The organism is Acidaminobacter hydrogenoformans DSM 2784 (genome assembly GCF_900103005.1).
In the GTDB taxonomy this organism is placed as follows: Bacteria; Bacillota; Clostridia; order Peptostreptococcales; family Acidaminobacteraceae; genus Acidaminobacter; species Acidaminobacter hydrogenoformans.
Window position 1 is genome coordinate 115,343 of sequence record NZ_FMWL01000005.1, and the last position, 115,343, is coordinate 230,685.

Below are 115,343 nucleotides of genomic sequence, written 5' to 3' on the forward strand. Positions count from 1 at the left end.
CTGATTGCAGGTGGTGGAAAGGTTGATCCAGGAGTGAGGACCATTATTACCCCGAGTACCGCAGAAGTACAAATGCTCTGTGCTAAGCACGGGATGATTGAAAAATTCCTCGAAGCAGGCGTTGTTTTCACCAATCCAACATGCTCGCTTTGTACTGCAGAGCATTATGGGACATTGCCGTCAGGTGATATTGGCTGTTCAACGACGAATCGAAACTTCCTGGGTAAAGTCGGGAAGGGAAGCCATACTTATCTTATGAGTCCTATGACGGCAATGGCAACAGCTGTAAAAGGCAAAATTACAGATCCTAGAGATATTTTGGAGGGCTGATTTATGAGTGTTTTAAAAGGTAGAGCCTGGGTTTTTGGAGATGATGTAGATACAGACTTGATCTATCACAATAAGTATCTGGCTGAAACAGATCCAAATAAAATGCCGCAATATGCATTTGAATATTATCCGGGCATGGAAAATTTCGCAAATGAAGTCAAACCAGGTGATTTTGTAGTAGCTGGAAAGAACTTTGGCTGTGGATCCAGCCGCGAGCATGCTGTATATTGTCTGGAATATGCTGGAGTCCCGTGCGTGCTTGCTGAGACCTTTTCGAGAATTTATTATAGAAATGCTATCAATAACGGGTATCCGGTTCTTTTCGTCAAAGGCTTATCACAAGCAATTAAAGATAATAAAATCAATAATGGTGATCTGATTGAAGTGGATATTGAGAAAGGCCTTATAAAGGATATAACAAATGGACTTGAGTTATCTGGGGATGGTGTAGGCAATCTCGAAAAAGAAATCATGGATGCCGGTGGACTTTTTCAATATTTGAAAGCGAAAGCTGCTGAAGAGAAATAATGTAACAGAAATTAGGAATTCAACATCTTATTAAATGATGGATAACAGTAAAGGCGTGTCAATGAGGGATAGATTCACATTACATGACTCTGCCATACACTTCTAAAGAGGTGTCAGACACCATTTCAGAATGAAATGGGTGTCTGACACTTTCTTTCGTGCACCTCTTTCTTTTCTTAAAACGCCCCACGCATAACCTCAAGGAACGCCTCGGCGGCGGCGGTCAGGGGCAGGTGGCGGCTGTGGATGAGGCAGAGGTCCGTGGACGGGACGGCGATCTCCGTCGACAGTACCACCACGGATTCAGGTGCGTTTTGCAGGGCCATCTTTGGTACAAAGCCTATGCCCACGCCGCTGGCGATCATGTCCACAATGAGGTCCACACTGCCAAACTCGAACTCCGGCTCAAGGTGGAGCTGGTGTCGCGCTAAAAAATCCTCCAGCAGGCGACGGGTGGTGGAGTTTTTTTCTAAAGTTACCAGCGGGTGCATTGCGAGCTCGGATAAGCTGAGTGCTCGACGCAGCAGCTTATGGGCCTTCGCGTAGTCTGTCGACGTGATCCAAACATTCTCCTCCGAGGCCAGCCTAAGATAGACCAAATCCTTATCCTCCAAAGACCCTGTATGATTGACGAGGGCTAAATCCAGCGCGCCCTCTTTAACTCTGGCCTTCGACACCGGCGACGGCCGGTTCTGAATGGACAGTCTTATATTTGGATACTTTTGGTGAAAATCCTGGAGCGGTCCCATCAGGACATACCTTGACAGCGTATCGCTGGCCCCGAGCTGCAGGTGGCCCCGGTCAAGCCCCTGGAGCCTTAAAAGCTCCTTTTCTCCCTTTTCTATGCTCTTGATGGCCTGGCTGACAAAGTCGAAAAGGGTCTCGCCGGCAGAAGTCAGTGAAACGGTGCGGCCTTTTCTATAAAACAGGGGCATGCCTAAAGCCGTCTCCAGCTGTCGAATCGACTGGCTCACCGAGGACTGAGTGACGAAGAGGACCTCCGAGGCCCGGGTGAAGCTCTCGTGGAGGGCCGCGTGGTAGAAGACATTATAAAGATCCATGGAGTTCATACATTAGCGCTCCTTATGCTTTTGATTAATATAATTAATTATTATTATAGTACATCTGATGATACAATCAAGGTGGACTGAGAAGAAACATTGGGGTATTAATGAGAAAATAGATAAGCTCCGGCGGGTGTCGGGACTACACACATAAAAGAGGAGGCAAATCATGCAAGGTGTAAGAAAGTTCGTCCGAAAAATCGAGGCGCTGGACGTGGAGAGCGCCGGGCTCACCAGTCAGATCAGGGACTTCTTGAAGATTGGCGCGGTGACTAAGGCTGAGGTTTACAACGGCTACGACATCTTTGGGCTGGAGGCTTCCGAGGTGGCTCAGGCGGTGCAGCATGTCTTCGCTGAGCCCAACGTGGACCTGGTGAGTGACGTCTGGACGCCGGTTCAGGGCGAAACGGCCTTTGCCTACAGATTGTTGCCTGGCCAGTACGACCAGCGCTCGGATTCCGCGGTGCAGCTACTGACCATTCTGAAGCTGGGAAAGGACCCTCACGTGGTATCCTTTAAAGCGGTGCGGCTGACCAGTGAGCGGGCGCTGACGGCTGAAGAGGTCGAGGGTATCAAGCGTTTCCTGATCAACCCGGTGGAGGCCATGGAGATATCGCTTTACGAGCTTTGTCCGGCAGAGGTGGTTCAGCCGGAGGCGCCGCCAGTGGAGGTGCTGCATGGCTTCAGGGAACTGTCAGAGGAAGCGCTGGAAGGTTTCCTGGCGGGCCACGGTCTGGCCATGTCGAGAGAGGACCTGACCATGGTTCAGGATTATTTCAAGACTACTGCCGGTCGGGATCCAAAGATGACAGAGCTCAAGGTGCTGGACACCTATTGGTCCGATCACTGCCGTCACACAACATTCATGACTGAGCTGAAAGACATTGACTTCTCAGAGGCAACCTATGGACCGCTTCGTGAGGCGTATGAAAAGTATGGACAAAAGCGTGCGGACATTGCGACCTCAAAGCCGGAGACCCTCATGGACCTGGCGACCATTCAAGCCCGCTGGCTCCGTAAGCAGGGCGGCCTGGCGGACGTGGAGGTTTCGGATGAGATCAACGCGGCGACGTTTATGGTGGACGCAGCCTTTGAAAACGGCGAGACCAAGCCTTACTTAGTGATGTTTAAGAACGAGACCCACAACCACCCTACGGAGATTGAGCCTTTTGGCGGCGCGGCCACGTGTCTTGGCGGGGCGATCCGAGATCCGCTTTCAGGGCGGAGCTACGTCTATCAGGGCATGCGCATCACCGGCTCTGGAGATCCAACAGAAAGTCTCGAAAAAACACTGCCTGGAAAGCTGCCTCAAAGGGTCATCACCCGGGGCGCGGCGAAGGGCTTTTCTTCCTATGGCAACCAGATTGGCCTGCCTGCGGGCTATATTCGCGAGTACTATAATGAAGGCTTCAAGGCAAAGCGCATGGAAGTGGGCGCAGTTATTGGCGCGGCGCCGGCGGAAAACGTCAAGCGGCTGAAGCCGAAGCTTGGGGACAGGGTCCTCCTGATAGGCGGCAAGACGGGCATTGACGGTATTGGCGGGGCCACGGGCTCTTCCAAGGAGCATGACGAGTCCAGTCTCGCAACCTGCGCGTCTGAGGTTCAGCGCGGCAACGCGCCGGAGGAGCGCAAGCTGCAGCGTCTCTTCAGAAGACCTGAATTCGCGAAGCGCATCAAGAAATCCAACGACTTTGGCGCCGGCGGCGTTTCTGTCGCGGTGGGTGAACTGGCGGACAGCCTGGATATCCAGCTGGACGCTATTAAGACGAAGTACCCAGGCCTTGGGGCTATTGAGCTGGCGATTTCTGAATCCCAGGAGCGCATGGCGGTGGTCGTGGACCGCTGTGATGTGGAGCGGGTCATTGCCCTGGCGGCGTCGGAGAACCTGGACGCTTATGAGATTGCTCAGGTGACGGATTCCGGAAAGCTCAGGATGTTCCTGAAGGGTGAAGTGGTCCTTGAGCTTGGCCGGGAGTTCATAGATTCCAGTGGTGCCAGCAGGAGCCAGGTCGTCAAGGTGACCGAAGTGCCGGTTGCCGGTTCTGGGGCTGATGCTGGTGCGGCGGTTGAGGCGGCTCAGGCTGAGGCGGTTTTGACGGCGACAGTGTCAGATCTGAACAGCGCGTCACAAATTGGACTAATTGAGAATTTTGACAATACGGTGGGGGCTTATTCAATTCTTATGCCGTTTGGCGGTGTGCGACAGATGTCGCCGTCTATGTCTATGGTGGCTAAGTTACCATCGGCAGAAGGGACGTCTTTGACGGGGACCGTGATGAGCGCAGGTTACGCGCTGAAGGCTCTGGAGCAGGATCCATTCGTGGGCGGCGCCATGTCCGTGGCGGAGGCCGTGGCCAAGGCGGTGCTGACAGGGGCGAACCTGGAGCGGATCCACCTGTCCTGTCAGGAATATTTCGAGCGGCTGGGGACTGACCCGCTCAAATGGCAGAAGCCATTCAAGGCGCTGCTTGGGGCGCTGCACGCCATGGACGCCTTTGGCCTTGGGGCCATAGGCGGCAAGGACTCCATGTCCGGGACGTTCAAGGATCTTAACGTGCCGCCAACGCTGATCGCGTTTGCCGCGGCGCCGGTAGATCTTAAAAATGTGGTTTCAACGGACTTTAAAGCGGAGGGCAGCACAGTTTACCTGGCGGATGTGGCCAGGGACGCGGCGGGACTTCCTGATCTCACGGCTTATGCGGCGAGGCTCAAAGAGGCCCAGACGCTGATTGGGCACGGCGCGGTGCTGTCGTCCTATGTCGTGGAAGAAGGCGGCGTGCTGGAAAGCTTGTTCAAGATGGGTGTTGGCAATGGTATAGGCGTGAAGCTTTCCGGGGATGTCATTCCGGCGGCGGGCTTTGGCGCCTTGATGCTGGAGATCGACATAGCCAGCACGGATGCGGTGCCGGCGGACTGGGTGATGCTGGGCGAGACTCAAAGAGCCTATAGCATTGACGCTCAGGGGGCTGGCGTGGATCTGAAGAAAGTTGAAGAGGCTTGGCTTGAGCCGCTTGATAGTGTGTTTCCTCGGTGCAGGCCTTATGCGGATGCGCCGCTTGCAGCGAAAGAGCCTTCTGTGGATAAGAAGAAGGAGAAGCGGGATGTGGTGTTTGGGGAAGGGAGACCATCGGCAAATATCCTGAGGGGTGTGAAGCCTCGCGTGTTCATCCCGGCGTTCCCGGGGACGAACTGTGAGATCGACACGGCCCGGGCCTTTGAGCGCGCAGGGGCGGAGGCGGAAGTGATCGTCTTCAGAAACCGCAGCCTGGCGGACGTGGAGCTGTCGATCGAAGCCTATGAGATGGCAATCAGCCGGGCGCAGATGATCGCGCTGCCGGGGGGCTTCAGCGCAGGGGACGAGCCGGATGGGTCCGGGAAGTTCATCAGCTCGGTATTTAAGAATGCACGGATCAGCGAGGCGACCATGAAACTGCTGAAGCAGCGGGATGGTCTGATGATAGGGATATGCAACGGTTTCCAGGCGCTGATCAAGCTGGGGCTTCTGCCTTATGGGGAGATCCGGGATCTGGGGCCTGAGGATCCAACACTGACGTACAACGCGTGCTGCAAGCACATTTCGAAGATGGTGCAGATCGAGGTTGTGTCGAAGATGTCGCCATGGCTGGCGCGGGCATCTGAAGGCGTGCGGTACAGTGTGCCGGTGTCGCATGGCGAGGGCAGGTTCTTTGCCAGCGAGGCGCAGTATGAGGCGCTGCTCGCGGCGGGCCAGGTGGCGACGGTGTATTCCAGGGGTCACAACCTCAACGGGTCGGCCTTTGGGGTCGAGGGCCTGGTGAGTCCGGATGGACGGGTTTTAGGGAAGATGGGTCATGCGGAGCGCATGACGTCTCATACCTACCTGAATGTGCCGGGGCAGTATGACATGGAGATTTTTGAGGCTGGCGTGGATTATTTTAATAAGTAGGCTGGTCGGGCAGGCGCTTATGATAGGTGTTTTTGGAAGGTGCTTATGCCTGGGACTGATGTCTGGGACTTTCGTGCAAATGTAATACAGTGAAGTTTCAAATTGGCGTTTCGGTCTTGATATGACGTCTGTTGTAGGGTAGAATAGTGTTAAATTAAGAACGATAGTGTTGTCTAAACAATAAAATGTTCGTGTTTTGGGAGGGTATCTAATGAAAGTTGCAATTATCATGGGCAGCAAGTCAGATCTGGAAGTGGTGTCAAAAGCGGCGGAGGCCCTTGAACAGTTTGGGATTGAGGCGGAAATGAGAGTCATGTCGGCCCATCGCACTCCGAATGAAGTCATGAGCTTTGTTGCAAAGGCTGAGGAAAATGGCTTTGAGGCGGTGATTGCCGCGGCTGGAAAGGCGGCGCATTTGCCTGGCGTCATTGCGGCGTTCACCGTGCTTCCGGTCATTGGTCTTCCAATCAAGAGCAGCTTTATGGATGGCTTTGATTCGCTGCTGTCTATAGTACAGATGCCTTCCGGCATTCCTGTGGCCACAGTTGCGGTGAATGGCGGCGACAACGCGGGCATTCTCGCGGCGCAGATCCTCAGCGTGAAGTATCCGGAGGTGCGCGAGCGCTTGAAGGCGTTCCGTGAAAAGATGCGCCAGGATGTCGTGGCGGCGGACGCGTCGATTCAGAATCTGCGCAAGTAGGGTTAAAGAGCAGGAAATAACGAACATTGTAAATAATTTCTAAGACCTTCGTCTGGATGGAAGGCTGCAGGGGCGAGGCGTGGGATGGCTGACAGGTGGGGACAGGGACGGACCACCATGTCAGGGACATAGTGGTCCGTCCCTGTCCCCCACCAAAAAATCGAGAAAGTATCACTATTTGAGGAGGATATAGTTCAATGGAAAAGCGTGAAATGCTCTACGAGGGCAAGGCAAAGCGTGTTTATAAGACGGATGACGAGAAGCTCTTCGTTATTGAGTTTAAGGATGACGCTACGGCGTTTGACGGCAAGAAAAAGGGCACGATCCATGATAAAGGCATTCTGAACAACAAGATCAGCGAAGGCCTCTACACCATGCTGGAAGCGCAGGGCATCCCAACGCACTTCGTGAAGCGCCTCAGCGACCGGGACGTCCTCGTCAAGGCCGTGAAGATCATGCCGCTGGAAGTGCTGGTCAGAAATATTGCGGCGGGCTCGCTGACAAAGCGCCTTGGGATTCCTGAGGGCAAGCAGCTGCCATTCACCATCCTGGAATTTTGCCTTAAGGATGATTCACTTGGAGACCCACAGATCAACGAAGACCACATTCGCGCCATGGAGCTGGCTACGGATGAGCAGGTCGCGGAGATTAAAAAATATGCCCTCAAAATCAACGAGCTTCTCAGCGCCTTCTTCAAGGCCAGAGGCATTACCCTCGTCGATTTCAAGCTCGAGTTTGGCCTCTATGGCGATCAGGTCATCCTGGCGGATGAAATTTCTCCGGACACTTGCCGCCTTTGGGACGCGGCAACAGGCGAAAAACTGGATAAGGACCGTTTCAGACGGGATCTCGGAAACGTTGAAGAGGCGTATCAGGAGATTTTCAATCGACTCGACAAATAGTGCACGGCAGAATACACATTAGATCACTGGAAACCAGATCCAACAACGATAAGGAGGCGCGCCATGTCGCAGCCAGACGTTAAAGATAAAAAAGCTACAAAAGCTACAAAAGCTACAAAAGCCACCGCGGACTCAGAAATCAAGCAAGAGTCCAAGGACCTGAAACGCGACGCTTACAAGGCCGCGGGGGTAGATGTGGAAGAGGGCTACCGTGCGGTGGACCTGATGAAAAAATATGTCAAGACGACACATGACAACAGAGTCATAGGCGGCATTGGCGGCTTTGCCGGCATGATGACCCTGGGCGGGAAATTCACGGAGCCGGTCCTCGTGGCAGGCACGGACGGCGTCGGCACCAAACTGAAGCTGGCCTTTGCCCTGGATCGCCATGACACCGTGGGCGTCGACCTGGTGGCCATGTGCGTCAACGACATCATCTGCCAGGGAGCGGAACCACTCCTGTTCCTGGATTATATTGCTACAGGCAAGCTGAAGGCGGAGCAGGCGGCGGAAATCGTCAAGGGCGTCAGCACGGGCTGCCGTGAGGCAGGGGCTGCGCTGTTAGGCGGGGAAACTGCTGAAATGCCAGGCTTTTATGCCGAGGGCGAGTACGACCTTGCCGGCTTTGCCGTAGGTGTCGTAGAAAAGAGCGAAATCATCACCGGCGAGCGGATTCTGCCAGGGGACGTGCTCCTGGGCCTCCCGTCAAGCGGCGCCCATTCCAACGGCTATTCCCTGCTCCGCAAACTTTTCGCGGAGGAGATCGCAAACCCGGAAGCGTCCGCGGACGCCAAAGCCATAACCAAAATGCTGCTGGAGCCAACGCATATTTACGCGCCTGAGGTTCGGGTCCTGAAGCCCCGTTTTGACCTGAAGGGCATGTGCCACATTACCGGCGGCGGCTTCCAGGAAAATGTGCCGCGTATGCTGCCGGAAGGCCTTGGCGTTAAGATCGACACCACTGCCTGGAAGCGCCCGGCTATTTACGATCACATTGAAGCCAGGGCGGGACTGTCCCCAGCCGAGCTTTTCGGGACTTTCAACATGGGCATTGGTTTCATAGTGGTGCTCCCGTCCAAGGCGGCGGCTGAGGCACTGGAAGCCCTTGCCATTGAAGGCTACGAGGCTTACAAGATCGGTGAGGTCGTCAAGATTTCTGCGGGCAAGGATCGTGTTATTCTATGATTAAATCCACTCAAGAAAAAGAAAGTGGCCCGTGGTCTTCTGACCTCAGCCACACTTCAAACGCAAGCGATGTCACGGCAAGCGGCGCCCATTCCTCGGTGAATGGGGCGCCGCGCATTGCCGTTTTTGTCTCTGGTGGTGGGACGAATCTGCAGGCGCTGATAGATGCGGTGGGGGGATACGGGGACCATCGGCTGAACGCCGTTATCGCTTTGGTGATGGCGGACCGGCCGGGGTGTTACGCCCTGGAGCGGGCGGCGAAGCACGGCATTCAGGCGGCCCTCATCGACCGTAAGGCTGGCACGGCCGAGGCGCGGGAGCAGCAGATTCTGGCGCTCCTTGAGGAGGTCCGGGCGGACTACATTGTCCTGGCAGGCTTCTTAGGCATTTTAGGGGCCGGCATTATAGAGAAATACCGGGACAGGATTGTGAACGTGCACCCATCCCTGATCCCCAAGTACTGTGGGAAAGGGTTTTACGGGCATCACGTCCATGAGGCGGTTTTGGCGGCAGGCGATACGGAGACCGGCGTTACGGTGCATCTGGTGGACGAGGGTGTGGACACCGGGCGGATTTTAATGCAACGAAAGGTTCCGGTGCTGCCGGGGGACACCCCTGAAACGCTCTATGCCAGACTTCAGCCGGTAGAGCATAAGACTTTGGTCGAAGCGGTCGGGCAGCTGATCGCGGAGAATTTTGGGAGGTCAGAAGCGTGAGAAGAGCATTAATCAGCGTCAGCGACAAGCACGGTGTGGTCGAGCTGGGCAAACGCCTGGCGGCCATAGGTTTTGAAATTCTGTCTACGGGCGGAACCTATAGAGTATTGGAAGAGGCAGGCGTCGATGCCACGGAGGTCAGTGAGGCGACGGGCTTTCCGGAGTGCTTTGACGGCCGGGTCAAGACCCTGCATCCAACAGTTCACGGGGGGATTTTGGCCCGACGGGATTCGGAGAAGCATCAGGAGGAAGCGGCAAAGCTCGGGATTGAGATGATCGATCTCGTAGCGGTGAACCTCTATCCGTTCCGGCAGACGGTCCAGAAGCCGGAGTCGACCCTGGAGGACATCATTGAAAATATTGACATTGGCGGGCCCACCATGCTGCGCTCCGCTGCGAAGAACTATCATGACGTCCTTGTGCTCTGCGATCCCGCAGATTACGAGGCGGTCCTCGAGCCGCTGGAGCGGGGGGAAGCCATTTCGGTGGAGGAGCGTGCGAAGCTGGCTCTCAAGGTTTTCGAGCATACGGCCCACTATGACGCCATGATCGCGTCCTTTATGGCGAAGACTTTCCGGCCAGAGGGCTTTGGCCGCACCTTGTCCCTTGCTTATGACGTGGTTCAGCCCCTTCGCTATGGAGAGAACCCGCATCAGAAGGCGTGGTTCCTCAGAGATGCGCTGCCAGCTCAAGGGGCCTCAACGGATTTTAAACAGCTCCACGGAAAAGAGCTGTCCTTCAACAATCTCAACGATCTCGACGCCGCAGTCCGCATGGTGCGTGAATTCGAAGCGCCGGCGGCAGTGGCGGTCAAGCATACAAACCCTTGTGGTGTTGCGACGGGCAGTGACTTGGTAAGCGCCTATGTGAAAGCCCATGACGCTGATCCGGTGTCCATCTTTGGGGGCATTGTGGCCCTGAACCGTGAAGTGGACAGGGAAACAGCCCTCGAAATGTCCAAGACTTTCCTTGAGATCATTGTAGCGCCGGCTTTCAGCGAGGCAGCGCTTGAAGTCCTGAAAGCGAAGAAGAACATCCGGCTTTTGACCCTCCCAACAGATCAGGCCTTCGAAGACGACTACGATATCAAGCGCATTGAGGGCGGACTCCTGATTCAGCAGGTGGACGCTGAGCCTGCTGATATGGCGCTGAAAGTGGTCACAGACCGCGTTCCAACGGAGGACGAGCTCAGGGATCTGCGCTTTGCCTGGAGCATTTGCCGCCATGTGAAGTCCAATGCTATTCTCGTGGCTAAGGACGGTGTCACGCTGGGCGTGGGACCGGGTCAGACCAACCGGGTTGGTGCGGCCGAAATCGCGCTGAAGCAGGCTGGAGAAGAGGCTAAGGGTGCGGTGCTGGCCTCGGATGCGTTCTTCCCATTTGCGGATTCTGTGGAGTCTGCCGCTGCGGCGGGGATTGCGGCGATCATTCAGCCGGGGGGCTCCGTCAAGGACGACGAGGTCATTGAGGCTTGCAACAAGTTTGGCATTGCCATGGTCTTTACGGGCGTTCGCCATTTCAAGCACTGATTATTTTTGCTCAAAGGGGAGGTAGATCCATGCGGATCTTGGTTATTGGGAACGGCTCGAGGGAGCATGCTTTGGGCTGGAGGCTTTCGAAAAGCGCTCACACGCCTGAGCTTTTCTTCGCGCCTGGCAATTTTGGGACGGCTCTGGTTGGGAAGAATGTGGCAATTGGCGTGTCCGAGGTGGAGACCCTTGTGGCGTTTGCCCTGGAAGAGAAGATTGATCTGACCCTGGTGGGCCCAGAGGTGCCGCTGGTGGCTGGAGTGGTGGATGCTTTCCGCAAGGCGGGCCTCGCCATTATAGGGCCGGACCAGGCGGGCGCGCAGCTTGAGGGCAGCAAGGCCTTTTCGAAGGAATTTATGGTGCGTTATGGCATTCCAACGGCGGGCTATGGCGTCTATACAGAGGTTGAAGCCGCGAGGGCGGCGCTGCGCTCCTACACGCTTCCAGTCGTGATTAAAGCCGATGGTCTCGCCGCCGGCAAAGGTGTCATCATTGCCCAGAGCTATGAAGAGGCGGAGCAGACATTGACGGAAATGATGCTGGAGGGCCGCTTTGGGGATTCCGGACATAAGGTGGTGCTGGAGGAGTTCCTGAAGGGCTTCGAGGCGTCCATTATTTGTCTGGTAGATGGCGAGACTATTTTGCCGCTGGAAACCGCTCAGGATTATAAGAAGATATTTGACGGGGATTTGGGACCGAACACGGGTGGTATGGGCTCCTACTCTCCGAGTGCATTTGTGGACGCGTCATTGATGGCGGAAATTGAGGCACGCGTACTGCAGCCGACCTTGAAGGGTCTTCAGACCGAGGGGTTTGATTTCAGAGGCATCATGTTCATAGGGCTCATGATTGATGAAGCCTGTCCGACAGGGATTGCAGACGGCATCAAGGTTCTTGAATACAACGTCCGCTTTGGGGACCCGGAAACGCAGTCGCTCATGGCGCGACTGGACAGCGACTTTGTGGATGTCCTTTTTGCCCTGAACGAGCGCAGGCTGGGTGACCTTAAGCTGGCGTGGACGTCTAAAGCGGCGGTGTCTGTGGTTTTGGCCTCAGACGGCTATCCGGATGACTTTGAGACAGGTCTGGAAATTGATTTTCCAGGTGCTCAGACGGAGTTTATGCCGGAGGTCATGGCCTTCTTTGGGGGCGCTGTGCTGAAGGATGGAAAGGCTGTTACCAGCGGCGGCCGGGTTGTGACGGTCACGGCGCTGGGCGAGACGCTGGAAAGTGCCAGGAAGAAAGCCTATCAGGGCGCTGAAATGATCCGGTATGGGAATAAGTACTGCAGAAGTGATATTGCGAAGTTTTAAAGTTGGCATTTCAGGCTGTGATTGTTGATCCTTTGGCGGCTGGGAAGTGTTTCATTTGAATGAAAGCAAACGGGCGACGGCGGCAAGCTGGCGTTCGTTTGCTTTTTTGTATTAAACGTTTGCATCCAATAAAAACGTGGTATAGACTACTTGTATGACAACACTAACCATGAACTAAAACCAAAAATCTTTCACAGAGGTGATCTCATGCCAATAGGCCATATTCGCGATCTTGAAGGAAAATCAATCGTCAGCCCTGAGGTGAAGGGGGCTGTTATGAAGGTGCCTGTTTCCAAAGAGGAAGGCTGGACGGACCACGTTATGCGGGTCTTCGAGATTGAGGGCCACGGCTATACGCCGCGGCACACCCATCCTTGGCCGCACATCAACTATGTCCTTGAGGGCTCCGGGACACTCTTCCTCCACGACAAGGAAAACCCAATTGAAGCCGGCTCCTATGCCTACGTGCCGAGCGGCGAGCTGCATCAGTTCAAGAACCTCACGGACAAACCGCTGAAGTTTATCTGCATTGTGCCAAACGAGGGCCATTACTAAGTGTATATTTATCAAAAACCCTTCGAGCCCCTATTGGAGCGCGAAGGGTTTCCAACTATAAAGGGGGGACTTTCTTGGAACGCTACGGCATTATAGACCTCGGATCCAACTCCGTGCGCATGAACATTGTCAACGTTTACAAAAACGGGTCTTACAGCCTGGTGGACCAGGCCAAAGTCATGGTCCGTCTCTCGGAAGGCCTGGCGGATGGCGGGACCCTAAAGCCTGAGCCCATAGCCAGAACCCTGAATGCCATCAAGCTCTTCAATCAGCTCATAGAAGCTTATGGCGTCACAAAAGTGGCCGCAGTAGCCACCGCGGCGGTCCGGCAGGCTTCCAACGCCTCAGACTTCCTCGACCGCGCCCTGGAGGAGCACCAGATGGCCTTTGAGGTGATCAGTGGTGAAGACGAGGCCTATTATGACTATCTTGGGATTATCAATACCATTGACCTTAAGGATTTCCTCATGATTGACACCGGTGGCGGCAGTACCGAGCTGGCCTGGGTCGTGGACCGTGAAATCAAGGCGTCCGTGTCCCTGCCCTTTGGCAGTGTTATTCTGACGGAGCGTTTTTTGAGTGGAGACAACAGGGAAAAAGGCATTGAAAAAGCTGATAAATTCGTTCGTAAAGCCTACAAGGACGTGCCATGGCTGAAGGAAGCCAAGGGTCTGCCCGTCGTGGGGCTGGGTGGGTCACTCCGTTCGGTGGCTAAAGTTCACCGGGGCAAGGATCCCCTTTCAAACGTCAGTCTCCATAACTACAGGATGCCTGGAAAAGAGCTTGAGGCCCTTCTCACGGACATTGTCAACACCTCGCCGGATAAGGTTTCAGACCTTCCGGGGATTGGCAAGGACCGCTCGGACATCATTGCCGGGGGCGTCCTGCCGCTGAAGGTCCTGGCTGGCTACGTGGACCTGGAGCAGTTTGTCGTCAGCGGCAATGGCCTCCGGGAAGGCGTGTTCTTCAACCGCTACTTCAAAGAAAAAGATTTGCCAATGGTCGTGCCTTCCGTCCTGGACCACAGTCTCGAAAACGTCCGAAAACGTTTCAATGTGGACAATCCTCACACGGCCCACGTACGGAAGCTGGCACTGCGCCTGTTTGACGCTTTGAAAGAATTGGGGCCTTTTGACGAAAGTGACAGAATCCTTCTGGACGCTGCCGGGCACCTGCATGACATAGGCATGCACATTGAGTATTACAATCATCACAGACACGGGTTTTATCTGACCCTCAACGCAAGGCTCTGCGGGTTGACGAATGAAGAAATCATCAAGGTCGCAGTTCTCGTGGGCCATCACCGGGAATCCAAACTGAAGGAAGACCTGGAACGCTTCAAGAGCGCGCTGGGGAAAGAGACCATTGAGCATCTGCGGCGGCTTGCGGTGTTTCTCCAGATTGCCGAGCGGATTGACCGGAGTGAATCCCAGGTGGTGGACGACCTCTCAGTGACGCTGTCCGGGGAGGAAGCTTTGGTGCGGCTGCTCTCCGAAAAGGACACTGAGCTTGAGTGTGTCGCGACCATGCGGATTGCGGAGGATTTTGAAAAGGCTTATGGCGTCAAGCTGCGGGTTGTGCGCGGCTGATGGTGCAGCTGGTCTATAGGGCGGGAATCGAACCTGCGGTTGGCGCCGCTTTGTTATAAGGCAGATGGCATTAGTCATCTGTCTTTTTTTATTAAAAGATTTGCGCAGAAAAGTTTTCTCAGTTTACATTCTGTTCACTTTTTTTCTGTTGGCAGTTCACAACTTTGCCGTACAATCAGTTATAAGAAGAGGCATGCGCACTGGTGTAAAAAAAGAAGGTGGTCAATGTGTTAAAACGCTTCTTTACCGGACTCTGGACTGCGGGGCTGATCTTGACCGTAATGCTTTCAACGGGCTGCACCACTTTGAAGTCGACAGATACGGTCCTATCTGACGTGCCGGCCGCTGAAAGTATACTCGAGGCTGCAGAAGCAGAAGCAGAGGCGGAGGCGGAGGAAAAGGTTAATGATCCTCCAGCTCTGGATCTGACGGAAAATCCCCCAGGTGCTGAAAATGGTACTTCTGAAGCTTTTGATAAGGCATTGGGACCTGATACAGCCGTAGCTTCAGATAGTGGTGCGGGACTGGGCCCAACCAAAAAATCGCCAGAATCAACCATTGTAGTCGTCCCGCAAGAATCTGCCTCCCTGATCGCCAAATCCGAAAATGAAATTATTGGCGAGAATCAAGAAAAAAATGAGCTCTTGAATGAGCTGAGCATTCAGATCGACGATCTGATTGCACTGCTGGACGGCCTCGACACCGTTCAGGAATCAGACCTGGAATTAAATTTTATTGAGGAGTGAGTGAAAATGAGAAAAACATTAGCGTTAATCATGACATTGGTAATGGTGCTTGCAATCAGTTCAACAGGGTTTGCCGCAGGAACGGGCGGGTCTAATGGCTCTGGGGGCACAGGCGGCTCAGATGGCGGCCAGTACCAGGGTGATTCCGGCAGCACCGGCGGAAACGACAGCACCGGTGGTTTAAACGACGGTCAAAATGGCGAGCCTGGCAACACTGAGCCTGCAGGAAACGCAGGGCCAAATGAAGATCAGAACATGTTCCAGCACCGCTATGAATACGCGAAAATGGTTCGCAACGAAGTCCGTATGGAAGCCGGCGAACAAGAGCAGATCAAAGAGCGCATCAGAGACTGCGCTGAAGCGCTGAAAGAGCAGCTCCAAAACAGACTGCGCTCCCAGGAGCAGCTTACCCCAGAAGAAGCTGCCAAGCTTAAAGAAATGGTTCAGACCATGAAGCAGTTCCAGGAACAGCTGAAAGCGGAGCGCATGGGCAAAATTCAGGCTCAAGTGGCCAACATGCACAGAGCCGCTTATCAGAATGATCTTGAAGGCGCCACAAAGGCCATGGAGCAAATCCGCGAGGAAATCCAGCTGAGAAATCAGTTCATGGAGCAAATCAAAGCGAAGCTCGAAGCTATGGAAGCGGCGCTTTAGCCACAGAGAATCAGACCCTAATCGAAATTCAACGCATAGAAAACAACTGTCGGTCAGCGTCCAGCCTTCGAAAGAAGGTCTTGACCGGCGGTTGTATTTTTTGTGCCTTAAATGAGGCCAAAGCGTCGGGCAAATTTTTCTGCAGAATGAAAAAGGGGTGGTATAATGTATTAATTACGAAAATTTGTAAGAGCGCTGTACCACCCTCAAACGCTTACAGTACTTAAGTACGTCAGTACGTTTGCCGATGGTCACAGTACGAAACGAGGTCGTTATATGAAACTCATAAAGCGCTATTTACTCCTTGCCGTGTTGATCGCCATAGCCTCCCAGGTCAGCATCAGCGTCTTTGAAGCGGATTTTAGAATCACCGCGGGCATCATCATTTTTGCATTGTCACTGTTTCTGTATCCGAACCTGAAGCCCATCCCCCTCGGTTTAATCTCAGGGCTGGCCGTTTACGCCTCAAGGCTGCTCGTCTACTATCTGGGAAACGGGACACTTCGGGACGTCTGGCTGTCTTACCAGTTTGAAATTCTGTTTTACTTATTCTACAGCTTACTTTATGTGGGGCTGCGCCGCAGGCAGGAACAGTACAACTTGAACAAATTAGCCATACACCTTTTTATCTGTGATGTAGGCGCGAACCTTATAGAATTTTTTTCAAGACTTATGCTGACCCCAACCCACGCAAACAGTGAGCTATCACTTAGCGTCGCAGGGACACTGCTCTTTGTCGCCTTGATTCGCTCAGCGCTGATCTGGGTCGTGCTGACGGGGCTGAAGCATTACAAAAACCTGCTCCTTAAAGAGGAGCACGAAGTCCGTTATGCACGTCTCGTATGGCTGACCGCCCAGTTGAAGTCTGAGATGTACTGGATGGAAAAGAACATGGATGAGATTGAAAAGGTCATGACGAATGCCTATAAGCTGTTTGAGAATATCAAATTCATCCAGCGCCAGGAGGACTGGGGGGAGCAGGCCGTGACCATAGCCCGGGACGTCCATGAAATCAAGAAGGAGTACGCGCTGGCGGTCAGGGGCATAAAAGACTTGACCATGAGTGAAATGGTGGAGGGCGGCATGGAATTCAAGGACATTTGCAGGATCCTCAAAGATGCCATGAAAAGGGAGCTTCAGAGCTTTGAAACTGAGATTGGGCTGACCATTGAAACGGGAGAAAACTTTTACACGTCCAAGCATTATTTTCTGATGTCCATTCTGAGAAATTTGATTATGAACAGTATGGATGCCATTGAAACCGGCGAAAAAACCGGTAAAATTGAATTGATCCACAAGGCGGGAGACACGCATCATCACTTTATTGTGTCGGATACTGGGTCGGGCATTGACCCGCAGGATCTGGCCGCCATTTTCACGCCTGGGTTTTCAACAAAGATCAACTATGAGACAGGCCATATCAACAGAGGCCTTGGACTCAGCGTGGTACAAAATATTGTGGAGAAAGAGCTCAATGGGGAAATTGGGGTGACTTCTGTCAAGGGTCAGGGGACGACCTTTGACATTGCTATTCCTAAAGCAGATTTGGGGGACGCAGAATGAGAATTTACATAGTTGAGGATGACAGCAATGTCATAAAGTATCTTAGCCATATCATTGTGGACTGCGATCTGGGAGAAGTGGTTGGAATCGCCCAGAATGGTGCTGCGGCTTATGATGAAATCCTGATGCTGAAGCCTGATCTGGTGCTGGTGGATCTGCTGATGCCGGGCAAAGATGGCATTACTTTGGTACAGGACATTAAAAAAGTCAATTCAAGGGTTCAGTTTGTCATGATCTCTCAGGTATCTTCCAAGGAAATGATTGGCAGAGCCTATCAGAGCGGTGTGGAATACTACATTTCCAAGCCCGTCAACGCCATTGAAACCCAGAGCGTCATAAAGAAAGTAAAGGAAAAAATCAGCATTTACAACACCTTGAATCAGATCCAGAGCATTTTTTCTTCAGGGACTGAGCCAGCAGCAGAGACACCGCGAGACAGCAGGGAAGACGAAATCAGAAGGATCTTTCAGAAGATTGGCATTGTAGGTGAGGTGGGGAGTCAGGATATTCAGAGGGTGGTCCTCTATTTGCTGGACAGCGGAAAGGGCATGGCGGATTTCACCGTGAAGGAAATCTGCGGAAAATTTACGGACCAGACCAAGAGCATGGAACAGCGAATTAGGCGTACCGCGACCGTCGGCATGACCAATCTTGCCCATATGGGTATTGAGGATTACATGAACGAAACCCTGAATGAGCTGGGAAATGGCCTTTACAGCTATGAACAGATTAAAATTGAGATGGATTATATCAGAGGAAAGACCAAGAAGCGGGGAAAAGTGAACCTAAGAAAGTTTATTGATGGTATGGTATCCTTTTGCAAAGTCAATAAGTAACACAAACAAGCTGTCCGGGTGGCAAAGCGCCGCCTCGGGCAGTTTTTTTATTGGGGCAGTACGTCAGGGTTACAAAAAAGTTAGATTAAATATTCTGACAATATCGAAACCATTTGAAACTTTTTGAAGGTCGTCGTTTAACATACATTTAACAAAGATTTATCGACACAAATGAACACTCCGGTCAGCCATTCAATTTGCACGTTCATTTCAAGGAAAAAGTGTTAGTCTGCAAGGGTTTGAAATGCCGCATACAAAACGAATAGGAGAGGGTAAAATGGAAATGATGAATTTAGTTGTCGATGGGGTTAACAAGGTTTTATGGGATTACATACTGATCATAGCTCTCTTTGGGGTTGGGATCTACATGACGGTTCGCCTCAGGTTCCCACAGTTCACGAGGCTGATGCCGGCACTGAAGGACATGGTGGCCGCCATCATAAGAAAGGAAAAAGCAGAAGAAGGCAAAATGTCGCCGTTTCAAGCGCTGGCGACGTCGGTTGCGGCACAGGTCGGCACCGGCAACATAGTGGGTGTAGCCACGGCAATCGCAGCGGGTGGTCCGGGGGCAGCCTTCTGGATGCTGGTGTCAGCCTTCTTTGGAATGGCGACCATTTTCAGCGAAGCCGTCCTTTCCCAGAAGTACCGGGAGAAGAAAAATGGCGAGTGGGTTGGAGGTCCGGCGTATTATATTAAAAATGGGTTGAAGTCAAAAGCCTTGGGGATGTTTTTCGCGGTGTCTTGTATTATCGCCCTTGGTATCGTTGGCGTTATGGTTCAGTCGAACTCAGTAGCGGGCTCCGTCAGCAGCGCCTTTGGGGTCCCCGTTTTCGCGGTGGCTGGTGTCCTCGCCGTCGTCGTCGCCCTCATTCTGATGGGCGGGATGGGCAGAATTGCTTCTTTCGCTGAAACAGTGGTTCCGGCAATGGCTGGTCTTTATATACTTGGAAGCTTGCTGATCATCCTGTTCAACATAGGCAGTCTGCTTCCGGTCATCAAAATGATCTTCCTTGGGGCGTTCATGCCTCAGGCTATTGGTGGCGGTGTCCTGGGCATCACAGTCCAGCAAACGGTTCGTTTTGGGCTTGCCAGAGGTCTTTTCTCCAACGAAGCGGGCATGGGCTCGACGCCTCACTCCCATGCGGTAGCGGACGCGAAGCACCCTGCGGAGCAGGGCTTCACCGCCATGATTGGCGTCTTCATTTCAACCTTCCTGATTTGCCTGTCCACGGTCATGGTCAATCTTACCTCTGGAGCTTACAACGTGGGGATCTCAGCCGCTGAAATGACGGCCACGGCTACGGTGATGACACAAACGGGCTTCGCGGCGGGCTTTGGCGCTTTTGGCGGCATGTTCTTATCGATTTGCCTGTCCTTTTTCTCCCTGACCACTATTGTAGGCTGGTATTTCTTCGCTGAGTCCAATGTCAAGCTGGTGTTCAACTCTAAAGCGCTGACAGTCAACGTTTTCAAGGGTGTCGTGATCAGTGCTCTGGTGATAGGCACGCTGATCGATGCGGCTTTCGTATGGAAGCTGGCGGATCTGTTCATGGGTCTCATGGCGCTTCCCAATATCATAGCTATTCTGATGTTGTCGCGGGAGGTCGTGGACATCCTGAATCACTACGACAGTACTCAAGCTGAGGAAGAGGCCTTTGAGCTTGTTGAGGCGGAGTTGGCGGCTTAGAAGTATATTTAAAGTTAACAATAAGACCCGGAAGGGGAGATTGGTGTCTGTCAACCAATGTCCCCTTCCGGGTCTTATTGTTAATTTTAAATTTAATTAGTTCAAGGCTTAAGGCAACCAAGTGGCACAACGTAGACCCCATCTTCTCTTTTATAAGCAAATTCAGTAGCGGTTAAAATCATTAAGAAGGATGGATCACCCATTTTATCCGTGTCTATGCGGTTTGAGAATTTAAAGAGATTTTCAGAGGCGAGATCGAATTCGTTTGCACCCATTTTGACTTCAATAGCAGCCCAACGTCCATCCCGAAGCACTAATACAGCATCTGACTCCAGTCCGGTTTTAGCTCTGAAGTGATAAAGGCTGCCACCTATGGCTTCTGCGTAAACGCGGAGGTCTCTGATGCATAAGGATTCAAATAGATAACCAAATGTGTTGAAATCATGCAGCAGCCTTTTTGAAGTGACTCCCATGACAGCAACGGCTATGGATGGATCTGTAAAATGCCGCTTTGATGATGTTCTAAGTGGTGTTTTGGATCGTAATGAGGGATTCCATGCAGGTAAGTCCTCAATAACAAAAATGCGCGACAATGCATTCAAATAGGATGAGACAGTTGGGAGGGAAATGCTTTCGTCAAAACCTTCCATGTCCCTTTTTAGCGTCGTTAAAGTGGCCTCGGTAGAAATATTTCTTGCAATGGAGCGCATCAAAGCTCGAACTTTATCCGGACTTTTTTCAACGTTGTCAACTCGTGAAATGTCTTGTTGAATAACGGCGTCTACATAATCCTGGACTCTTTTTTCAGCAATCTCAGGATCGATGCCTATTGAGGCTGGCCACCCGCCTCTGGAGATCACCTCTGAAAGTCTCTCTATGCTTATTGAATTTATTCCGGATATGTCATCTGGGTGATTGAATAAACTAAGAAGTGAAACTGTGCCATTTGAATCCAAAGATTCAAAAAGGCTCATAGTTCTCATCCTTAGGCGCGAGATCCGGCCGGTTCCAGTATGTGCGGCAATATTATCTGCCGGTACGGCTGAACCGGTCAAAATAAACTGCCCTGTTTTGTCTCGTTGGTCAACCATGAATCTGACCGCATCCCATAAAACAGGCGCCATTTGCCATTCGTCAATTAGTCGTGGGGTGTCGCCTTGCAGTAGCAGCGACGGCTTTAAGGATGCCGCTTGAAGATGCGAGGCTTGTTTATCCGGATCTTGCATATATAATACACTTCTTGCAGCCTCTGATGCAGTTCGTGTTTTTCCGCACCATTTTGGACCTTCTATTAAGACTGCACCTGACGCTAGCAGCGCTTTTTGAAGCAATTGGTCAGCAATGCGAGGCAAATATTCACCCATTCGTGACCCTCCTTTTTTGAGGTTGTTGTTCTAATAGATCATGTGCGTTCGTTGTAGATCATCAAGAGCTATAAATTTCAGATCATTTTAATAGAAAACTTATAGTTCGCTTCAATTATAATCTATTTTCTGGATTGGCTCAATTTTATTTAATGATTTGGCGCGTTTTCATTTTATGATTTGGCGCGGCTTCATTTTTTTTTGGCTTTTTGGAGGATATAAGCTTTCGCTAACCAATCGCTTGGAGCCTTATTTTTCTCATTTCGTCACAAATCCTCACAAACGCCATGCCGCAAGCCTGTTAAAATTGAAAATTATGGGTATCATTCACTTATGAGCCAGGGGAACGCTCAAATCAGACATTCAAGTAAAGGGGAGGAGAGTTATGAAAAAAGTATTGGGGCTTTTATTGCTTTTCTTACTGCTAATGTCCCTCGCCACAGGCTGCACGGGAAGTGAAGAGCCAGCGCCTGGCCCGGCGGAGGAACCCGTCAACGAGACGCCGCTGGTTGTGGGCTATCAGGCCTTCAGCCAGAAGTTCAGCCCGTTCTTTGCCACGACGGCCTATGACATGGACGCCGTGACTCTGACCCAGGTGTCGCTGCTGACCACAGACCGCGTGGGCGGCATTGTCTACAATGCCATTGAAGGCGAGACGGTGAATTATGATGGCACTGACCACGAATATAAAGGGGTCGCGGATATCAAAGTCGACTTTGATGAAGCTGCAGACCTGACCACCTACTACATAAAAATCAGGGATGATGTGAAATTCAGCGACGGCGAAGTTATGGACGCGGATGATATCATCTTCAATCTCTACGTGCTCTCAGATCCAAGCTACACGGGATCCTCAACAGTGTATTCCTTCCCAATCCTTGGGATGGTGAACTACAGGGAGAACAACTCCAAAGCTGAAGAGCTGGCGGTCACCCCTGAAGAGCTGGCAGCGGCCATGGACAATCCTACTGAGGAAATGAAGGCCTTCATGGAAGGCTTTGTCAGCGACGTGCTGACCTCGGAGCTGGACTGGGTCAAGAGCATTTATGGGGATCCAAACTATGAGAAATACACCACAGACTACCCGGTCGCAAAAGATCTCTTCGCGTTTTTCTACAGCATTGATGAAACCTATGATTCTACGGCAGTAGAGGATGAAATGACGGTCGTTTCTGACGTCATCGCTCAGTACGGCGCGGATTGGAAAACCCTGGGCGCCAACTATGGCGGCAGTGAAGGCTATTTCGCAGGAGATATTGAAGGCGAAATTGGCGGCATGGTCCTGAAGGACAAGCTGGCCGCTTCAGGCGGTACAGAAGTGCCTAATATAGAGGGCATCAAAAAACTCAGCCAGACAGAGGTCGAGGTCAAGGTCAAAGGCTTTGACGCCTCTGCCGTCTACAGCATCTGCGGCATTCAGGTCGCGCCACTTCATTATTATGGCGATGCGGCTGCCTATGATTATGACAACAACAATTTCGGTTTTACCCGCGGGGATCTCTCCGGCATAGACGCCAAGACAACGGTGCCGATGGGCGCGGGTCCTTACAAATTCATTGAATACAAAGACAAGGTCGTCTACTACGAAGCAAACGAGCACTATTACAAAGGCGCGCCTAAAACGCCATTCCTGCAGCTGAAGGAAACCACAGATGCTGAAATGATCGCCGGCGTGGGTACGGGCGTTGTAGACATTGCAAATCCATCCGGCTCCAAAGCCAAATTCGACGAGCTGAAATCCTACAACACCAATAAAGAGGTCGTTGGAGACAAAATTGTCGCCAATTCCGTGGACAACCTGGGCTATGGCTACATTGGCATCAACGCCAAGACGGTCAACGTCAAGGGCGAGCCGGATTCCGAAGCCAGCAAGAATCTGAGAAAAGGCTTCGCGACTGTTTTCGCCGTTCACAGAGATGTCGCCATTGACAGCTATTATGGCGATGCCGCAGCCGTCATCAACTATCCAATTTCCAATACCTCTTGGGCTGCCCCTCAGAAATCTGATGCCGGCTACGAAGTCGCGTACTCTAAAACGGTTGAAGGCGACGGTATTTATACTGAGGGCATGGTAGCAGAAGACAAGTATACCGCTGCCCTTGAAGCGGCTAAGGGATTCTTCAAAGCTGCGGGGTTCACTTATGATGAAGCTTCCGGCAAATTCACCGCAGCTCCGGAAGGCGCCAAAATGGTCTATGAAGTGATCGTCCCTGGCGACGGCACCGGTGAGCACCCTGCTTTCGCGATTCTGACGGATACAAAAGCTGCCCTTGAAAAAATAGGCATTACCTTGACCATCAACGATCCTGCGGATTCCAATCTGCTTTGGGATACTCTGGACGCCAACACACACGAAATGTGGACGGCAGCCTGGGGCTCTACCATTGATCCGGACATGTACCAGGTCTACTTCAGCAAGAACGGCAAAGGCCTTGGCGGGACGGACAGCAATAACTACAACATTGCGGACCCTGAGCTGGACGAGCTGATCCTGGCGGCCAGAACGAGCGCGGATCAAGAATTCAGGAAAGCCACCTACAAACAATGCCTCGACATCATCCTCGACTGGGGCGTTGAAATTCCGACCTATCAGAGACAAAACCTCGTTATTTTCAGTCCGGAGCGCGTCAACATGGAAACCGTTACCCCGGACATCACCACCTATTGGGGTTGGATGAACGATCTTGAACTGCTTCAAATGAAGTAAACTGAAGAATGGTGCGGCCAGAAGCCGGGAGCTCATTTCCCGGCTTCTGGCGCACCAGTCAACGCCTCATGACAGCGATAAAGAATCCCATTAAGACAGAAAGAAAAAGAGGGGCTTGCGATGCGCAAATATGTGCTGAAAAGACTTTTAATTTCAGTAGGACTCTTATTTTTTGTGTCCCTGATCATTTACATCTTGATGAGAAGCCTGCCAACCTCTTATGTTGAAGCCCAGGCCCGGACGCTTTCCATGAGGCCGGGCGCCAAAAGCTATACGGACTGGCTGCTTCAGCTTCAGCAGGCATACGGGCTTGACGTTGGCATTGTTCCGGGCTTTTTCAGGTGGCTGTCCAACGCCGCGTCCGGAAATTTTGGAGATTCCTGGGCATTTAATGTGCCGGTGACACAAAAGTTTACCGAGGTCATCTGGGACTCCTTTATCCTGGCGTCCATAGCACTGTTCCTTCAAGTCATGATTTCCATTCCCCTTGGGATTCACGCCGCCAGGAAGCAATATAGCAGGTCAGACTACGCCATTACGGTGTTCGCGCTTCTTGGCATCTCACTGCCGACCTTTTTCTTTGCCACGGTGCTTAAGCTGATCTTTTCGGTCTGGCTGGGGTGGTTCGACCTTTATGGTAAGGTAGGCAGAGACTATATGCAGCTGGACGCTTTTGGAAAATTCATGGATGTGTCCAGTCACTTCGTGCTGCCCATTATGACCCTGACCATTATAGGTGTCGGCAGTCTCATGAGGTATACCCGGACGAATATGCTCGAGGTGCTCAACGCGGATTTCATCCGAACAGCAAGAGCCAAGGGCCTTTCGGAAAGACGTGTCATCAATTATCATGCCTTCAGAAATACCCTGATCCCTATTGTGACCATCCTGGGCGGCTCGCTGCCCGGACTGTTTGCCGGCGCGCTGATCACCGAGACGCTGTTCCAGATCCCGGGCATTGGCTACACGGGCTATCAGGCTATGGTCAGCGGCGACATCCCCTTCACCATGTTTTACATGGTGTTTTTGGCAGTCCTGACCTTGCTGGGCACGTTGATCGCGGATATTCTGTACGCGGTAGTCGACCCAAGGGTCAGAATCAGATGACGGAGGTGACACAGGGATATGACACAACGTGAAGAAAGCATCCGGGGTAAAGTCAAACTCTCGCATACCAATACGGAGGGGGAACCCGACCTCAGTCACCTGAGCCGTTCCAATGCGCTGTCAGATGAGCAGAGACTCAAGGTCCTGTCGCCGGGCATGCTGGTCATCAAGCGATTTTTGAGAAACCGACTTGCGATTATTGGGCTCATCATCATAGCCTTTATGTTTGTGTTTTCGTTCATTGGCGGGCTGGTGTCCCCTTATGACGAAGCCCAGGTCTTTAAATATGTAGGTACAATGTCGAAGGAATATGCCAGTGTGACCTTTAACGACGAGTACAGATTTTTGGCAGCCGACGGTCGTGACTACAACAACCTCGCCCATTCCAAATTCATCCTGGCGCGCAACACTGGCAAAACGACGTTTACGGCTGGCGATACACAGTATCATATCGTGGAGGAAGGGGATGCCTTCTACAGGATTGTGTCCTCGGAGCCCATTGCCAATATGACGAGCTTCAGAGGGATCGTCGCCATCAATCCGGTGGCGGGGGAGACGCTTTCAGAAGCGGCAAAAACAGCGGCGACTGAGGCGGTTGGCAGCGGCGCGAACCAGTTCACTGCAGAAGGTGTCCTTTACACCATCACTCAGAACGGGCGTGAGTATGTCCTCGGAAGGTCCGGGGATGCCGCTATTGAATCGAAGAATATTCTGGAACCGGCGGTGGCGGGGACGACCATCGGCTATGCCTTTGCTTATGAGGCGGAAAAAGCAGTCAGGGCTGAGGGCGTCAGCAGCTTTGTTGTAAACGGGCAAAGCTATGAAATTGAAGAGGAGGACAATTTGTCTGTGATTTACGCAGTGGCAGGGGCTGGCAAGGTGCCTTATGCAATCCTGTCGAGGATGGCCATTCAGCCTGTTTCCCAGGCTGTCTTCCTGAGTCTTGAGTTCAAGAAAACGCTGATTGAAAGTGTCGCGGCGGGTGCGGATGGTTTTGTCCATGGGGAAGCGGATGGTGCAGCGGTAGATTACAGCCTATCCAGGCTGAACAACGTCTATACGGTTAAGTCGGACACGCTGACGCATTTGATTTCCATTCACGAGCAGCCGTCAAAGACCCACTGGCTGGGAACGGACAAGCATGGCATGGATGTGCTGACGCGGCTCATGTACGGCGGCCGCATTTCACTGACCATAGGGTTTATTGTCGTGCTGCTGGAGTCTGTGCTGGGGGTCATTATGGGTGGCCTGGCAGGCTATTTTGGTAAATGGGTGGACATGCTGATCATGCGGATTGTGGATGTGTTCAACTGCATTCCTTTTTTGCCGCTGCTGATCATTTTGGGCTCTATCATGGATACGCTGGAGATTGACCCGCAGCTGCGGATTTATTACCTGATGTTTATTTTGGGGATTATGAGCTGGCCGGGGATCGCGCGGATGGTCAGGGGGCAGATTCTCTCCCTTCGAGAGCAGGAGTTCATGATTGCGGCGGAGGCGACGGGGCTTTCGGTGTCCCGGCGCATTTTCAAGCATCTCGTGCCCAACGTCATTCCGCAGCTGATCGTCTTTGCGACCATGGGCCTGGGCAGTGTCATCCTGTATGAGTCGACCCTGAGCTTTTTAGGCCTTGGGGTCAAGTTTCCGCTGGCTTCCTGGGGCAATATCATCAGTGGGGTCACCACGGCCTACGAAATGACGAATTTCTGGTTTGTCTGGATTCCGGCGGGCATGCTGATCCTGCTCACGGTCCTGGGCTTCAACTTTGTGGGGGACGGCCTCAGGGACGCTTTTGACCCTAAGATGAAACGGTAGGTGCGCTATGGAGGATAAGAAGGGCATACTGGGTAAGCTATTTGGCAAAAGGAACGGACGCGGTGCGGTTAAGAGCGTCAACTATATGAGCGCCAAAGAGATCCGCCGCATCTCCCATGAGAACCGCAGGATTACAGATGAACTCGAACGGCTGAGAAACCGGGAAAACGTGCCGGAATCTGAATATACGACCACCATGAAGGATCCGGAAAATATTTTAGAAATTGAGGATCTGAACACCTATTTCTTTACGGATATAGGCACGGCCAAAGCCGTGGACGGCGTGACCTTTAACGTGCCCAGGGGTAAGACCGTAGGCGTGGTGGGGGAGTCGGGCTGCGGCAAGTCTGTGACGGCGCTGTCCATCATGCAGCTGGTGCAGCGGCCTCAGGGGCAAATTGTCAAAGGGGAGCTCCGCTTCAACGCCGGGGCTGTGACCCTTGATTTAGCGAAGACGCCAACGGAAAAGATGCAGAAGATCCGGGGCAATGAGATTTCAATGATCTTCCAAGAGCCCATGACGAGCCTCAATCCCGTGTTCAAGGTGGGGATGCAGATTGATGAGGTGATCGAGCTCCACAACGAGGACATGGATAAGGCTGCGGTGAAAGCCAGGACCCTTGAAATGATTCAGACGGTGGGCATTGCCAATGCAGAGGGCGTCTACGACATGTTCCCCCACGAGCTGTCTGGCGGCATGCGCCAGCGTGCCATGATTGCCATGGCCCTGGCCTGTACGCCAAAGCTCATCATAGCGGACGAACCGACCACGGCGCTGGATGTGACCATTCAGGCCCAAATTATGGATCTTTTGAGGCAGCTGAAAGAACAGATTAACAGCAGCATCATGCTGATCACCCACGATTTGGGTGTCATTGCGGAGATGGCGGATTATGTGGTGGTCATGTACGCCGGCCGCATTGTGGAGCAGGGCACGGCGGCGGAGGTGTTTCACCATCCGGCCCATCCGTATACCATTGGCCTGATGGCCAGCCGGCCAAGCAGAGTGCGAGGGACGAAGGCGCTTTACAGTATCCCGGGCGCTGTGCCGAATCCCATTGACATGCCCAATTACTGTTATTTCAGGGACCGCTGCAGCATGGCTTTTGGGGCCTGCGACGGTCCGTACCCGCCTGCGGTTTCCATTACTGGGACCCACAGCGTGGCTTGTTACCGAAGTCTGACGGCAGAGGAGGGGGAAAATGACGGATAAATTTGCTTTGGAAGCGCCGCTGGTGGAAGTTAAGAATCTGAAGAAGTATTTTCCCATCTCCGGGGGGATGTTCGCAAAGGTGAAGGGCTATGTCAAGGCGGTGGATGACGTGAGCTTTTCGATCAAGCGTGGGACGACCATGGGGCTGGTGGGGGAGTCGGGGTGCGGTAAGACGACCATCGGCAAAACCATTTTGAGACTCAATGATATTACGGGCGGCACGGTGACTTTCGATGGGATTGACATTCACGGCCTGGACCGGAAGGCGCTGCGGGCGCTAAGGCCGCGGATCCAGATCATTTTTCAGGACCCGTATTCGAGCTTGTCACCGCGGATGCCCGTGGGGGAGATTATTGGCGAGGCGGTGCGGGAGAAGCGGTTGGTGGGGCCGGAGGCCTTCGATGATTACATCACGGGTATCATGAAGGACTGCGGGCTGCAGGTGTACCACAAGGACCGGTATCCCCACGAGTTTTCCGGGGGGCAGCGGCAGCGGATCTGCATTGCCAGGGCGCTGGCGCTGAATCCGGAGTTTATCGTGTGTGACGAGCCGGTGTCGGCGCTGGACGTGTCGATTCAGGCGCAGATCATCAATCTCTTGAAGGCGCTGCAGGAGAAGTACGGGTTGACGTATTTGTTTATTTCTCATGACCTGTCGGTGGTGGAGCACATTTCGGATACGGTGGGGGTCATGTACCTGGGGAATCTGGTGGAATACGCGGATAAAGAGACGATTTTTGACAACCCGCTGCATCCGTATACCATGGCGCTGTTCAGCGCGATTCCGGTGCCGGATCCGGATGTGAAGACCAAGCGGATTATCCTGGAGGGCAGCATTCCGTCGCCGGCTGATCCGCCGGCGGGGTGCAAGTTCCATACCCGCTGCAGTCACTGCATGGACGTCTGCAGGGTAGAGGCACCGGTCATGCGGATGGTGGCGTCCGGGCATCAGGTGGCGTGTCATCTGTATACGGAGGGGAGGCGTGTCGAATGAGATGGTGGGAGGATATGGAGGTTATTGGGTCCCGGTCTGACGCGGGTCCTGGGCCGGATCTCAGCCGCCGTGAAGCTGCGGAGCTGACCCGTTCAGCCGTCGCGGCGGGGCTGGTGGTGGCGCTGGTGTATATTGCGTGCTTTTTTGTCTTTTTTCTGTTCGCGACACTGATCTGGTTTAATTGATTTTTGGTGGGGGACAGGGACATGTGGTGCGGGACTGGGCCGCGTGGTGCGGGACAGGGACAGACCAAAGAATAAAGCATTTGGAAGCTTCTGGAGGTGTGGTTTTATGGAAAACCGTGAATTTGATTATGAAGTGGTGGAGGAAATCACGACGCGATGGTCCCCCAGAGCCTTTGATCCGGAGCGAGAGGTTCCGCAGGAGGATTTAATGGCTATGCTGGAGGCAGCGCGCTATGCGCCGTCTTGTTTCAATGAGCAGCCTTGGCGGTTTATCCTTGGACGCCGGGGGGATGAAACTTATGATAAGATTAAAGAAGCCTTGAAGGATACAAACCGCGAGTGGGCGTCCAGCGCGTCTGTTCTGATGATGATTTTGTCTCGACAAAAGTTCGAGAAAAACCAAAAGGACAATCGATGGCATCTGTTTGACGCGGGGACAGCCTGGGGGTATTTCAGCCTGGAAGCGGAGCGCAGGGGGCTCATCACCCATGCCATGGGCGGCTTTAGTGTGGACAAGGTCCGGGAAGCTTTTGAGGTCCCGGAGGATGTGAGTATTATTGCCGCAGTGGCGGTGGGGTACTATGGCGACAAGGCATCGCTTAGTCCGGAAAATTTGAAAAAAGAAAAGCCATCCCCAAGGGATGACATTGACGAGATTGTAGTTGAAGGTTTGAGCGAATAGAAGATGTGAGGTGGAGGGCTTGACGCTTTTTAGAGTGGCGGACTCTGCCCGGCTCATGGGCGGGTTGAGTATCGGTAAGGGTGCCTACATAGCTCAGGGTACAGTGCTGAGATCAGAAGGAACGTCGGGTTCCATCAGTCTTGGGAATCAAAGCATGGTACTGGAGAATTCCGTTGTGATTGGCACGCCTTCATACCTCGTGGACATTGGCAGCAAGACCGTCTTTGGGCATAAATGTATCGTGGTTGGTGCCCAGATTGGCGATTTGTGTGAAGTCGGCAATGGAACGATTTTTTTGCCGGGATCCCAGGTTGGAGACTATTGTATCTTTGGCGAGGGGACAGTGATTGCGCCGGGAAAAGTCGTTCCCAGCGGTTCTGTGGTCGTAGGACGTCCGGGGCGTGTCATCAGGAAGCTGACGGATGAGGACCGGGCTATGATTTCGAGGATGCGGGGGCATGATGTGACGCTATCGCCATTTGAGCCCCAGCAGCTTCATGTTGAACCAAAGTCTGCTCCTGGGAAGGGTGAGGATATGGGAAAGCTTTATCCATTTGGAAGTAAGACGCCAACTGTGGACGAGACGGCGTGTGTCTATGATACAGCTGAAATCACAGGGGATGTGGTTGTGGGCGCGGGCTCGAAAATCGCCTCCGGCGTGAGGATTATTGGGAATACCCATGGGCCGGTGAGGATTGGGAATAACGTCCAAATTCTTGAGAATACAGTGCTGCATTTACTGCCGGACAATGCGCTGATTATTGAGGATAATGTTACCATAGGCCCCGGTTGTATTGTTCATGGCTGCACCATTGGTGCCGGCAGTGTGGTAGAGGCCGGAGCAATAGTTTGTGACTACAGCGTACTGGGCAGGAATACCCTGGTGAAGTGCGGCAGCCTGGTTAAACAGCGCAGCGTAGTTGAAGAGCATCAGATTGTGGAAGGCTTTCCGGCGAAGGTTGTGGGCAACAGTTCTGACGCGCTTGAGCGTCCGGACTGGGCGATTTGGGATTGAGTTTTAAGGATTGAAGCTGGAAGGTTTTAGCTTCGGTTTTGAAGGGGAGAAAAAGTTTATGAAAATTTTTGGCCAAGCCGCTTTGAAGATTGAGCCTTGCCCTTTATGCGGGAAATCAGGACGACCGGTGGGTGGAATAACCGTCAGGCATTTGCTGCTTGAAGCCTACAGAGAAGAAGCGACTTCAGAGGCTTATTTTATGTGTATGAATGAGGACTGTGATGTCGTCTATTACGAGACTGATGGTGCGACAAGCTTCACAAAGCAGGAGATTGAAGTGCCCATATGGTTCAAAAGAGATGCGAATCCAAGGTATGCCTGCTACTGCAGTCATGTGACGGTTGAGGACGTCATGGATGCGGTCATTCACCAAGGCGCTCGGACGGTGTCTGAGGTCAATCGTTTGACGGGTGCCATGAAAAATGCCAACTGCAAGCTGAATAATCCGCTGGGGGTCTGCTGTCATGGCGTTATTCAGGACGTGATTGATCAAGGCTTTGCGAGGCTGAAAACGGGTGCGGAGTGAGGGCGCCTTCATCTCCTCAAAATTCTCCGCTGAAAAGCCACCAAAATTTGAACATAAAAAGCGCCACTTCTCAAGAAGGGCGCTTTCGTACTTTAAAAAGGATTAAATTTTTCTGATCATTAAACAACTATTCGTCCACGCCAATCATGACATTAGAGGCTTTGACAATGGCGAAGGCGTCTTTGCCAACCTCAAGTCCCAACTCTTTAACGGATTCAATGGTGATGATGGAGGTAATGCGCTCGCCGCCTGGGAGCTCAATAGTCACTTTTGAGTTGACAGCGCCTTCTTTGAGATCGACGACTTTTCCTTTAAGCTGATTTCTTGCACTGATTCTCATGAAGCTTCTCTCCTTTTCCAAATGCAAAACTATACTTTGATAAGTTTACGCTGAATTAATTGCTGCAGCAGTATGCCTGCTACGAAACCTATACCCATATGAGAGAGTCCTATAACAGCGGTAGCCATAATTATGACATAATCCTCCCGAGTACGGCTGCTGACCCAAGTGCCAACAGCGAGTTCGAGACCGGCGAAAAATAGCAGCACGCCAACCGTTGCCTTTGGCAATGCTTCGAGCAGCAGTATGAGCGAGCTGCTGAAAAACAGAGATAAGGTGATGAGAATAGACCCGAGGATGATGAGTGCGCCGCCTGTTTTGGCACCAAATCTCGTATGGCCGGCAAGTCCGCCGACGCCATGACAAACAGGAACACCACCCAAAATGGGCGACAGCAGGTTGATGATACCATGTGAGAGTGCAATTTTCCGTTCGGAGACCTCTTTGGCTGGGAACATACGATTATTTTCGGCAGTCAGCGCTACAATGGCGTTTCCTAAAGTCAAAGGCATTTGTGGAAGTGCGAGGATGAGCGCGCCGGTGAGGATATCATCCCAGGTTAAGGCTGGGAGGGCGAATGAAGGTGTTTTAAAGTGTGGCAATAAATTGACTGGGTTTGCTAAAGCGGGTTGCTGCCAAACTGCCAGGAAAATGCCAATCAGAAGTACTATGAAAATCGAAGGAAATTTTTCAAACCTATTGAGGATTAAAATGACGGCGATACTTAAAAGTCCCAGAGGAAGATCCGTTTTGATCATTCGGATAGACTCGAGCATGAATGCCAGCCCAAGACCGAGCATGATGCCCTGAAGGACTGGTTTGGTGACCAGCCTGCTGATCCATTTCATTGAACCACTAAGTCCCAGGATGAGCCACATCAGGCCAGTGGCGACGCCCGCGCCCCATATCACGGCGGGTGAAATGGCCCCGCCGCTTGCAATAGCGGCACCACCAATGGCTTTCATAGGCTGGATAGGCATAGGGGTCTTGTAGAAGAGACCTGAGCCAATCATTAGAATGCCAAAGGAAAACAGCAGGCCAACGGGGTCAATTCCAACTATGGCGACATATCCAATGACATACGGGATAAGAATACCAAGGTCTCCAAAAGCACCGGCCCATTCGTTCAGTGTAAATTTATTTGACTGAGTACTCATATCATCACCTGCCCAAATGGACGTCTTCAATCAGAATTTGATTGTCAGTACTTAACGAATTATCTACCCAGAGTATTGCTGTTTAATCCGTCTTTTGGTCGGGGACTGGGCCGAACCACACAATCGAGGAATTAAGCGATAGTCGAGCAGCCGCAGGTAGCGCTGCCATCAGCCTCGTTTCCATAGCAGAATGCGCTTGACTTGTTCGGGAGACGAACGGTGACCATCGGCAAAAGCATAGTAGATTATAGTTTCGTTGAACCACATCAACGGGATGCCTCAAAAATTTAAGGCAAGCCAGTATTCATTGACGAAAACTGGCTTGCCTTATTTATGTGTGCCATTCGCGGGAATTAGACCTTTTGGTCAAAAAACGCAGTCATGTGCTTAATGTCGTCCCAATATTTTGTGGAACGCTCTGGTCGGGGACTGGGCCGGAATAACATTCCGGTCAGTCCCTGTCCCCAACCAAACACCTTACTCTTTCCCCGTCCAGCAATACGTACAGAGGTTTTCCTCTCCAATGCCAATCGCGTCCACCATGTCGTGGATGTTCTGGTATTTGAGGGTGGACAGGTTGAGGTGCTTTCTGATGCCATCGAGCATCTGGGCATATTTCTCAGACTTCGGATCGCAGTATTCCGAAAGCGACTCCGGAATCTTGCCCTCAATGTCAATGATGACCTGCCGCGCCACCAGGTCCATTTCCGAGCGTGACGACGAAAAGTTCAGGAATTTGCACCCAAACACCAGCGGCGGACATGCGGACCGGATGTGAACCTCCTTGGCTTTCGAGCCATACAGCAGCTCCACCGTTTCCCGCAGCTGCGTCCCGCGAACAATAGAGTCGTCGCACAGGAGCAGCCGCCGTCCCTCGACCAGTTCAGGAATAGGCATCAGCTTCATCCGTGCCACTAAATTTCTGACCTCTTGATTCTGAGGCATAAAGCTCCTGGACCAGGTTGGCGTGTACTTGATAAACGGACGCCCGAATGGAATCTTGGACTCGTTGGAATACCCAATGGCATGACCGACCCCGGAATCCGGGACCCCAGCGACCACATCAATTTCCTCAGTGTCCTGCTTGGCCATGGACGCACCGTTTCTGTAGCGCATGAGCTCGACGCTCTCTCCCTCGTAAGTCGAGGACGGATAGCCGTAGTAGACCCAAAGGAAGGAACAGATTTTTTTCTCTTTTCTGGCCGGCGCCAGCTGCTTGTAGCCCTCCGCGTTCACCAGGACAATTTCCCCAGGCCCAAGCTCATACTCGAAGCTATAGCCCAAGTTGGCGAAGACACAGGATTCGAAAGTCACACAATGTGTATCTTCTTTTTTGCCGATGATCAGCGGCGTGCGCCCGTATTTATCCCGGGAAGCGTAGAGTCCATGAGAGGTGAGGAGCAGGATCGTACAAGAGCCCTGGATCAGCTCCTGAGCTTTGAGCAGTCCCGCCACAAAAGACGTCTCCGTATCAATCACCGCAGAAACCAGCTCCGTTGGGTTCACGACGCCACGGCTGGTTTCCATGAAGTGCACCATGCGGTTTTCGAAAGCCGTCTCAATAATTTCGTCCACGTTGTTGATCTTGCCCACTGTTGTGATGGAGTACTGACCTAAGTGGGAACGGACCGTCAGAGGCTGCGCCTCAGCGTCGCTGATACAGCCTATGCCCATATGACCCTTGAAGTTCTCAAGCTCGCTCTCAAATTTCGCTCTGAACTGCGTCGTAGTAATATTGTGAATTGCCCGATGGATGGTATTGCCCTCAAGAATCGCCATGCCGCCTTTGCTGGTTCCAAGGTGTGAATGATAGTCCGTACCAAAATAAACGTCGAATACACAGTCTTTCTTTGAAGCAACGCCAAACAAACCGCCCATAGATTCATGCCTCCAGAATTTTTTTATCCACATTAGCCGTCAAATGATAAAAGTTCGTGAAAAAGTGCATAAAATTCATTTACACCATTATTATAATACAGTATACACAGAAATACAGCTAAAATAACGAATTTTTAATAAGAACAATAGAAAAATGTACATATTTTGAGTTTTGCACCATAGGATGAAGGTGATTGCGGGTTTAAACAGTGAAAGTGTAGGTTGCGGGGACCGTCGGCAGAAGTTTTGGCTATGGGAGGAAGGTACAGGCAGGGGAGGAGCGCAGATCGTTCGTGTTGGGAAATGAAGGGACTGATTCAATTCTGATGGGTGTTTTTGAGATATTAGCAGTAAGGGCGCGCTTCATGAACAGTATCGCTTAAATTGGGTCAATCATGCCTATTCTCGAGCAAGGCGCATTGAGCGCCGGAAGTGTGGGGTCTATTTTGCCCGGACGCATTGTAAAAATAAGCGTCGTGCAGGTCCCCGCTGATTTGTGGAGGTCCAGAGCGCTGGCACAGTCAGGATCAAGCTTCAGTCTGCCGCCTGCTGTCGCTGCTAAATCATGGCCTTCTGCCAGGATCCCTCTTGAGCCCACCGGCCAGATTTCAAGGACCTCCGGTTCGTTTAGAAGCTGTCTGAGCGTTGTGAAGTCCGCGATTTGACTTTGGTCATCTGCGAGCTCCTGACCGACTTTGGGAAATCCGGCAGCGTAGACAGGGCAGCCAATTTTGGATTTTCTGGATTCAAAAATTTCTTTACGAAGGCGCCCCACGGCAGTCATCCCTAAACCGGTTTGCTGCGTGGGGATATTTTTTTCTGTGCTGATGGTTAGGGGGAGATCAGGGTATCCCGCTTCTGCGCGTGCCTCCCGAATACCCTCCAGCAGTGCTTCGCCAGTGGGGTCGGGTTCGCTGCAGATCGCAGCAGTGAGCGCTATTGGGACAGCGCCCGCAGACAGAATTTCCATCAAGACAACCCTGGCGGTAAGCCGCGCTACGGTTTGAGCAGGCGCATGAACGGTATCCAAGGGCTTTGATCCTATGCCACCGCAGGAGTCGCAGGCGATCGCCAAAAATTGATCCCCATCCAACGGGATGAGATCCAGATCTCTGTATTTACTGTTCACTGTGCATCACACTTGTCACTTTTATGACGGCCCTTGATTTTTCCAAAGCGAGATGGACCATATAGGCCAGCAGGATATTGATCAGGCTGCCAATACTCAGTGGCAGAACCATGGCTGCAAAAAATGCAGCGCCAAAACCAGGCAGCAGCATGAGCACTGCAGGGGCGCCTATACCGTTAAGCAGTATGGCAATAATCACCGCTAAGACGCGGTTGACATTTTTAAAAAGAAAACCGTAAATCGAGACAATGACCGCCATCTGAACGCCAATCAAAAGATGGATAGGGAGTGTCAACGGGAAGCCTGCGCTGGCGGCCGTCATCAGGTGTCCCAGCAGACCAGTGATGGCACCGGGGACTGGACCCAGCAGAGAAGCGGCCAGAAAAGCCGGCAGGGCATCCAGGGCTACAGTACCGGTAGGGCTGGGGAGCTTGATCATGGTACCCACAAAGCATAGAGCAATAAACATGGAGAGAATTACAGTTCTTTTCAATTTTGTTTGCACTTGAGTTTGTACTTGTGTTTGCATTGGCGACACCTCTTTAAAATTTTTGCAGAGCTTCAGAGGAATATGGGATCCAAAAAATAAAAAGTCCGCGGCTAATAACCGCGGACTTTTCCATCATCCAATCCCAAGCATTCTTTGAGGACACAAAGAACGCACAGCTTTCAGGCAGGTCTCCTGGCTCAGGGTCATTGCGCTGCCTCGACCTTCCCAGCTGCTTTAAAGCAGAGGTGGCATTCTGAGGACGCTCTCCATTTACAGTGACGGGATCGCTCAGGACTTTCACCTGATTCCCTATTCTCCCAATCTTGGGCACCTGAAACTGTTATTAAGTTGCTCTGTCGTTCTGACTTAAATTAAGTGTAGCGATAACTGGATGCAGCGTCAAGACACAATACTTATTACAATTTCGTTATTTTTTTTCGTACATCAACACATTTTTGTATTATAGATTGCTTGAAAAACAGCATTTGCAGTGGATAAGGGATGAATTGACACGGTCGATGGACAAAAAAAGTCCCGCTGGACAAAAAGCGAAACATCCGTATAATAAGAAGTGTAGAAGCGATTAAACAATCAATGGCATAGTGGCTGCAGAAGGAGAATGACTATGATTAAAATTGGGATTAATGGGTTTGGACGAATTGGGAGACTAGTGCTTCGCGCGTCTGTGACAAATAAGAATGTTCAGGTAGTAGGGATCAATGACCCATTCGTGGATGCGGAGTATATGGCTTACATGCTCAAATATGATTCCGTGCATGGAAGATTTGACGGAGAAGTTTCTTCAGAAGAAGGCAAGCTGATTGTCAACGGAAAAGAAATTGAAATCTTCGCGGAAAAAGAACCTAAAAACATTCCTTGGAAAGCTTGCGGCGCAGAATACATTGTTGAGGCAACGGGGGCTTTCACGACGCAGGAGGCCGCCAGCGGCCACTTGGAAGCGGGCGCAAGAAAAGTCGTCATCAGCGCCCCATCCAAAGATGCCCCAATGTTTGTCATGGGGGTCAACACGGATCTGTACACGAGAGACATGGACATTGTCTCCAACGCGTCTTGCACCACAAACTGCCTGGCGCCGCTTGCAAAAGTGATCCATGAGCACTTTGGCATTGTGGAAGGCTTGATGACAACGGTTCACGCCACGACTGCCACACAGAAGACTGTGGACGGTCCGTCCAAAAAAGATTGGAGAGGCGGCAGAGCAGCAGCTTCAAATATTATCCCGTCGTCAACAGGTGCTGCAAAAGCTGTTGGAGAGGTTATTCCGGAGCTGAGGGGCAAACTGACAGGCATGTCTTTCAGAGTTCCAACTGTTAATGTCTCTGTAGTAGACTTGACTTGCCGTTTGGATAAGCCGGCGACTTATGAGGAAATCAAACAAGTGGTCAAAAATGCTTCTGAAAACGAATTGAAGGGGATCCTCGGTTATACGGAAGATGCAGTGGTCTCCACAGATTTCCTCGGAGAGTCAAGAGTTTCTGTCTTTGATGCCAATGCAGGCATCAGCCTCAATGAAAATTTTGTTAAGCTTGTGTCCTGGTATGACAATGAGTGGGGTTATTCAAACAAAGTGGTGGACTTGATCTGCCACATGAACGCGGTTGATCATGCACTGGTTGAAGTCTCCAAGGACAGTGTCACGGTCATAGAGACTTTAACGGCAAACACCAGTTCAAGAGCTTCTTAAGGAATTAAAATATTGGCCGTTAATAAATAAAAGGAAGGCGATCCCGTGGGGTTAAACCATTGGGGTGCCTTCCTTTTTAGTGGGTCCTTATAACTGGCCCCCAAAATTGACTTCAATTTGTTTTTTTATTTTTCTTTTCAGGTTGGGTTAAGGATGTTATTCTAAAATGTAGAGAAATGACAATTTGAAAGGGGCAAAAACAGAGTGAAGAACAATTTTAGAGTTATTATTACCGTAGTCGTGATTATCGCGCTGCTTGCCGGCAGTGTTTATATCGGAGTAGGCGCGTTCAGGACGACTGGCAGTGGCGATACTGTGGCAACAGTGGGTTCTGAAAAGATTACAAAGGATGATCTTTACGATTACATGGTTAAACAGAGCGGGCAGCAAGCCCTTGACGCGTTGATTTCTGAAAAGATCATTGAGCTCGAAGCGGAGAAAAACAACGTTAAAGTTGAAGCTTCGGAGATTGATGAAGAGATCGCGACTTACGAAGAAATGTATGGGGGCAAAGAGTCCCTCGAAGCGGCCCTCGCTTCCAGCGGGTTTGATATGGATTATCTCAGAGGCAACATTGAAACCAACCTCATGATCAAGAAGATTCTCGAGCCAACTATCGAGATTACAGAAACTGAGATTTCGGATTACTTTACCCAAAACAAAGCATCCTTTGACCAGCAGGAGCAGGTCAGCGCGCGTCACATTCTCGTTGAGACAGTTGAAACCGCAAATGAGATTTTAGGTAAATTGAACGCTGGTGAAGAATTTGAGGCGCTTGCCAGCGCGTACTCTATTGATACCTCCAACAAGGATATTGGCGGCAGCCTCGGCTTCTTTGGCAGAGGCCAAATGGTACCAGCCTTTGAAGAAGCTGCGTTCACGGCAGAGGTAGGAAAAGTCGTTGGTCCTGTTGAAACGGATTATGGCTATCACCTCCTCATTGTGGATGAGAAAGTAGAAGCCGTTGAAGCAACTTTGGAAGAGAAAAAGGAAGAGGTTCGTGACACATTGCTGGATCAGAAGATCCAGTCTCAAGTGACGACATGGCTTGATGAGAAATATCAGGAATACAATATCAATATCAGCATGTAGGCTCATAAAAAAACTTGGTAAAGTGCAGAAAACGGCCCCCTTTTGGAGGGCCGTTTTTATATGCGATGATGCAGCTTGTATATACAATTTCTATTGAGAGCCGCTATCCATTGAAATCCTCAATGAGTCACATAGTCTAACCTGTTGTAAAATAAGGTGACAAATTATTTGGAGGGATTACAATGCACCAGCAACATAATCAGGAACAAACAATGCAGACGAATCGGCTTGCAGGTGTGGCGGATGACCATCGGCATAACCAGGCTCTTGAGTCGTCACTGGTTTCTGCCGTGCGCGCCAAAGCAGAGGGCTACTTTCAGCGGGGTGAATTTTTTTGCTCTGAAGCCGTCCTGCATACGATCAATGAGCTGCTGGGGTGGCCCTTCCCAGCTGAGATTACAAAGCTGGCGTCTTCTTTTCCAATAGGCATTGGAAAATCAGGTTGCCTGTGCGGCGCTGTGAGCGGCGGGGCAATGGCGCTGGGCATGGTCTACGGGCGAAACCACGGCGAAGCCATGAACGATAAGATGTTCCCGGTGGCAGCGGGGCTCCATGACCACGTCAAAGCGGTGTACAAAAGCACCTGCTGCAGAGTCCTCGTCAAAGGCTATGATTTTGGGAGCCCTGAGCGAAAAGCCCACTGCGTCAGAATCACCGGCGAGGTCGCGGCCTGGGTGGCGGCGCGGCTGGCGGAAGACCCGGAAGTAGCCGCGCGGCTTTCACTGGAAGGCATCGCCCCGGAAAGCCTTTTGGATGCGGCGGCGTCCGCTTCTGAAAATCCGGCTTAGGAGGAGGGTCATATGCCACTCATAAAAAAAATACCACTGCCGATGGCCGGCCTTTCCCTCGCCCTCGCCGCCACCGGCAACCTCCTCGTCTCTTACGGTCAGGGCTATCGCTGGGGCTTCGGGGTATTGTCATGGACGCTTTTATTAGCGCTGATCTTGAAGGTCGTGCTTGACCCGACGTCCGTCAGGCAGGGCTTTTCGAACCCTTTGATCGCCAGCGTCATGCCCACGTTTTCAATGAGCCTGCTTCTTTTATCCGGGTATGTGGCGGGGGTTTCGCCAGCTGTTGGCGAAGGGCTTTGGTTTTTAGGGGGGCTTCTCCATGTGACCCTCATAGTCCTATTCACCCGGCATCATTTGATGGGGCGAAAAACTGAAGCGTATCTGCCAAGCTACTTCGTCGTCTATGTTGGCATTGTCGTTGCCAGTGTTACGGCCCCCGTTTTTGATCAATGGGCTTTGGGCCAGGCGGCGTTTTGGTTTGGGCTCGTTTCCTTCTTTGCGCTGCTGCCCCATGTCCTCAACCGGGTTTTCGTGCTGAGAGACCTGCCGGAGCCTGCTCAGCCCGCCATTATGATCTTGGCGGCGCCAGCGAGTCTGCTTCTTACGGGCTACCTTAAAAGCTTCCCAGAGCCATCGCTGATTACGGCGGGATTATTGGCCTTGATTTCAGGGATCATGCTGCTGCTGGCGTTGTCCTTCCTTCCAAGGCTGCTCAGGCTCAAGTATTACCCAAGCTACGCTGCCTTCACCTTTCCGCTGGTGATTTCGGCGGTGGGGGTTAAAAGCTTGAACGGCGTTTTGACAACCATGGGCTTTGGCGCAGGTTATCTTGTTCCAGTGGTCAAGCTCCTTGAGGCCGGTGCGGTGAGTATAGTGCTTTATGTGCTTTTAAGATTTATTCAGTCTCTCTCGATCCGTGAGGCAAGTGCCCGGGTTAGTCCCCAGTAGATCCTCTGAAGGATAGTGACAGAGTAAATGAATAGGAGGATGTCGAAAAAGGGAGAAAACCTCGCAAGACGGGGCTCCCTCTTTTGGTGAAGTGACTATCGGCAGAGTTTTTGAGGCTTTTAAGGGCCAGAGATTTTTGCCGATGGTCATTTTTATCTCCATACCTTTGAGCGCCCTTCGTGGGTGTTTTTTTATTTTTTGACAGCTGGAGTCTCCGCTTTAAGGCTGCTTTCAGGTTGAAGGTCTAAGATGAACTCATAAGGAAGACAACTGTAAAGGTAAATTCAAGTATGAGGTGATCCAAATGTCAAAGCCACAAACCATTTTCAAGCGCTACGAAAAGAAATACCTGCTCAGCCGCGGCCAGTATGACGCGCTTCGCCCGCTGCTTCAGGAGAAGATGACTCAGGACGCGTACGGGGAGCACACGATCTGCAACCTGTATTTTGATACACCGGAGTATGACCTGATCCGCACATCCATAGAAAAGCCGGTGTACAAGGAGAAGCTGCGGCTCAGGAGCTATGGTGTTCCGGCTGCCAACGATCAGGTGTTCCTTGAGCTTAAGAAAAAATACAAAGGGATTGTCTACAAGCGCCGGGTGGACCTTTCTTTACAAGAGGCTGCCGATTATCTCCGTTACGGCAAACGACCCCTCTCCGACAGCCATGTGTTTAATGAAATCGATTGGTTCCAGTCTATGTACCATGCGACGCCAAAGGTGTTTATTGCATACGAGCGCAGTGCCTGGCACGGCAACGAGGACGCCAATCTGAGAGTCACCTTTGACCAGGGGATCCGCTTCCGGGAAACGGCGCTGGACCTGGCTTCAGGTGATTGGGGACAGGCACTGCTTGAGGACGACAGGGTTCTCATGGAAATCAAGATTCCCGGAGCAATGCCGCTGTGGATGAGCCGGATGCTCTCTGAGCTCAAGATCTATCCGGCATCTTTTTCAAAATACGGGGTGTGCTATAAGGCCTATCTCCTTGGGGAGAGGCTGGCGGGGCGCGCTGAAGTGGCGAAGCCTGCAGCGTTTCGACAGGATTATCACTATGCGAAGCAAGGAGGCGGTTTAAGTGCTTAACAGTTTGTTCGCTTCAGCTTCAACGGCCGCGGGCGCCAGTGGGTTAACCATGGGGAGCCTGGTCCTTGCGACTTTGGCGTCACTGCTTTTAGGCTTTGGCGTCGCGGGTGTGTATATGTTCAGGAATACTTACAGTAAGAGCTTTGCCGTCAGTCTGGTCTTATTGCCAGCCATGATCCAGATTGTCATCATGATGGTCAACGGCAATGTGGGGGCTGGGGTCGCGGTGATGGGGGCGTTCAGCCTGGTTCGGTTCAGGTCTGTACCGGGCAGCGCCAGGGAGATCAGCAATATATTCCTTGCCATGGCGATTGGACTGACGACAGGTATGGGGTATGTTTGGGTGGCTTTGGTGTTTCTGGTGATCATCGGCAGTGCCTCTGTGCTTTTGACGGTTTTCGGGTTCGGGGAGCAGCCGCTGGAGCAGCGGGAAAAGGAGCTTAAGATCACAATTCCAGAAAATCTCGACTACACCGGCGTTTTCGATGACCTGTTTGAGAAATATACCAAAAAGGCGGTGCTGATACAGGTGAAGACCACTAACATGGGGAGCCTGTACGAGCTCAAATATCATATTTATATGCGAGAGGCCGGCGCGGAGAAGGCGTTCATGGATGAGCTGCGGTGCCGCAACGGGAACCTGTCGATTTCATATGGGCGGGTGTCGTCGCAGAATACGGAGCTTTAAGTGCTTATAATACCTGGAAGAGAGAAGGAGAGTCTGGTATGGAACCTATAAATAAAGGACATTATTCGGGGAAAAAACTTAAGAAAAAGGCTGCGGCGCTGATGATGGCGGCTGTGCTGACTGTGGGGCTGCTGGCGGGCTGCGGGCAGACACAGGTGGAGACGGTGACGGGTGCCGCTGTGGAGGGCGCGGTGGTCACGCCTGCTGCAGAGGTCCTGGCGGAGTCGAATGGCGCGGCGGCGGTGGCGGCGGCTCAAAGCTTTGAGTTTGATGCATCAGACTTTGAGACCACCTGGGATGAGGCAGGGGCGGTAAAGGTCGCTTTTAATGACGGAAGCATCAGTATTTCGGGCCAAGATCAAGTCCAAGGCCAGGTTCAGGGGGCGACTGCTGAGGGCAGCGTGCTTCGCATTACAAAGGCGGGGACTTATGTGCTCTCTGGAAGCCTTGAGAATGGACGGGTGATTGTTGCTGTGGGCAGTGACGAGGACGTGCGTCTGATTCTGAATGGGGTCAATATTTCCAGTGTGGATGCGCCTGCAATTGAGATTGAGGCGGCGGACAGAACGACCATCACGCTGGTGGAAGGGACGACGAATATACTGACAATGGCGGCTTCAGAGGCTGCGTCAGCGGCGATCCCGGCAGAGGATGAGAATGTCGATGCCAACGAAGCGGATGGCGTAGTCTACAGCAAGGGCGACCTGACCCTGAATGGCAATGGCGTTTTGATGGTCAATGGCACAATCAAGCATGGGATTGTCAGCAAGGATGACCTCAGGATTACCGGCGGAGGCTATGTGGTCAAGGCTGCTGGGGACGCGATCAGGGGCAAGGATCTGATTGCGGTTGCCGGTGGAAATTTTGAGATTGAAGCGGGCAGTGACGCTTTCCTTTCCAATAATGATGAGGCTGAAGACCGGGGTTATATTCTGGTTGAAGATGGCACCTTCAAATTCAAGGCGGCTGCTGATGGTTTCCAGGCAACGAGCGCCCTCGTCATTGAAGACGGTGACTTTGACCTCGAAACGGGCGGCGGCAGCGTCAACGGCGTGCAAGCGGCGTCGAATGCAGGCGCCATGGGTAAAGGTCAGTGGCCGGGGGACGGAACGAGACCGGCGCGAGGTCTGCCGCCGGAAGCTGCTGTGACGGAAGGGGGACCATCGGCAAACAGCTCTGCGTCCGTGGCGGCAGATGAGGTCTCGGGTGGGGACTGGGCCGCACCAAACTCTGACAGCGCCAAGGCTTTAAAGTCAGATGGGGCAGTCGTTATCAGCGGGGGTACCTTTGCGGTGGACAGCGCGGATGACAGCATTCACTCGAACGGGAGCATCCTGATCCAGGGTGGGGTCTTCGACCTCGCGTCTGGGGATGATGGTATTCACGCGGACACCGTCATTGTGATCCAGGGCGGTGAAGTGCGTATTACGAAGAGCTATGAGGGCGTGGAAAGCGCGTCCATTGAGATTCTGGGTGGTGAACTTGAGATTGTGTCCAGCGACGACGGCATCAATACCTCCGGCGGCGCGGATGGCTCGTCTGTTGGCGGGCGGCCGGGGCAAAACGCCTTTGATGCCAGTGATGGCAGCGGGTTTTTTATGGCAGGTGGCGTCGTTGTCGTCTATGCGGATGGCGATGGTGTCGATCTCAACGGCAGCGGCGAAATGACTGGGGGCACGCTTTTGGTACATGGTCCGACCAGCAGCGGGAACGGCGCGCTGGATTATAATGGTGACTTTGTTCAGATGGGCGGCCTTTTAATTGCCGCGGGCAGCTCCGGGATGGTTCAGGGGCCAGTGGCGAGCTCGTCCACATTGTCCGCGCAAGTCTTCCTGACGAGTCAGGCCGCCGGCACACTGGTGCAGGTTGTTGGGGAGGATGGCGCGGAGGTTGTGGCCTTTCGTCCGGCGAAGGCGTTTTCATCCATAGTGGTGGCATCACCTGAATTTGAGTCTGGTATGACCTATAAAGTCTATGTAGGTGGTAATAGCGCCGGTGAAGAAGTTGGCGGCTTGGTTTCAGGCAGTGCTCAGAGTGGAGGGAGTGCTCAGAGTGCCAATGGTATTGCTGCCGGTGGGACTGAAGTGATGAGCTTTGAGCTTGACGGTACGGTGACTCAAGTGGTACAGGAAGGCGCCAGTGCCGGCGGTATGGGCGGCATGGGCGGTGGAAAACGGGTGGGAAATTGATGGGTTTTCGGTGCGGCCCAGTCCCCAACCACGTGTCCCTGTCCCCTACCACGCGTCCCTGTCCCCAACCGAAGAATCCTTTTCTTTAAATCAAAAAGCGCCCCTTGTTCGGGCGCTTTTCCTTTTACGCTTTTATCTTTTCGCTACTCCACCTTAAACGAAACATCCCCCTTGGGGATGACCTGGCAGGCGAGTCTCACCCCATCCTCCAGCTCTTTTTTCTTGAGTTTCTTTTCTTCATCTTTGGTAGGTTTATTGACGTCCCCAGATAGGATAATGACCGTGCATTTGCCGCACTTGCCCTTGCCGCCGCAGGAATCTGGAAGATCCAGGCCCATTTTCCTGGAGAGGGATAAAAGGTCTTTCTCTTTATCATCTTTATACTTGAGGACACAGCTGAGCTTTGCCATGTGTGATCGCTCCCTTCGGTTCATGTGAACATAAATTGTCATTTCTTGAGTGCCTGGTGCATATTTACCCGTTTCGGTACACTCTTAAACGACACTGCGTTGACAGCGTTCATAGTCTGTGCTATGGTCAGATGAGTAAATTTCGAGGTGAGTCAAGTGAGAAGTAGAAGTGTATCCCGTAAAATCGTAGTAACAGGCATTGTCGCAGCCCTCTACGCGGCGCTGACGCTGGGGCTTGCGCCCATTAGCTATGGTGCCATTCAGTTCAGAATATCAGAAGTTATGACACTGCTTGCGTTCATTAACCCAATGTATATTGGGGGGCTGACTCTGGGATGTTTTCTGGCGAATCTGGCCAGCCCGTTAGGGATTGTGGACGTGATCTTTGGAACTACGGCCACGTTCCTCAGCGTCTTCATGATGTCAAAGACAAGGAATTTGTTTGCGGCGTCCCTTTGGCCGGTTCTGTTTAATGGCGTGATTATAGGCATAGAGCTCTGGGCGGTGTTTAAGCTTCCGCTGGTGCTTACCATGCTTCAGGTGGCCTTTGGGGAATTTGTTGTCGTCTCAATTTTGGGCGTGATCGTGTTCCGCTTTGGCATTCTCTACAACACGCGGCTGATGGACCTTCTCAATCAGCGGTAAGCTATTGACGGGGCAATTTTGTGATGTTATAGTTTAATTGAATTGAATACAAACATCTTCAGGGCAGGGTGCAAGTCCCTACCGGCGGTATAGCCCGCGAGCCGAAAGGTTGATCCAGTTGAATTCTGGAGCCGACAGTTAAAGTCTGGATGAAAGAAGAGTTTACTTACGTTTTTTACCCCTGGAGTTTTATGCTGCCGGGGGTTTTTTATTTGAAAGCCGTCCTATGTCATGATCCCACCATCCCGCCATCCAACCAACCCACCAATCCATCAGGAGGTCTCCACCATGAATCTCAGAAAATCCATTACCATTGCCCTTATGGGCGTCTTGTCCTTCATTATTATGTTCCTCGAAGTCCCGCTCCCAATCTTCCCGGAATTCTTGAAGATCGATTTGTCTGATATTCCGGGCATCATTGTGGGCTTTGCCTTTGGGCCGCTTTCAGGGGTCGCTGTTGAACTCGTCAAAAACATCCTGCACCTGATGAGAACGTCCACCGGCGGCGTAGGCGAACTGGCCAACTTTATTGTAGGCTCGGCGTTTATTATTCCGGCGGCGCTGGTTTATAGAAAGCGACAATCGGCGCCAACCATGGTTCTTGGTTTCGTCCTTGGCACCATCAGCATGGCAGCAGTGGGGGCCGTAGCAAACTACTATATATTGATCCCGTTCTACCAGAACTTCATGCCGCTTGAGGCCATCATAGGCATGGCGGCGGCGGTAAATGCCCTCGTTGTTGACCTGAAGAGCTACATCCTCTATGTTGTCATTCCGTTCAATGTGATCAAGGGCGTGGCGATCAGCATCCTCACGGCGCTGGTTTATAAGCGGGTCTCTTCCGTGGTGCTCAAAAACATCTCAAGTCAAAAATGGGCCGCCAGGTAAACCGCGGATGAAGACCACTTATGATTGGATCATAATAGGCGCAGGGGCAGCGGGACTTTTCGCTGCTGCCCGAATGGCTGAAAGCACTCAAGTCACCATTGCTGGCACCGAAGTCCCAACCCAGAACAGTCCTTCCGTCCTGGTCCTTGAACGTGGCACTCGTGCTGGCAGAAAGATCCTGATCTCCGGGGGTGGCCAGTGTAATTTTACCCATGCCGAGAGCGCGGCAGATATGGTCAAGCACTACGGCGACAAGAAAAATTTCGTCAGGCATGCGATCTCCAGGTTGGATGCGGACACCCTGATGCGCTATTTCGAAGACTTGGGTCTGTCTTCCACCACCAGGCCGGACGGCAAAGTCTTCCCAGCGTCATTTGTCGCTGAGGACCTAATTGAGGTCCTGCTCAAAAGAGCGAGACAAGGCGGCGTTCAGTTCGAATTCAACCGGTACGTTGAAAAGCTTGTGCCTGCGGTCTCAGGAGGCTATGAAGTTGTCAGCGGCGAACACACTTACCAGGCCCATAACGTGCTGCTGGCCTGTGGGGGCAGCTCTTATCCCATGACGGGCTCTGATGGTGCGGGACTGTCCCTGGCTGCGGAACTGGGCCTCGAAACCCTTCCGGCCCGCCCGGCCCTCACGCCAATCTACCATCAGGACCGAATGCTTCACGGCCTCGCCGGCGTGGTGCTGCAAGGGGCCAGCTTCAAATACCGGGATTCTGAAGGTGCCCGTCAGCTGAAGGGCGACCTGCTCTTCACCCATACCGGCCTCAGCGGCCCAGGCATTCTCGATGCCTCCCGGTGGATGAAAGCCGGCGGCATTTTGGAGCTCAACTTCTCAAACCTTGACCCGGCGGCCTTCGAAGCTGCGCTGCTTGAAGCGGCGGCGGCCCATGGCACACGGCAGCTGAGTACGGTCATTCGGGGACTGGTACAGACCAGATCCATTTCGGACATGATCGAAAGTCAGCTTGGTGAAGCAGCCTGCAAAACCAATATGGCATCTTTATCTAAAGCACACCGCCAGCAAGTGGTAAAGCTGGCCACAGCGTATGAGGTTGGAATCTCAAGTCTGGGTGCTCTCAGAAGTGCCATGGCGACGGCCGGGGGCGTGTCAACCCGCGAGGTCGTGGGGCGCACTATGATGGCCAAGAGACTGCCAGGTCTCTATTTTGCCGGTGAGCTCATGGATGTGGACGGGGATACCGGGGGCTACAACCTCCACTGGGCGTTTGCTTCGGCGGCCCTGGCGGTGGCTTCCGGGAAAGCGGACGTTGTAAAATAACAACAAGTGAGAGCGCTGCAGCGTTTCCTTTCAAACGGAAGGGGGTGTTGCAGCGCTTTGTTGTTTCAAGGTGTTGGAGGAGAAGGCCCCTGGCAGGGGGCGGTGACAGAGTTTTCTGTCTATGAAATAGTTACAAACGAAAACTCATGCCAATCGTTAAAAGTTTAATGAATTAATTGACAACGTCTATCATTTGGAGTAAAATGAAGCTGTAAATGAGAATTATTATCAAAAGAAAAAATGTGGCGAATTTACTTATATTTTACATAGGTATCGCATGGGAGGGCACGGTTATGTCGCTTATTGAAGCAAAAAAAGGACAATGCGTCATTCTCGAGGACATTCAATACGGACATAAAGTTAAGAAAAAACTGCAGGATATGGGCCTGACCCCGGGTGTCAGACTTTGTGTTGTCTCTTCAGGCATGTTTGGTCCAATGATTGTAGACGTTCGCGGATCCAGGGTCGCCCTTGGCCGCGGCATTCTCGGAAAAATCACAGTAAGGAACGCGGAGGCTTAATACATGGATATTTTTAAGATCGCTCTTGCGGGAAACCCCAACAGCGGTAAAACGACTTTGTTTAATGCGCTGACCGGGAGCAACCATTATGTGGGCAACTGGGCCGGCGTTACGGTGGAAAAGCGCGAAGGCCGCATGCAGCATGCCGAGCACATCATGGATATTGTGGATCTGCCCGGCATCTACAGCCTTTCCCCCTACACCCTGGAAGAAAAGATCTCCAGGGATTACATTCAGAACGAAAGACCGGACGTGGTGCTCAACATCATTGACGCCACTGCTCTGGAGCGCAACCTTTATTTGACCCTCCAGCTGATTGAGCTGGGCAGGCCGGTGGTCGTGGCCCTCAATATGATGGATGAGGCCGAGAAGAAGAATATTCAGTTGGACCTCGAGGGACTATCGGCAGCATTAGGGGTACCGGTGGTGCCTATTGTGGCCCTCCGCAAACGCGGACTTTCCGAGCTCCTGGAGACAGTCGTCAACACCCACCACGCCAAGGAAACCTACAAGCCCCGCCGGTTCAACTACGGCGAGGAGGTGGAGGCCTTCGTGCGTGAAGTGGAGCTGAAGCTCCCCAAAGCGCTGAAGGCACAGCACGACCCGCGTTGGATTGGGCTGAAGCTGTACGAGCACGACATTGAGGTTCAGAAGCTGGTCGCGCCGCTTAAGTTCGACAGTGGCCACGACAGCCCGGACCTCATGGCGGATCTGAGGTACAAAGTTATTGGCGGTATTATTGGCGGCACCTCAAGCGTTCACGACATTGCTTTTGACCCGTTGACAGACAGGATTGACAGGGTGCTCCTCAACCCATGGCTGGGGCTTCCCATTTTTGCCTTTATCATGTGGCTCATGTTTTATTTGACCTTTAACATAGGCGGCGTCTTCGCGGACATGATCGACGTCTTCTTCTCGGTCTATCTTACCTCCTGGGTGACGGCCGGCTTTGAATTCCTGCAGGTGGCCCCTTGGCTGGTTTCCATGGTCGTCGACGGCGTCATAGGCGGCGTAGGCGGGGTCCTCACCTTCGTGCCTAACATTGCCATAGTCTTCGTAATGATCTCCCTCCTGGAGGACACGGGCTACATGGCGCGGGCCGCTTACCTCATGGACCACTGGATGACCAAGGTCGGCCTCAACGGCAAGACGTTTATCCCGATGGTCTTGGGCTTCGGCTGTAACGTTCCCGCCATCATGGGGACCCGGACCATTGAAAACGAAAATGACCGGCTGATCGCCATCCTCATCAACCCGTTCATGTCCTGCGGCGCGCGGTTTCCGGTCTACGTCCTCTTTGCCTCGGTCTTTTTCCCGGGCAACGAGACGGCGGTCACGTTCTCCCTCTATATTTTGGGGATCCTGATGGCCATGGCCTTTGCCATGATCTTCAGAAAGACATTGTTTAAAGGCGAGCAGAGCCCCTTCATCATGGAACTGCCGCCCTACCGTTTCCCTAAGCCGAGTGACCTTGGCATCCACGTCTGGGAAAAGGTTCGCGGCTACCTGATCAAAGCGGGGACGGTCATCTTTGGCGCCAGCGTTATCCTCTGGTTTGTCCTGAACTTCAATTTCAGCGGGCAGGTGCCCATCACGGAGAGTTTTGGCGCTTCAGTAGGCCATTTCATAGCACCTTTCTTTGGACCGCTGGGCTTTGGCACGTGGCAAAACGCGCTGTCTTTGGTTTCAGGCATAATAGCAAAGGAAATCGTTGTAGCCAATACCGCGATCCTGTACGGGTTGTCAGATACTGCTGGACTCACGGAGTTTGGGCCGGTGCTGTCTCAGGCGTTTACGCAAGTATCGGCTTACGCCTTCATGGTCTTTGTACTGCTCTACACGCCATGTGTGGGGGTTATTGGGGTCATCAAGCGGGAGACGAACTCCTGGAAGTGGACGGGCTTTTCGGTGCTGTACCAGCTCGTGGTTGCCTGGGTCATGGCCTTCATTGTGTATCAGGTGGGCATGCTGATCTTTGGGTAGCAGTGCAGCAGCGGGGCTCGACTGGCTGGACTTTTTTACGGAAGGAGTGGAGGAGCCTTGGGTGGTATAGCAACTTTTATCATTGCGGCTTTAATTATTATACCGGGCGTGTTTCTGCTGGCGCGGGCGATTAAGCGCGAAGCGGTGGATGGCAAATGTGCCAGCTGTTCTCACAAGGACGGCTGCGCTTCTTGCAGCAGTAGCTCGATTGTGAATTTTAAGAATGTGGATCCGAAAAAATAAGGTAAGAGATAATTCCACAACGAACAAAAAGACCACCGATCAAGGTGGTCTTTTTAACGTTTGAAGCAGTGCCTTTATTGCTCCGATGGTCGCTCAATAACATACGAATGCACATCCGCCTCATAGAACAGCCGCGGATCTGTCAGGTGCATGCCAATCTTTTCGAGGAAGCGCTTGGACGCGCCGTGCTCCGGCCGGGAGGCCGCCACAATGCGTTTCAAATCCAGCACCTCAAAGCCATAGCGAATCAGCGCCGCGCCGACTTCTGCCGCAAAGCCCTGATTCCAATAGGTCTTCTGAAAACGCATGCTCATTTCGATTTCCTTGGAATGGTCGACGTGTTTGAGTCCTGCCCAGCCTACAAATTCCCCGTTTTCTTTGAGGACGACCACCCAGATGCCGAGACCCGGGTGTTTTTTGTAGTACTGACGCTGGCGCTTGACGGCCTTTTCGCAGTCGGAGAAGCTGAGCTCGAGGCCAGACGTGGAGATGGCGTGACGCGTGACTTCAGGGTCGTTTTCGAGAACGAAGAGCTCTTCGGCGTCTTCCTCTATGAATTCCCTAAGCAACAGTCTTTCGGTTTCCAGGATCCTTTGCATGGTCGCCCTCCTCTCCGACATTTAAGGTTAATCGCGTTACATTTCTACCCAAAGTTGGCGCTGCGTAACGCGGTTTATGAAAACAAGATGGGGAGATGGCGGAGAGCTTCACTGGCATCACCTTTGGTTTCAAAGCTTAAGTGTGGAGCGTCAGGCCTCAGCTGTTCCAGAAGAACCTGAAGATCACCGCGAACACCAGGAGCTGCACGGCGAACACCTTCAGCAGCGCGAAGACCGCCCGCCGCGGGCCAAAGACTTTGTAAAGCCGTGACGCGCGTTTGCCTGCTGGAATCCATATGATCAGCAAAATAACCGCGAAGAGACCGATGGTCGCCACATACTCCATCAGCGGATAACCTAAAACCTGCCCGCCAGACGTGAGCTCGGGCAGGAAAGGTACCAAAACCGAGCTGAGAACCCAGCCGCCAAGGGCCAGGCGCCACCCGGCATTGAATTTATGGGAATGAATCATGAGATCACCACCTCGATATTCAGTGAGGGAACATCAGCTCCGCCGTGGTCCAGGCCACGACCAGCAGACCGACCAGTACCGGAATGAGGAGCAGGACGGCCCGTCCCTTATGTAAGAAAATGGAGATCAGGCCAAAGACCAGACCTGCAACAGCCAAAACCGCGATCAACGGAGAAGGGAGCGGGAGGCGAAGCAGGTTTGTCATTTTGAGGGCCATGAGCGCGACAAACAGAATACTCAGATACACAGCCTTCTTACCGGCGGCATCCTTTGGCATCCAAGTGAATTTCATGGCGTGCGCCTTCTTTCGTGTAGTTTTGACGGGGATAGGGTTGGCTTTGTTCCCTAACTCTCTTTCACTCCCATTTATACCCGTTTTTGGCGTGGATAAAGCCTCTTCCGGAGTGGGAGAGGCTTTTGGGGGGGCAGATGACAAGAAAGTAAAAAATTCATGAAACTCATGTTTAAAGGTTATTGTGTTTCATATGCCACCTGATGCAAGTTAAAGAGCATATTTTGGCCAAATTGGGTAGGGTGTGGATTCCTGAGCCATGAGGCAGGATACATAAATGTGACTTCGCCCATTTGTCCATTGCTGTAGGCATCAAATGCTGTAAAGGCATCTGCGACCTGATAGTTGAAATCGTCAGCATATTCTAAAATCAAATCGTTCATGCCTGAGCCGTCAGATTTGAAATAGTAACCGTCTACCAAGTTATGCATGTAAGTGTCTGCGGTGTTATATGGGTTGTAAAGTGTCATGACGATTACAGTCGCGTCTTCATTTAAGAGACGGAGCTCTCTCATGATGTCATCATACTGACTGACAAAATCTGCGTAGCCTTGATTGGCTTCCTCAATATCTGGATTGAAGAAATCATAGCCAAGCCAGGTTTTGCAGGACTGCATCAGGTTGTTGCCGCCTATGCTGATGGTAATGACGTCTGCGGCGTCAACTGCGTTTCGGATGGTGGTATTTGTTTTAAGGTCGCTTAAGAGCTCGTTGGTTCGGTCACCGTCAGTTTCAAAGGCGCTTCTGTAGACCGGGATGTCGTAAATGCTGTTCAGATAGCCTTCGAATTGATCGACGTAAGGGTTGGTTGGACTGGTTAACGGTGTCGTCGTCCCCGTCGCAATGGAGTCCCCCAGGGAAACGTAGCGGATTTCCGTTGGACCGGTGCTGGATTCAGTGACGATGATGGTGAAGGTGTCGGTGCTGGTCAGGGAACCATCGGAAACCTCAATGGAAGTGTTGTAGGTGCCTGCGACGGCTGGGGTCCAGGAGAAGGCGCCAGTTTCAGCGTTGATGGAACCGACGGAGCCGCTGGTGAGGCTATAAGTAAGGGAGTTGGCAGGCAGATCCGCGTCTGAGGCTGTTGCGGTGAGGGACAGGGACACGCCAACAAAGGCGGTTTGATCCGGGATGTCATTCAGTACCGGCGCGGTGTTGACTTCGGTCACGGTGACGGTGACGGTTTCTGAGGCGGTGTCGGTGCCGTCTGAGACGATCACGTCAAAGGTAAAGCTGCCAGGGCCCTGAGCTTCCGTTGGTGTCCAGGTGAAGAGGCCGCTCGTGCTGCCAATGGATGCGCCTGATGGGGCGCTTGAGGAGAGGCTGAAGGTTAGTGGATCGTTTTCAGAATCCGTAGCGGTTGCAGTGAAGGTCAGGGTGGCGAGCTCGTCGGTGGTTTGGTTGCCTATAGTGCCCAGCTCTGGAGGGGCGTTAGGGCCAACGGCACCGGTAATGGTCACGCTTATAGCGATTGAGTCTGTGGCGCCTAAATTGTCATAGACTGTGACAGTGAAGGCGTCGGAGCCTGAATAGCCAACGGTAGGGGTGTAGGTCACTTCAGCGCTGCTTTTGCCGCGGGAATCGGTCAATTCTGTTAAAGTGACAACGCCATGTGAAGGCCCGCCTGTCGTTTCCCATAACATTTCTTTACGTTCTTTATCCGTCGCGTTGAGGGTAAAGGTTATGGACTGGTCGACTTCGGTCTCTATAGGCAGGGTTTCGCCCTGAATGATGACCGGCGGAACATTCTCGGTGGGTGGCTTCTCTGGCTTCGCCGCCAGGGATGGAGTAGCTATGGTCATCAGGACCAGTAAGGTCAGAAGGAGAAGTGCGGCGCTCCTTTTGAGGATAGAAGCGGCTTTCATGGTAAACACCTCCTGGATTATTGTAGCGGTGGCGCTGAATAAATCTCCAGTATATTTATACCCAGATGTGAAAGAAAATGGCGAACCCTGTCGAAATTTATCGCGAATCCAGACGAAGGAGAAATGTGCTATACTTAAGTCAGACCAAATTTTAGGAGGCTTGTCCATGACAAGAATTGCGTATGCTTCACCAGGTGCCGTTGCTGTTGGACCATATTCACACGCGGTGGATTCGGGGGAACTGATTTTCTTCTCGGGTCAGACCCCTATTGATACGGCGACGGGACTGCTTAAGGAAGGCGGAATCCCAGAACAGACGAAGCAGTGCTTTGTCAATCTTTTCAGCGTCCTTGAGGCAGCTGGCCTTAGCCAGGAAGATGTCGTGAAAGTCAATGTGTACCTGACGGATATGGGGAGTTTCAAAGCTATGAATGAGGTTTACGAAAAGCAGTTCAGCGCGCCATTTCCGGCGAGGACGACTATTGGGGTGGCTTCCTTGCCCCTGGGCGCTTCTATAGAGATTGAGATGATCGCGAAGCGGCGGTCGAAATAGAGTTATGAACTTTTTTTAATAAAACCCCTTGACGGGCGATCGAGTTTACATTATTATAACTTTCAAGATCAAAATGAAATGGCAGTGACGGGAAGAGTAAGGTTTCTGACGACCCTTCAGCGAGCCGGGGATGGTGTGAGCCCGGCAGGTAAGCGTAACCTGAAGAACATCCCCGAGCTTTCGACCGAAAGCTGTCCGGCCCCGGGACAACACCCAGGCCCCAGACGAGTAGATTCGAACGGACCCCGACCGTTACAGCGGGCACGGTATCGCGCTGATCAGCGCCGTATCGCAGCGAGGTGACCGCGTCAAACAGGCGGTAACCAGGGTGGCAACGCGGAAGCAAGACCTTTCGTCCCTGATATACAGGGATGATGGGTCTTTTTTAATGCCGTCATGACCACCAAATTGACGAGGAGGAATACAAAATGACACCATCCCCAATCATGAAATTCAACATGCCGTACACCACATCTAAATCTCAGCGCTTACAGATCCCGAAGAACTACACGCCAAAGCTTGGCCTGCTGGAAACCGAGATCGCCATCAAGCGCATTAAAGACTATTTTGAAAGAAGACTTGCTGAATCCCTCAACCTCATGCGCGTCTCCGCGCCGCTCTTCGTCCGCCCGGAATCCGGCCTCAATGACAACCTCAACGGCATCGAGCGCCCCGTTGGCTTTGACGTCAAGGACATGGAAGCAGACGTCGAGGTCATCCACTCCCTGGCCAAATGGAAGCGCCTCATGCTCCAGCGCTACGGCTTCAAGATGTACGAGGGCCTCTACACTGACATGAACGCCATCCGCCGGGACGAAGAGCTCGACAACCTCCACTCCATCTACGTGGACCAGTGGGACTGGGAAAAGATCATAGATCGCAGCGACCGCACCGAGGAAAAACTGAAAGAAATCGTCCGGACCATCTACAAAGTCTTCACAGAAACCGAACAGTACCTCAGCGCCATCTATCCGGTCCTCGGCAAGTCCCTGCCGGAAGAGATCTTCTTCATCACCTCGCAGGAGCTGGAGGACCGCTACCCGGGCCAAACACCCAAGATGCGCGAATACCTCATCACTAAGGAGAAAAAAGCCGTCTTCCTCATGAAAATTGGCAAGGCCCTGAGATCTGGCCAGCCTCACGACGGCCGCGCCCCAGACTACGACGACTGGGAGCTCAACGGCGACATCCTGTTCTACTACCCAATCCTCGACTGCGCCCTTGAGCTCTCCTCCATGGGCATCCGCGTCGACGAAAAAGCCCTCGAAGCACAGCTCCACATTGCCGGTGCCGAGGCGCGCAGGACCCTGCCATTCCACAAAATGCTCCTGAAAAGCGAGCTTCCGCTCACCGTGGGCGGCGGCATAGGCCAGTCCCGCATCTGCATGTACTTCCTCCAGAAAGCTCACATTGGCGAAGTCCAAGCCAGCGTTTGGCCGGACGACATGATCCACGAGTGCTTTGAAAATAAAATCTACATTTTGTAAGAATGCCACAACCTGCATGACCCCGAAGGGCGGCCCATTCCGGGCCGCTTATTTTTTTCCGGTGTGTCCCTGTCCCCACCTGACACCCTTAAAAGACAAAATCCAGCCGATGGACACCCAATCCCACCCGCGCAAGGGCAGTCTTTTGTGATATAATGTCTTGATGAGGCCATTACCCCGAACTGGCCATACCGAACAAATTTGCATATAGCATATCCAGGGAGGACATGATGGATTTAAACAAATTGAATGAAACCCAACGCGAGGCCGTCGTATCGACTGAAGGCCCGCTCCTGGTCATGGCAGGCGCCGGATCAGGCAAGACCCGCGTCCTGACTAACAGGATCGCCTACTTGATCGAATCAAAGTCGGTCTTTCCAAGCGAAATTCTGGCCTTTACCTTCACCAACAAAGCAGCCAAAGAGATGCGAAACAGGGTAGAAAGTCTGATTGGAAACATTTCCGGCGGTATGTGGATCGGTACATTCCACGCACTTTCCGTCAGAATGCTGCGCAGGGACATAGAGAAGCTGGGCTATACCAAGGACTTCGTCATCTACGACTCGGACGACCAGCTGACTTTACTCAGACAAGTGGTCAAAGCCCTAAACATTGACGAGAAGAAGACGCCGCCCAAGCACTTCAGGGCGAAAATCAGCGAAGCCAAGAACGAAATGGTCTCACCGGAGGATTACACCGGTCTCTACGGCAATGACTTTGGCAGCCTTCAGGCCGCCAAGGTCTACGAGCTCTACCAGAAGAGGCTGAAGACCAACAACGCCATGGACTTTGACGACCTGATCCTGAAGACCGTGGAACTCCTGACGACCTTTGAGGATGTCAGAGCCTATTACAAAAGGAAGTTTCAGTACATCCTTGTGGATGAGTACCAGGACACCAACAAGGCCCAGTATACCTTGATCAAGCTTTTGGCGAACGAGCGTCACAACGTTTGTGTCGTCGGGGACCTGGACCAATCCATATATGGCTGGCGGGGCGCGGACATCCGCAACATCCGTGACTTCGAAAAGGATTACCCAGAGGCTAAGACAGTCATCCTGGAGCAAAACTACCGTTCCACTGCCCACATCCTGAACGCGGCCAACGCGGTGATCCAGAACAACACCCAGCGTAAGGAGAAGAACCTCTGGTCAACCCGCGGAGACGGTGAGCGGCTGAGGTATTACCAGGCTTATGACGAGCGGGATGAAGCCAGATTCATAGCTGAGGAAATTGAAAAACTGAAAAGGGATGAAGGCAGAAAGTACGGAGAATTTTGCATCCTTTACAGAACCAATGCCCAGTCCCGTGCCATTGAGGAAATGATGCTGCGCCAGGGCATCCCGCACACTGTGGTGGGCGGTTTCCGCTTCTACGAGCGCATGGAAATCAAAGATATGATGTCCTATCTGCGCATCATTCAGAATCCGCACGACGGCATCAGCTTCAACCGTGCGGTAGGCGCACCAAAACGGGGCGTTGGGCCAAAGACCCTCGAAATTATTCATAACGAAGCCCTCAGCAGCGGCGTTTCTATTGTGGAGGCGGCGGCAGGACTCTTGAAAAGCAGCTCAATCACCGGCAAGGCGGGACAGTCCCTCTCCGAATTCATCAGGCTGATCCATGACATGGCAGCTTTGAAGGACAGCGAAGCGCTCGCGAAGATTACGGAAACCATCATCCAGCGCTCCGGTTATGAGGACGCTTTAAAATCTGAAAATACCATAGAATCCCAAACGCGCCTGGAAAACCTTTACGAGCTCATCTCCGTCGCGGCAGACTTCGATCTGCGCTCCGGCGGTGGCTCGCTGGAGGATTTCCTGGCTGAAATCTCCCTCGTCTCGGATATAGACGGTATGAAGGATGAACAGGACGCCGTCACAATGATGACGCTTCACAGCGCAAAAGGGCTTGAATTTCCAGTCGTCTTCCTGGCGGGTCTCGAGGAAAATCTCTTCCCAATTTCCAGGGCCCTCACCAGTGAGGACGACCTCGAAGAGGAACGCAGATTGGCATATGTGGGTATGACCCGGGCGGAGGACCGCCTTTATCTCTCAAGTGCCCTCAGGCGAATGCAGTTTGGCAACATTCAGGCGAACCTGCCATCCAGGTTCCTGGAAGAAGTGCCTGAGGCGCTCGTTGAGAGTCACGGGCAAACCCGGGCACAGATGAACGCACAAAGGGCTGCCAAGCCAAGGCGTCAAAGCGCTAAGGCGGCGCCGGTTTATGATTTTGGCTCCAGCTATCTCAGCAAACCGGAAGCGGGCGGTTACAGCGGCGGAGGGTTCGGTGGAGGCACCGGGACTGACTCGGTGGAAAGCTTCAGGCCGCATACGGATCCATCACTGATAGAAGCCGGATCATCAGAAGACGCTGACGCAGCGCAAGAGGAAGGCATCAGACCGGGGTCCAAGATCCGCCACAAGAAATTTGGCATTGGCACGGTTATTTCTCTTGGAACACCAGAAAACCGAAATATCACGACCATCGCCTTTGACGGGGCCGGCATCAAGAAGCTGGATTTATCCTACCTGCCCGTCGAAGTGATTGACTAAATAACCAATTAGGGAGGATGTTTGTGGATTCAAAATGGACAGAAGACTATGAAGCACTCATCCGGAAAATCGAGTACCACAACCACCAGTACTACGTGCTCGATCGACCTGAAATAACGGATTATGACTATGACCAGTTAATGCGGCAGCTGATTTCCATCGAAAACGAGCATCCGGAGCTTAAGCATCCGGACTCCCCAACCCAGCGCGTGGGCGGAGCGCCCCTTGCGGCCTTTTCCCAGGTCAGTCATGCTGTGAGGTTGCTAAGTCTGGACAACGCTTATGACGCTGGAGAAGTCGAGGACTTTATCCGAAGAACGGACAAGGAGCTGGGCCTCGCGGCCGCCTTTGTGGTCGAATACAAAATTGACGGCCTCAGTGTCGCCCTGCGCTACGAAAACGGACGCTTTGTCCAGGGTGCGACCCGGGGAGATGGTGAAACCGGGGAGGATATCACTGAAAACCTCAAAACCATTCGCTCCATACCGCTGAGATTGTCAGAGCCCCGCACGCTGACGGTGAGGGGCGAAGTCTTTCTTCCAAAAGAAGGCTTCCGGCAGCTCAATGAGGAACAGGAACAAAATGGACTTCAGCCGTTTGCAAATCCCCGCAATGCCGCGGCGGGCTCCTTGCGGCAGCTGGACAGCCGGATCGCTGCCGCGCGTCCTTTGGATATCTTTGTGTTCGACCTGCTCAGCGGTACTTTGAATGCCAAGACCCACGACGAAGCCCTGACGGAGCTGGCAAGCCTTGGCTTCAAGGTCAGTCACGGCCGGCGCTTTGAAAAGCCGGAGGAAATCCTTAACGCCCTGTTACAAGCGGAAATAGAGCGCCATAGTCTGGCCTTCGACATTGACGGCATGGTCGTCAAAGTCGACAGCTTCGCCCATAGAGACCAGCTGGGGACCAGAGCCAAGAGTCCTCGCTGGGCGGTGGCCTATAAATTTGCGCCAGAAGAGGTGGAGACGACCCTTAGAGATATAACCGTTCATGTAGGCCGAACCGGTGTCATCACGCCAAGAGCGGAATTTGACCCCGTGGAGGTGGCAGGCTCTGTCATTGCCCGGGCGACGCTCCACAATCAGGATTACATCAATGAAAAGGACATTCGCATAGGGGACAGAATTGTCGTCCAGAAGGCGGGGGATGTTATCCCAGCTGTTGTCCGGGTTCTGAAAGATCACCGAAACGGTGGGGAACAGCCCTTCGAGCTGCCAAAAACCTGTCCGGAATGCGGCAGCACCACGAAGCGACTCGAGGGTGAGGCGGCGCTGCGCTGTCTCAATCCAAGCTGTCCAGCCCGGTACCGAAGGGGCATTGAGCACTTTGTCTCGAGGCCGGCCATGAACATTGACGGCCTGGGAGAGTCTATCATCAGCCTTTTGATTTCAAAGGGCCTCATCCGAAGCATCGCTGACCTGTATGCTTTGAAGAATCAACGAGAGACGCTGATCAGCCTGGAGCGCATGGGGGAGAAGTCCGCGGACAACCTTCTGAAAGCCCTTGAAGCCTCCAAAGAAAATCCGCTGTGGCGCCTGATCACGGGTCTTGGTATTCCATTGATTGGTGCTCAGGCGGCCAAGCAGCTCGCCCGCAGCTTCGACAGCCTCGAGATGCTTATGGGTGCGACCCAGGAAGAGCTTGTGAGGCTGCCGGAAATAGGCACCAAGATGGCGGAAAGCCTTGTCAGCTATTTTGGCGATTTGGGGAATCAGGAGACTATAGGCAAACTAAAAGCGGCCGGTCTGAATTTCAAAGGGGAACATACCGGCGACGCCGGGCCTCAGCCTTATGCGGGCAAGACGTTCGTACTCACGGGAACCCTTGCGGGCTTCACCCGGGACGAGGCGAAGGCGCGCATTGAGGCCTTGGGCGGAAAGGTTGCCGGCAGTGTCAGCAAAAAGACGGACTTTGTGGTGTATGGCACTGAGGCTGGCTCAAAGCTCGACAAGGCCTTGTCACTGGGGGTCAAGACCCTGGACGAGGCGGCGTTCGTGGAAATGCTGGAGGCGGCGCAAACCTCGTCTTAAGCTAATTATAAAAAATAAAAGCGGCGGCCAGTGGTCTCCGGATTCCATCCGCTGCCGCTCAAAATAATGCTCAAAATAAAACAAAAAATTCTCAAAACGGAGGTCATACTATGGCGATCACCATCAAAGACGTCGAGCACGTTGCAAAGCTCGCGCGCCTCGAGTTCGAGGAAAATGAAGTTCTCGCCTTTACGGAAAAGCTCGACGCCATTGTCGGGTATGTGGAAATGCTCAGTGCTGTGGACGTCGAGGACGTGGAGCCAACCTACCACGTGCTGCCGCTTCGCAACCGGTTCAGGGAAGACGAAATTCAGCCTTCCCTCGAGCGGGACGCTGCGCTCACCAACGCGCCAGACCGGCGCGGCGGCTGCTTCAGAGTGCCGCGAGTCGTGGAATAGGGGGGCGGGATCAAAGATGGATAAGAATACAAAGATGTATGAATGGACGCTGCACGAAGCCCGTCAGGCGCTCCGTGAGGGCAAAGTCACCTCGGCTGCGCTGACGGAGGCCATTTTCGAGCGCATTGAAGCGGTAGAACCGAAAATCAGCGCTTACATCACACTTTTAAAAGAGGAGGCCCTTGAAAGTGCGAGGGCGGCGGACGCGGCTTTTGCCCGGGGGGAGGACCTTGGGGACCTTCACGGTGTGCCCATTGCCATCAAGGACAATATGTGCACCACGGGCATTCCGACGACCTGTGCGTCGAAAATGCTCGAGAACTTCAAACCGCCATATGACGCCACAGTGGTGACCAAGCTCAGAGCAGCAGGCGCGGTCATTGTGGGCAAAACAAACCTGGACGAGTTCGCCATGGGCTCCTCCACAGAGAACTCCGCGTTTAAAGTAACACGAAATCCTTGGAATACGGACTATGTTCCAGGGGGCTCTTCCGGCGGCTCTGCGGCCTCTGTCTCGGCCGGCGCGGCATTTGCCTCCCTGGGGTCTGATACAGGTGGTTCCATCCGCCAGCCGGCATCCCTCTGCGGACTCGTGGGGCTCAAGCCTACCTATGGCCGCGTCTCGCGCTATGGCTTGGTGGCGTTTGCCAGCTCCCTGGACCAGATTGGTCCCTTCACGAAGGATGTCAAGGACTGCGCTATCATGATGAATGCCATTGCGGGCTATGATGTCAAGGACGGCACTGCCGTCGAGGAGGCGACGCCGGATTACAAGGCAGCGCTGATCGATGATGTCAAAGGCCTCCGTATTGGCCTGCCAAAAGAGTTCTTTGGGGAAGGCATTTCCCAGGAAGTCAAGGACGCGGTGTACGCGGCGGCCAAAGTTTATGAAACCCTTGGGGCAACGGTGGAAGAAGTCAGCGTTCCAAACGCGGGCTACGCGCTACCTATCTATTACATCATTGCCTCCTCGGAGTGCAGCTCGAACCTGGCGCGCTTTGACGGCGTCCGCTATGGCTTTAGGGCGGAGGAGTTCGAGGACTTCAATGATCTGTTTACCAAGACCCGCACTCAAGGCTTCGGCGAAGAAGTCAAGCGACGGATCATGCTGGGCACTTATGCCCTCAGCTCTGGCTATTACGACGCTTATTACAACAAAGCCATGAAGGTGAGAACGCTGCTGAAAGAGGACTTTGACCGTGCCTTTGCATCTGTGGATGTCCTGCTGACGCCGACTTCTCCAACCGTCGCCTTCAAAATTGGCGAAAAGACTGACAATCCGCTGGAAATGTACATGTCCGACATCTGTACGGTGCCTATTAATATTGCCGGTGTTCCCGCCATGTCCCTGCCATGCGGCTTCAGCGACGGCCTGCCAATTGGCATGCAGCTGATTGGAAGACATTTTGACGAAAAGACGATCCTGCGCGCGGCCTATGCCTTTGAACAGCACACGGGCTACGCACAGCAGCGTCCATCGCTTTAGGAGGTGCGCTCATGACAGAGAAGACTTATAAAACCCTGGTGGGCCTCGAGATCCACGCGGAGCTCGCCACCGCTTCCAAAATGTTCTGCGGCTGTACGACCACCTATGGCGGTGACGTCAATACCCACTGCTGCCCAATTTGCCTGGGACTCCCAGGTACTTTGCCGATTGTCAACAAACGCGCCATCGAGTTCGCCATCCAAACGGGTCTGGCCTTCAACGCCAAGATCGCCCGCAAGAGCAAGATGGACCGCAAGAACTATTTCTATCCGGACCTGGTGAAAGCTTTCCAGATTTCACAGTACGACATGCCCCTTTGCGAGAATGGCCATGTGGATATTGAAACCGCTTCCGGTAAAAAGCGTATTGGCATACAGAGAATTCATATAGAAGAGGATACCGGCAAATCCCTCCACGCGGAAGACGGTTCATCTCTCCTGGACTATAACCGCTGCGGGGTGCCGCTGATCGAGATCGTGACGCATCCGGATATTTCAAATGCGGAAGAGGCCGGCGCGTTTCTGGAACGCCTCAAGGCAACACTGGAATACATTGAGGTCAGCGACTGCAAGATGGAGCAGGGTTCCCTGCGCTGTGACGTCAATGTCAACGTGGTCAGTGAAGATGGCACGGTAAAGAGCAACATTACGGAAGTCAAAAACCTCAACTCCTTCAAGGCGGCCATGAAGGCGATTGAATTCGAAACCCGCCGTCATATTGAGCTTCTCGAGAAGGGTGAAAACTCCCTCAAGGAGACGCGCCGCTGGGACGACGCCAAAAACGAAACCTTCCATATGCGATCCAAGGAATTCGTTCAGGATTACCGTTACTTCCCGGAGCCAGATATTGTCGACTTCGAGATTGACGCGGACTGGATCGAGCGGCTTGAACTGGAGCTTCCGGAGCTGCCTGAGGCGAGAAAAGCCCGCTTTGCTTCTGAATATGGGATTCCAGAGTATGATGCTGGCGTTCTCACAGCGACACGTCAGATGGCGGATTATTTTGAGTCCCTTGTTAGCCGTGTTGGAGATGGCAAGCTTGCAAGCAACTGGATCATGACGGAGCTGATGCGCCGCCTCAAGGACGAGGGTCTGGAGCTCGACGCCCTGCGCTTTACGGCAGAGCAGTTTGCAGATCTGATCGCTATGGTCAAGGATGGCACTTTGAACCAAAACGCTGCCAAGAAAGTCTTCCGCCGTTTGTTTGAAGAAGGTGGGGACCCTAAAGCCATCGTTGAGGCAGAGGGTCTTGTGCAGCTGTCTGACACCGGGCTGATCAAAGAAACCGTGGAATCGGTCCTGGCCGCCAACCCTCAGTCTATTGAGGATTATAAGAACGGCAAGGACAGAGCCTTTGGCTTCCTCGTAGGGCAGGTCATGAAAGCTTCAAAAGGCAAAGCCAACCCGCAGGTGGTCAATGAGCTGCTGGCGGAGGCACTTAAGAATTTGTAGTGAAAAAGTGAAGACAGGAAATAATAGGATTCAAAAGAAAAACGGGAATTGGGCCTTTAACTGGCCTCAATTCCCGTTTTCGATTTTTGTTTGTAAGTCTAAGAGCGTCAACCGCCGCCAACCGGTGGAAATAAAGCAACGGTATCGTTCTCAACAAGAAGCGCATCTGGCTTTGCGTGTCTGCCATTGACCATGATAATGGCCGCTTCTTCGTGCAGGATGTTCAGCAGGCTCAGAATGTCTGAAGGGGTTGCGCTTTCATTGAGGTGCAACAGCATTTCCTTTTCACGATTTTCCCTCAGCGTGGCAAACAGTTTAACTTTGATTTTCACAGGTGGCAATCCCCTCCTTGATTGGTTAATGAGGCGAACTTCAGTTGATAAGGCCAACTTCACTTGAAAAGGCAAGTCTTAGTCTTCTTTTTTAATTTTGAAATTGGCGGCATTATCCTGGTTTTTGCCGTAAAAACCAAGTGCGACTCGGTAAGGACCAGGGCAGCCTGGCGGCAAAAATGCGACGCGGTCACCCGGGTGAATGAGGGTGTCCAGCGCGTGCACGAAGCCGTTGATAAAGATGACTTCAATCTCATGGAGCTTAATGTCGAGTTTTTCTGCAAGTTCGAACCCGGTCATGGGTTCTGCCATCTCATACATGACAGGGATCGAGCCGTGTTTTTTCCGAAGAAAAGCATCCAGGTGAAGGAAACCTCTGATTTCCGTCAATTGCTTATGAAGTTCTTTAGACATGCCGCTTCACGCTCCTGAGTAGTAGTTTGTCCGGGCGGATGAAAGTGGGCACGCAGTATATGAGAGAGCCCTTCTAAAAATTATAGACCTCGTCGATCTCTTCCGGTGTAAAATCCCATACCGTGTTGTGCGGCGGCAGCGCTTCGTACTCGAAGAACTCCGGCAAACGGTCGTGGGCGTTTGTGAAGCCGGCCCTTTTGTTGAAATCCCGCTCAACCTTCAAAACGGTTTCCCCGAGCTTGTCTACATCCCCAGAGGTCAGGGACAAGCCATATTGGGCATTGATCATATCAATCAGAGCCTGATAGCCTTCAGGGCTGTCTGCTATGCCAAAATAGACGAACAGGCACATGCCGGTACTGTCAACGGCAGCAGTTCCAATTTGCATGGAGCGGGCATATTCGATCTGGCCGTCTTTCTTAAGTGGGTCAAGGTCGCCGCCGACCTTCAAAATGTTTCCGGAAACGCAATAGCCCGCGGTGTGGTCCGCGCCCATTGGTGTGGTCGCGTAAGTCAAGCCTATACCTTTGACAGAACGCGGATCGTAAGCCGGGATGGCTTGGTCCTTGACGACCGGGGTTCTGTACAGACCACAAACTTTGCCTACCACAGCGCAGCCGCCGCCGAGAATCCTTCCGAGCGGTGTCGGTACTGCGATCTGCTGGATCGCATCAAGAACGGCCTCGCCGTCACCCCATGGCAATAGGCCCCCTTCCATAGCGGTAGCGACAGCGACGGAGACCTCAATACTGTCAATCCCAATATCATCCATAGCCCGGTCCATGTAGGCAATTTGATCCATGTCCTTAATGCCGGCATCCGCGCCGAGGGCCCAAATAGTTTCGTACTCAAATCCGCTGGTGATATATTTGCCCTGTTTGTCCGGATACCACTGTGAGCACTTGATAATGCAGCCGCGGTGGCAGCCATGGGAAACCTTGCCGTCGCCGCCTCGCTCAGTGATGGTCGCGTTCATGGTTTCACCTGAAATATTGTCATTGTGCTCAATGCGGCCTTGGGTAAAGTTGTAGGACGGAAGTCCCCCGGCCTCGTTGAGGATATTGACCAAGACATCCGTTCCATAAGCCGCGAGGCCCTGGCCGGAAACTGGGTGCGAGAGAAGGGCGTTCGCGAAGACCTTGGCCGCTGCTCTAAACTTTTCTGGCTCGGCAATAGGCACTGCGCCGGCGCCTGTATCGTCAATGACAATGCCTTTGAGCTTCTTGGAGCCCATGACTGCCCCGAGGCCCCCGCGGCCAGCGCTGCGGATGTTGCCTTCCGGGTCCTTGAAAGAGATGTTGGCGGTAGGCAGACGGTGCTCTCCGGCAGGTCCCGCCAGCGCTATGCCAACGTGGCTGCCATATTTCCCGCTTAAGACCTCAATGGCTTTGTAGTTGCCGCAGCCGCCCAAAATTTCCTCAGGCGCTTCATCTATAGTGACTCCATTCTGATCCAGCTTGATTATGTAAAACTTATCGTCCGATGGTACCCCTTCCACCACCAAAGCCTTAATCCCCATTTTGGCCATCTTCTGAGAAAAGACGCCGCCAGTATTGCACTCTTTTATGGTGCCAGTCAAAGGGCTCTTAGCGCCTACAGATAGCCGGCCTGAATTGGGCGCCGAGGTACCGCTCAATAGACCAGGCGCAAAGATCAGCTTGTTGTTCTTTCCAAGAGGATGGCACGTAGGCTTCACTTCGTCGTTGATGAAGCTGGAGGTGAGGGCACGTCCGCCGAGACCTTGATACTTTTCAGGGACGGGCTGGATCTCGATTGCCATGTTCGTCAGATTTACGCGAATAAACTGGTTCATATAACGCCTCCTATTTGGTTTGGTGACGTTATATATTGCAACTCTTGTGCCAAAAAGAAAAGTGCTGTTTGAAAAAAGGAGGGGGCCGTGAAAAGATACCAGGGACTGGCGCCTGTCACCCCCATTTCCCAGCATTGCTAACGCAAAAAAAAGCTGTAAAAAAACCGATTTCACGGTTTTTCTACAGCGCCTTTAGTCATTAGGGCAGCTTTGAAATTCGAAGTGCTCAATATATGAACATTATCCGCTGATGAGTGCTGTTCAAAAATGGATCATTGTTCAAAAATAGAGCAGTCGATGCTGAAGGTTTCAATATTTCTGTAAAGTGTATTTCTAGCGATGCCCAAAGCCTTGGCACTCATAGAGATATTGCCATTATATTTTCCGAGTGTCCGGATAATGTGGCGCCTCTGAATCTCGCTCAAAGGCACATCTGTTTCCTGCAGCGAAAGATCAGATAAAATGGGCAATCGCTTGTTTGTGGCAGCATCCGCGGTTAGGCGCAAAGTCAGCTCTGGGACGGATTCTGTATTGATCATAAGCTCAATGTAATTTTCGAGCTCCCGGATATTACCGGGCCAGTCATAGGCTTGAAGCTGCCGGAGTTGTTCTTCGGACAGCTGGAGTGGCCTTTTGTTTAAGCGCTTTGAGAGCCTTTCTGTGAAAAATTCAATCAAAAGAGGGATGTCATCTTTTCTTTCGCGCAGGGCGGGCAGATAAATGGGGAGGACGTTCAGACGGTAAAACAGGTCTTTTCTGAAATTGCCCTTTTCGACCTCTTCCTGAAGATTTTTGTTGGAGGCGGCTATGACTCTGACGTCGACAACAAACTCCCTTGTGCTGCCCACGCGGCTGACGGTGCCCTCCTCGAGGATTCTCAGCAGTCGCGTTTGCATATCTAAAGGCATTTCGCCTATTTCGTCAAGGAATAGCGTACCGCCGTCCGCGATCTCAAATTTGCCAGGATTGCCAGAAGTCTTGGCACCGGTAAAAGACCCTTCTTCATAGCCAAAAAGCTCTGCTTCAATCAAGGATTTTGGAATAGCACCGCAGTTCAACGCAACGAAGGCTTCCTCGCGACGGTCAGAATGATTGTGGATGGATTGGGCGAACAGCTCCTTACCGGTTCCGCTTTCGCCAAAGAGGAGGATTCCGGAGCGGCTGTCCGCTACTTTTTTTGCGAAGTCCACAGCTTTAATAAAATTGACGTTTTCTCCAATGATTTTGTCAAAAGTATAAACTGCTTTACGGCCCATAATGCGGTTGGCAAGCTTTCTGACTTTCTTAACGTCTTTGAAGACGAGGATTGTTTCTATGTGCCTTTGATTATGGTCAATAATGGGGTAGGTGCTGAGGTTAAGCTTCAATTTGTTCCTTCTGGAATTGACGACAACTTCTTCGTCTGAGATTCCACGGTGGGCAGAGGACGCGGCCAACACCTGTTCCCACCCCTCAAAAAGCTGCCAAACCTTCATGCTCTTGATTTCTTTGGTTGAATATCCAAACAGCTCCGGGACAAAGTGATTCACCGTTTTGACCGTCCCGTCCTGATCTGCGGTCAAGATGCCGGCAGAAATGCTGTCAATAATAGTATCGTTGTAGAGCTTGGCCATTTTGAGCTCCTCGTTGTACACCTGTACCTGGAGCATCCTTTCAATGGCTTTTGCTGCGGCGACGACCATGCCAAGGGTGTGTGGATGCACTTGTTCTGAATAACCAGTCAAATCCAGTACACCAATGATGTTGCCGATGGTATCCCGTATAGGCGACGCAGAACAGGTCCACCTGTGATACGCTTCAATATAATGTTCGTTGCCAGACACCTGAACGGGCATCTGCTCCGCGAGAGCGGTGCCCATGGCGTTGGTGCCAATGCTGGCTTCGTCCATAAAAGCGCCGGGCATCATTTTATACGAGAAGGCTTCAGAAAGGATGGACTCATCCCCAAAAATGGAAAGAATGCATCCGTCCTGATCCGTCAGCAACGCGAAAAAGTCAGTACCCTTAACAAAATCATAAAGCTGGTTCATAAACGGTTCAGCGGTGCCAATCAGCGTCTGATGGTCCGCGAGCCTGTCAAACAGCGCCGTACCTTCCAAAATGCGCTTGCTGTAAAGTCTGTCGCGTCCTATCTCCATCGCATCACAGCGCTGATGCGATCTTATGATAAAATCTTTGGTGGGAGAGGTTGTTTTCAAAAGGGATGACCTCCTCTTAATAAGTGGCATAAACTCGGAAGTTCGCTAAAAACTGCGCAGAATTTGATCATTGTAACAAAATTGAACATCCATAGTCAGAGTATAGCATGTCAAAGGTGCCTATACAACGTGGGAGTGAAAACTATGAACACGTGGTCCGAAAATGATGAAAATTGCAAGTTTGGGACAATAGCGCTTCATGCGGAGCGCCAATTGCGTCGCCTGGATGCTAAAGATTATAAGCAGCTGAAAATGCTGACGCTAAGGGAATTAAGACGTTCAAAAGATTACCCAAATGTTACAAAAGCTTAAATTTAGATTTCTCTGAAGCCATTGATAGTTGCGGGCTGGTGGATTAAGATAAGATTAACGCTTCCGGCAAAGAAATTTAATAATTGCTGTACCTTCGCCACATGTGCCGCAGAATATTGTAAGTGTATTCGGCAGATTTCAAGTCGCGTTGCCGAGGATTGCAATTGTTGAACTTTGCGTTAGGGACTTTTTTATGAAAAATTTGAAAGGAGTTGAGAGTTTGGGCAAGTATATCATCCGAAGATTAATCTCCATGATCATTACCCTTGTCTTTGTCGCATCTATTACCTTTTTTCTGATGCACGCAGTGCCAGGTGGACCGTTCCAAAGTGAAAAAGCGCTTCCTGAAGCGGTCATTCAAGCATTGAATGAGAAATATCACCTTGATGATCCACTGTGGAAACAATATCTCGATTATATGAAAGGGGTCTTCACGTTCCAATTGGGTCCATCCTTTAAACGCGTTGGGACCACCGTCAATGATTTGATTATCGCTGGATTCCCGTATTCTGCCAAGCTTGGTTTCTTCGCTACACTCGCCATAGTGGCACTTGGCATTCCTGCCGGGATCATTTCAGCGTTAAAAACCAATAAATGGGAGGATTACCTCGTTACTGTCCTCGCGACACTTGGCGTTGCAGTACCGAGTTTTGTTCTCGGAGCACTCTTTATTTATATCTTCAGTTCGAGGCTTGGGTGGCTGCCTTCCTTTGGCCTTACCAGTTGGAAGCATTATATAGGTCCTGTCATTGCCCTCAGCGGGTTCTCCCTTGCCTTTGTCGCGCGTCTGACGAGATCCAGCGTTCTCGAAGTCATGCAGCAGGACTACATAAGAACAGCCAGGGCAAAAGGCCTGCCTGAAATTGTCGTCATAGTCAAGCATGCTTTGAAAAACGCTTTAATCCCTGTCGTCACTTATCTTGGACCTATGATCGCCGCCATGATGACGGGATCCTTTATAGTAGAAAAGATCTTCGCGATACCAGGCATGGGCAAATATTTTGTCGAAAGCGTCAGCAGCCGGGATTATACGGTTCTGATGGGGACCACAATCTTTTACGCGGCCTTCTCTATCACTATGATTTTCCTGGTCGACATAGCTTACGGATTTATCGATCCAAGAATCAAACTAGGAGATTAGGGGGGCTGACCATGATAGATCAATTTAAAACAACACCAGACATGTGGGAGCCCATTATTCTGGAAGACAGGGAAAAAGATAAAATTGTTCGAAAAAGTCTGACCTACTGGCAGGATGCCTGGAGAAGGCTCAAGAAGAATCACCTGTCTATGCTTGGGTTAGGCGTTATCATTTTGCTGGCGTTTGCAGCAATTGTAGGACCGGTTCTATCACCCTATTCCTATTCGGATCAGGACCTCAACATGTCGAACATGCCGCCAAGGCTTGAACTTCACAAGCTGGATGACGGCACCTTTGTTCACGTCCACAAGGAATACAGACTTTATGAGGTGACGGAAAACGGGGAGCTCATTGGCCGGGTTCAACACACCAAGGAAGATATGGTCAATAAAGTCCGCGAGTTTGAACTGAATGGCAACGAAATTGTCATTGATTATAAACTCGCCGCCATCAATAAAGATGTGCCGAACGCGCCAAAATTTACACTGACTATCAATGGTCAGGAAAATGCCACACCAGATAAAACGGTATGGAATAAAACTTACTTGTTCGGGACAGACACGCTTGGCAGAGACATTTTTGTCAGGAATCTGTACGGCGCCAGAATTTCACTTCTGATTGCCTTAGTAGCGACCATAGTTCAGTTTTTCATAGGCGTCATTTATGGCGGTGTATCCGGTTATGTGGGCGGACGCGTGGATAACTTTATGATGAGGGTCGTTGACATTGTCGACACCATACCGCTCATGCTCTATGTCATACTATTGATGGTCGTACTGGGGGCTGGCCTCATGACCATCATCATAGCGCTGGGATCTGTTTATTGGGTCCGCATGGCGCGGCTCGTTCGGGGCCAAGTGCTCAGTATCAAAGAAAACGAATTTATCCTTGCGGCGAGAACCCTTGGCGCAAGCCCGTGGAGAATCATGGTCCGCCATTTGATTCCAAACTCAATGGGCGCCATCATTGTCTCTCTTGCCATGATGGTACCAAGCGCGATCTTTACGGAATCCTTCCTCAGCTTTATAGGCCTTGGCGTCAGCGCGCCTCAAGCGTCCTGGGGAACTCTGGCAAGTGATGCCATGGGAGGTCTCAGAACCTATGCTTATCAATTGTTCGTGCCGTCCTTCTTTATCAGCATGACCGTTCTATCCTTCAACTTTCTTGGGGATGGACTCCGGGATGCGCTCGATCCAAGACTTCGCAAATAGAAAGGGGCTACGAACAGATGACAGAAAGAATTCTCGAAGTCAAAAATATGAAGACTTCCTTTCACACCCATGTTGGTGAAGTCCAGGCCGTCAGAGGGGTCAGCTTCCACCTCGAAAAGGGGGAAGCCCTTGGAATCGTTGGCGAATCCGGAAGCGGAAAAAGCGTCACCTCCATGTCGGTCATGAGGCTCCTTCAATATCCGGGCATAATAAAAGAAGGTGAGGTCTTCTTTAAAGGTGAAGATCTGGTCAAAAAATCCAAGGCTGAAATGATGAGCGTTCGCGGCAATCAAATCGCTATGATTTTTCAGGATCCTATGACCTCCTTGAATCCGGTATACACTATAGGCAATCAAATCATGGAGGCGGTCATCCGTCACCAAAAGGTCAGCAAGACAGAAGCCAGAGAGCGGGCCATTGACATGCTGAAGCTCGTCGGCATTCCATCGCCTGAAACCCGCGTGGACAACTACCCACATGAATTCAGCGGCGGCATGCGCCAACGTGCCATGATCGCGATAGCGCTTTCCTGTGAGCCGGATCTCTTGATCGCAGATGAGCCTACTACAGCCCTTGACGTCACCATTCAGGCTCAGATTCTTGAGCTTCTTAAAGATCTTAGAACAAAAGTCAACACCTCCATCATTCTGATCACACATGACCTGGGTGTCGTAGCAGATGTCTGCAGCCGTATTGTCGTCATGTACGGCGGATTGATCATGGAAGAGGGCAGAGCGGAAGATATTTTCTATGAACCGCTCCATCCTTATACTATGGGACTTTTGAAATCCATTCCAAGACTGGATCTGGGTCATAAACAGCGTCTGGTGCCAATTCCCGGTTCTCCGCCGGATCTCATTAAGCCGCCAAAAGGCTGCCCGTTTGCAGCGCGCTGCCCTTATGCCATGAAGATCTGCCTTGACCATCAGCCGGGTTATTATGAGCGAAAACCGGGGCACAAAGCCGCATGCTGGCTTCATCACCAGGATGCCCCTACAGTAGAGCTCGACACGGGTGTCAGGAGGGTGACGGAATAATGGATAAAATGACAAACGCAGCAGAAAACCGGGAGATTCTTCTGGAAGTGCGCAATATGAAAAAGTATTTCCCAATCCACAAAGGCTTATTTGGAACTAAGAAAACCAATGTCCAGGCCGTAGATGACATCAGTTTTTACATTTACAAAGGTGAAACTTTGGGACTGGTTGGCGAATCCGGCTGCGGGAAATCCACGGCGGGCAGGACAATAATCCGCTTGTATGACCCTACGGCAGGGGAAATAATTTTCGACGGTGCTGACATCAGCAGCATGACTGAAAATGAACTGAAGCCTTTCAGAAAGAGAATGCAGATGATCTTCCAGGATCCCTATGCATCGCTGAATTCAAGGATGACGGTGGGTGACATTATAGGTGAACCTATTGATATTCACGATTTAGCGACGGGTGAAGAACGTCAGAAAATGATCTATGACCTTCTGGAGCGGGTTGGTCTCAGCAAGGATCACGCCAGCCGGTATCCACATGAATTCAGCGGCGGTCAGCGCCAACGCATAGGCATTGCCCGGTCTTTGGCGGTCAAGCCGGATTTCATCATTTGTGATGAGCCAATCTCCGCCCTTGATGTCTCCATTCAGGCACAGGTCGTCAATATGCTGGAAGATCTTCAGGAAGAATTTGGTTTGACCTACCTGTTTATTGCCCACGATTTGTCCATGGTTAAACATATCTCGGACAGAATAGGCGTCATGTACCTTGGTAAGCTTGTGGAGCTGGCTTCCAGTAAAGAACTTTACGAAAAGCCAATGCATCCGTACACGCAAGCGTTATTGTCCGCGATCCCAATTCCGGACCCGGAGGTGACCCATGCAAAGCAAAGAATTGTGCTGGAAGGTGATGTTCCAAGTCCAATCAATCCGCCATCCGGTTGCCGGTTCAGAACACGCTGCCAGTACGCCTTTGAAAGATGTAAAATTGAAGAACCGGTATTCCAGGACATGGGCGGCGGGCACATGGTGGCATGCCATCTGATGGACGGGGACAAAGCGTAATTAAATAATTATGCAACAGTTGGATAATTATTTAATTGGTTCAAATGTTACAAAAACGTATCAAAATCAGTTGTTCCAAAACTTGGAGCAATTCCAAATGTTACAAAATTTTAAATAATGTTTTGGTTACATGCCTTGAACACAGGTTAGTTTTACATTAATATTAAATTATCCTTAAAAATTCAGTCGAATGCGAAAATTCTGTATTATTAGCAGCAATCCGGATTTATTTGCGCATAAGCGGGGGTGGGATCCCCGCAGAGGGCGCTGATAAATAAAGCATCACACTATTAGATAATGGAGGGGATTTGTTTGTTTAAAAAGAGTTTGGCATTTTTGTTAGTTCTCGTACTCGCTCTTGGTCTGCTCGCAGGCTGCGGTGGAACGACGGAGCAACCAGCTGCGGAGACACCTGCTGAAGAGCCTGCAGCTGAAAAAGTATTGGTATGGAATATTGGATCTTCCGGTCCTAAGACCATAGACCCAGGTCTGAATGCTGCAAGTGACGGCGGAAACGTCATCAACAACATGTTTGAAGGTCTCATGAGAGAAGTCGACGGCAAGCTTGAGCCTGCTATGGCTGAAAGCTACACAGTCAGTGACGACAACCTTGTCTACACTTTCAAAATTCGCCCTGATGTGAAGTGGTCTGATGGCCAGCCTGTCACTGCGAAGGATTTTGAATATGCGTGGGCTCGCGTACTCGATCCTGCTACGGCATCCGAGTATTCATGGATCTTTGACGAAGCCAGCGTAGATTCTTTCAAAGCAATTGATGATATGACTTTTGAAGTCACACTTAAGGTTCCTACAGATTATTTCCTTGGCTTAACGGCGTTCTATACGTTCTTCCCGGTTCGTGAAGACGCAGTTGCAAAAGGTGCAGACGGCGCATGGGCTTTTGATCCTGCTGCCTCAGTTGTCAACGGTCCTTTCAAACTTGAGTCCTATACTCAAGGCGACAAAATGATCCTCGTCAAAAACGAAAACTATTGGCAAGCTGAAAAAGTCAAGCTCGACAAAATTGAAGGTCTTTTGATTGATGACCAGTCAACAGCGCTTACAGCTTATGAAGCGAAGGAAATCGACATCATTGACGATATGCCTACTGCTGAGATTCCAAGACTGATGGCCGAAGACCCAACCTTTATGGTCTTCCCTCAGGATGCTGTTTACTATTTCTCTTTCAATACAAAAGTAGCGCCACTTGACAATGTTAAGGTTCGTCAGGCCCTTGCGTATGCAGTTGACCGCAAAGCGATCGTTGAGACTGTCACAAAAGCTGGCCAAATGCCTGCACACTCCATGATCCCGGGTACAGACTATGATGCTGAAGGCAACGTCTTTAACGTTAAGTCCGGTTTCCATGGTTTTAAAGAAGATGGCACGGCAGATGTCGAAAAGGCAAAAGCACTCCTTGCGGAAGCTGGCTATCCAGACGGCGCAGGATTCCCAGCGTTTGAGCTTCTCTACAACACTTCTGAAGGTCACAAAGCAATCGCTGAAGCGATCCAGGAAATGTGGAAGCAAAACCTTGGCATCAATGTAACGCTTGCTAACCAAGAGTGGGCAGTATTCCAGGATACAAGAACGAATCATGACTTCCAAATCGCCCGTGGCGGTTGGATTGGCGACTATTCTGACCCTATGACTTACCTTGGCATGTTCATTGAAGGTTCTCCTATGAACTATGGTGAGTGGGTCAGCAAGGATTATGACGCTGCAATCGCGGCATCCAAGTCTTTGACAGGTTCAGAGCGTTTCGAACAGCTCTACATTGCGGACAAAATCCTTATGGAAGAAATGCCGGTTATGCCTGTTTACTACTATACAAACCCAGTCATGGTTCAAGATTACGTAACAGATTGGGAGCTTACTACAAGAAGCACATGGTTCTTTGGCTTTGCTGACGTCATGAAGTAGTCAGAAATCCAGATTAACCCTTTAATGAAGACTTGGCGGCTTTGCTGGTTAAAACCCGGCAAAGCCGCTCATTTCTTTTTTGCGCAGTTAAATCTCCTGTGTTATGCTATTGTCAGTATTTAATAAGAGGTGACCCTACATGAAGGAAGGCAAGCTGGATAATGAGGTATTGGAGCGCTCTGTGCTTTCAAAAATAAAAACTGAAACACCGGACATTCTTCTTGGGCCCGGTGTGGGTGAGGACTGCGGTGCTATTAGGTTTGGCGAGGAGGCGTGTGTCGTCACTACAGATCCCATCACAGGGGCGACGAAGGGGTCGGGGAGGCTGGCCGTGCATGTGTCATGCAACGACCTTGCGTCCAGTGGGGCTGAACCCACAGCGGTGACAGTGACCATATTGGCGCCAATCCATGCAACCCTGGAAGACATTGAAGCGCTAATGGAAGAGATTTCCGAAGCCGCCGAAGAAATAGGCGTAGCGGTTATAGGCGGGCATACAGAGGTGACAAGTGCGGTTACCCGTATGGTGCTCTCTGTTACAGCGCTGGGACGCGTGCCGGTGGATGAGCTGATCTCTACTGCTGGCGCAAGGGCTGGGGACTGGATCTATATGTCAAAGACAGCGGCCCTGGAAGGTACAGTCATAATTGCTGCAGAAAAATCAGAGCAGCTCGAAGGGGTATTGGACAAAAAAGATCTTGAAGAGCTGGCGCAGCTCCAAGCCTCCCTTTCTGTGATGCCGGAAGGTCGAATTGGCAGAAAAGCAGGTGTGAGTGCTATGCATGACATCACCGAAGGGGGTGTCCTTGGTGCCCTTTGGGAGGTCTGTGAAGCGTCAGGCACCGGTTGTACCATTTGGGGCTCAGAAATCAGGATCGCGGCTGTGACAAAGAAATTGTCAGGAATATTTGAGTTTAATCCCTTGAATTTGATTGGCAGCGGGAGCATGCTGATGACGATTTTGCCGGATAAAGCACAGCTGCTTGAGGCCGAAGCAGAGCGTCAAGGTGTGGCGTTGAGACGGATAGGGATTATTGAGGCGGATGCGTCGGTACGGCGGTTGATTGGCGGGGATGTGGAGATTGAGACCATCGGCAGACCTGATGTGGATCCGCTCTATAGAGTGCTCGGATTTTAAAGGACCTATGTGCGAGACAGCACATTTTATGTTAAACTTGTTAAAAGAATTCAAATTTCAGGAGGCAACACATGATCCGACATGACGGAAGAACACAGGATATGGCCAGACCGGTCAGGCTGACGACGCATTTTTTGCAGCATCCGGACGGGGCTGTTTTGATTGAGTTAGGGGCAACAAAAGTAATTTGTACGGCAATGGTTGAGGAGAAGGTGCCGCCGTTCCTCAAAGGAACCGGCAGCGGCTGGGTGACGGCGGAATATGCCATGCTGCCAGGCTCGACCCAGCAGAGAAAACAAAGGGATATAACCAAGGGGCGCCTGGATGGGCGGTCCTCGGAGATTCAGCGGCTGATTGGCAGGAGCCTCAGGTCGGTGGTGGATCTTAAGGCCCTTGGCGAGCGGACGATCTGGATAGATTGTGATGTCATCTCAGCGGATGGCGGGACCAGGACGGCATCCATAACGGGTGCTTATGTTGCTATGGTGCTGGCCATGGAGAAACTGATGGATAAGGGTTTGCTGTCTCAATTGCCTACCACGGACTGGGTGGCAGCGATCAGTGTTGGGGTCTGCGGTGGCGAGCAGCTTCTGGATCTTTGTTATCTGGAGGATTCCTCGGCGGACGTCGACATGAATGTCATCATGAACGGCAAAGGTGAGTTTATTGAGGTTCAGGGCACTGGTGAGGCGAGACCTTTCTCAAGAGTGGAGCTTGACGGTCTGCTGGCTTTGGCTGAAAAGGGGATCCAGAGTATGATTGGCGCCCAGAGAAAAGCGCTGACGGACGAGCTGGGAAGGCGGACCAGCCATGAGTAAAGTCGTACTTGCGTCTTCCAACAGTCACAAGCTTAAAGAGCTTCAGGCTATGCTTTCAGAATTTGATTTTGAGCTGCTGTCATTAAGTGATGTCGGCCTCGCTGGGCTGGATATTCCCGAGGAAGGGGACACCTTTGAGGCGAACTCGCTTTATAAGGCACAGGTGGTTTCCGAGATGACGGGACATCCGGCTATTGCGGATGACTCAGGGCTCATGGTAGCATATCTGAATGGCGCGCCAGGCGTCTATTCTGCCCGCTACGCGGGAGAACCGAAAAGCGACAAGGCTAACAACGCCAAGCTGGTCGACGCGTTGAAAGGCGTTCCTGAGGGCGACAGAGGCGCTAAATTTGTGACGGTGATCACCTTCTACATCAATAAAGACACGGTTCTGACGGCTCGTGGCGAGGTCGAGGGACGGATCCTCGAAGAAGAAAGAGGCACAGGTGGCTTTGGCTATGATCCGCTGTTTTATGTGGCGTCACTGGATAAGACTTTCGCAGAGCTGAGCAGTGAAGAGAAAAACGCCATCAGTCACAGGGGGCGCGCTATAAAAGAGCTTCAGACTATGCTGAGCCAGTAGGATGCCTTGGCGGTGGAAACTTCGGTTGGGGACAGGGACAGATCAGCAGATAAGCCTTTTGGAAAGGGTGAGTAGTTTTTGAAGTTGATTGTCATCAGCGATACGCATGGTGAGAGAAGCTGGATTCAAAAGGCTCTTGAACGGCATCCGGATGCGGATGTCGTCGTGCACTGCGGGGATTTTGCCTCAGACCTTGAGGTAGTGAAAGGTGCTCCGGTGGAAGTGGTTTCGGTCGCTGGAAACGTTATGGACCTTCACAATGGGCTTGTTCCTCCTGAGAACCGGGCGGAGGAGCGCCTGCTGGTCTATGAGGGGGTCAGGATCTTACTCACCCATGGACACCGTTATGATGTTAAGCATACGCTTAATAATCTGTTCTACAGGGCGCTTGAAGAGCAAGCGGCACTGGTGCTCTTTGGACATACGCATGTGGCGCTGAAGCTTCAGCATGAGGGGATTACCTTTTTGAATCCGGGGAGCCCGGCGAGACCCCGGGGTGGAAGACCGGGTTATGGGCTCATTGAAATTAAATCTGGGGAGTTCACCTGCCAGTTGTTTACATTTTAATGCTTGAAGGATTTGTTGGATAGGTTTATTGACCTGATGGAGCTTTAAGATCAGCTGGAGACGGGTTGGAGTCAGGTTGAAGGCGGGGTGAAGCCGGGGTGAAGCCGTACCAAATATTAGTTGTAAAAAAAACAAGAAAAAAGGTTGACTCTCCCTGAATTTATGAGGTATAATCGTATTTGTCAGTTCGGGGTGTAGCGCAGCTTGGTAGCGCATCTGATTTGGGATCAGAGGGTCGCGGGTTCAAATCCTGCCGCCCCGACCATTTATATCGCGGGTGTAGCTCAGTGGTAGAGCCCCGGCCTTCCAAGCCGGTTGCGAGGGTTCGATCCCCTTCACCCGCTCCAATAATTTTATCATGGCGGCTGTCGTCAAGTGGTTAAGACACAGGATTGTGGCTCCTGTATTCGTGGGTTCGATCCCCATCAGCCGCCCCATTTATCATTGGGGATTAGCCAAGTCGGTAAGGCAACGGACTTTGACTCCGTCATTCGCAGGTTCGAGTCCTGCATCCCCAGCCAATGTGACCCATTAGCTCAGTCGGTAGAGCACTTGACTTTTAATCAAGGTGTCCCGCGTTCGAGCCGCGGATGGGTCACCATTCTTTATACAGGCTCAATGCAACAAGCTCACCCTTTGCGTCCGTAGCTCAGTCGGATAGAGTCGCTGGCTTCGAACCAGTTGGTCGGGGGTTCGAGTCCCTCCGGGCGCACCAGAAAGCACTTGAAAATGCTGGATTCTCTTAAGTGAGAATCCAGCATTTTTTACGTTTTGACCACAAATTTGACCACAACTGGAGAAAAAAATAATATTTTATAAAATACGCCTCGGCGTGGAAATGTGGGTAAATACAAGCTATAATGCATGGAGGGTTTTATCATGAACAAAGAAAATCTAATTAAGAGCATCAAAATAACCTTAGGGGTGGCAGTAGGTGTTTTAATCGCTAAGTGGCTTCATATGGACTTTTATAGTTCTGTTGCCACCATTGTGATTGTGAGTATGCTTTCTGACAAAAAGCAATCCTTAAAGATGGCCGGAATTCGCTTATTGGCGGCCGTCATTTCCTTAGCGCTTTCGTCGATCATGTTCACGGTGTTTGGATTTACTTTAGCCGTTTTTATTGCTTATATTTTTCTTTTTACATTATTGATGTATAAATTGGATGCTGTTACTGCTATTGTTTTGAACGTCGTCCTTGTCATGCACATTTATTCGTTGGGTGAGATTTCATATTCGATCTTGCTCAATGAATTCGGATTGATGTTTTTAGGGATAACCGTTGCTCTTGTTATAAACTTTTTTGTTTTGGACATTGAGGGCGAATTGATTGGTTACCAACATCAAGTTGAGGGGCTGCTCGACCGCATATTCAAAAATATGGGGAAATGCCTGGTCAATCAATGTGGCGCAAAAGGGGTGCAGGAAGATCTTGAGGCTCTGGATGCTGTATTGACACAAGCTAAGAATCGCGCCTATCAATACTTCAACAATTATTATTTTCAGGAGAATAATTATTATGTTGAGTATTTTACAATGAGAAGACAGCAATATTATATTATCAACACAATGCAAAATTTCTTAACGCTGAATTTTTTGAAATATCTTGAGGTCGATCTGCTGAAAGGGTTTACGGATAATTTTGTCAATAATACCAGGGCTGTTAACACTTGTTCATTTCAGTTAGAGCGTCTGAATGAGATCAAGCATCATTTCACTTTTGAGGCTGAACTGCCAGAGAACAACAGGCATCTTCAAAATAGAATCGCGCTGCATCAGTACTTGTATTCATTGGAAGAACTGGTGTCTATTAAAATGCGATTTATTGAGAAACACGAAAAGGAATGATGGGTTCCAAATGGCTTTTGATGCACTTTATAATAAGACGCACTCAAAAGTTCGCCAAATACGCTATAATGGTTGCAAGTGTGTTTACTGCTCTTGAAAAAAGGAGGTCTCTTATAATGATTGAAAACGAAACCATAAAATCCATTTTATCCCGCAGAAGCATTAAAATCTATAAAGAAGACCAGGTGCCCGAGGAAGCGCTGCTGACTATTCTGGAAGCTGCCAAATTCGCGCCCAGCGGTATGGGGCTGCAGGAGTGGCATTTCACTGCGGTCCAAAGCAAAGACGCGCTGGCGGCTTTAAATGAGGCCGCAAAGCACACGCTGCTGAGCCTTCCTGATGACGATACGGTTTCAGGCCCTTTAAAGAACCAGGCGAAGCATTTCAAGAACAAACCGGACTTCAATTTCTTTTATGGCGCGCCAACCCTTGTGATTGTGACGAGCGCCAAAGACCCTGCGGTCTCCTCGCCAGCCTCAGACTGCGCGGCGGCTCTTGAGAATATGTTTATCGCAGCCCAGTCCCTTGGTGTGTCTTCCTGCTGGATCAACTTGCTCACGCGTATGAGTGAGTTTCCTGAAATCAGAAAACTCTTCACCAAGTGGGGCATTCCAGAGAACGAGCGCTGCTATGGCTGTGCAGCTCTGGGCTTCAATGGCGGGCCTGAAAAACAGGCGGCCCCAAGGCGTGAAGGGACAGTCATCCTCGTCAAATAAGGCGTCAGAAAGGGTGTTCCTCACCGTGCAGCAAGGAAAAAAACAGAAAGGAGGAAACCTTCAGCCTTGGAAAACTTTATTCTATCTTTGAATGTCGTCATGCCATTATTTCTGGCAATGGCAGCCGGTTATCTGATGAAGCAGCTTCGCGCTATTGATGACCATACGTTGTCGGTCATGAACGGCGTTGCCTTCAGAATATTCCTCCCGGTACTGCTCTTCTATAACATTTACAAAACGGACCTCGCGGCAGTGCTCAATATCCGGCTGATGCTTTATTCTGTGGGAACGTTGGCAGCGGCTTTGGGAGCGCTTTTTGTCCTGATCCCAATCCTGGAAAAAGACAACCGGAGACGCGGTGTTCTGATTCAGGGGATCTTTCGTGGAAACTTCGTCCTCTTTGGGATTCCAGTCGCTCAAGCCCTCGCGCCTGCGGACCAGGTCGGCGTCGCCGCCTTGATCATTGCCATTACCGTCCCGCTGAACAACGCGATTTCAGTGGTTGTTCTCGAGATTTTCAGGGGCGGCCGTATAGACGTTCCTCGTATTGCGAAAGGTGTCGCAACAAATCCCAATATCATTGGTTCGTTCCTGGGCCTTGTCCTTTTGGTTTTTGGATTGACGCTGCCTTATCCCATTGAGAAGACGGCGCTCGATTTCTCTCGTGTAGCGACGCCGCTGGCGTTGTTTCTCCTCGGCGGGACCATGTCCTTCAGCGCGGTAAAAGGTTTGCTCCGGCCTCTGATCATAGGCGTCGTCGGCAAGCTGGTGGTTTTGCCGATGGTTTTTATACCCATCTCCATCCACATGGGCTTCCGCGGCATTGAGCTCATCACATTGATGGTCCTTTACGGTGCCCCAACGGCGGTGGCATCCTTCACAATGGCGCACCAGATGGATGCAGACGGTGAGCTCGCCGGGCAAATTATTGTCTTTGGCTCTGCGCTATCTGTCCTGACCATATTTTTTATGATTTTTACTTTGAAGCAGCTTGCTTATATTTGAGTTCAGTGGAACGCCATTTCTTTTGCTCTCGAGTGACGTCTAAAGTGACATCTGAAGTGTCGATCAGAAGACTCTGCTCATACAGCGTCACATTGCCTGCGACGTCGATTAGAAAGACCGTATGCGCCCGCGTCCCATAAGTGCCTGCGTCAACAAAGATGGAGGACAGCTTTCTCTCCAGGTCGAGCTCAAGGCCCGTAGAAGGGAGCGCCTGATCCGGGGCAGTCTGGCTGTCTTTGAGGATGGGCATGAATAGATCAGGGTGCAGATGATCCCTTGAGGCATATAGTAGCTCTGTGAAGCGCGCTTTACCCCGCTCAAGCTTTGGCCATGGGGTGTCGAGAAAAGCGTTCGATAAGCCGTAAATGCCGGGCTTGAGAGCGGTAACCTGCTGTGTGATGTTGTCGAAGTGGTAAAGACCATCGGCATCACAAAGCAAAAGGTTGAAGGGATTGAAATTAGACGCGTCTTCCAGGAGAGTGTCGAAAAAAGCCGCAGCGCTGTTTGGACGGCTCAGGTAGCAGGGGATGAGTATGCCTCTGGATTCGGGCGCGTCCTTGTGAAGTGAAAAGTCCCTGTGGTTGGTGAGAAGGCCAAAGCGGCCAAGCTGATCTGCGGCAAACCAAGTGCCTTGATCTTTAAGGTCCCTGCCTCCGGCAATGCCTGGCTGGTCGGACCAGTAAGCGGCAGCGGCGGTTGGCCGGGAGAAGAACTCATCCCGGTTAGCGGCTATGACAAGGGGGTATTTGGGGTGGGCATGATAGGCAATCCAGGCAATACACATAGGCATTCTCCTCGTATGGGTTTCTAAGGGATTCTAATGGTGGACTATTACCCTAAAACTATCCAAAACCTCGAATTACGGAAGGATGATTTTGATGGAAAAAGGCTACATCCACGTTTACACCGGGAATGGGAAAGGGAAGACAACCGCGGCGTTTGGATTGGCGCTGCGTGCCGCTATGGCTGGAAAGAAAGTCTACATTGGCCAATTTGTCAAAGGGATGGCTTACAGCGAAACAAAATGCTCAGATTACATAGCGGGCATTGAAATTGAACAGTACGGCACGACGTGTTACATTGACCGAAATCCCGACGAGGAAGATGTGCAGCGCGCAAGGCGTGGACTTGAAAAATGCAAATCGATCCTGGCAAGCGGGGCGTTTGATGTTGTGGTTCTCGATGAAATATTTATTGCTGTTTGTTTCAAGCTATTGAAGGATGACGAAGTATTAGAGGCGCTGAAAGGAAAGGCAGAGCCTGTGGAAGTCGTATTGACGGGCCGGTATGCTTCTGAGGCTCTGATCGAAGCTGCTGATCTCGTCACTGAGATGCGCGAGATTAAGCATTATTATACTCAGGGCGTACTGTCGCGTGAGGGTATTGATTGTTGAACTTTTGAAATGGCAGTTTTGAAAATGGTTAGGTTACCTCCCTAAATAAAAAGGCAGGCGCCGCTTGAAGCTGGCCCTGCCTTTTTTGGTTTCATCTTGGGATCTCTAAAATGTCATTTGTTACATGCCTATGCGGCTTCCATCTTTGCTTTTTTGGACCTTGGACGCTGGAGTACGACGACAACCACGAGGACGGCCAAACCAAAAGCATCTGTGTAAAGACCTGGTACGAGAAGGCTGAGCGCAGCGGCAAGTAAAAATATACGTTCGTAAATTTTACATTTAACGAGAAGGAAATTTTCGACTGCGGCGCCCAGACACACAATACCAAGCATGGCCGTCAAGATAACCGGTATAGCGGCATAGAATGGCATGAAAGTGACCTGGTCTCCAACGATTTCCTTAACGAGAATCAAACGTGGATCAATCGCAAAAATATAAGGTACCAGGAAGGCTGCCGAGGCCAGCTTAACGGCCTGGAAGCCTGTCTTCATGGAGTTGGCTCCGGCTATACCGGCCCCGGCGTATGCGGCGAGCGCAACTGGTGGGGTGATGTCCGCCACAACACCAAAGTAAAGGATGAAGAGATGCGCAGCCATCAGGTTGACTTCAAGCTTGATCAGCGCCGGCACTGCCATTGTCGCCAAGACTATGTATTTTGCAGTCGTTGGCAACCCCATGCCAAGAATGATGGAAGCGATCATAGTGAAGAACAGTGTAGGAAGCAGCATACCCTGTGCAAGGGTGACAATGAGCTCTGCGATACGAAGACCGAGGCCTGTCAGGGTGACGACACCAACGATCATACCGGCGCAAGCACAGGCAGTGGCAACGCCTAAGGCGCCTTTGGCACCGCTTTCAAGCGCAGACATGAACAGGGCAGGTGTAAAGGAATGATCTTTCTTGATCAGCGTGACTGCAACGGCCATAAAGACGCTGATACCAATCGCGTAAAAAGCTGAAAGCAGTGGTGTAAAGCCCATGATCAGAAATGCGATAATGACAAAAAGCGGCACGAGCAGATAACCTTGGTTCAGCATGATTTTCCGCGCGCTCGGCAGTTGATCTTTTGGAAGTCCTTTGAGACCGAGTTTACTCGCTTCGAGGTGAACCATAGTACCGACTGCGAAGTAGTAAAGAACAGCTGGAATCGCAGCTGCAGCGATAATCTTTATGTATGGGATCCCTGTAAATTCTGCCATGATGAAGGCTGCTGCGCCCATAACAGGCGGCATGATCTGACCACCGGTCGAAGCAGCGGCTTCAACAGCACCAGCGAAGTAAGGCTTGTAGCCAACGCGTTTCATGAGCGGGATAGTGAAGGCACCGGTGGTGACTGTATTTGCGACGGAGCTTCCGGAAATTGAACCCATAAATCCGCTCGCAACGACGGCAGTCATAGCCGGACCGCTTTTTAAATGGCCGGTAAGTCCGTAAGCCAAGTCGATAAAGAATTTTCCGACGCCGGTTTTGTCGAGAAATGCGCCAAACAATATGAACATGAAGACGAAGGTTGCGGAAACCCCGGTAGGTATGCCCAGCAGGCCTTCTGTTGTCAGATACATGTGGCTGATAATGCGCTCAAAGCTGAAGCCTCTGTGCGCCAGAACGCCGGGTAAATAAGGGCCGAATTTTGCGTAGGAAAGGAACAGGATGGCTACAATTGGAAGCTCTGGACCAACGACGCGTCTTGTTACCTCAAGGGTCAACAGGATGGCCAAGGCGCCTAATATAATGTCAATCTGAGAAACGTCGCCGCCTTTGCGCGCAATCTCTTCAACAAAGACGAACAAGTAGCCAAAGACGACAATGGCAATGGCCGCGAGTCCAAAGTCCAGGATAGAGGCTTTGGTTTTGCTGCTTCGTTTGCCGGCAGGATAGAGCATGAAGCCTAAGGTGAATGCTAAAATCAAGTGAAGTGAGCGTTGGCGGACAGAAAGTAAAGTGCCAAAGCCTGCAGTATAAAGGTGGAAGAGCGACATGCCAATCGCTATGACCGTCACTGCTTTTGCAAGCATGCCAGTCAATTTTCTGAGCTTGCTGGCGTCTTTGTCAAATTTATCAAGCAGTACGTTCGCATCCAAGGGTTCGTGGTCTGGATTAAAATCAGGTTCATTTGTCAAGTTAGGATCTTCATTTGGTTGTTTTTGTTTGTCGTCGTTCATTTTATAACCTCCTTGATGACATAATAAAGCAGAGGCTTGCGTGCGTAAGTCAGCTCAACCGCTTGACGAGGCTCGGAAAAAGTGGTGAAGGGTATATCCTGATCTCCTATCAAAAGCCTGTGATTTGCTCTGACGGCCCCGGTTCTATAGACGAGATGCTCCATTTTAAGTTGAATGTTATAGATTCTGAAGCTGTCCTCAGTAATTTCAAAGTCATAAGGTGTCGTTGCCGGCAGCCCGGCCCCATAGCTTGAAAACAATGTTTCGTCAAGGATCAGATCACCGGACGGGTTAAAGTGATAGGTTTCTGTCACGGGTGATAATTGAACGGAATGTATGTAAATGATAGTAAAGGGTTCTTCCGGCTCTATGCGCCACATACCCAGATGTGCGCCGGAGCGGTCATCTCTTGCTAACAGCCAGTGATGAGGCCAAACTAAAAAGAATAATAAAGATATTAGGATTAAGAACGATACCAGGATGAGAAGCGCTTTTTTCGATGCGCCAATTTGATTTAAAGAGTGAGGTATTGGGGCAGTTTGCGCCCAATACCTCATTTTGTCAGACATGCTTACTTAATGCCCATTTCGTCATAGTATTTTTGTGCGCCTGGGTGCAGCTCAATTGGCATACCTGCGAGTGCGGTTTCAAGCTTGATGTCATTGCCGCGCTGGTGCGTGTCAATGATGACCTGGCGATATTCAAACATTGATTTTGTAAGATTGTAAGCGAGTGTCTCATCCATGTCTTCGCCAACGATCAGCATTGCCATAACTGCTGCAGTTGAAACATCAGTATCAGTACCTTTGTAAGTGCCTGCAGGTACGACGACTTCAGTGTAGAAAGGATAAGCTGCGATCATTTCTGCGATTTTTGCGGAATCGATAGGTACAACAACGATATCAGCAGTTTGCGAAACTTCGTTGATGGCTGAAGTTGGAAGGCCTGCAGTGATGAAGGCTGCGTCAATTTGCTTGTTTTTAATCTGGTCAGCAGCTTCGTTGAATGAAAGGAAGTCTGCTTTTCCAAGGTCTTCGTAAGTAATGCCATGTGCTTCGAGAACCTGGCGTGCGTTTGCTTCCGCGCCGGAGCCTGGTGCGCCAACGGCGACTTTTTTGCCTTTAAGATCGTCAACGGAAGTGATGCCGCTGGATTTTGTCGCGATGATTTGGACGACTTCCGGATAAAGCATTGCCATACCGCGGATATTAGTGGTTGGCTCTTTGTCTGCAAAGATTTCAGTGCCATTGTAAGCGTAGAAGGTGATGTCGTTTTGAACGAAGGCAACTTCAGCTTCGCCTTTGGAGACGAGACCGACGTTTTCGACGGATGCGCCAGTTGCTTGTGCGTTCGCGGTGACCCCTGGAACGTTTTCGTTAAAGATTTTTGCGATAGCGCCGCCGAGTGGATAGTACGTGCCAGCGGTGCCGCCTGTTGCGATTGAGATGTAGACTTTTTCTGCCGGTGCCTCTGGAGCTGGAGTTTCTCCGCCTGCAGCAGGCTCTTCTGCTTTAGGTGCGCAAGCAGTAAGACCGAGTGAAAGAATCATGACGACGACGAGTAATACAGACCACATTTTTTTTGACAATACAATCCCTCCTAAAATAGTTGACTGATGGTGCGTTCGGTTTCTCTCTTTAATACTGATCCCCCTCCTTCAATTGACTAAAAATTCTATCTATACTATATATTATACCAAAAAATGAACAATATTGACAAAAAGATATGCGCAGGCAGATTATACAGGGAGGATGTTATTTCTTAAAGGGGTGTTTCATTAGGAAAGAATGGCTCGAAATAAAACAGGATCCTGCGAAACCCTCAGTCATGATAATTTAATCATAATTGAATGCCTACAGAATCCTACAACATCATACAAAAATAGATTCAATTAAATCAAAGTTCAGATTATTCCAGGTTATTTGACCAGCGTGATCAGTCCGTCCAAAAAACGCTTGACATCAACCTTTCCTCGCGAAATTCCTTTCCCTCTTGCATAATCCATTTCTTGGCGGATGGATTTAAAATTGAAAAGTGAGGTGGAATATCTTTCAAATTTATAATTTGAAAAATCTTCCACACCTATATTGGCGATGTTTTCCATGGCGAGCTGTACCAGGCGCCTCAGCCTTTGCTCAATCCCTTTTAAGCTGATTGAATCGTCTTTGTAGGGCGGATATTGCGCTTTAAGCCATTGGTAGAGCTGTCCCAGGGACATTTCCTCTGTCAGCTGTGGCACGGCGAATAAAAGCTCATCACTGCCAGGTTCCCCAAGAATGCCAATGTCTTTAAGAATGGTTTGGAGTTTTTCGTTTTTGGGGATGTGGTTGCTTTCCGGTGCTGCATTAATCTTTGAAACTGAAGGGGCACCAAAAATTCTTACATAATTCTTTAGCTGATGCATCTCTAAGGTCCGCGTCAGAACCGTAACGACTTCTGTGACATTAATAGGCTTGCTGATATAGTGATCGACGCCCGCCTTGTAAGCCTGTCCTATGATTTCTTTGGCTCCCACCTCGGAAAGCATGACGATTTGGCCATTATAATCATTTTTAATAAGGGCTTCGGAGACCTCGATCCCGTCCATACCTTCCATCAAGAGATCCAGTACGACAATGTCCGGTTTCTGACGCAAGATATCCTGGGCTGCAAACCATGGATCGTCACTTTGATAAATCTCCGCGCTTTCGAAATGCGCACTGATGATTTGGGACAGGATTTTCCGCACAGTCCGGTCATCATCTACAATGTAAAAGCTGCAAGCCATGGGCAGTGTACCTCCTGTTTGCATTGGCGTGATAGCGTTAAATCAGTAATGGAAAGGTAATTTGTATCAAAGTGCCGTCTCCAACCTTAGACGCTACGGTAATTTGTCCTTTTAAAAGGTGGCTCACAATATATTGCACTTGGGACAGGCCAATGCCGGTAGACATATGACCAGTTTTCGAATCGTAATGGGTCGAGTAGCCCGGCTCAAAAATCACGGAAAGATCTTCCTCTGGAATGCCCCCCCCGTTGTCTTCAACGGTAATTTCCCATAGCCCATCCAAAACGCTGACCCCGAGTTTTATTTCACCGGACTGATCAATGGCATCCACGGCATTGGTGAGCAGATTATTGAGCAGACTTAAATAGTCGAATAAATTCTGGTCGCTTAAATAAGGGCTTAAGGAACGGGAAATCTTTATGCTTTTCCCGTTGGAATGTGCCCAGACTTCAATGTCGTCACACAGAAAATTGGTGAGTTCGGCAGGTGTTGGCACTGAGGCGGGGAGATTGTCAGGGATCAGCGCGCGCAGTGCCTCGTTGATTCTTCTGTAGTCTTTTTTTATTTCGTGGATATCCCTGGTTATGGAGAGAACCTTACGGGGCATGTCAGCCCATTCTGAAGGCAACGCGGTCTTGTGGGCCTGGATGTAGGTGTACAAGCCATGGGCTTTTGTCATGGCTTTTTCTATATCACCTTCCGATTTCTTGAGAAACACGACTTCGGCGTATAGTTTGGATTGAGCGAGAATCCAGCTGGAGATTTTTTTCTTTTCTTCTTCCTTTTGAAACATGGTCGGATAAAATCTCGCAAGGAGATAGACGGATAAAATAAGGATGCCCCTGATAATGGCAGTTAATAAGAGTGCTTGCAGTTTGAAGGTGGAGGTCAGGTCGTGGAATTGCCCCCGTATAATTAATTCCATGATGTTGCTTGTGACGTCAGCGACCAAAAGAACCGTCAGTGCCAGCAGGGGATGGTTCAAACGGTATCTGACCTTTGATGCGAGCAGGATTGAGCCGTAGAAAATATAATACAGCGCACCGGGCAGATGTGTCATCAGTGCCAGGTCAAAAGGCGTTGATAGGTTCATTGCCAGCCAGACCCTGAAAATCAATATGGACATCCCGGTGACGAGCACTGTCCGGAAGCTTGTTTCATAGATCAGGAGCAGGATCCCAAGGGCGCAAACCCCAAGGGAAAATCTGAAGTCCGTATAAAAAGGTCTAAGGTAAATTTCACCGAACAAGACAGTGATAAAGGCAATCATAAGGTGAAGGTGTTTGGATGATTTCATGGGCACCTCCTGAAATTCCATATGAAAATATTCTATCATGTTTTGACTGCCTGTGTACATGGAGAAAGGATAGGGAGGCTCTGTATAATATTCAAATGAAGCCCCAAAAACAGAAAAAAGCCGGCAGACACGATTTTCTTAAGTGTCTGCCGGCCTTGATAAAGAGTTCAATTAAAACTGTCTATTTGATGCTGTTGTTCAGTGACTCGACTAACTTGGATACTTCAATGCCGTGAACGCGCGCTGCGTCTTCAAGGGATTCAGCTTGTGCTGACGGGCAGCCTATGCAGCCCATGCCATAATTCATAAGTGCGCTCACAGTAGCTGGGTATTTTTTTACGACGTCACCAATAGTCATGTCTTTAGTTATTTCCATTTTGAAGTGCCTCCTTTTTAAAATACCGGAATTAAATCCGAGTGTATTGGTTGGGTTTATATTGAGATTATAACCCAAAGCACTTCAAAAAAACAGTAACCCTCGTTACCAATCAAAGAATATTTTGCTTCAGGATGAGGGTGCCTTTTGCGGGAACCTTTATGGGGATTTCCGGTTCTGGGTACCATTTCAATCCATCCAGCACCACTTGGACGCTTTTGCGATCCATGCCATTGAGGACAAGGTGGATTTCGCCCGGGTTGTGGTAAAAAGAGTATTGTGTCTTGTCCTTTCGGATGCTGTAGGCGAGACAATCGGCATCAATGGGCTCAAAGCCTCTGCGGATGGCATCCGGTTTCAGAGAGAACAGGCCTGTATCAAGGCGGAACCGAATCAACTGCTTCACATGCTCAAGGAGAAGACAATATTGTGATTTTAGGGTCCAGCAAACGGCGTTGATGGCATCCCCAGCGTTGTAGCTGTTATCATTTCGAAACTTGGTTCTGTAAAACTCGGTGCCGCTGTGAATCAGAGGCATGCCAAAGGAGGTCATCAACAGATTAAAGGAAAGGCAAGTCAGTTCCAGTCGCTCTGCCTCATCTGCATCTGGAAGGGAATACTCAAGCTTGTCCCGGAGGATCAGATTGTCATGAGTAACGAGGTAGTGGACGATCTCAGAGGGAGAGTCCGCGAGCTTCGCAGGGTGATGGGCGCAGGCCATGCTGGCGCAAATGCCTGAAAATAGCTGCCTAAGCGCGTGTTCGTCAGGCTTTGCCACACCGTTTTGAATAAACCCTCTTGAATCTCCATTTGGAGAACCAATCATAGCGCTCTTATAGTCATCTTCAAAAATTGCGATGCCGAGGCCGCGCTGTTTGCCCTTTCCAAACCGCTCATCCTCTGGCAAGGTGGTGTCCGCCGCGGTCCAGGGCTCTCCGTAAATTAAAAGATCCGGCCTGCGGCTCAACAGCTGCTTTGAGATGCTCTGAACCATTGTCTTGTCGAAAAGGCCCATAAGATCAAAGCGAAAGCCGTCGACGCGATATTCTTCAAGCCAGTATAAAAGCGAATCCATGATGCGCTTCCTGACCATTGGGCGTTCGGTGGCAAGTTCGTTGCCACAGCCGGACCCGTTGGAAAATCCATGCTCTGTCATTCTGTAAAAATAGTTGGGCGCCATGCGTTGGTAGTGGGAATGCATAGACTCATAAGTGTGATTGTAGACGACATCCAACACCACGCGAATCCCTTTTTTGTGTAGGGCGTGGATGGCGGATTTAAGCTCGAAAATCCGGTTGCCCTTGCCAAGCTTAGACGTAAATGAACCCTCCGGCACATCATACAGGACAGGATCGTAGCCCCAGTTATAAGGTTCGCGCGTCAGCTCGTCCGTCGTTACAAAATCCTGAACAGGCATTAAGTGAACGTGTGTTATACCCATTTCAGCAAGGTGATCCAGGCCGGTTGACATGCCATCACACAAAGTCCCGGTTTCGGCCAAGCCCAGATAAAGGCCGCGGTGGGCCACACCTGAGGTTGGGTGGGCGGTGAAGTCCCGGACGCTGAGTTCATAGATCACTGTGCGGCCATAGTCCACTGGGGCCAGGTCTGGCAGGGCACGAAAGCCCTCCGGATCAAGGCTGCGAGGGTCAAGGACCAAGCCGCGCTTGGAGTTTGGCCCCGCAGCTTTTGCCCACGGGTCTACAATTTCAAATCTTTTTTCATCTGATTCGTAACGGATCAGATAAGTATAATACTTGTCCGTTAAATCGCTGAGAACCTCGAGGACAAAGCAGCCATCAGGTTCTCTGTGCATAGCATAGGTCGTTCTGTGATGTGTGCTGTAGGTATCGTAGAGCGCCACCTCGACTTTAGAGGCGGCGGGTGCCCAGAGAACGAATTTTGTTGCGTCGCGCTCGGGGTGGAGCGTGACGCCAAAATCAGTTCGCTTAGAGGCGCGCTCCGCCAGCGCGTCTAATTTTGGATCGTGGGCAAAACTCATAGTGAGCCCTTCAAGGTTTCGAAGACAGGCGCCTTCCAGATGTCGCGATTATAATCCCGTATAGTGCGGTCACTGGAAAAGATGCCTGACTTGGCTATATTGACCAGGGACATGGCAGACCATCTTTTCTTGTCGCGATAAGCTTCGCAAGCCTTTTTCTGGATATTGGCATAGCTTTCGAAATCCTTGAGAACAAAAAATGCGTCGTTATGATCTAAAAGTGCGGAGCGGATCAGATAGAACTCTTCAGGAGAAACATTCAGGGTTCCGTCTGTCATCATATCGATAGCGCGTCTCAGGAGTGGATTATTCTGATAAATTTCAAAAGCTTTGTAGGAATGATTTTCAGTATATCTGTAGACTTCTTCAGCGGTGAGCCCAAACAGAAAAATATTGTCTTTTCCGACCGCTTCCAGGATCTCAATATTCGCGCCATCCAGCGTCGCGACTGTAACGGCGCCATTCATCATCAGCTTCATGTTGCCGGTGCCCGAAGCTTCTTTGCTGGCGGTTGAAATCTGCTCGCTGATGTCCGCGCTCGGAATAATGTGCTCGGCGACAGTAACGCCATAATTTTCAACGAAAACGACCTTGAGCTTTTCGTTGACGTCTTTATCCGCGTTAATCAGGTCGCCAACGGCATTGATCAGCTTAATGGTCTGCTTTGCCGTCTGATAGCCAGGGGCTGCCTTCGCTCCGAATAAGAAGGTGCGAGGGATCAAATCCAGGTCCGGATCTTCCTTAAGCCTGAGGTACATACTCATGATGTGAAGGATGTTGAGCGTCTGCCGCTTGTACTCATGGAGGCGTTTGATCTGAATGTCATAAATGCTGTCCGGGTCAATGGAGACGCCGCTGGTTTTGTGCAGATAGTTCGAAAAGTCGACTTTGTTGGCGCGTTTGATCGCCATCAGCTTCTCGAGATACGCTGGATCAGAGTGGTATTTCATCAGACGCCCCAGGGACTCCGGCTCTTTGATCCATTCGTCACCTATGGCCTCGGTGATGTGTGCCGATAGTCTTGGGTTCGAATGAAGCAGCCACCGCCGATGTGTGATCCCGTTAGTCTTATTGTTGAATTTTCCGGCGTAGAATTCGTTGAAAGGCTTAAGCTCTTTCGTTGCCAAAAGCTCTGAGTGAAGCTTCGCGACGCCGTTCACACTGTGACTTCCCACTATGCAAAGATGTGCCATCCGTACTTGGCCGTCACCAATAATTGCCATTTGTTGGGATCTGCGTGGATCAACCTGATGGTATAACCGTTCTGTGATTTGATTAAAGCGGCGGTCGATCTCCTCAATGATCATGAAAATCCTTGGCAGCAAGCTTTTCATGACGTCCACCGGCCATTTTTCCATAGCCTCGTGAAGCAACGTATGGTTTGTGTAGCTGATGGTTTGCGTCGTGATTTTCCAGGCTTCCTCCCAGTTCAGCTCCTCAATATCCATGAGCAGCCTCATGAGTTCTGGGATCGCTAAAGCAGGGTGCGTGTCGTTGATGTGAATGGCATTATATTTGTGGAAATCCCTGATAGGGAGTCCGCTGCGCTTAAAAGAACGCATAATGCCTTGGAGCCCTGCAGACACAAAAAAGTATTCCTGTTTCAATCTAAGCAGTCTGCCATTTTCGTAAGCGTCGTCCGGATACAAAACCTGAGAAATAGCTTCGACTGCATATTTTTCTGAAAAGACACGGTTGTAGTCGCCCCGGCTGAAGCCTGCCAGGTCGAAGTCAGGTGTTTTCGCTTCAGCGCTGTAAAGTCTTAATGTGTTGACGATCCCATTTTGATATCCGGGGATTGGCGTGTCATAGGGGACGGCCATGACAACTTCTGTGTTTTCGAGGAAGAAAACATTGCGCCCGCCAATATAATCTTGGCGTACAGACCCGCCAAAATGAACCTCTACGGCTTTGTCCGGCATTTTTACTTCCCAGACATTCCGGTTTTCAAGCCATCTGTCCGGGAACTCAACCTGGTAACCGTTGATGATCTTCTGTTCAAACAAGCCAAAGTTAAACCGAATGCCAATACCATGTCCGGGGATCCCCACGGAAGCCATGGAATCCATGAAGCATGCCGCGAGTCTGCCAAGGCCGCCGTTGCCTAAGCCTTGATCCCTTTCAGCTTCAGAGATGGTCTCAAGGGAAAGTCCGAGGTCAGTCAAGCCTTGCTCAACAACCTCGAAGACCCCCATAGCATGCATATAGTCGCAGAGCAGCTTCCCAGTCAGGAATTCCATTGAAAAATAAAATACCTGTCGTGTATCCAGCTTGTTATACGCGATGGAAGTGCCAACCCAGTCGTCCGTCATGTACTCCTTGATCAGACTTCCCAACGCGTGATACTGATCCCAGACAGTACTCTCCTCAAGTGGCCGGCCGCTTTTCGCTTTCAGCCTGCGCAAATAGTCCTTTTTAAACTGGTTGACATTTAGTTCCATAGAGTCACCTTACTTTCTTAGTTCTCGATACATTTCCAGATAAAGGTGTGCAGAACGTTTCCAGCTGTGATCAGCTGCCATGGCTTGCTTTACGAGCGCAAACCAGGCTTCCTGGTTGTCCTTGTAAAGTGCCACTGCATCCTGGATTTGTTCGAGCATTTCATGAGCGTTGTAGTTGGTGAACGTAAATCCTGTGCCTTCGCCAGTAAAACGATTGTAAGGCACAACGGTATCTTTCAGGCCGCCAGTCTCCCTGACAATTGGTATAGAGCCATACCTTAAAGCGATCAATTGGCCAAGACCGCAAGGCTCGAATCTTGAAGGCATGAGAAACAAATCTGAGCCAGCGTAAATCCGTTGAGCCAGGGTCGCGTTGAATTCAACAAAAACTCTCAGGCGGGTAGGGAACCGCTGTGAATAGTACTTGAAGAGATTTTCATAGTGGTAATCTCCCGTACCGAGGACAATCATCTGAACGCCGAGCTCAAACATCTCCGGCATGACCCGCTCGATCAGGTCAAAGCCTTTGGAGTCCACGAGCCTGGATACAATGGCAATCAGCGGCGCGCTTTCATCAATCTCCAGACCTGCAAGGGCCTGGAGCTTTGATTTGTTTGAGCGCTTTCCTTCCGGTGCGCTGAGGCTGAAGTTGTAGAAAATCCTTGGATCTGTTTCGGGGTTGTAGTCATCATAATCTATGCCGTTCGTCAACCCTGTCAAGTCATGTCGCCTGTAGTTGAGGTCCCATTCCAGCTTTTCGCCAAAATAAGGGGTAAGGATTTCCTCAGCGTAGGTTTCACTGACGGTGGTGATCTTATCTGCGAACCGGATGCCGGCCTTCATGAAGTTGATGCCGCTTCCGAATACAAGCCTTCCATCCCCGTGAAATGCGCTCTCAGGTCCAAACATGTCCTCAAGGAAACCACGTTCGAATACACCTTGATATTTAAGGTTGTGGATGGTCAGAATGGATTTTGTTTTGGCATAGCGGGCATCCTTGGAATACTGTGTCTTCAGCAGATATGGCACTATGGCGGTGTGCCAGTCGTTCAAATGGATGATGTCCGGTTCAAAATGGGTAAGGTCTACAGCTTCGAGAACCGCTTTTGAAAAGAAGGAAAATCTCTCGCCATCATCAAAATAGCCATAGAGTTGATCCCGCTTGAAGTAGTATTCATTGTCAATCAGATAGTAAATGACCTTGCCAATCTTGATTTCGTGAACACCCATATATTGATTGCGCCAGTTCATATGAATGGTTTTGGACCCCAAAAAGTCTGCATGCTCTACGAGTTTATTGGCAATTGTGCCATAGTAAGGTGTTATAACCCTGATGTCGACTTCATCCTCAGCGAGGGCTTTTGGAAGTGAGAACGCGACATCCGCAAGCCCTCCGGTTTTGCTGAGCGGCAGTGCTTCAGAGGTAACGAATAATATTTTCAAAATTTCTGCCTCCTTTCTGCCGGGTCTAAAGGACCATATTCTTCTTGATCACAAATGGATTGCATTGATCTCCAAAGAGCATTTTTCGCGGCGTGATGGTAACGTGCTTGTCTAAGATGACGTAGTTCAGGTTAGTGGCTTCACTGACGGTGACATAAGGTAAAAGGATGGAATTTCGTACCACGGCGCCTTTTTTGATGCGGACATCCCTGTGGATGATGGAATTCTCAACTTTGCCTTCGATGATACAGCCGTTGGCGACCAAAGAGTTTGAGACGTAGCTGTCCTCTGAATAATAGGTAGAAGGCGCGTCCATGACTTTTGTATAGATTGGGCCGTTCTTTCCGAAAAGCTCTTCACAAAGCTGTGTATTGAGGAGCTCCATGTTGGTTTCGAAATAATTGTTGATCGTTTGTATGCAGCTCAGGTAGCCATTAAAACGATAAGCGCCAACCTTTAGTTCCGGAAGCCTTTGGAAAATTGCCTCTTTAAGAAATCTTGCGTCGCCCCTCTGGATCGCGGACTCGATAATTTTGATCAAACGGTCGCGCTTCATGACGTACATTTCCATGGAGACGTTGTAGTTTTCTTGTTTGCCGAGGTTTTTGCCAATGCCAATGACGCGGTTTTGGTCGTTCAGCGTTAAAGTGTCGCAGTTCGGGAACCGGTCGTAGGATTTTTCAATATTCTTGTAGACTATGGTAACGTCAGAACCAGACGCTCTGTGGTGCTGAACCACATCCTTATAATCGATGTTGGCAAGCATATAGCTCCTGGACAAAATGACATATTTTTGTGTGGAGCTTTGAAGGTAATCCAGGTGGTTTCTGAAGTTGTCGAGGTCGCCCTGGCGTCTGATATTGTCTTCTGTATTGATTTCAGGATAGAAAATGTACAGACCGTCCCGCTTTCTGTCGAGCCCCCAAGGTTTTCCGCTGCCCACGTGGAGCATGATGGAGTGGGATTTTCCATAGGTGAAGATAGCAACGTTTGAGAGACCGCTGTTGACCATGTTTGAAAGCTGGAAATCGATTATTCTGTAGCGGCCCAGAATGTGCAGCGCGCCAAGAGAACGCCCCAAAGTCAGGTCCTTGATCTGTTCTTCTGATTCGCTAAGATTGATGATGCCCATTACATCATTCACGATCTTCGCCTCCTTCCGAAGGATAGACGGCGATTTTGTCTCGTGTACCCTTGACAACCGTGCCGCTCTTCACTGTGATGTCACTTAGAATGATGGCATAGTCAATCTGCACATCATCTTCAATGTTTGTGTTAGGCATGACAATAGTATTTTGTACGACTGAGTTTCTGCCAATATGCACATCTGTGGAGATGACGCTTTTAACGACGTGACCTTCTATGACGCAGCCTTCGTTGACCAGTGAGCCTTCAACTCTGCCAAACGGACTGATGTATTGAGGCGGACTGATAGGGTTAACGGAATAGTTCCTCCAGGTTTTGTCGTGGAGGTTGAGGGCATTGTCCATGCCGAGGAGGTCCATGTTGGACTCCCAGAGGCTCTCAACAGTACCGACATCCCTCCAGTAACCGCTGAAACGGTAAGCGAAAACCCGGTCATCTCCTTCCACCATTTTGGGGATTATGTCCTTCCCAAAGTCAGAGGTGCTGGTTTCGGAATTAAAATCTTCAATCAAATGGGCCCTCAGTACCGGCCAGCTAAAAATGTAAATGCCCATGGAAGCCAGGTTTGACTTAGGCTCATCTGGTTTTTCCTGAAACTCGAAAATCTGATCCTCTTCGTCAGCGCTGAGAAGGCCAAAACGTGAAGCCTCATCCCAAGGTACTTCAATGACCGAAATGGTCAGATCCGCGTTCTTCTCCTTATGGACGTTGAGCATTTTCTGATAATCCATCTTGTAAATGTGGTCGCCTGAGAGGATCAGGACATAATCAGGGTTGTAAGCGTCAATATAATTCATGTTCTCGTAAATGGCGTTGGCAGTGCCTTTGTAAAAGCGGCCGCCTTCTTTGTCGAAGTATGGCGGAAGGATTTTTACGCCACCAAAATTTCTGTCGAGGTCCCATGAACTGCCTATACCTATGTGGGAATTCAGCTCTAAGGGCTGATATTGGGTTAAAATGCCAACGGTATCAATTTCAGAGTTTGAGCAGTTGCTCAATGTGAAATCGATAATTCTGAATTTGCCCCCAAACGGCACCGCTGGTTTCGCGACTTTGTCTGTAATCTCCCTGAGCCTTGAGCCTTGACCGCCAGCCAGGATCATGGCGACAATTTCTTTCTTCTTCATTTTCAATTGAATCGCCCCTCCTTTGTACTTGGAAAATGGAGTAAACCTTGATGTATTGTGTGGTACCAGGGTGTCAATCAAGCGAGTCGCACCACTCCTTACAAATTGAAATAATTATAAACAGGATATTGTTGTAGAAATACCCAATGGCCGGCCGTATGAAACGTCCTTGATGCATCTAAATTGAAGTTTTTGTAACATTACAAACTAATTAGGTGTTGTAATGCGAAGGTGCGTTAGGTATCATTTTATTTGGGAAGTAAATTTAACATAGATTTTACACAAAGGCTACGGTTTTCTGTTAGAATTTCACGGTATCTTAACAAAAGCAAATATTTTGGACTAAGATCCCATAGAAATCAGAAATGAAAATCAGGAGGCATAACATGGCGTTTACAATTGGTGTTGGCGTTTTAGGCGGGCTCGGACTTTTTCTGTATGGCATGAGTATGATGGGGACAGCGCTTCAAAAGGTAGCCGGGAAGAAAATGGAGAAAATCATTGAGCTGCTCACCAAGAATCGTCTCATCGCGGTCATTGTAGGTATGTTTGTTACGGCGATTATTCAAAGCTCAAGTCTCACTACGGTCATGGTGGTAGGTTTTGTCAACGCCGGAATCATGAAGCTGACCCAAGCGGTTGGTATCATAATGGGCGCGAACATAGGCACAACGATTACGGGCCAGCTCGTTTCCCTGAACCTTGAGAATTGGGCGCCCCTTGCCATAGGCATTGGTGTCTTCGTTTGGTTTACGGCCAAGGATGATAAGAAGAAAAACATTGCTGAGATCTTCATAGGCTTTGGCATATTGTTCCTGGGTATGGAAGCGCTGAAGGATGCATTGAAGCCTCTTAGGGAGATTCAGGCTTTTGCAGATATGATGGTCAGCTTTGGTTCCGTGCCTGTGCTTGGCGTTTTAGCTGGTTTTCTGTTGACGTTGATGGTACAGAGCTCTTCCGCATCCATGGGTATTCTCATTGCGCTTGCATCCCAGGGCTTGATTCCGCTGGCGTCTGCCATGCCTATTCTTTATGGGGAGAACATAGGCACTTGTACGACAGCGCTCATTTCGTCAGTAGGCGCAAGCCGCAACGCAAAACGTGCAGCGATCATACATCTGGTCTTTAACCTCATAGGCACCTTGCTGTTTATAGTTGTTTTGACCAAGCCTATAGCTTATGTGGTGACCCAGCTGGATCCAAATGATGTTGGCCGTCAGATCGCGAACGCACACACCATGTTTAACCTGATCAACGTTGCAGTTCAGTTTCCATTTGCCATGTTCCTGATTAAGATCGCTATGAAGATCATTCCGGATACTGGGGCTGCGGAGCGTGAAACCGTTACGAAATACCTGGATGAGCGGATTCTTGAAACGCCGTCTATCGCGCTTAGAAATACCATTCGAGAGCAGCTGCACATGGCAAATGTTTCCTACAAAGCTTTAAGCAATGCTATGGATGGGTTCCTTGAAAATGATTTGGGCAAAATCAAAGAGACCTTTGTTCTTGAAAAAGAGATCAATAAGCTCGAAAAAGCCATTACGGAATATCTTGTGAAGCTGTCCAACAGAAAGCTGTCGAATTATGACCGAAAAGTGGTGGATGGCTTGTTCAACAACATCAACGACATTGAGCGTATTGGCGACCACGCAGACAACATTGCGGAGCTGGTGACAGACGCTTTGGAAAAAGGACTGCCGTTCTCTGAGGAATCCAAAAAAGAGCTTCAAAACCTGTACGAACAGTCTGCCCTCGCTTTTTCCAAGGCTATGGAAGCGATTGTGACAGGCAATAGAGAGACCATTCAGCAAGTCTTCGACATTGAAAATGATGTCGACAAGCTGGAAAAAATCTGCCGCAGGGGTCACATTGACCGCCTCAACAAAAACGACTGCAATCCGGAATCCGGCATTATTTTCCTGGATGTCGTCAGCAATCTCGAGCGCGTCTCGGACCTTTCCGCCAACCTCGCAAAAGTGGTTCAGGACACCCTGACGGCATAGTCCAAATCGCCATTACAAAAGCTGCTTCAAAAGGATTTTTCAATCCTTTGAGGCAGCTTTTTTTGGTGTATATTGTTCGGCCCTGTCCCCAACCAAACTTCTGGTTTCTGTCAGTCATCTGAAAAATTCAATGCTTTAAAAGCGTCTACCAAAGGTTTGTAAGCTGTTAAGGATTCTTCTCCAGCTTCAGTCAAACAATATACCTTGTTTTCAGCTTTCTCAAACCAGCCGTAGTAATTCGCGTTGAGAATGCTCGTCGTCTTTTTGGGATGGGCGCCAAGGCCCTTTAATGCCTTAGTGTCTAAAGCCCCATGCTCTCTTATCAGGAAAGCGATGTAGAGCGCCGCTTCCCGGTAGGCAGTCACAAGCGGGACACCGCTGCTCCCCGCAATATTTAAATCCATACTGCGATTGTTGAATTCTTTCTCAAGAGCCACTCTTTTTTTGGATGAGGTGCGGACAGCTTTAAGGGATTCAGGGATTAAGGCCTCTTCAACGAGGTAGCTGCTGCCAGTCTTGCTGACAAGCAACAGACCGAGACCCAGCTGCTTGAGGACCTTGAGTTTAGACTTCCAGATTTTATCTTGTTTGAAATTATTCGGCTTGGGTATGCTCACATAGACAGCATCCGCGTAGCTTAACCGCTCGACCGCCTGGGCAAGGAGGTCAAAGGAGAGGTGGCGCTTCATTTCTATGATATAGATCAAGTCATTCTTCTTTGCGACAATGTCGCAGGAGCGGACTTCCGAGCGGACGTCGAAGCCCTGGACCTCAAGATACTGTTTCAGGGGCTCGTAGAGCTCGCGCTCGTATTGGATTTTGTCCATTGTAGGTTCCCCTCCTGTCTAAAGGTTAATTCTTGAAAAATTGGGCATCAAGATACTTGGAATTATATCACAAAGCCTTGAAAAGAGGAACGTCCGGCAGTTCGGGCGGTTGACGGGAGGTTTGGTCATGCAGGAAAAACGGCGATTAATTGTGATTTCGTTTGACGGGCTTGGAGAGCGGGACTTTGAGGCGATACAGAGCATGCCGGCGTTCTCGAGACTCCTGAGGGTTTCCGCTTGGCATAAAAATGTCAAAAGCATCTATCCCTCCCTGACGTATCCGGCCCACGCAACCATTGTGACCGGACGTTTGCCCAGGGATCATGGAATTGTAAACAACACCCTTTTTCAACCGGAGCGCAGTTCGCCGGATTGGTTTTGGAACCGGCGTCACCTTCAGGGAGATACACTTTACGACGCTGCATCCAGGGCGGGCCTGAAAACGGCGGCGCTGTTATGGCCCGTAACGGCAGGGGCTGGCATTGATTACAACATGCCGGAGGTCCTGGCTAACCGGCCTTGGGAAAACCAGATTCTGGTGTCATTGAGATCCGGGTCGCCGGGTTATCAGCTCGATATGAACCGCAGGTTCGGGAAGCTCCGCCACGGCACGGATCAGCCCGCCCTTGACCATTTTATGCACAAGGCGCTTATGGCGACACTGGAAGAGAAAAAACCAGATTTGGTCCTGGTGCATTATACCGATCTGGACGCTCAGCGACATGACTACGGCTTTGATTCCAAAATGGCAAACGAGGCACTAAAGCGCCACGACCGCAGGCTTGGGGACATCCTGGATTGGGTGGACGCCCAGGAAGACAGGGACTTATACGGGATTTGTGTCCTGGGGGACCACAGCAGCCTGGATGTTGAGCGCGTCGTTAACCTGAACCCGCTTTTCATTGAAAGGGGTTTGATCAAGCTGGACCGCAAAGGGCACCTGAAGGACTACAGGGCGCTGATGAAGTCTGCGGACGGCTCGGCGTACCTTTATGTCAAGGGACCCGAGCTGGATCATGTCAAAGCACATGTCAGAAAAATCGTAGAGGATTTCGCAAGGGAAGAGGACGCTATTGAGGCGGTGTTCCACCACAGCGAAATTGCTGCGCTTGGGGGCGACCAAAACGCGTTTCTGATGCTGGAGGCGACCCGGGGGTATTATTTCAATGACCGTCTGGACGCCAGGGAACCCATACAGGAGATCACGGAGAGCTTCGTGCGGGGAGAGCCTTTCTACCACTGGAATACCCATGGCTTTTCGCCGACCAAGTCCGGCTACAATACGGTTTGGATCATGTCTGGGGCAGGGGTTGAGGTCGGTGAGCTCGAAGGCCCCATGTCTCTGCTGGACGAAGCACCAACCTTTGCAAAGTGGCTGGGGGTTGAGATTGAGGGTGCTATGAATGAACCGCTTCATTGTGTGAGCGCTGAAGGATGACCTGTTCCCGCTGAGAAAAAGTCACAGCGCAGCAGCATTTGTAATGCTTTTCTGATAAGCCCAAGATGAGAGAAGGGGACGCTTATGATGAAGCTGACAAAGATCGAAAAAAGCTGGGCACTTTACGACTGGGCCAACAGCGCTTACAGCATGACCATTACTTCGACCATCATGCCGCTTTATTTTAAAATGATATTTGAAAACGTTGGTTCCGCCACCACGTCCACTGCCTATTGGGGCTACGCCAATTCTATTGCAACGTTGTTTCTGGCGCTCCTTGCGCCAGTCTTGGGGACTATAGCGGATTACATTGGCGTCAAAAAACGGTTTTTCGTGACCTTTGTGCTGGTGGGAATCGCGGCGACGGCGTTCCTGGCGTTTATTCCGGAATCCTTCTGGTTTGGGCTTTTGGCAGTTTACATTTTGACTGCGATTGGATTTTCGGGTGCCAACGTATTTTACGACGCATTTCTCGTGGACATCACGCCCCGTGAGCGCATGGACCGGGTATCAACCACTGGCTTCGCCATGGGGTACATTGGCAGTACCATTCCCTTCATTCTGTGCATGGCCGTGGTCATCAGCGCTCAGATGGGCTGGCTGCCCCTTACCACAGGCATGGCCTTCAGAATCTCCTTCATCATCACTGCCCTCTGGTGGGGCGTCTTTACCCTGCCGCTGATCAAAAACGTCCATCAGATTCACGGAATCCCTATGGAAAAAAAGCCAATCTCCAACAGCTTTAAACGCATTGCGAAGACCTTTTCCAACATAAGGGCGCACAAGCATCTGTTCACTTTCCTCGTCGCTTATTTCTTTTACATTGACGGTGTGGACACAATCATCAAAATGGCGACCTCCTACGGCTCGGATCTTGGGATTGACGCCATGAATCTCCTGATCATCCTTCTGGCCACGCAGTTTGTCGCCTTTCCATTCGCGCTGCTTTACGGCAGGCTGGCAGAAAAGTTTGGCACCAAGAGGATGCTGTTTGTGGGCATTATAACCTACACCGTGATTTGCATTTATGCCTATTTTCTGGATTCGGTCCTGGACTTCTGGATTCTCGCCATGCTGGTGGGCACCTCTCAAGGTGGTATCCAGGCGCTCAGCCGCTCCTATTTTGGCAAGCTGGTGCCCAAGGAACAGGCAAATGAATTCTTTGGCTTCTACAATATCTTTGGGAAGTTCGCGGCGATCATGGGGCCGTTCCTCGTTGGCTTTGTCACTCAGATGACGGGCCGCACCAACAATGGCGTTTTCAGCATTGTCCTTCTTTTCATCATAGGCGGGATTTTGCTGACGAAAGTGCCAAATGTTGAAGAGATTAAAGCGGCATGAGCCTTCAGGCGGGCGAAGCTTAGGATCATTTGGGGTTGCTTTTTAAAAACCTTTCAAGGGCGTTTGCCGATGGTCACTTGAGCCCACGCAGCGCCAGCAGGCATTTAGCGCGTAAACGAAAAAAGAGGGGCGGCCGCATGGCTTGCCTCTCTTTCTGGTTTTTTAGAATATATCATCCTGATTCCGATATTTGATCATGATATCCCTGAAAATCTCACCTGTGCTTGGCGGCGTAAACGTGATCGCGTTGGCGCCGGCTTCAATCGTTCTCAGAATGTCCGCTTCTGTTGGGCCGCCTGTGGCCATGATGGGCAGCTCTGGGTATTGCTGCCTGATCAACCGTACAATTTCCGCCGTTTTGGACGCTCCGGATACATTCAGGATAGTCGCGCCGGCATTGACCCGCGCTTCAAAATCTGTTTTTTCGGAAACCACCGTGACGACTATTGGAATGTCAATGCGGTCCCTGAGTCCACGGATGATCTCGTTGGAGGTAGGCGCATTGACAACGACGCCCATGGCACCTTGAAATTCTGCGTCCATAGCGAGGTTGATCACGCGTTTGCCAGTGGTGGTGCCGCCGCCAACGCCGCTGAAGACAGGGACATCAGACGCTGTAATGATGGCATGGGTAATGATGGGCTGTGGGGTAAAAGGGTAGACGGCTATGACTGCATCTGCGTTGCAGTTCTTAATAATGGCGACGTCTGTTGAAAACACCAGTGATTTTATGCGTTTCCCAAAAATCTTGATGCCGCTGACTTTGTAGATGACCTCAGGCACTCTGATCATGTGCTTTCTGAGATTTCCCTGAATTTCCGGGACGAACTCTTTCATAGGTGATCCCCTTCCACGATTGGTTTCAAGAAGTTTAGAATTTTATAGAAATTTTGTGGAGTCTTTATAAGCCGTGAGGTTCGCAAAGTTATAAATTTTCTGATATCATTATAGCACATGGCAATAAAGGATTAGATATGACGAGGAGGCTACTCATGGAAAAAGATTTGCTAATTATAGGCGGCGGTCCTGGCGGTTATGTGGCAGCGATTCGCGGGGCTCAGCTCGGCATGGATGTCGCGCTTGTGGAAGCGGACAGAATTGGCGGAACGTGTCTGAACCGCGGCTGTATCCCTACAAAAGCACTTTACGCCAACGCTCAGCTTATGGACAAGCTGGCTCATGCGGACAGCTTTGGCATAAAAGTGGACGGCTATCAGATGGATATGGGTCAGGTTATGGACCGAAAAGACAGCGTTGTCGATCAGCTGGTCAAAGGGACGGATAAAGTCGTCGAGGACAACGGCGTTTTGATTTTAAGGGGTTTTGCTTCTTTCTTGAGCTCAGAGGCTGTTGAAGTCAAATTGCATGATGGTACAACCGAAGTGATCAAGGCAAAGAGCGTTATCATAGCCACAGGTTCAGTGCCCTCTTCTCCACCGGTTCCTGGAAATGACCTTCCGGGTGTCATTGACAGCGATCAGCTTCTGGAAATGAGGGAGCTGCCTAAGCGTATGGTTGTAGCAGGCAGTGGCGTTATTGGGATGGAGTTCGCTTCCATTTACAATTCCTTTGGCTCAGAAGTAACCGTTATATCTTCAACCCTCCTCAAGCGGATCGACAAAGATATTGTCAAGCGTCTGCCCCTGATTCTAAAGAAGCGTGGCCTTAAGCTTCACGACGGCGCTCGTGCCAAGGAGATCCGCAAAACAGACACGGGTCTTTTGATGATCGCGACCAATAAAAAGGGCGAGACTATTGAGGTTGAAGCGGATGTCGTTCTTATGGCAGTAGGCCGCAGAGCCTTCGTGGATGGCCTTAAGCTGGAAGCTGCGGGCGTTATTTTTGACGGCAATGGCATTCCGGTAGACAACAAATTCCAGACGAATGTGCCAAACATCTACGCGATTGGGGACGTCCTTGGCGGCGTCATGCTGGCGCACGTCGCCTCTCACCATGGCATTGCCTGCGTTGAAGGCATAGCAACTGGCGAGGCCCCTCATCACGGTTCAACGGTACCGGACTGTATTTTCATAGATCCTCAGATTGCCTACGCGGGTCTTACAGAAGAGCAGGCTGTTGCGAAAGGTTATGAGATCAAGACGGGTAAATTCAATTTTGTAGCAAATGGCAAAGCCCTGAGTATGGGAGAGACGGATGGGTTCGTGAAGGTCATAGCGGATGCGTCAACTTTGAAAATCCTTGGGGTGCACATCATGGGCCCTCACGCCTCTGACCTGATTCATGAGGCTTCTCTCGCCATTGACCATCAGATGGATGTCCACGCGATTGGGAATTCAATCCACGCGCATCCAACCCTGGCTGAGGCACTGCATGAGGCGGTTCTTAACGTGACAGATGCCGCTATTCATATTTCTCCAACGAAGAAGAAAAAGTAAATTGATTTGGCGGTTGTTATAGAAGCGTGGCGCACCTGACTTTAAGTCTTGTGCGCCATTTTTTATCGCTTTAGCAAAAGTTAGAATTGTTTCAAAATCGTAAAAATATTATAAAAAGCCTGTTGACTGTATAATTATTGTGTGTTAAAGTTTATTCAATTCAAAAAAACATATCTCAGGAGAGATTGCCATGACACCCCAGGTTGTAAACCCATACAACAGCATCCATCACCATCATACGTTCTAGAGTTTGTAAGCTGGTTAAAAATACCACGCGCTGCAAGCTCTATTCGTCGTTTACAACGATTGAGCGTCCGCGGTGGTGATTGAGTCATAATTAACTGCCACCCGGATTTGGGTGGCTTTTTTATTTTCGCGAGGAGGCGCAGCTATGAGATTCATGCACTATTTGTACGAGGATTACGCATATTTGAGGACTTTATCCGCAAGCTTCAGAAAGTGGTCCAGACTTTACGGGTACGACGAGATTGATCCGCCGGCCATTGAGGATTGGTCCCGCTACCAGGATCTTCCCCAGGCTATGACGAAAAAGCTTGTGAAGCTCATTGAGCCTTCCGGGGCCATAGGCTGCCTGAAAATTGACAATACCATGAGCTGCGCGTCCATGACGCTGAAGCTGCCGGAGGGAACGCCCTTAAGGCGGATTGCCTATAATTCCAAAGTCTTCCGCTACGGCCAGGCGGGCAGCATAGACGAAATTCTGCAGCTGGGCTGTGAAAACTATACAGACCTTGGGGCTGCGGCAGATGTGGAAGTCATCCGCCTGGCGCTGAATGTCCTCGAGGACGTGGGGATCCCAATGTCAGACCTTCGCTTCGAGATAGGCAACTCCAGTTTTTACAGGGCGATCTCCGAAATGGTGGAGCTGTCACCTGAGGCGGTCGAGACCATGATGAACCTGATCGAGGAAAAACGGCTGACTGCCCTTAACGCTTTCCTTGAGGGCTCAGAGCTGACTGAGGAAGAAAGTCTCTTTTTAAGCCAGCTCCCAGGATTGTTTGGCGATTTTAAAGCTGTCTTCACCAAAGCCTCTTCCAGTCGTTTTGGCGACGCCTGCCAGGCTGAGCTTAACGGACTCAAAGCCCTTTACAAACTCCTTGAGAATTTGGGGCTGACCAGGATCCAGCTGGACCTCAGCCAGGGCGGCAACGAATTCAGATACTACTCCGGGAATATTTACAGGATTTTTAGCCAGCGCACGGGCAAAGCCCTTGTGACCGGCGGGCGATATGATGGCATGAACGGTGTGAATGAGGCCTGCGGGATCTCCTTCAACACGGCAAACGTCGTCGAGTGGATGAAAACTATGCACACCCCTCTCAACGTACCGGCGCAGTTCGACTACGCGGTGCTTTGTGACACGGACGATCCCGGCGACGCGCTGCAAATCGCGGCGGCCCTCCGTGACCGGGATTTCAGCGTGGTACTTGTGAAGCTTAAGTCCACCATCAGCGATACCTTTGAGCAGCCGGAGTGCAGGTCCGCAAAATTCGTCTTGTCGGTAGAGGGACCGGATGCCGTGGTTTTCGACCAGCGTATGAACGAAAGCCGCAGAAGCGAAGTCCAGATGCTGCTGAATCAGCTTGAAATCCATGGAAAGAGGAGGAACACGATCAATGAAACCACTTAAAATAGCTGTATCCAAGGGGCGTGTCAAAGATCAGCTCATCGCCCTCCTGAAGGAAGCGGGCTTTGAATTTGAGGATCTTAAGAGCCGAAAGCTTGAGCATGTGGATACGTCCGGGCGGATCAGCCTGATCTCTGTCAAGGCGGACGACGTCACAACCTATGTGGAAAGAGCCGCGGCCGACCTCGGCGTTTTAGGCAGCGACATTCTCTACGAACGCAGCTTTGACGGCTATGAGCTCCGGTATCTGCCCATTGGAAAGTGCCGCATGTGCGTCGCAGGCTTCAGGGGCTTCAATCTTTCGGACCGAAGCTTTGTCAGGATCGCGACGAAATACCCTAAACGGGCGAAGGACCTCCTTGAAGAGAAGGGGATCAACGGGGAGATTCTGTTCCTGTCGGGATCTGTGGAGCTGGCGCCTATAGTGAATTTGGCCGATTGTATCCTCGATATCGTCGAGACCGGTAAGACGCTGGAGGAAAATGACCTGGTGGTTCTTGAGACCATCGGCCAAATTTCTTCGGTGCTGATTGCCAACAGGATCTCGTTCAAGCTGATGAACGAGCGGATGATGGGACTGCTGAATGACCTCGATGCCGTGGAAAAAAGGAGTGCTGTCAAATGAAACTCATAAATTATACGAAAGACATGACGCCGGCCTCAATCGCAGCCATAGTCAGGCGTACGACAGAAACCTCCGGGGCGGTCAGAGACTCGGTCAGTGGGATCATTGAGGACGTCAGGGCCCGTGGGGACGCCGCGCTTCTGGAGTGGACAGAAAAGCTGGACAGTGTCCGCCTGAAAAGCCTCCGTGTTTCAGAGGAAGTCATGAAGGAAGCGATTTCAAACCAAGTGACACAGGAAGACCTCAGGGTCCTGAGAACAGCGGTGGAACACCTCAGGGTCTACCACGAGAAGCAGCTGGAGAAGGGCTATGAAATCCAGCCGAGACCGGGGGTCTCCCTGGGACAGCGGATTGTGCCGCTGAGACGTGTGGGACTTTATATACCAGGCGGAAAAGCGGCCTACCCTTCCACGGTGCTGATGAACGCCGTTCCGGCCCAGGTGGCAGGTGTGCCTGAGATTGTCATCTTCACACCGCCGGCCAAGGACGGAACCGTGAACCCTTATGTTCTGGCGGCTGCCGGCATCCTTGGCATTGAGGAGATTTATTCGGTGGGCGGTGCCCAGGCGGTTGCGGCCTGTGCCAACGGGACCCAGACCATTGCCCCTTGCGACAAGATCGCGGGGCCGGGGAATCAGTACGTGGCGGAGGCGAAGCGTCAGGTCAGTGGGCAGATTGCCATTGACATGATCGCAGGGCCAAGTGAAGTCCTCGTTATAGCGGATGCGACTGCCGACCCTGAGCTGGTGGCGGCAGACCTTCTGGCCCAGGCAGAGCACGACGAGCGTGCGGGGCTGGTGGTGCTGACTACAGACATCAGCCTGCCGGAGCGTCTGAAGGCAGCGCTGGACAAGCAGCTTGAAACCTTGCCCAAAAAAGAAATTGCTTCAGTGTCCGCAGCCAATCTGCTGGTGGTAGTTTGCGACAGCTTGGAGGACGCTTGCCGTATTTCGGATGTCATTGCGCCGGAGCACCTTGAACTGATGGTGGAAAACCCTCGAAGCCTTCTGGACAAGGTGAACTACGCGGGCTCTGTGTTCCTGGGCAGTTATACGCCGGAGGCCCTCGGGGATTATTACGCGGGGACGAACCACACGCTGCCAACCAACGGCACGGCGAGATTTTCCTCGCCCCTTGGGGTCTATGACTTCATGACCCGGTATTCTTATCTTGAATACAGCAAGGAAGCCTTCATGAAGGAGGCGGCGGATGTGGCGCACTTCGCGCGGCTTGAGGGGCTGGATGCCCATGCGGCATCGGTGACGAAGCGCAGGTCCCTTTAATATTAAAAGATGGATGCCGGGCTGGTGTGTGGGGATGGGGCCTGGTGTGGGTATAAATGACCATCGGCAAAAAAAACAAAAAATGCTGCGTAAGTTTAGCAGCCTGAAGGAGGTCGCGGCTTCATGCGGTTTGGCGAAGTTAAGCGAGATACATCAGAGACGAAGATCAATTTAAAACTGACCCTGGAATCCCAGGCGCCTTCAAAGGTGGAGACGGGGCTGCCTTTTCTGGACCACATGCTGTACCAGATCGCGAAGCACGGCTGGATCAACCTGATGATTGACGTCAAGGGGGATCTGGAGGTAGACTGCCACCACACCGCGGAGGACGTGGGTATGGCCTTTGGGATGGCCCTCAGGGAGGCCCTCGGGAACAAGGCGGGCATCAGGCGGTTCGCGGACCGGATTGTGCCTATGGACGAGGTGCTGGCCATGTGTGCCATTGACCTCAGCGGTCGGGCCTATTTAAGCTATGACGCGGTCTATCCGTCCCAGATGCTGGGGACCCTGGCCACGGAAAGCGTCCGGGAATTTTTCAAGGGTCTGGCGGACAAGGCGGGCATGTGCCTGCATTTTAAAATCCTGACGCCGGGCAACACCCACCACATGGTGGAGGCTCAGTTCAAGGCCTTTGCCCTGGCGCTGCGGGACGCTGTGGCGGTACAGGACGGGGATACCAGTGTGCCGTCTACCAAGGGCATGCTGGATTAGGGAATTCCGGATTAGCGGATTAAAGAGCAGGGCAGCGCGCTGCCTGAGATTTGGAGGTTAGAGTATGACGAGTACAATTTCAGCGCCACGGAGCCCCATCGCCATCATAGACTATGGCGTGGGCAACATACAGAACCTGATCAACGCTTTCGAGCGCCTGGAGATCCCAGCGGTCCTGACGGCGGACCACGACACGATCCTGAACGCCGAGCTGTCCATTCTGCCCGGCGTTGGGGCGTTCAAGGATGCCATAGACAAGCTGCGCGACACCGGCATTGACCGGGTGATCCAGCAGCGTGTCCAGGAGGGGCGACCGCTTCTGGGCATCTGCCTGGGCATGCAGCTGATGTTTGAAGCCAGCGAAGAGGACGGCGACTGGGAGGGCCTTGGCCTTCTGAAGGGCCGCTTTGTGAAGTTTGATGAAAACATGGGCCTCAAGGTGCCGCACATGGGCTGGAACCGGCTGGTCAAAGAGCGTCAGGACCCGGTGGCCAGTGGTCTTCCGGAAGACGCCTACGCCTATTTCGTCCACTCGTATTACCTGGCAGGTGGGGACGAGCAGGACATAGTCCTCTCCAGCCCTTACGGCGTGAAGGTGCCAGGACTCGTCCGAAGGGGCAGCATAGTGGGCATGCAGTTCCATCCGGAAAAGAGCGGCGCAGTGGGTGAGTTTTTAATCCGTCAGGTCCTGGCGGTCTTGATGGGAGGTACACAATGAGGATTTATCCGGCAATAGATATCAGCGGCGGGGCCTGTGTCCGGCTGTTTCAAGGGGATTTTGGGCAAAAGACTGTGTACAACTCAGATCCGGTGGCTGTCGCTAAGGATCTGAAGGAAAAAGGGGCTCAGCGCCTGCATGTGGTCAATCTTGACGGCAGTGTCGAGGGCTGTATCACCGAGGCTATGAAGGGTATGATCCGCGGCATCAAGGCAGCGGCTGGCGTGCCCCTCCAGTTTGGCGGCGGGATTCGCACCATGGAAGATCTCGAGGCGGTTTTTGAGGCCGGGGCGGACAAAGCGATTTTAGGCACTTCCGGGGCGCTGGACACGCCGTTTCTCGAAGCAGTGCTGGCGCGGTTTGGCGATAAGATTGTGCTGTCCATAGACGCCCGTGACGGTTATGTGGCGACACGGGGATGGCTGGACACGGAAAAGATCACGGCGGTGGAGCTTGCGGAAAAGGCTGAACGCCTTGGCGTCGCGGCAGTAGTCCACACGGATATAGCCCGTGACGGGGCCATGAAAGGCCCGAACGTGGAAGCTTACCGCAAAATGCGTGAGGTGTACACCGGCATTTTGATAGGCTCAGGGGGCATCTCTAAATTAGAGGACCTTGAGGCGCTCAAAGCGGTCGGTGTCGAGGATGCCATTGTTGGCAAAGCCATATATGAAGGGGCGCTGGAAATCAGACGCTGTGAGGAGGTGTAGCCATGTTGGCGAAGAGAATCATTCCCTGTCTGGATGTCAGACAGGGTCGAGTGGTCAAAGGCAAGCGCTTTCAGGCGATAGAGGACGTTGAGGATCCAGTGGTACTGGCGGACCGTTACTGCAAGGAAGGCGCGGATGAACTGGTGTTTTACGACATTACGGCAAGTGCTGAAGACCGGGGCATTTTTGACGAAGTCGTCCGAAAGGTGTCTAAAGTCGTCAACATTCCGCTGACGGTTGGCGGTGGCATTGCGACGGTTGAGGACTTCACGCGGGTCCTGATGGCCGGTGCGGACAAAGTGTCTGTCAATACCGCCGCGGTGCGGCGGCCGGAGCTGATCCGGGAAGCGGCGCTGAAATTCGGAGCGCAGTGCGTTGTGCTTTCTGTGGATGTCAGCAAAATGGGGCCGGAGCGCTGGGAAGTGGTCGTCAAGGGCGGTCGCGAGTCCACGGGCATGGACGCGCTGGAATGGATCAAAAAAGGTGTTTCTCTGGGGGCGGGTGAAGTCGTGGTCAATTCCATTGACCAGGATGGGGTCCGCCAAGGCTATGACGTCGAGTTCCTGAAGCGTGTCACGTCCGCGGTCAACGTTCCAGTGATTGCCTCCGGCGGCGCCGGGGCCCTTGAGCATTTCGAAGAAGCGGCCCGGGTGGCAGATGTGGATGGGATCCTCGCGGCATCCGTGTTCCACTATGGTGACATTTCCATAGCGGATTTGAAGTCTTACCTGCTTGAAAAAGGAATTGCCGTACGTCCGCTGGATAACCGGTTTGACAAGCTGGACGTGAATAAAGGGGGTGAATAGGCTATGAAGCCTTTAAAATTTGACGATCAGGGCTTAATCCCTGCGATTATACAGAATGCGGCAACCGGCAAAGTGCTGATGCTGGGCTATATGAATGAAGAGGCGTTTGCCAGGACTCAGGAGGAGGGCGTCGTCTGGTTCTATTCCAGAAGCCGCAGCCGATTGTGGAAAAAAGGTGAATCCAGCGGAAACGTCCTCGAAGTGGTCACCATTTCTGAGGATTGTGACGCGGACGCGCTTTTGATCTTGGCGAGTCCGGCGGGCCCAACGTGTCATACTGGCGCGGAGAGCTGTTTTGAGACTGTGGGGGAACCCAGCCGGATTGGCACTGGCGTGTCAAAGCTGGTTTCCGTGATTGACGGACGCTTCAACGAAAGGCCGGAAGGGTCCTACACAACTTATCTCTTTAATAAGGGCCTTGATAAGATCCTCAAGAAAGTGGGCGAGGAAGCGGCTGAGGTCATCATTGCCTCGAAGAATGAAAACCGGCCTGAACTGGTGGGCGAGCTCACGGATCTTCTCTTCCACAGCCTGGTGCTGATGCGTGAGAAAGGCGTGGCGGTATCAGAGGTTCTCGAAGAGCTGACGCGAAGAGAACGGTAGTCCGCCTGCGCCTCCAGTGTTGAAAGGCAGGCAGGAGGCGCTTGCTGAAAAAACAGACATAGATCTTTCAAATAAGTGGGTAGTCCTGTAAAGCAAGCGCAGTGAATTCTGGCGCCGGGGGCACCCACTTTTTGTATTTTGTGAAATTTTATCATACGTCCATTTCAATTAGAAAATGACATCGTTGAATCGCGAATCAAATGGTATAATAAATAACAAACAGTTTTCATGAAAATATTCAGAACAAAATGAGGTGGACAAATGGCTCGCGTTTTCAAACTGCTCGCAGTAATCCTTCTGGTTGTTTTGTTGGTCGGCTGTATGCCCACTCAATCGCCAAAACCGGATTTGACAACTTTGGATGTCATCAACAATGTTGAGGGCGACCTGATCATTCGAAGAGCGGCAGACCATATCTGGATTTACACGGCTTATCAGGATGAACTCTCAAAGAACGGCTTGATCCTTGAAAGTGATCATGGCATAGGGATCATTGACCCGCCTGACAACCTCGACCAGGCGGAGCGTCTTGACGCGCTGATTGAAGAATACTTTGGCAAAAGGGTTGACCAAGTGCTTTGGACGGGAAGGTTATTGACGAGGCAGCCAGTCTATCAGCATTATCAGGAGGCCTCAGCGCTTCTTTATGTGCCGGAAGCAGTCGCCCAGGATGAAAGCCTTGAAGGCGCGAAGCTGTATATACCCAACGCGCCGGACAAAATCATCCTTGAAGACCATGCCCTTGAAGCCTTGTGCTTTAGAAAAAAAGGTGATTTGGAGGCTCTGCATATTTCCTTGTGGCTTGAAGAACTGGCGCTGCTCTATACAGGGCCTAATCTCATCAGCCAGGATATTGACATGATTGAGTCGCCAGTCTATGAGACCTCGGTTTGGGAGCAAATTGTCACAGGGCTTCAGGCTGCGGTTCCGAATCCTGTGATTGTCGTAACGGACAGCGGCGCTGCAGGTGGTCCGGAGCTTTTCGACCACACCTTCGCGCTCATTAGGGAACGTGAGTTTACTTTGAATTACGGCTCAGAGAAGCTGCCCCTGCGCAAAGTTTTTCTTGATGAGGAAATCACGAAGACCTTTGGCAAACCAGAAAAAATTGAAGAGTCAATTTTGGGCATAGGGGCGGATACTTTTACAGGGTCGAGGATTCGGACCTTCAGCTTCAACAAGACACAGGTCAGTTTGTTTGCGCCTCCAAACGGCCAGGATTTCTGGCTTTCGTCCATTGTGACGCGAGACCCGCGTTTCAGTACAGTCCGAGGGCTCAATGTAGGCGAGTCTTTGGAACTGCTCATAACGAAGTATCCTGAAGCGAAGCCGGTCCCAAATGAAATGACAGATCCGGGCAACATGGATTATGTCTATGACCAGGACACCCAGGGCGAATATGCCATCTGTTTTGAAGTTCGCGCCGGTATTATTGACAGGATACGGCTTGAATATACATTAAGGTAAATTGAAATGAGGTAATGACATGATTCACGTCTTTGGACACAAAAACCCGGACACGGATTCTATAGCGTCCGCCATTGCCATGGCTTGGTTCAAACGTGCGCAGGGGCACGACGCGGTTGCTTTCAGGCTCGGCGAAGCTGCATCTGAAACACGTTTCGCCCTCTCGAAGTTTGGCTTTGAAGTGCCTCCTCTTTTAAGAGAAGTTCGGCCGGATGTCAGGCATCTGGATTTTGAAAGGCATGCGCCGCTATCTCTGTCAGATTCAATTCTAACCGCCTATAAGAGGCTTGGCGACGCATCCGCAAAGGCCCTGGGGGTCACAGATCCTGAGGGTAAGCTGGTGGGCATAGTCACCATGAAAGACATTGCCATGGGCTTTTTCAGCTGGCAAGGGGACAGACTCAAAACAACGCTTTCCAATATGACAGACGGCCTCGACGCCAGGGTGCT

The 115,343-nt window shown here is 51.2% G+C and carries 103 protein-coding genes, 6 tRNA genes, 2 riboswitches and 1 other annotated feature (2 of these 112 running past the window's edge); of the genes, 79 read left to right on the forward strand and 30 right to left on the reverse strand.

Translation table 11 applies throughout. The features are described 5' to 3' along the window. Both BLP63_RS06845 and BLP63_RS06850 read left to right on the forward strand, forming a co-directional pair. Positions 1-330, forward strand: partial view of a 3-isopropylmalate dehydratase large subunit gene (locus tag BLP63_RS06845; RefSeq protein ID WP_092590165.1) — the 3' end only. 954 nt of this gene lie to the left of the window's left edge; the window shows 330 of its 1,284 coding nt (coding positions 955-1,284); the start codon falls outside the window, past its left edge; it ends in the stop codon at positions 328-330. Positions 331-333: 3 nt separating this feature from the next. After that, a complete protein-coding gene (locus BLP63_RS06850) occupies positions 334-858 on the forward strand; it encodes a LeuD/DmdB family oxidoreductase small subunit (protein WP_092590166.1) in 525 nt (174 codons plus the stop codon). Between the two features lie 176 nt (positions 859-1,034). Here BLP63_RS06850 and BLP63_RS06855 read toward each other — a convergent pair whose 3' ends face one another. Beyond that, entirely contained in the window at positions 1,035-1,928 is an 894-nt protein-coding gene (locus BLP63_RS06855) for a LysR family transcriptional regulator (protein ID WP_092590167.1), read from the reverse strand. 163 nt (positions 1,929-2,091) lie between these two features. On the opposite strand from BLP63_RS06855, the gene BLP63_RS06860 reads away from it, so the two are divergent. From BLP63_RS06860 to BLP63_RS06925, 14 genes are all read left to right on the forward strand, one after another. Next, positions 2,092-5,847, forward strand: a complete 3,756-nt coding sequence (locus BLP63_RS06860; protein ID WP_092590168.1) for a phosphoribosylformylglycinamidine synthase — start codon at positions 2,092-2,094, stop codon at positions 5,845-5,847. Between the two features lie 211 nt (positions 5,848-6,058). Next, positions 6,059-6,547: a 5-(carboxyamino)imidazole ribonucleotide mutase gene (purE, locus tag BLP63_RS06865; RefSeq protein WP_092590169.1), complete on the forward strand. Its 489-nt coding sequence runs from the start codon at positions 6,059-6,061 to the stop codon at positions 6,545-6,547. Between the two features lie 197 nt (positions 6,548-6,744). Then, complete coding sequence (gene purC, locus BLP63_RS06870; RefSeq protein WP_092590170.1) at positions 6,745-7,449, forward strand: phosphoribosylaminoimidazolesuccinocarboxamide synthase; 705 nt, start codon at positions 6,745-6,747, stop codon at positions 7,447-7,449. A 63-nt stretch (positions 7,450-7,512) separates the two neighbouring features. Beyond that, positions 7,513-8,634 (forward strand): phosphoribosylformylglycinamidine cyclo-ligase, encoded by a 1,122-nt coding sequence (gene purM, locus BLP63_RS06875; RefSeq protein WP_092590171.1) that lies wholly within the window; start codon positions 7,513-7,515, stop codon positions 8,632-8,634. After that, positions 8,631-9,350: a phosphoribosylglycinamide formyltransferase gene (purN, locus tag BLP63_RS06880; RefSeq protein ID WP_092590172.1), complete on the forward strand. Its 720-nt coding sequence runs from the start codon at positions 8,631-8,633 to the stop codon at positions 9,348-9,350. The genes purM and purN overlap by 4 nt, the downstream gene beginning before the upstream one ends. Beyond that, complete coding sequence (gene purH / locus BLP63_RS06885; protein WP_092590173.1) at positions 9,347-10,879, forward strand: bifunctional phosphoribosylaminoimidazolecarboxamide formyltransferase/IMP cyclohydrolase; 1,533 nt, start codon at positions 9,347-9,349, stop codon at positions 10,877-10,879. Before purN ends, purH begins: the two co-directional genes overlap by 4 nt. Before the next feature lie 29 nt (positions 10,880-10,908). Continuing rightward, positions 10,909-12,192: a phosphoribosylamine--glycine ligase gene (purD, locus tag BLP63_RS06890; protein ID WP_092590174.1), complete on the forward strand. Its 1,284-nt coding sequence runs from the start codon at positions 10,909-10,911 to the stop codon at positions 12,190-12,192. 207 nt (positions 12,193-12,399) lie between these two features. Then, complete coding sequence (locus BLP63_RS06895) at positions 12,400-12,747, forward strand: cupin domain-containing protein (RefSeq protein ID WP_092590175.1); 348 nt, start codon at positions 12,400-12,402, stop codon at positions 12,745-12,747. 74 nt (positions 12,748-12,821) lie between these two features. After that, a complete protein-coding gene (locus BLP63_RS06900) occupies positions 12,822-14,336 on the forward strand; it encodes a Ppx/GppA phosphatase family protein (RefSeq protein WP_092590176.1) in 1,515 nt (504 codons plus the stop codon). A gap of 227 nt (positions 14,337-14,563) precedes the next feature. Beyond that, positions 14,564-15,082: a hypothetical protein gene (locus tag BLP63_RS06905; protein ID WP_092590177.1), complete on the forward strand. Its 519-nt coding sequence runs from the start codon at positions 14,564-14,566 to the stop codon at positions 15,080-15,082. Between the two features lie 6 nt (positions 15,083-15,088). After that, positions 15,089-15,736 (forward strand): hypothetical protein, encoded by a 648-nt coding sequence (locus BLP63_RS06910; protein WP_092590178.1) that lies wholly within the window; start codon positions 15,089-15,091, stop codon positions 15,734-15,736. A gap of 276 nt (positions 15,737-16,012) precedes the next feature. Continuing rightward, positions 16,013-17,299: an ATP-binding protein gene (locus tag BLP63_RS06915; protein WP_092590179.1), complete on the forward strand. Its 1,287-nt coding sequence runs from the start codon at positions 16,013-16,015 to the stop codon at positions 17,297-17,299. Further along, complete coding sequence (locus tag BLP63_RS06920; protein WP_092590180.1) at positions 17,296-18,135, forward strand: DNA-binding domain-containing protein; 840 nt, start codon at positions 17,296-17,298, stop codon at positions 18,133-18,135. Before BLP63_RS06915 ends, BLP63_RS06920 begins: the two co-directional genes overlap by 4 nt. A gap of 277 nt (positions 18,136-18,412) precedes the next feature. After that, positions 18,413-19,822: an alanine/glycine:cation symporter family protein gene (locus tag BLP63_RS06925; protein ID WP_170829337.1), complete on the forward strand. Its 1,410-nt coding sequence runs from the start codon at positions 18,413-18,415 to the stop codon at positions 19,820-19,822. Positions 19,823-19,923: 101 nt separating this feature from the next. On the opposite strand, the gene BLP63_RS06930 is transcribed toward BLP63_RS06925, so the two are convergent. Further along, the gene (locus tag BLP63_RS06930; protein WP_092590181.1) at positions 19,924-21,186 is read right to left on the reverse strand and encodes an ATP-binding protein; all 1,263 of its coding nucleotides are present in this window, start codon (positions 21,184-21,186) and stop codon (positions 19,924-19,926) included. A 385-nt stretch (positions 21,187-21,571) separates the two neighbouring features. Here BLP63_RS06930 and BLP63_RS06935 point away from each other — a divergent pair, with 385 nt between their 5' ends. The 9 genes from BLP63_RS06935 to BLP63_RS06975 all read left to right on the forward strand — a co-directional run bounded on the left by BLP63_RS06935 (position 21,572) and on the right by BLP63_RS06975 (position 31,430). Continuing rightward, positions 21,572-23,893 (forward strand): ABC transporter substrate-binding protein, encoded by a 2,322-nt coding sequence (locus BLP63_RS06935; RefSeq protein ID WP_092590182.1) that lies wholly within the window; start codon positions 21,572-21,574, stop codon positions 23,891-23,893. A gap of 120 nt (positions 23,894-24,013) precedes the next feature. Next, positions 24,014-25,000 (forward strand): ABC transporter permease, encoded by a 987-nt coding sequence (locus BLP63_RS06940; RefSeq protein WP_092590183.1) that lies wholly within the window; start codon positions 24,014-24,016, stop codon positions 24,998-25,000. An 18-nt stretch (positions 25,001-25,018) separates the two neighbouring features. Further along, positions 25,019-26,815: an ABC transporter permease gene (locus BLP63_RS06945; protein ID WP_092590184.1), complete on the forward strand. Its 1,797-nt coding sequence runs from the start codon at positions 25,019-25,021 to the stop codon at positions 26,813-26,815. 7 nt (positions 26,816-26,822) lie between these two features. After that, positions 26,823-28,028: an ABC transporter ATP-binding protein gene (locus BLP63_RS06950; protein ID WP_092590185.1), complete on the forward strand. Its 1,206-nt coding sequence runs from the start codon at positions 26,823-26,825 to the stop codon at positions 28,026-28,028. Beyond that, positions 28,018-29,022 carry an ABC transporter ATP-binding protein gene (locus tag BLP63_RS06955; protein ID WP_092590186.1) on the forward strand — a complete coding sequence of 335 codons (1,005 nt, stop codon included), beginning with the start codon at positions 28,018-28,020 and terminating at the stop codon, positions 29,020-29,022. Before BLP63_RS06950 ends, BLP63_RS06955 begins: the two co-directional genes overlap by 11 nt. Next, positions 29,019-29,207: a hypothetical protein gene (locus tag BLP63_RS06960; protein WP_092590187.1), complete on the forward strand. Its 189-nt coding sequence runs from the start codon at positions 29,019-29,021 to the stop codon at positions 29,205-29,207. The genes BLP63_RS06955 and BLP63_RS06960 overlap by 4 nt, the downstream gene beginning before the upstream one ends. A gap of 106 nt (positions 29,208-29,313) precedes the next feature. Further along, positions 29,314-29,889: a nitroreductase family protein gene (locus BLP63_RS06965; RefSeq protein WP_092590188.1), complete on the forward strand. Its 576-nt coding sequence runs from the start codon at positions 29,314-29,316 to the stop codon at positions 29,887-29,889. Between the two features lie 19 nt (positions 29,890-29,908). Continuing rightward, a complete protein-coding gene (locus tag BLP63_RS06970; RefSeq protein ID WP_092590189.1) occupies positions 29,909-30,904 on the forward strand; it encodes a carbonic anhydrase/acetyltransferase in 996 nt (331 codons plus the stop codon). Positions 30,905-30,962: 58 nt separating this feature from the next. After that, entirely contained in the window at positions 30,963-31,430 is a 468-nt protein-coding gene (locus BLP63_RS06975) for a Csac_0668 family 2Fe-2S cluster-binding (seleno)protein (protein ID WP_092590289.1), read from the forward strand. A 127-nt stretch (positions 31,431-31,557) separates the two neighbouring features. Here the strand turns inward: BLP63_RS06975 and BLP63_RS06980 are convergent, their stop codons facing one another. From BLP63_RS06980 to BLP63_RS07000, 5 genes are all read right to left on the reverse strand, one after another. Continuing rightward, the gene (locus tag BLP63_RS06980) at positions 31,558-31,770 is read right to left on the reverse strand and encodes a TOBE domain-containing protein (RefSeq protein ID WP_092590190.1); all 213 of its coding nucleotides are present in this window, start codon (positions 31,768-31,770) and stop codon (positions 31,558-31,560) included. A gap of 29 nt (positions 31,771-31,799) precedes the next feature. Next, positions 31,800-32,927 (reverse strand): putative sulfate/molybdate transporter, encoded by a 1,128-nt coding sequence (locus BLP63_RS06985; protein WP_092590191.1) that lies wholly within the window; start codon positions 32,925-32,927, stop codon positions 31,800-31,802. Between the two features lie 477 nt (positions 32,928-33,404). Further along, positions 33,405-34,805, reverse strand: coding sequence for an amidophosphoribosyltransferase (locus BLP63_RS06990; protein WP_092590192.1), 1,401 nt, complete (start codon positions 34,803-34,805; stop codon positions 33,405-33,407). Between the two features lie 379 nt (positions 34,806-35,184). Beyond that, positions 35,185-35,934, reverse strand: coding sequence for an AIR synthase related protein (locus tag BLP63_RS06995; RefSeq protein WP_092590193.1), 750 nt, complete (start codon positions 35,932-35,934; stop codon positions 35,185-35,187). Beyond that, positions 35,924-36,427 carry an ECF transporter S component gene (locus tag BLP63_RS07000; protein WP_207646428.1) on the reverse strand — a complete coding sequence of 168 codons (504 nt, stop codon included), beginning with the start codon at positions 36,425-36,427 and terminating at the stop codon, positions 35,924-35,926. The genes BLP63_RS06995 and BLP63_RS07000 overlap by 11 nt, the downstream gene beginning before the upstream one ends. Positions 36,428-36,589: 162 nt before the next feature. Continuing rightward, positions 36,590-36,773: riboswitch (cobalamin riboswitch) on the reverse strand. 276 nt (positions 36,774-37,049) lie between these two features. Here BLP63_RS07000 and gap point away from each other — a divergent pair. The 7 genes from gap (at position 37,050) to BLP63_RS07035 (ending at position 44,924) form a co-directional block, all read left to right on the forward strand. Further along, the gene (gene gap, locus BLP63_RS07005; RefSeq protein ID WP_207646429.1) at positions 37,050-38,129 is read left to right on the forward strand and encodes a type I glyceraldehyde-3-phosphate dehydrogenase; all 1,080 of its coding nucleotides are present in this window, start codon (positions 37,050-37,052) and stop codon (positions 38,127-38,129) included. A 204-nt stretch (positions 38,130-38,333) separates the two neighbouring features. Further along, the gene (locus BLP63_RS07010; protein ID WP_092590196.1) at positions 38,334-39,221 is read left to right on the forward strand and encodes a foldase protein PrsA; all 888 of its coding nucleotides are present in this window, start codon (positions 38,334-38,336) and stop codon (positions 39,219-39,221) included. A 182-nt stretch (positions 39,222-39,403) separates the two neighbouring features. Next, positions 39,404-40,009: a C-GCAxxG-C-C family protein gene (locus tag BLP63_RS07015; protein WP_330387108.1), complete on the forward strand. Its 606-nt coding sequence runs from the start codon at positions 39,404-39,406 to the stop codon at positions 40,007-40,009. Positions 40,010-40,021: 12 nt separating this feature from the next. Then, positions 40,022-40,960: a TDT family transporter gene (locus BLP63_RS07020; protein ID WP_092590197.1), complete on the forward strand. Its 939-nt coding sequence runs from the start codon at positions 40,022-40,024 to the stop codon at positions 40,958-40,960. 304 nt (positions 40,961-41,264) lie between these two features. Then, entirely contained in the window at positions 41,265-42,047 is a 783-nt protein-coding gene (locus tag BLP63_RS07025; protein WP_092590198.1) for a polyphosphate polymerase domain-containing protein, read from the forward strand. Beyond that, positions 42,040-42,735: a DUF4956 domain-containing protein gene (locus tag BLP63_RS07030; RefSeq protein ID WP_330387110.1), complete on the forward strand. Its 696-nt coding sequence runs from the start codon at positions 42,040-42,042 to the stop codon at positions 42,733-42,735. The genes BLP63_RS07025 and BLP63_RS07030 overlap by 8 nt, the downstream gene beginning before the upstream one ends. Before the next feature lie 38 nt (positions 42,736-42,773). Continuing rightward, positions 42,774-44,924 carry a carbohydrate-binding domain-containing protein gene (locus BLP63_RS07035; protein ID WP_092590199.1) on the forward strand — a complete coding sequence of 717 codons (2,151 nt, stop codon included), beginning with the start codon at positions 42,774-42,776 and terminating at the stop codon, positions 44,922-44,924. Between the two features lie 143 nt (positions 44,925-45,067). Here the strand turns inward: BLP63_RS07035 and BLP63_RS07040 are convergent, their stop codons facing one another. Beyond that, positions 45,068-45,334 (reverse strand): 2Fe-2S iron-sulfur cluster-binding protein, encoded by a 267-nt coding sequence (locus BLP63_RS07040; protein WP_170829338.1) that lies wholly within the window; start codon positions 45,332-45,334, stop codon positions 45,068-45,070. 156 nt (positions 45,335-45,490) lie between these two features. On the opposite strand from BLP63_RS07040, the gene BLP63_RS07045 reads away from it, so the two are divergent. From BLP63_RS07045 to BLP63_RS07070, 6 genes are all read left to right on the forward strand, one after another. Next, complete coding sequence (locus BLP63_RS07045) at positions 45,491-45,979, forward strand: QueT transporter family protein (RefSeq protein ID WP_092590201.1); 489 nt, start codon at positions 45,491-45,493, stop codon at positions 45,977-45,979. Between the two features lie 50 nt (positions 45,980-46,029). Then, positions 46,030-46,144, forward strand: a riboswitch (FMN riboswitch). Positions 46,145-46,267: 123 nt separating this feature from the next. Then, a complete protein-coding gene (locus BLP63_RS07050) occupies positions 46,268-46,867 on the forward strand; it encodes an ECF transporter S component (RefSeq protein WP_092590202.1) in 600 nt (199 codons plus the stop codon). A 7-nt stretch (positions 46,868-46,874) separates the two neighbouring features. After that, positions 46,875-48,152 carry a BaiN/RdsA family NAD(P)/FAD-dependent oxidoreductase gene (locus BLP63_RS07055; RefSeq protein WP_092590203.1) on the forward strand — a complete coding sequence of 426 codons (1,278 nt, stop codon included), beginning with the start codon at positions 46,875-46,877 and terminating at the stop codon, positions 48,150-48,152. A 293-nt stretch (positions 48,153-48,445) separates the two neighbouring features. Then, entirely contained in the window at positions 48,446-48,673 is a 228-nt protein-coding gene (locus BLP63_RS07060) for a FeoA family protein (protein ID WP_170829339.1), read from the forward strand. A gap of 3 nt (positions 48,674-48,676) precedes the next feature. Continuing rightward, positions 48,677-50,656, forward strand: a complete 1,980-nt coding sequence (gene feoB, locus BLP63_RS07065) for a ferrous iron transport protein B (protein ID WP_092590205.1) — start codon at positions 48,677-48,679, stop codon at positions 50,654-50,656. A gap of 57 nt (positions 50,657-50,713) precedes the next feature. Beyond that, positions 50,714-50,899, forward strand: coding sequence for a hypothetical protein (locus BLP63_RS07070; RefSeq protein ID WP_092590206.1), 186 nt, complete (start codon positions 50,714-50,716; stop codon positions 50,897-50,899). Between the two features lie 74 nt (positions 50,900-50,973). On the opposite strand, the gene BLP63_RS07075 is transcribed toward BLP63_RS07070, so the two are convergent. The 4 genes from BLP63_RS07075 to BLP63_RS07090 all read right to left on the reverse strand — a co-directional run bounded on the left by BLP63_RS07075 (position 50,974) and on the right by BLP63_RS07090 (position 54,127). After that, positions 50,974-51,498: a GNAT family N-acetyltransferase gene (locus BLP63_RS07075; protein ID WP_170829340.1), complete on the reverse strand. Its 525-nt coding sequence runs from the start codon at positions 51,496-51,498 to the stop codon at positions 50,974-50,976. A 157-nt stretch (positions 51,499-51,655) separates the two neighbouring features. Continuing rightward, the gene (locus BLP63_RS07080) at positions 51,656-51,970 is read right to left on the reverse strand and encodes a hypothetical protein (protein WP_092590208.1); all 315 of its coding nucleotides are present in this window, start codon (positions 51,968-51,970) and stop codon (positions 51,656-51,658) included. A 19-nt stretch (positions 51,971-51,989) separates the two neighbouring features. Next, a complete protein-coding gene (locus tag BLP63_RS07085; RefSeq protein ID WP_092590209.1) occupies positions 51,990-52,262 on the reverse strand; it encodes a hypothetical protein in 273 nt (90 codons plus the stop codon). Positions 52,263-52,441: 179 nt separating this feature from the next. Further along, positions 52,442-54,127 carry an Ig-like domain-containing protein gene (locus BLP63_RS07090; RefSeq protein ID WP_170829341.1) on the reverse strand — a complete coding sequence of 562 codons (1,686 nt, stop codon included), beginning with the start codon at positions 54,125-54,127 and terminating at the stop codon, positions 52,442-52,444. Positions 54,128-54,293: 166 nt separating this feature from the next. On the opposite strand from BLP63_RS07090, the gene BLP63_RS07095 reads away from it, so the two are divergent. The 7 genes from BLP63_RS07095 (at position 54,294) to gatB (ending at position 64,087) form a co-directional block, all read left to right on the forward strand. Then, positions 54,294-54,680, forward strand: a complete 387-nt coding sequence (locus BLP63_RS07095; RefSeq protein WP_092590211.1) for a RidA family protein — start codon at positions 54,294-54,296, stop codon at positions 54,678-54,680. A 75-nt stretch (positions 54,681-54,755) separates the two neighbouring features. Next, positions 54,756-55,043: a binding site (T-box leader), on the forward strand. 95 nt (positions 55,044-55,138) lie between these two features. Beyond that, positions 55,139-56,167 carry an aspartate--ammonia ligase gene (gene asnA / locus BLP63_RS07100; protein ID WP_092590292.1) on the forward strand — a complete coding sequence of 343 codons (1,029 nt, stop codon included), beginning with the start codon at positions 55,139-55,141 and terminating at the stop codon, positions 56,165-56,167. A 230-nt stretch (positions 56,168-56,397) separates the two neighbouring features. Beyond that, positions 56,398-58,722: a DNA helicase PcrA gene (gene pcrA / locus BLP63_RS07105; protein ID WP_092590212.1), complete on the forward strand. Its 2,325-nt coding sequence runs from the start codon at positions 56,398-56,400 to the stop codon at positions 58,720-58,722. A gap of 23 nt (positions 58,723-58,745) precedes the next feature. Beyond that, positions 58,746-60,752 carry an NAD-dependent DNA ligase LigA gene (ligA, locus tag BLP63_RS07110; RefSeq protein WP_242870828.1) on the forward strand — a complete coding sequence of 669 codons (2,007 nt, stop codon included), beginning with the start codon at positions 58,746-58,748 and terminating at the stop codon, positions 60,750-60,752. Between the two features lie 110 nt (positions 60,753-60,862). Beyond that, positions 60,863-61,150 carry an Asp-tRNA(Asn)/Glu-tRNA(Gln) amidotransferase subunit GatC gene (gene gatC, locus BLP63_RS07115; protein WP_092590214.1) on the forward strand — a complete coding sequence of 96 codons (288 nt, stop codon included), beginning with the start codon at positions 60,863-60,865 and terminating at the stop codon, positions 61,148-61,150. 16 nt (positions 61,151-61,166) lie between these two features. Continuing rightward, complete coding sequence (gene gatA / locus BLP63_RS07120) at positions 61,167-62,636, forward strand: Asp-tRNA(Asn)/Glu-tRNA(Gln) amidotransferase subunit GatA (RefSeq protein WP_092590215.1); 1,470 nt, start codon at positions 61,167-61,169, stop codon at positions 62,634-62,636. Between the two features lie 11 nt (positions 62,637-62,647). Beyond that, on the forward strand, positions 62,648-64,087 hold the full coding sequence (gene gatB / locus BLP63_RS07125) for an Asp-tRNA(Asn)/Glu-tRNA(Gln) amidotransferase subunit GatB (RefSeq protein WP_092590216.1): 1,440 nt from the start codon (positions 62,648-62,650) through the stop codon (positions 64,085-64,087). 107 nt (positions 64,088-64,194) lie between these two features. Here the strand turns inward: gatB and BLP63_RS07130 are convergent, their stop codons facing one another. The 4 genes from BLP63_RS07130 to BLP63_RS07145 form a co-directional block, all read right to left on the reverse strand. Continuing rightward, entirely contained in the window at positions 64,195-64,419 is a 225-nt protein-coding gene (locus BLP63_RS07130; RefSeq protein WP_092590217.1) for a MoaD/ThiS family protein, read from the reverse strand. 78 nt (positions 64,420-64,497) lie between these two features. Then, a complete protein-coding gene (locus tag BLP63_RS07135) occupies positions 64,498-64,833 on the reverse strand; it encodes a MoaD/ThiS family protein (RefSeq protein WP_092590218.1) in 336 nt (111 codons plus the stop codon). Between the two features lie 73 nt (positions 64,834-64,906). Then, positions 64,907-66,646, reverse strand: a complete 1,740-nt coding sequence (locus BLP63_RS07140; RefSeq protein ID WP_092590219.1) for an aldehyde ferredoxin oxidoreductase family protein — start codon at positions 66,644-66,646, stop codon at positions 64,907-64,909. Positions 66,647-66,918: 272 nt separating this feature from the next. Then, positions 66,919-68,844, reverse strand: coding sequence for a sigma-54-dependent Fis family transcriptional regulator (locus tag BLP63_RS07145; RefSeq protein WP_242870829.1), 1,926 nt, complete (start codon positions 68,842-68,844; stop codon positions 66,919-66,921). A 144-nt stretch (positions 68,845-68,988) separates the two neighbouring features. Here BLP63_RS07145 and BLP63_RS16830 point away from each other — a divergent pair, with 144 nt between their 5' ends. The 19 genes from BLP63_RS16830 to BLP63_RS07235 all read left to right on the forward strand — a co-directional run bounded on the left by BLP63_RS16830 (position 68,989) and on the right by BLP63_RS07235 (position 82,156). Then, on the forward strand, positions 68,989-69,156 hold the full coding sequence (locus BLP63_RS16830) for a hypothetical protein (RefSeq protein ID WP_170829342.1): 168 nt from the start codon (positions 68,989-68,991) through the stop codon (positions 69,154-69,156). A gap of 220 nt (positions 69,157-69,376) precedes the next feature. Continuing rightward, on the forward strand, positions 69,377-70,297 hold the full coding sequence (locus BLP63_RS07150; protein WP_092590221.1) for an ABC transporter permease: 921 nt from the start codon (positions 69,377-69,379) through the stop codon (positions 70,295-70,297). Positions 70,298-70,308: 11 nt separating this feature from the next. Next, positions 70,309-71,508 carry an ABC transporter permease gene (locus BLP63_RS07155; protein WP_242870830.1) on the forward strand — a complete coding sequence of 400 codons (1,200 nt, stop codon included), beginning with the start codon at positions 70,309-70,311 and terminating at the stop codon, positions 71,506-71,508. 17 nt (positions 71,509-71,525) lie between these two features. Further along, positions 71,526-72,545: an ABC transporter ATP-binding protein gene (locus BLP63_RS07160; protein WP_092590222.1), complete on the forward strand. Its 1,020-nt coding sequence runs from the start codon at positions 71,526-71,528 to the stop codon at positions 72,543-72,545. 8 nt (positions 72,546-72,553) lie between these two features. After that, complete coding sequence (locus BLP63_RS07165; protein ID WP_092590294.1) at positions 72,554-73,558, forward strand: ABC transporter ATP-binding protein; 1,005 nt, start codon at positions 72,554-72,556, stop codon at positions 73,556-73,558. A 312-nt stretch (positions 73,559-73,870) separates the two neighbouring features. Continuing rightward, the gene (locus BLP63_RS07170) at positions 73,871-75,481 is read left to right on the forward strand and encodes a peptide ABC transporter substrate-binding protein (protein ID WP_242870831.1); all 1,611 of its coding nucleotides are present in this window, start codon (positions 73,871-73,873) and stop codon (positions 75,479-75,481) included. A 139-nt stretch (positions 75,482-75,620) separates the two neighbouring features. Next, positions 75,621-76,619, forward strand: coding sequence for an AIR synthase family protein (locus BLP63_RS07175; protein WP_092590224.1), 999 nt, complete (start codon positions 75,621-75,623; stop codon positions 76,617-76,619). A 71-nt stretch (positions 76,620-76,690) separates the two neighbouring features. Next, complete coding sequence (gene rph / locus BLP63_RS07180; RefSeq protein WP_092590225.1) at positions 76,691-77,437, forward strand: ribonuclease PH; 747 nt, start codon at positions 76,691-76,693, stop codon at positions 77,435-77,437. Further along, positions 77,430-78,020, forward strand: coding sequence for an XTP/dITP diphosphatase (locus tag BLP63_RS07185; RefSeq protein WP_092590226.1), 591 nt, complete (start codon positions 77,430-77,432; stop codon positions 78,018-78,020). Before rph ends, BLP63_RS07185 begins: the two co-directional genes overlap by 8 nt. Before the next feature lie 78 nt (positions 78,021-78,098). After that, entirely contained in the window at positions 78,099-78,587 is a 489-nt protein-coding gene (locus BLP63_RS07190) for a metallophosphoesterase (RefSeq protein ID WP_092590227.1), read from the forward strand. A gap of 188 nt (positions 78,588-78,775) precedes the next feature. Continuing rightward, positions 78,776-78,852 (forward strand) — tRNA-Pro (locus BLP63_RS07195). 8 nt (positions 78,853-78,860) lie between these two features. After that, positions 78,861-78,934: transfer RNA gene (locus BLP63_RS07200), tRNA-Gly, on the forward strand. A gap of 14 nt (positions 78,935-78,948) precedes the next feature. Next, positions 78,949-79,024: transfer RNA gene (locus BLP63_RS07205), tRNA-His, on the forward strand. A gap of 8 nt (positions 79,025-79,032) precedes the next feature. Beyond that, positions 79,033-79,108 (forward strand) — tRNA-Gln (locus BLP63_RS07210). Positions 79,109-79,112: 4 nt separating this feature from the next. Further along, a tRNA-Lys gene (locus BLP63_RS07215) sits at positions 79,113-79,188 on the forward strand. 37 nt (positions 79,189-79,225) lie between these two features. Then, positions 79,226-79,302: transfer RNA gene (locus tag BLP63_RS07220), tRNA-Arg, on the forward strand. 164 nt (positions 79,303-79,466) lie between these two features. Continuing rightward, the gene (locus tag BLP63_RS07225; RefSeq protein ID WP_170829343.1) at positions 79,467-80,435 is read left to right on the forward strand and encodes an aromatic acid exporter family protein; all 969 of its coding nucleotides are present in this window, start codon (positions 79,467-79,469) and stop codon (positions 80,433-80,435) included. 116 nt (positions 80,436-80,551) lie between these two features. After that, on the forward strand, positions 80,552-81,151 hold the full coding sequence (locus BLP63_RS07230; protein WP_092590229.1) for a nitroreductase family protein: 600 nt from the start codon (positions 80,552-80,554) through the stop codon (positions 81,149-81,151). Between the two features lie 66 nt (positions 81,152-81,217). Then, the gene (locus tag BLP63_RS07235; RefSeq protein WP_092590230.1) at positions 81,218-82,156 is read left to right on the forward strand and encodes an AEC family transporter; all 939 of its coding nucleotides are present in this window, start codon (positions 81,218-81,220) and stop codon (positions 82,154-82,156) included. Here BLP63_RS07235 and BLP63_RS07240 read toward each other — a convergent pair. Next, complete coding sequence (locus tag BLP63_RS07240; protein ID WP_170829344.1) at positions 82,128-82,940, reverse strand: NRDE family protein; 813 nt, start codon at positions 82,938-82,940, stop codon at positions 82,128-82,130. The two genes, BLP63_RS07235 and BLP63_RS07240, sit on opposite strands and share 29 nt — an antisense overlap. Positions 82,941-83,034: 94 nt before the next feature. Between BLP63_RS07240 and cobO the strand changes: the two genes are divergently transcribed. After that, the gene (gene cobO, locus BLP63_RS07245; protein WP_092590232.1) at positions 83,035-83,550 is read left to right on the forward strand and encodes a cob(I)yrinic acid a,c-diamide adenosyltransferase; all 516 of its coding nucleotides are present in this window, start codon (positions 83,035-83,037) and stop codon (positions 83,548-83,550) included. A 128-nt stretch (positions 83,551-83,678) separates the two neighbouring features. Here cobO and BLP63_RS07250 read toward each other — a convergent pair whose 3' ends face one another. From BLP63_RS07250 to BLP63_RS07300, 11 genes are all read right to left on the reverse strand, one after another. Next, positions 83,679-85,715 (reverse strand): TRAP transporter permease, encoded by a 2,037-nt coding sequence (locus tag BLP63_RS07250; protein WP_092590233.1) that lies wholly within the window; start codon positions 85,713-85,715, stop codon positions 83,679-83,681. Next, on the reverse strand, positions 85,712-86,095 hold the full coding sequence (locus BLP63_RS07255) for a DUF1850 domain-containing protein (protein ID WP_170829345.1): 384 nt from the start codon (positions 86,093-86,095) through the stop codon (positions 85,712-85,714). Before BLP63_RS07255 ends, BLP63_RS07250 begins: the two co-directional genes overlap by 4 nt. 191 nt (positions 86,096-86,286) lie before the next feature. After that, on the reverse strand, positions 86,287-87,303 hold the full coding sequence (locus tag BLP63_RS07260; protein WP_092590235.1) for a TAXI family TRAP transporter solute-binding subunit: 1,017 nt from the start codon (positions 87,301-87,303) through the stop codon (positions 86,287-86,289). A 330-nt stretch (positions 87,304-87,633) separates the two neighbouring features. Next, positions 87,634-88,482, reverse strand: a complete 849-nt coding sequence (locus BLP63_RS07265) for a DNA-binding domain-containing protein (protein WP_170829346.1) — start codon at positions 88,480-88,482, stop codon at positions 87,634-87,636. 37 nt (positions 88,483-88,519) lie between these two features. Further along, positions 88,520-89,779, reverse strand: a complete 1,260-nt coding sequence (locus BLP63_RS07270) for an ATP-binding protein (protein WP_170829347.1) — start codon at positions 89,777-89,779, stop codon at positions 88,520-88,522. A gap of 181 nt (positions 89,780-89,960) precedes the next feature. After that, positions 89,961-90,155, reverse strand: a complete 195-nt coding sequence (locus BLP63_RS07275; protein ID WP_092590238.1) for a DUF1858 domain-containing protein — start codon at positions 90,153-90,155, stop codon at positions 89,961-89,963. Between the two features lie 112 nt (positions 90,156-90,267). Next, positions 90,268-92,157: a type I pullulanase gene (gene pulA / locus BLP63_RS07280; RefSeq protein WP_092590239.1), complete on the reverse strand. Its 1,890-nt coding sequence runs from the start codon at positions 92,155-92,157 to the stop codon at positions 90,268-90,270. Beyond that, on the reverse strand, positions 92,154-94,598 hold the full coding sequence (locus BLP63_RS07285; RefSeq protein WP_092590240.1) for a glycogen/starch/alpha-glucan phosphorylase: 2,445 nt from the start codon (positions 94,596-94,598) through the stop codon (positions 92,154-92,156). The genes pulA and BLP63_RS07285 overlap by 4 nt, the downstream gene beginning before the upstream one ends. Before the next feature lie 9 nt (positions 94,599-94,607). Continuing rightward, positions 94,608-96,041 (reverse strand): glycogen synthase GlgA, encoded by a 1,434-nt coding sequence (gene glgA, locus BLP63_RS07290; protein ID WP_092590241.1) that lies wholly within the window; start codon positions 96,039-96,041, stop codon positions 94,608-94,610. Positions 96,042-96,066: 25 nt separating this feature from the next. Next, positions 96,067-97,185: a glucose-1-phosphate adenylyltransferase subunit GlgD gene (gene glgD / locus BLP63_RS07295; protein WP_092590242.1), complete on the reverse strand. Its 1,119-nt coding sequence runs from the start codon at positions 97,183-97,185 to the stop codon at positions 96,067-96,069. Then, positions 97,178-98,314 (reverse strand): glucose-1-phosphate adenylyltransferase, encoded by a 1,137-nt coding sequence (locus BLP63_RS07300; RefSeq protein WP_092590295.1) that lies wholly within the window; start codon positions 98,312-98,314, stop codon positions 97,178-97,180. Before BLP63_RS07300 ends, glgD begins: the two co-directional genes overlap by 8 nt. Positions 98,315-98,700: 386 nt before the next feature. Here BLP63_RS07300 and BLP63_RS07305 point away from each other — a divergent pair, with 386 nt between their 5' ends. Next, a complete protein-coding gene (locus tag BLP63_RS07305) occupies positions 98,701-100,320 on the forward strand; it encodes a Na/Pi cotransporter family protein (protein ID WP_092590243.1) in 1,620 nt (539 codons plus the stop codon). 110 nt (positions 100,321-100,430) lie between these two features. Here BLP63_RS07305 and BLP63_RS07310 read toward each other — a convergent pair whose 3' ends face one another. Then, a complete protein-coding gene (locus tag BLP63_RS07310; protein ID WP_092590244.1) occupies positions 100,431-101,147 on the reverse strand; it encodes a DUF2161 family putative PD-(D/E)XK-type phosphodiesterase in 717 nt (238 codons plus the stop codon). Positions 101,148-101,274: 127 nt separating this feature from the next. Between BLP63_RS07310 and BLP63_RS07315 the strand changes: the two genes are divergently transcribed. Further along, on the forward strand, positions 101,275-102,585 hold the full coding sequence (locus tag BLP63_RS07315) for an alkaline phosphatase family protein (protein WP_092590245.1): 1,311 nt from the start codon (positions 101,275-101,277) through the stop codon (positions 102,583-102,585). Between the two features lie 84 nt (positions 102,586-102,669). After that, a complete protein-coding gene (locus tag BLP63_RS07320; protein WP_092590246.1) occupies positions 102,670-103,926 on the forward strand; it encodes an MFS transporter in 1,257 nt (418 codons plus the stop codon). 162 nt (positions 103,927-104,088) lie between these two features. Here BLP63_RS07320 and BLP63_RS07325 read toward each other — a convergent pair whose 3' ends face one another. Then, positions 104,089-104,763: a hydrolase gene (locus tag BLP63_RS07325; RefSeq protein ID WP_092590247.1), complete on the reverse strand. Its 675-nt coding sequence runs from the start codon at positions 104,761-104,763 to the stop codon at positions 104,089-104,091. Between the two features lie 155 nt (positions 104,764-104,918). Between BLP63_RS07325 and lpdA the strand changes: the two genes are divergently transcribed. The 11 genes from lpdA to BLP63_RS07380 form a co-directional block, all read left to right on the forward strand. Beyond that, a complete protein-coding gene (lpdA, locus tag BLP63_RS07330) occupies positions 104,919-106,322 on the forward strand; it encodes a dihydrolipoyl dehydrogenase (protein ID WP_092590248.1) in 1,404 nt (467 codons plus the stop codon). Positions 106,323-106,713: 391 nt separating this feature from the next. Then, positions 106,714-107,973 carry an ATP phosphoribosyltransferase regulatory subunit gene (locus tag BLP63_RS07335; protein ID WP_092590249.1) on the forward strand — a complete coding sequence of 420 codons (1,260 nt, stop codon included), beginning with the start codon at positions 106,714-106,716 and terminating at the stop codon, positions 107,971-107,973. Further along, the gene (gene hisG, locus BLP63_RS07340; protein ID WP_170829348.1) at positions 107,960-108,595 is read left to right on the forward strand and encodes an ATP phosphoribosyltransferase; all 636 of its coding nucleotides are present in this window, start codon (positions 107,960-107,962) and stop codon (positions 108,593-108,595) included. Before BLP63_RS07335 ends, hisG begins: the two co-directional genes overlap by 14 nt. Continuing rightward, the gene (gene hisD / locus BLP63_RS07345; protein ID WP_092590251.1) at positions 108,592-109,878 is read left to right on the forward strand and encodes a histidinol dehydrogenase; all 1,287 of its coding nucleotides are present in this window, start codon (positions 108,592-108,594) and stop codon (positions 109,876-109,878) included. Before hisG ends, hisD begins: the two co-directional genes overlap by 4 nt. 123 nt (positions 109,879-110,001) lie before the next feature. Then, entirely contained in the window at positions 110,002-110,589 is a 588-nt protein-coding gene (gene hisB / locus BLP63_RS07350) for an imidazoleglycerol-phosphate dehydratase HisB (protein ID WP_092590252.1), read from the forward strand. A gap of 64 nt (positions 110,590-110,653) precedes the next feature. Then, positions 110,654-111,307: an imidazole glycerol phosphate synthase subunit HisH gene (gene hisH, locus BLP63_RS07355; protein WP_092590253.1), complete on the forward strand. Its 654-nt coding sequence runs from the start codon at positions 110,654-110,656 to the stop codon at positions 111,305-111,307. Then, positions 111,304-112,017 carry a 1-(5-phosphoribosyl)-5-[(5-phosphoribosylamino)methylideneamino]imidazole-4-carboxamide isomerase gene (gene hisA, locus BLP63_RS07360; protein ID WP_092590254.1) on the forward strand — a complete coding sequence of 238 codons (714 nt, stop codon included), beginning with the start codon at positions 111,304-111,306 and terminating at the stop codon, positions 112,015-112,017. The genes hisH and hisA overlap by 4 nt, the downstream gene beginning before the upstream one ends. Positions 112,018-112,019: 2 nt before the next feature. Then, positions 112,020-112,823 (forward strand): imidazole glycerol phosphate synthase subunit HisF, encoded by an 804-nt coding sequence (gene hisF, locus BLP63_RS07365; protein ID WP_092590255.1) that lies wholly within the window; start codon positions 112,020-112,022, stop codon positions 112,821-112,823. Positions 112,824-112,826: 3 nt separating this feature from the next. Continuing rightward, the gene (gene hisIE, locus BLP63_RS07370) at positions 112,827-113,426 is read left to right on the forward strand and encodes a bifunctional phosphoribosyl-AMP cyclohydrolase/phosphoribosyl-ATP diphosphatase HisIE (RefSeq protein ID WP_092590256.1); all 600 of its coding nucleotides are present in this window, start codon (positions 112,827-112,829) and stop codon (positions 113,424-113,426) included. Between the two features lie 261 nt (positions 113,427-113,687). Next, entirely contained in the window at positions 113,688-114,893 is a 1,206-nt protein-coding gene (locus BLP63_RS07375) for an MBL fold metallo-hydrolase (RefSeq protein ID WP_092590257.1), read from the forward strand. 19 nt (positions 114,894-114,912) lie between these two features. Further along, a protein-coding gene (locus BLP63_RS07380; RefSeq protein WP_092590258.1) for a putative manganese-dependent inorganic diphosphatase crosses the window boundary here: on the forward strand, positions 114,913-115,343 show its 5' end (the start). It continues 1,201 nt past the right edge of the window; only the first 431 of its 1,632 coding nucleotides appear in the window; its start codon is at positions 114,913-114,915; its stop codon lies off the right edge, out of view.

Coding starts and splice junctions, on each gene's coding strand:
- BLP63_RS07325 (WP_092590247.1), bottom strand. CDS start 104,763: ATGAAAGAGTTCGTCCCGGAAATTCAGGGAAATCTCAGAAAGCACATG.
- BLP63_RS07020 (WP_092590197.1), top strand. CDS start 40,022: ATGCCACTCATAAAAAAAATACCACTGCCGATGGCCGGCCTTTCCCTC.
- BLP63_RS07140 (WP_092590219.1), bottom strand. CDS start 66,646: ATGAACCAGTTTATTCGCGTAAATCTGACGAACATGGCAATCGAGATC.
- hisA (WP_092590254.1), top strand. CDS start 111,304: ATGAGGATTTATCCGGCAATAGATATCAGCGGCGGGGCCTGTGTCCGG.
- BLP63_RS06960 (WP_092590187.1), top strand. CDS start 29,019: ATGAGATGGTGGGAGGATATGGAGGTTATTGGGTCCCGGTCTGACGCG.
- BLP63_RS07320 (WP_092590246.1), top strand. CDS start 102,670: ATGATGAAGCTGACAAAGATCGAAAAAAGCTGGGCACTTTACGACTGG.
- hisD (WP_092590251.1), top strand. CDS start 108,592: ATGAAACTCATAAATTATACGAAAGACATGACGCCGGCCTCAATCGCA.
- BLP63_RS07055 (WP_092590203.1), top strand. CDS start 46,875: ATGAAGACCACTTATGATTGGATCATAATAGGCGCAGGGGCAGCGGGA.
- BLP63_RS06910 (WP_092590178.1), top strand. CDS start 15,089: ATGAGAAAAACATTAGCGTTAATCATGACATTGGTAATGGTGCTTGCA.
- BLP63_RS06980 (WP_092590190.1), bottom strand. CDS start 31,770: ATGAGAATCAGTGCAAGAAATCAGCTTAAAGGAAAAGTCGTCGATCTC.
- BLP63_RS07255 (WP_170829345.1), bottom strand. CDS start 86,095: ATGTGGCGCATAGAGCCGGAAGAACCCTTTACTATCATTTACATACAT.
- BLP63_RS07230 (WP_092590229.1), top strand. CDS start 80,552: ATGATTGAAAACGAAACCATAAAATCCATTTTATCCCGCAGAAGCATT.
- BLP63_RS07285 (WP_092590240.1), bottom strand. CDS start 94,598: ATGGAACTAAATGTCAACCAGTTTAAAAAGGACTATTTGCGCAGGCTG.
- BLP63_RS06860 (WP_092590168.1), top strand. CDS start 2,092: ATGCAAGGTGTAAGAAAGTTCGTCCGAAAAATCGAGGCGCTGGACGTG.
- gatC (WP_092590214.1), top strand. CDS start 60,863: ATGGCGATCACCATCAAAGACGTCGAGCACGTTGCAAAGCTCGCGCGC.
- BLP63_RS06975 (WP_092590289.1), top strand. CDS start 30,963: ATGAAAATTTTTGGCCAAGCCGCTTTGAAGATTGAGCCTTGCCCTTTA.
- purC (WP_092590170.1), top strand. CDS start 6,745: ATGGAAAAGCGTGAAATGCTCTACGAGGGCAAGGCAAAGCGTGTTTAT.
- BLP63_RS07225 (WP_170829343.1), top strand. CDS start 79,467: ATGAACAAAGAAAATCTAATTAAGAGCATCAAAATAACCTTAGGGGTG.
- BLP63_RS06955 (WP_092590186.1), top strand. CDS start 28,018: ATGACGGATAAATTTGCTTTGGAAGCGCCGCTGGTGGAAGTTAAGAAT.
- hisG (WP_170829348.1), top strand. CDS start 107,960: ATGAAACCACTTAAAATAGCTGTATCCAAGGGGCGTGTCAAAGATCAG.
- hisF (WP_092590255.1), top strand. CDS start 112,020: ATGTTGGCGAAGAGAATCATTCCCTGTCTGGATGTCAGACAGGGTCGA.
- BLP63_RS07175 (WP_092590224.1), top strand. CDS start 75,621: ATGAAGGAAGGCAAGCTGGATAATGAGGTATTGGAGCGCTCTGTGCTT.
- BLP63_RS07240 (WP_170829344.1), bottom strand. CDS start 82,940: ATGTGTATTGCCTGGATTGCCTATCATGCCCACCCCAAATACCCCCTT.
- BLP63_RS06920 (WP_092590180.1), top strand. CDS start 17,296: ATGAGAATTTACATAGTTGAGGATGACAGCAATGTCATAAAGTATCTT.
- BLP63_RS06985 (WP_092590191.1), bottom strand. CDS start 32,927: ATGAGTACTCAGTCAAATAAATTTACACTGAACGAATGGGCCGGTGCT.
- BLP63_RS07090 (WP_170829341.1), bottom strand. CDS start 54,127: ATGAAAGCCGCTTCTATCCTCAAAAGGAGCGCCGCACTTCTCCTTCTG.
- BLP63_RS06965 (WP_092590188.1), top strand. CDS start 29,314: ATGGAAAACCGTGAATTTGATTATGAAGTGGTGGAGGAAATCACGACG.
- BLP63_RS06945 (WP_092590184.1), top strand. CDS start 25,019: ATGACACAACGTGAAGAAAGCATCCGGGGTAAAGTCAAACTCTCGCAT.
- purM (WP_092590171.1), top strand. CDS start 7,513: ATGTCGCAGCCAGACGTTAAAGATAAAAAAGCTACAAAAGCTACAAAA.
- BLP63_RS06915 (WP_092590179.1), top strand. CDS start 16,013: ATGAAACTCATAAAGCGCTATTTACTCCTTGCCGTGTTGATCGCCATA.
- purE (WP_092590169.1), top strand. CDS start 6,059: ATGAAAGTTGCAATTATCATGGGCAGCAAGTCAGATCTGGAAGTGGTG.
- BLP63_RS07375 (WP_092590257.1), top strand. CDS start 113,688: ATGGCTCGCGTTTTCAAACTGCTCGCAGTAATCCTTCTGGTTGTTTTG.
- feoB (WP_092590205.1), top strand. CDS start 48,677: ATGGATATTTTTAAGATCGCTCTTGCGGGAAACCCCAACAGCGGTAAA.
- BLP63_RS06935 (WP_092590182.1), top strand. CDS start 21,572: ATGAAAAAAGTATTGGGGCTTTTATTGCTTTTCTTACTGCTAATGTCC.
- BLP63_RS07085 (WP_092590209.1), bottom strand. CDS start 52,262: ATGAAATTCACTTGGATGCCAAAGGATGCCGCCGGTAAGAAGGCTGTG.
- hisH (WP_092590253.1), top strand. CDS start 110,654: ATGACGAGTACAATTTCAGCGCCACGGAGCCCCATCGCCATCATAGAC.
- BLP63_RS07135 (WP_092590218.1), bottom strand. CDS start 64,833: ATGTCTAAAGAACTTCATAAGCAATTGACGGAAATCAGAGGTTTCCTT.
- pcrA (WP_092590212.1), top strand. CDS start 56,398: ATGGATTTAAACAAATTGAATGAAACCCAACGCGAGGCCGTCGTATCG.
- BLP63_RS06855 (WP_092590167.1), bottom strand. CDS start 1,928: ATGAACTCCATGGATCTTTATAATGTCTTCTACCACGCGGCCCTCCAC.
- BLP63_RS07015 (WP_330387108.1), top strand. CDS start 39,404: ATGCACCAGCAACATAATCAGGAACAAACAATGCAGACGAATCGGCTT.
- BLP63_RS06940 (WP_092590183.1), top strand. CDS start 24,014: ATGCGCAAATATGTGCTGAAAAGACTTTTAATTTCAGTAGGACTCTTA.
- rph (WP_092590225.1), top strand. CDS start 76,691: ATGATCCGACATGACGGAAGAACACAGGATATGGCCAGACCGGTCAGG.
- BLP63_RS07025 (WP_092590198.1), top strand. CDS start 41,265: ATGTCAAAGCCACAAACCATTTTCAAGCGCTACGAAAAGAAATACCTG.
- purN (WP_092590172.1), top strand. CDS start 8,631: ATGATTAAATCCACTCAAGAAAAAGAAAGTGGCCCGTGGTCTTCTGAC.
- BLP63_RS07155 (WP_242870830.1), top strand. CDS start 70,309: ATGATAGATCAATTTAAAACAACACCAGACATGTGGGAGCCCATTATT.
- BLP63_RS07275 (WP_092590238.1), bottom strand. CDS start 90,155: ATGGAAATAACTAAAGACATGACTATTGGTGACGTCGTAAAAAAATAC.
- BLP63_RS06925 (WP_170829337.1), top strand. CDS start 18,413: ATGGAAATGATGAATTTAGTTGTCGATGGGGTTAACAAGGTTTTATGG.
- BLP63_RS07300 (WP_092590295.1), bottom strand. CDS start 98,314: ATGAAGAAGAAAGAAATTGTCGCCATGATCCTGGCTGGCGGTCAAGGC.
- BLP63_RS07040 (WP_170829338.1), bottom strand. CDS start 45,334: ATGGCAAAGCTCAGCTGTGTCCTCAAGTATAAAGATGATAAAGAGAAA.
- BLP63_RS07265 (WP_170829346.1), bottom strand. CDS start 88,482: ATGGCTTGCAGCTTTTACATTGTAGATGATGACCGGACTGTGCGGAAA.
- pulA (WP_092590239.1), bottom strand. CDS start 92,157: ATGAGTTTTGCCCACGATCCAAAATTAGACGCGCTGGCGGAGCGCGCC.
- BLP63_RS06850 (WP_092590166.1), top strand. CDS start 334: ATGAGTGTTTTAAAAGGTAGAGCCTGGGTTTTTGGAGATGATGTAGAT.
- BLP63_RS07050 (WP_092590202.1), top strand. CDS start 46,268: ATGAATCTCAGAAAATCCATTACCATTGCCCTTATGGGCGTCTTGTCC.
- BLP63_RS06930 (WP_092590181.1), bottom strand. CDS start 21,186: ATGGGTGAATATTTGCCTCGCATTGCTGACCAATTGCTTCAAAAAGCG.
- purD (WP_092590174.1), top strand. CDS start 10,909: ATGCGGATCTTGGTTATTGGGAACGGCTCGAGGGAGCATGCTTTGGGC.
- BLP63_RS07160 (WP_092590222.1), top strand. CDS start 71,526: ATGACAGAAAGAATTCTCGAAGTCAAAAATATGAAGACTTCCTTTCAC.
- BLP63_RS07035 (WP_092590199.1), top strand. CDS start 42,774: ATGGAACCTATAAATAAAGGACATTATTCGGGGAAAAAACTTAAGAAA.
- cobO (WP_092590232.1), top strand. CDS start 83,035: ATGGAAAAAGGCTACATCCACGTTTACACCGGGAATGGGAAAGGGAAG.
- BLP63_RS07250 (WP_092590233.1), bottom strand. CDS start 85,715: ATGAACGACGACAAACAAAAACAACCAAATGAAGATCCTAACTTGACA.
- hisIE (WP_092590256.1), top strand. CDS start 112,827: ATGAAGCCTTTAAAATTTGACGATCAGGGCTTAATCCCTGCGATTATA.
- BLP63_RS07335 (WP_092590249.1), top strand. CDS start 106,714: ATGAGATTCATGCACTATTTGTACGAGGATTACGCATATTTGAGGACT.
- BLP63_RS07270 (WP_170829347.1), bottom strand. CDS start 89,779: ATGAAATCATCCAAACACCTTCACCTTATGATTGCCTTTATCACTGTC.
- BLP63_RS07075 (WP_170829340.1), bottom strand. CDS start 51,498: ATGCAAAGGATCCTGGAAACCGAAAGACTGTTGCTTAGGGAATTCATA.
- BLP63_RS07080 (WP_092590208.1), bottom strand. CDS start 51,970: ATGATTCATTCCCATAAATTCAATGCCGGGTGGCGCCTGGCCCTTGGC.
- BLP63_RS07315 (WP_092590245.1), top strand. CDS start 101,275: ATGCAGGAAAAACGGCGATTAATTGTGATTTCGTTTGACGGGCTTGGA.
- asnA (WP_092590292.1), top strand. CDS start 55,139: ATGCCGTACACCACATCTAAATCTCAGCGCTTACAGATCCCGAAGAAC.
- BLP63_RS16830 (WP_170829342.1), top strand. CDS start 68,989: ATGAACACGTGGTCCGAAAATGATGAAAATTGCAAGTTTGGGACAATA.
- BLP63_RS07305 (WP_092590243.1), top strand. CDS start 98,701: ATGGCGTTTACAATTGGTGTTGGCGTTTTAGGCGGGCTCGGACTTTTT.
- BLP63_RS06990 (WP_092590192.1), bottom strand. CDS start 34,805: ATGGGCGGTTTGTTTGGCGTTGCTTCAAAGAAAGACTGTGTATTCGAC.
- BLP63_RS06950 (WP_092590185.1), top strand. CDS start 26,823: ATGGAGGATAAGAAGGGCATACTGGGTAAGCTATTTGGCAAAAGGAAC.
- BLP63_RS06895 (WP_092590175.1), top strand. CDS start 12,400: ATGCCAATAGGCCATATTCGCGATCTTGAAGGAAAATCAATCGTCAGC.
- hisB (WP_092590252.1), top strand. CDS start 110,002: ATGCGGTTTGGCGAAGTTAAGCGAGATACATCAGAGACGAAGATCAAT.
- gap (WP_207646429.1), top strand. CDS start 37,050: ATGATTAAAATTGGGATTAATGGGTTTGGACGAATTGGGAGACTAGTG.
- gatA (WP_092590215.1), top strand. CDS start 61,167: ATGGATAAGAATACAAAGATGTATGAATGGACGCTGCACGAAGCCCGT.
- BLP63_RS07060 (WP_170829339.1), top strand. CDS start 48,446: ATGTCGCTTATTGAAGCAAAAAAAGGACAATGCGTCATTCTCGAGGAC.
- BLP63_RS07310 (WP_092590244.1), bottom strand. CDS start 101,147: ATGGACAAAATCCAATACGAGCGCGAGCTCTACGAGCCCCTGAAACAG.
- lpdA (WP_092590248.1), top strand. CDS start 104,919: ATGGAAAAAGATTTGCTAATTATAGGCGGCGGTCCTGGCGGTTATGTG.
- gatB (WP_092590216.1), top strand. CDS start 62,648: ATGACAGAGAAGACTTATAAAACCCTGGTGGGCCTCGAGATCCACGCG.
- BLP63_RS07095 (WP_092590211.1), top strand. CDS start 54,294: ATGACAAGAATTGCGTATGCTTCACCAGGTGCCGTTGCTGTTGGACCA.
- BLP63_RS07165 (WP_092590294.1), top strand. CDS start 72,554: ATGACAAACGCAGCAGAAAACCGGGAGATTCTTCTGGAAGTGCGCAAT.
- BLP63_RS07185 (WP_092590226.1), top strand. CDS start 77,430: ATGAGTAAAGTCGTACTTGCGTCTTCCAACAGTCACAAGCTTAAAGAG.